This is a genomic window from Bacillus sp. CGMCC 1.60114, assembly GCF_042676365.1.
Taxonomy (GTDB): domain Bacteria; phylum Bacillota; class Bacilli; order Bacillales; family Bacillaceae_G; genus Bacillus_A; species Bacillus_A rhizoplanae_A.
This window is the reverse complement of record NZ_JBHTHG010000084.1, coordinates 115,343-230,685: the sequence shown is the minus strand read 5'-3', so window position 1 is coordinate 230,685 and position 115,343 is coordinate 115,343. Positions and strand designations below refer to the sequence as shown.

The window sequence follows — 115,343 nt, the reverse complement described above, 5'->3', positions numbered from 1 at the left end:
GATGAGTAGTCGAATGGTTATCATCCTTTTTTGTTGTGATGCTTTGAAAGAAAGTTGAGCGGTTTATAAAAAAGTCATTACATTTGAGCTGTTTAAAACTTCTATTGAGTAACAATAAAGTTGTTTAATTTTAAAATCTAAAACAGGTATAACCCCGTTTTTATTTTAAGACGGGGTTAAAATAAAGTTGTTTAATTTTTGATGTGAAATACTTCACTGCACTTACAAATACAACAATAAAGTCGTTTAAATCTAATTGTTATTGTACAATCGCGCCCTTTAATTTAATAAGGATCTTACTGCTAATGCCAATTTTGCTGGATTTGGTACACTATAAGGTTTTGAACACACTTTGCATCTGATAGTAGCTATTCGGTCTTCCGAAATCATGAAGTAAGTAAGGTTGACCCAACATCATTTTTTATTGATGTTGGGTCAACCTCTTAGATATTTTTGTTTAAAAGGCTAAGCTTATCAGGATTCGCCACCATATAAATGGAATTGATTTTCCCTTCTTTAAACTCAAATGAAATTACGTAGGCTAGGTAACCGTTAATCATAACAACAACTCCTGGTCCACCGTTAACCTTTTTAAATTTGAACACTGCATCTTCTGGTAACATTTTAATTATATTCAAAAATAGGCGTGTAATTCGATCCGCAGTATAAATAGGTTTAAGTGCAGTTGTAACTTTCCCGCCACCATCTGCATAAAAGATTGCGTCTTTCTGCAGCATTTGAATCATTTCTGAAATTTCACCGTTTTGCAATGCCGCAGTGAACCTTTCTACATAGTTACTAAATTGCTGATAATCTTGTTGGTAAACATTCGGTTCATATACAAGGCCTTTCTTTGCTCTATGAAATATTTGCCGACAGTTTGTGCTGCTTTTATCCACCATAGAGGCAATCTCATCATAGTCGTATTGAAAGACTTCGCGTAAAAGAAACACCGCTCTTTCAACTTCAGATAACTGTTGCAACAACATTATATAGGCGGTGGATAAAGATTCCTTCATAAAATATGAATTAGCCGGATCATCAAGGTAATCTTCCACAATCGGTTCAGGAAGCCATGTGCCCACATAAGTTTCTCTCTTGTGGGCAGCAGACCTTAAGTGATCAATACAACAATTGGTCGTAATTTTACACAAATAGGCTTTTACGCTTGTAATGGACTTGGAATCTTTAAGTTTTGCAAAAGTAACGAATGATTCATGAACAATATCTTCTGCATCCATCACACTTCCTAGCATTCGGTATGCTAGAGAAAAAAGCAGTGGCTTGTAATCTTGATAAATTTGTTCTAATTCCATCTTCTTTTTCTCTTGATTCATACTAACACCCAATCTTTTTTCAATATGTGTAATGCTGCACGTTTCGCGCTTGCAACAGCTGCATCGACCAATAATTCCTCGTCTCCTGCCCAATCTCCTGCTATATAAAGGCCCTTTATTTCTGGAACTGCTGGACCTGGTTTTTCCGTTCTACCGGTATGAGGAAAATTATGCACAACGGTTATTTTAGGTAAATATTGCTGTTCGACCACTTCTTTTTGCCAGCCTGGATGAAGCAAATCCATTGTATGTTCTAATTGTTGTTTATCTGTTTGAGAATCTATCGAAATTCTATTCAAATCATGATATTTAACCAAGGAAACTACGGATGTTCCGTCATTACTTAGCTTCGCGGCCCTAGATTGATTTGTAAAGACGACTGGTTGGTCAAGCCCTAGCACAAATTGATGATTTATATTAGGCAACGTTTTTAATCCTAAATCGTAGCAGGATGCGGTTACAGGAATTGCTTCCTCTTTCCAACGATACAGGGAGGTTTTTTCAACATGGGGTACAAGACGACATGCTTCGTTAGGAGGTGTTGCAATAATCACACTTTCTACATCAAACGATTCTCCATTCGTACAACTCACGCACTCAACTTGGCCATTGTGGTCAATACTATTCACATTCATAGATCCAAGAAGTTTAACACCGAAACTAACAGCTTTAGACCTTAATTCGGTTACAATAGATTCCCAACCATGGTCGACATAGAGAACACCTTCTTTCATACCCCTCTGGATCTGTCTCAAAACTGGACGAGCTAGCTGTATACTTGGAGCATATGTTAGAGTGGTTAATCTACATAATGCATAAAAGAAGTGGCGTACCATTGGATCAATGATTTCTCTTTCTGCCCAAACTTGCACGCTTTCATTTGAAACCGAATTCACATCCATTTTACTGAGATGGAACATAAGCTTTGCAAGACGGACCTTCCCTAAACCATTAAGGAATTGCTTCGAAAATAAGGAACGTAAACCCATCGGTACTTGATAAACCTCATTTTTCCAAATAACATGTGCACCCGTAGACGGTTCATTTCCCTCGATTGTAATCCCGAGTTCATCAAATATCTTCATTGCTTCACCGCCTTTATAAAGGGCATGTGCACCTAGGTTCATGAGAACGCCATTTTTATTAATGGTCATCGACCGTCCTCCGTATCGGTCTGATTTCTCAAGCACCACTACCTTCTTACCTTCCTTTGCTAGAAAAAGAGCAGCTGTTAATCCAGCAAACCCACCACCAATAATGGCGACATCAAATTTATTCATTTAAATCCCTCCTATTCTTTTCATTAATCAAGACGGATAGAGGGGTTCAATTGTGACAAAAAAACTTAATTTATGAAAATCTTTTTTTAGCCGAATATACGAACCATTTTACCTGTGGGCTATATTCATTATTGGCCATATGGTGGCACAATTCGCAGATGCTACCTTTACTAAATAGTTATTTCACAATCTGGCCCTTTAACGGAATAACATGACTGGGGTTTTTAAAGATCTTTATTGCAGATAAAGATAAGGATTCTGTTTTGCTGCAATAATCGTATGTTAGAGGATGAGTAGCCGAATGGTTACCATCCTTTTTTTCGTTGTGGTGCTTTGAAAGAAAGTCGTTACATTTAAGCTATTTAAAATTTTGACAATGCTTTACATTTTTTTAATAGTCTCTTAAATGGAAATTCATATCTGGGTGTTATTTTAGAGGGGTAATTTTGTATGAAGGAAATGGGGCTGTATAAAAATAAAAATAGGAAAGGGAGAGTATTATGAAAAAATTTAAGTTACCTAAGTATTTTAACGTTTTAAGTGTTGCTGCATTAAGTGCTTGTCTAGCTTTATCACCTATTACTATTCATGCTGCTGAGCAACATGTATCACAGGAAAATGATAACCATTCTAGCGGGAAAAAGGATGGTGTAAACAAAGTAAACGAAAAACATTCCGTTAAGAGTTTAAGGTTTATTGGAGAGGAAAAAATCCCGCTCAATGAGAATTTTGAAGGAACTACTGTGGGCGGTCTTTCAGGACTTAGGTACGATTCTAAAAGTGACACATGGGTTATGATAAGCGATGACAGATCAAGTTATAATCCTGCGCGTTTTTATAATGCTAAGCTCAACTATAATCTCCACGATTTTCATTCTATTCAATTGACCGGAGTGAATTTTTTAAAGCAAGCTGACGGAAGTGTTTATCCCAATCAAACACAATACATTACTCAAGGTGGAGAAGTTCCAGATTTTGAATCCATAAACATTGATCCTCTAGATGGGAGCATTTGGTATACGAGTGAGGGCGATCGTTCTCTTGGCTTAAATCCGTTCGTGAAGCATGCCACTCGTGATGGACAATACTTATCTACATTGCCTCTGCCGGAAATATTTAAAGTATCACCAACACAAGAGATTGGATCACGTAATAACCTTAGTTTTGAAGGTTCTACGTTTGCACCTGATGGTAAGTCACTATGGGTTGCAATGGAAGGTCCATTATATCAGGACGGGCCTATACCTACTACAAACTCCGGGGCACTTTCACGGATCACTCAATACGATCGTAAAGGGAATGTACTAGGACAGTACGCATACCCTGTTGATCCAATTCCAGCAACGCCAGCACCTGGTAAATATGCAGATAATGGCGTGTCAGAGATTCTTGCGGTAAACAACCACGAGTTATTAACAGTTGAACGTTCTGGTGTACAAGCTGCAGATGGAAGCTTTAAAAACTATATTCGTATTTATGAAGTTGATCTTAACGGAGCGAGTGATATTCGTAATATAGATTCGTTACAAAAAAGCAAATTTAAGCCTGTGAAAAAGCGTCTAATTCTTGATTTGAACACATTAGGTTTATCTAAACTTGATAATATCGAAGGCATCTCTTGGGGCCCTAAACTTGCAAATGGGAACGACAGCCTTGTACTAGTTTCAGATAATAATTTCAACTCTAGCCAGGTAACACAATTCCTAGCATTTGAAGTATTGTCAAAAAAGGCACCCGTCAAAAACTGAAGATTTACATAAAAGGGTGTCAATTTTTTTCATCCCCCACCTCAATTTTTTCTGAATCTTGAGGTGGGGGTCTTACTGTTCCATTAAAAAAGTGTATTAGACTGAACTTTATTAATACCATCATCATCTTCTTCCTTTCTTCACCTTAACTCATAAAAGAAAGATTTAGATTCACCCTTATATGTCATGAATGGGTGGTGCTAAAATAAAGTATTAGACCAAATAGAGGATATGCGATTTTTATACGGAAAGCATTCTTAATAAAAAAGGTATGTATACATTTTTGTATAAAGCTCTCAAAAGAGAAAAAGGCTTAATCCTTGTAAAAAATGGGATTAGCCTCTTTGTTTACTACGTATAATGATATGTTATGTAAATCTCACATAAATATGATATACAACATTGTATTTTACAGACAGTTTAACTTATGTGAAACAGAATTAAATATAATTCTAATAAAGGAGGAAATTATGAGAAATTTTATTATATTTGGAGCAAGCAAAGGATTAGGAGATGCTTTTGTGAAAGGATTACCTGATAGAGGCGATAAGGTGTGGATCGTCTCTAGAAGTCGCCCAGAGAGTTTGAAAATTAATGATGGAATCCATAGAATTTGGATAGATGCTGACTTATCATTACCTACTTCATGCGATAAGATTGCTCGTTTTTTAAATGACGATATCATAGATGTATTAATATATAATGTCGGAATATGGGAGAAAAATGGATTTAGAGATGATTATAATTTTGAGAAAGATGATCCCCAGGAAATTGCAGAAATTATCAATGTTAATGTAATCTCCACAATTACTTGTATACAAAGGTTGTTGCCTAATCTAAAAAAATCAGAAAATGGGAAAGTTTTGCTGATAGGTTCAACAGCTGGTCTAGAAAATACTGATTTTACGCAAGTTTCATTTGTGGCTTCAAAATTTGGATTGCGCGGTATCGGCAATTCTTTACGGGAGCATCTAAAGAAGTGTGGTATAGGTGTAACATGTATCAATCCAGGTGAAATAGCTACACAAATTCCTTATGAAGACGGTATAGAAAAAGTTATATCGACTTATAATGGCACACAAATTCCACTCCAAGATATTGTTTTATTGGTTAGATGTGTAATTAATCTTTCTAAGGCTTCTTGTGTAAAAGAAATTAATATTCCAGCGATGTTTGAAACAAAAGTCTAATTAATCAGTTGAATTCCTTAAAGATCAGATACTTAACTACCGATAACAAGAATTATGTAAATGGAAAATCCCTTCAGATCTTCTGAAGGGATTTTAAAAATTTCACGCTGCACAGAAAACATCTTTTCAGTCCACAACTATTTTTTAATAATCTAATACTTTTTTCTATAGTCTAAACTATTTTTTAATGAGACAAGAGAAAAGTATCAACTGCTTTTATTGAACTAACCGGCAGATTAGTTCAATAACTTTACGCTGAAGCATACGACCGACAAATATGAAGAAATATACAAAAGCCTGGTGGAAGAAATAATTTTTCAGGAGTAAAAGGAGGAAAAACTATGTCCAATAACAAAAGACCAAGAAGAATAATTTTAGATTTAGCAGTTACTTTAGATGGATTTATTGAAGGGCAAAAAGGGGAAGTAGACTGGTGCATCATGGATTCTGATATGGAGTTCATTAATTTCTTAAATCAGATTGATACTATTTTATACGGAAAAAGAAGCTATGATTTATGGGGACAATATACTCCAGAAAATGAAGATTCTGATACCGAAAAAGAAATTTGGAGATTAGTTCATAGTAAAGAAAAATATGTGTTTTCCAGAACGCAAAAAAGGACTGATAATAAAGTAACATTAATAAATGATAATATTTTTGAAGAAGTAAATAAATTAAAGAATAAGCCTGGTAAAGACATCTGGCTTTATGGCGGAGCGAGCCTTATTACAACTTTTATTAATTTAGGGCTTGTTGATGAATTTAGATTATCTGTTCACCCTGTTATTTTAGGAGAAGGAAAACCCTTGTTTATTGACATAAAGCAGAGGTTGAATCTAAAACTGGTTAATACAAAAAGGTTTTCCTCTGGCGTTGTTCAACTATGCTATCATCTTAATGACAAATAATGATATGGAAAACCCAAGGATGTAGGAAAAACGTAATGTTAATTATGAGATTGCCATATTGCATGTATTAAAATTAAGCGAGTATAAGTTTATTTTCAGACAGGTTTAACTGCATTTTTTTATTTAACGATTTTATAAAGCTTTAAAAGTCTTATTGAACTAATGGGGCGTTAGTTCAATAAGGAAAAATGTTGTTGTGGTAAATGAGGTCATTTGTTGTACAAAAAAGGATAGATGTAAGCAGGTATTCCTCCTTGTGCATCTATCCTTTCTTTTTACACTATTAAATAACATTAAATCTAACTCTTTAATTTTAAAGATTTCTAATCATTTTCTTGATTTTTAATAAAACATTTTTTTCAAAACATACTTTTTCTTTTTGAATGTCCAGTTTGAAGGACTTTTACGAATGCTCTTATTACATATATCTTATGTATTTTGGGGCGTACTCTATCTATATGATAAATAATTTTAAAAAATAAGTCTACATTTTTCTTGATTTTCTTATTATATTTAGGCTACTGAGCTCAGTGAAATGTATGTAAGTACTATATGAAAGGGGCATATACATGAGATCTAATCATGTTCCAGTTTTAATTATTGGAGGAGGTTTGACAGGTCTAACTTCTGCATTATTTCTTGCGCGTCATAAAGTCGATTATTTACTTATTGAAAGGCATGCTACGACTGCTATTCATCCGAAGGCAGGGGGAATTACTTTTCGCACGATGGAACTATTCCGAGAATTAGGGTTAGAAAAAAACATTCGCGCCGCAGGAAAGTCACTAGAGAACTGCCGTGGAAGGATTGCTGTACATACAATGGCTGAAGCAGACCCTGAAGAGGTAAAAAGGGCTAGAATAGCTCAGGCCGAAAATGATGAAAGTATGTCCGAAATTATTAGAAAGATTAGTCCGTCAAAGGTAACAGCTTGTTATCAAATTGATTTAGAACCGATGTTGCTGCAAGAGGCACAAAAATTAGGCGGGAAGCTGTGGTTTAATCATGAACTTGTTTCTTACAAGCAGGATGATATAGGAGTAACCGCTATTGTACGAGATCGTGAAACTAAAGAAGAACAGATGATTCATAGTGATTATTTAATTGCAGCAGATGGTGCCAAAAGTTCTATACGTAAACATGCAGACATTCCAACTACTGGTCGTGGTAATATCGGAGGCCATTATATAAACATTTACTTTCAAGCGGATTTGAGCGATCTCATACAAGGAGATGCCTTTGGTTTCTCTATGATTTTACATCCTGAAGTTTTAGGTGCACTTATTCCAGTCAATAATAACGATCGGTGGATTTATCATGTTGCCTATAATCCTTTAAAAGGAGAAACACCTGAAGATTTTTCTGCAGAGCGTTGTCAAAAAATTGTTCGAAAAGCCATTGGGATGCCAAATCTGAATGTGAAAATACTAAGCACTTCACCTTGGGAGGCGACAGAAAGTACAGCGGTACGTTTTCAGGATAATCGAGTTTTTTTAGCTGGTGATGCTGCTCATCTTATGCCGCCTACGGGAGGATTTGGTTCAAATACAGGTGTTCAAGATGCACACAATTTAGCTTGGAAATTAGCTGCGGTTATACATGATCAAGCGAATCCAAAATTACTGGAAACCTACCAAGAGGAGAGGCAGCCCGTTGTACAATTAACTACGGATTACGCAAGCAGTATATTACTCCGTGCTGCGAATAAAGAAGAGGATAATCTGAATAACATGGATAGTCTAGCTGTTACTGTAGGTTACAAATACTGTTCGGCAGCAATTATCGATCAAGATGCAACTTCATATAGAATGGATGTTTTAGAGCTTGGCGGAAGACCAGGAACGCGCGCTCCGCATATGTGGGGTACTTATGAAGGAAAGCGTATTTCCATACTGGATTTGCTGGGTAGAAACTTTGTACTATTTACCGGTGCAGAACATAACTCTTGGTCAACTGCGGCACAGACTATTGCCTCTCATTTAGGAACGAGCATTAATGTGTACCGTATTTGTCCAAAAGGAGATTTTGTTGATCAGGACAACATTTTTGGGAGGTTGTATGGAATAAATCCTGAAGGGGCTGTGCTCGTAAGACCAGATGGATTTATTGGATGGCGTACAGAAAAAGGGGTATTAACCCCTGACTTAGTACTTGAAGAGGTGATGAATTGCCTATTATGCAATTCATCTTTAAATGAGAAATAATTTTGAGGGTTGTATTTGCAATTTTTGGGTACAATACTGAACTACTATTACGATAAAGAAATAAAATACGAATTAACTAGTAAAGGCTCTTTAAATTTAGAGAGCCTTTTTTTGCATAAAAAGATGTCAATTTTTTAATTTGTATTTATATAAAGCATCCAATAGTTCATTAACGTTTAGAATCTTTAGTAACATTAGGTTTTGAGATTCTTTTACCGTCTTTATAGTCAAGACAAGAAACCTCAATCAATAATCCATTGAATACTGTAAAGTAGAAGCCATAACTACTACCTCTCATCTTGTAAGGTTCTTTATCTATTTCAATACCGCCCTCTATTAAGCGATTATATACTTGATCAACTTTATTTGGTTCTTCTACTAAGAAACCAATATGAAAAGCTTCTGGGTATGTCGCATCTTTTCCCCCTTTAAACGCTTTTGGATCACTTAATACAAGAATAAATCCATCATTATCACTCATCACTACAAGGGCTTTTCCTTTCTCTTCTAAACATTGAAAATCAAAAAATGTTTCAAAAAAAGCTCTCGCTGCCGATAAATCATCAACACATAAATTTAAATGATTCAGTTTCATCTACTCATCCCCTTTTCGTTATATTTCTATTTCATTCAGGCGTTTCCTTCTTTAGAACACTTTAGTGTGTAGGCTAAAGGCTGTCATATTTCAAGAATCATTTTGCGAATTTTGTACGTTAAGGCTAAATCCCTCATAGGAAGTGTCGATTTTTTTTATTGCACAAATGAAGTAAAAGAGTTCCGTAAACAAGTAATATGTGATAAAATAAAATAGAAACATGTGTTCTGTTTTGTGGTTACATATGTTAAACATTTTAGAAAGAGGTGCTTGTGATGATCTTAAGTATTAACCCGTATTTAGTGACGAATGGTAATGGACAGGAAGCTGTTAAGTTTTATGAAAATGCATTGGATGCAAAGGTTGAAATGCTTCAAACGTTTGGAGACATGCCAGAAAATCCGGAACATCCAGTTCCTGCTGAGGCGAAGGACCTTGTTTTACATGCACATTTAAAAATTGGTAATACGGATCTTATGATTTCTGATACGTTCCCAGGTCAGGCACACGAAATTGGATCACACTTGACTATAGCAATTCATATACAAGGTGCAGAAAAAGCAGAAGAGGTATTTGCAAAATTACAGGACGGCGGTCAAGTCATCATGCCGCTTCAAGAAACTTTCTGGAGTCCGTTATACGGCCAAGTACAAGATAAATTCGGTGTACAATGGCAAGTTTCAACGGCTGCTTGCCAACAATAATTCATATAAGAAGGGAGCTGACTATAAATGGTCAGCTCTTTCTATTTTTTGATATGATCCAGTTTCTGTGGCCCAACTACTCGCATATGGTAGTTGCACTTTAGCGTACCATCTTTTCTTTTTCCTTAATTTGTGTACTATAAGAAATAGAAAGACACAAAGAAGGGGATTTTCGAATGGAATTTCATGAACAAAAAATATTACCAGCTGTTCGGCAAGTAAAAGATTTAGAGAAATTATTACATAGTTCTTATGAGTATATTGTAATTTTAGATATTCATATCGGGCAGTTGAAAAGTGTGGTGGCGTTAGCGAAGCAGCATGGTAAGAAAGTCTTTTTACATGTTGATTTAATTCATGGCTTGCAAAGTGATGCGTATGCAACGGAATATGTATGCCAAGAGTTTCGTCCATATGGTTTGTTATCTACAAAATCTAGCGTAATTATGAAAGCAAAGCAGAAAGGCGTCGTTGCGATTCAACGCATTTTCTTAATTGACTCTAGTGCAATGGAAAAAAGTTGTGCTCTATTAGAAAAGACAAAGCCAGATTATATTGAAGTACTGCCAGGAGCTTTAACGGATGTAATTGCGGAAGTGAAAGAGCGGACGGGATTATCAATTTTAGCAGGTGGATTTATTCGTACGGTTGATGATGTGGAAAGAGCTCTAGAGGCCGGTGCAACAGCGATTACAACTTCGAAAAAAGAGTTGTGGAAACATTTTCATAAAAAGTGACGGAAATGTGGAAAAATTTAATTGACACCGCTTTCATTTGCGTTTAACATTATAAACAAGTTAATAAACGTGACGGAGAAAAGAAGAGATCCACATTTCATTGTTTCTATGTTTCTATAGAAACGTGTATTTGTGGATTTTTTCTTTTGAAAAAGAATGGCCATTCAATTTTCCTCTTTCACTGTAAGCGTTTTAATTTGATTATGGAGGGATCATATGTCACCATTTTTAGGGGAGTTAATAGGGACAGCATTACTAATCATTCTTGGCGGCGGCGTTTGCGCTGGCGTAAGTTTAAAGAAATCGTTTGCGCAAAATTCAGGATGGATCGTTATTACGATGGGATGGGGCTTAGCGGTTTCAGTAGCTGCTTATGCAGTTGGATCGATTAGCGGAGCTCATTTAAATCCAGCGGTAACAATTGGACTTGCGTTTAAAGGTGCATTTCCTTGGAGCGATGTACCTATGTTTATCGCAGCACAAATGATTGGAGCAATGATTGGAGCAGTTATCGTATATTTACATTACTTACCACATTGGAAAGAAACAGAAGATGCAGGCACAAAATTAGGCGTATTTGCAACAGGACCGGCAATTCCAAATACATTTGCAAACCTTTTAAGTGAAATCATTGGAACTTTTATTTTAGTATTTGGTATTTTAGCAATTGGAGCAAATAAATTTGCAGACGGTTTAAATCCGTTTGTTGTTGGTTTCTTAATTGTAAGCATTGGTTTATCATTAGGAGGAACAACTGGTTACGCAATCAATCCAGCACGTGATTTAGGACCTCGTATTGCACACTTCCTTCTACCGATTCCGGGTAAAGGCGGATCGAATTGGAAATATGCATGGATTCCGGTTGTAGGACCAATTCTAGGCGGATCATTAGCAGGGTTATTCCATCAAGTTGTATTTGAAGGAAAACAAAATTCAGCACTTATTTATGTAACAATTGCAACGGTGATTGTTCTAGCAATCTCTTATATGACAAGCAAACAGAGCGGAAAAAATACAAATAGTAGAAAAGTAGCATAAGGGGGAAATAGATATGGAGAAATTTATTCTTTCATTAGACCAAGGAACAACAAGTTCACGTGCGATTCTTTTTAATAAAGAAGGTAAAATTGTACATGTTGCGCAAAAAGAGTTTACACAGCATTTTCCAAAGCCAGGCTGGGTTGAGCATAATCCACAAGAAATTTGGGGATCGATCTTAGCGGTTATTGCAAGCTGTTTAAGCGAAGCAAATGTAAAACCAGAGCAAATTGCGAGTATCGGGATTACAAACCAACGTGAAACAACAGTTGTATGGGAAAAAGAAACAGGAAAACCTGTATACAACGCAATCGTATGGCAATCTCGTCAAACAGCTGAAATTTGTGATGAGCTAAAAGAAAAAGGCTATAACGATATGGTTCGTGAAAAAACAGGCCTTTTAATTGACGCATACTTCTCTGGTACAAAAGTAAAATGGATTTTAGATAACGTAGAAGGTGCAAGAGAGAAAGCAGAGCGCGGTGAGTTATTATTCGGAACAATTGATACGTGGCTTGTATGGAAGTTATCTGGTGGTAACGTTCACGTAACAGATTATTCCAATGCATCTCGTACATTAATGTATAACATTCATGAATTAAAATGGGATGAAGAGCTTCTTGAAATGTTAACAGTGCCAGCAAGCATGCTTCCAGAAGTACGTCCATCTTCTGAAGTATACGGTCATACAGTTGATTATCATTTCTTCGGTCAAAATGTACCGATTGCGGGTATTGCAGGTGACCAACAAGCGGCATTATTCGGCCAAGCTTGCTTCGGTGAAGGTATGGCGAAAAATACATACGGAACAGGCTGCTTTATGTTAATGAATACAGGTGAAAAAGCAGTAGCATCTGAGCACGGCCTATTAACAACAATTGCATGGGGCTTAAACGGAAAAGTAGAATACGCATTAGAAGGTAGTATTTTCGTAGCGGGTTCTGCAATTCAGTGGCTTCGTGACGGACTGCGTATGTTCAAAGATGCAAGTGAAAGTGAAGTGTATGCGACTCGCGTTGCATCAACTGACGGTGTATATGTTGTTCCAGCATTTGTTGGACTTGGAACACCTTACTGGGATAGTGAAGTACGCGGCGCTGTATTCGGTTTAACACGCGGCACGACAAAAGAGCACTTTGTACGTGCAACGCTTGAATCGTTAGCATATCAAACGAAAGATGTATTATGTGCAATGGAAGCAGATTCTGGCATTGAGTTAAAAACATTACGCGTAGATGGCGGCGCAGTGAAAAATAACTTCTTAATGCAGTTCCAAGGCGACATTTTAGGCGTGCCAGTAGAGCGTCCAGAAGTAAATGAAACAACAGCTTTAGGAGCAGCATACTTAGCAGGTCTTGCAGTTGGATACTGGAAAGATCAAGAGGAAATCGCAGCACAGTGGAATATGGATAAGAGCTTTGCACCAGCAATGGAAGCGGGTACAAGTGAAGAGCTATATGCTGGCTGGAAAAAAGCAATTGAAGCAACGAAAGCTTTTAAATAATGATAAACAGTGTTATAATGATGATAAGTTAATAATTCGGTAGGAGATTTGGAGAGACCACAACGCGCTATAGAAGCAATTCTATGGTGATGTTTGTGGTCTCTTTTTTTCGTAATTAAAAGGAGGAATTACCATGAAATTTTCAAGTAAACAACGTCAAAATGTTTTAAATGAAGTAAATAAACAAGAGTTAGACATTATTGTTATCGGCGGCGGAATCACAGGGTCTGGGATTGCATTAGACGCGGCAAAACGCGGGTTATCAACAGTTGTGTTTGAAATGCAAGACTTTGCAGCAGGTACATCAAGTCGTTCCACAAAGCTTGTTCACGGCGGTTTACGTTATTTAAAACAGTTTGAAGTGAAAATGGTAGCTGAAGTTGGGAAAGAACGCGCAATTGTATATGAGAACGGTCCCCACGTAACAACACCAGAGTGGATGCTGCTTCCGTTCCATAAAGGCGGTACGTTCGGTGCATTTAGTACATCAATTGGTCTTCGTGTATACGACTTTTTAGCAGGCGTTAAGAAAAGTGAGCGCAGAAAGATGTTTAGCCGCGAAGAAACAATGAAAAGAGAGCCACTTGTGAAACAAGATGGATTAAGAGGCGGCGGTTACTACGTAGAATATCGTACAGATGATGCACGTTTAACAATTGAAGTGATGAAAGAAGCAATTAAACATGGTGCAAAGGCAGTGAACTATACAAAGGTAGACGGATTCTTATACAAAGATGGAAAAGTATGCGGCGTACGCGTAGTTGATGTATTAGATGGAAAAGTATATGAAGTGTATGGTAAAAAGATTGTCAACGCAGCAGGACCTTGGGTAGACACGCTTCGCGAAAAAGATAATTCGAAGAAAGGGAAAGTCTTGCAGTTATCAAAAGGTGTTCACCTTGTGATTGATCAAAAACGTTTCCCATTAGGGCAAGCAATTTATTTTGATACACCAGATGGACGTATGGTATTTGCGATTCCGCGCGGAGGTAAAACATACGTAGGTACAACAGATACATTTTATGATAAAGATGCGGCAGTGCCCAAAATGACAACAGAAGATCGCACGTATATTATTAACGCGATTAACTACATGTTCCCGAGCGTAAACATTACAGAGAAGGATATTGAATCAAGCTGGGCAGGTGTTCGTCCATTAATTTATGAAGAAGGAAAAAGCGCATCTGAAATTTCTCGTAAAGATGAAATTTGGACTTCTGAATCTGGTTTAATCACAATTGCCGGAGGAAAATTAACAGGATACCGCAAAATGGCAGAGATGGTTGTAGACTACGTAACATCTCTAATGCAAAAAGAAGGTCACGGTTCATACCCAGCAAGTTCAACGAAACACATGCCAATTTCCGGCGGTCATGTTGGCGGTTCGAAACAATTTCCAACATTCATTGCGAAAAAAGCACAAGAAGGTAAAAAATACGGTTTAACAGCAGAGCAAGCAGAACAATTCGCGAAGTTCTACGGTTCAAATGTCGATGTACTTTTTGAATTAGCGAAAGAGTATAAAGTAGATGCAGAGCGCTATCGCATGCCGCTAGATGTACTTCTTCCACTCGTATACGCGATGGAATTCGAAATGACAACAAAGCCAGTCGACTTCTTCGTACGTCGTATGGGAGCTGTCTTCTTCAACATTCACTGGGTATATAAATGGAAAGATGCTGTAATCAATTACATGGCAGCGACATTAAACTGGAGCGGAGAAGAGAAGCTAAAGTATGCTGCTGAATTAGACGCAGCATTAACAGACGCTGTTGTTCCGGTTGATCAGCAAGAGCATGCATCTGCGTTAGCGTAAAATAAAAACCATACCATTTCTAAAATTTTAGAGATGGTATGGTTTTGTTTTAAATGTCAAATTTAATAAACACTCAGACTGTTTAACTTCAACATTAAAATGTTGTCTTTACTACTTCTTCGCTTGTCATATAGTCATCACCCAAAATTAGTTGATCTGTTTCATTTTCAATAAGCCAATTTTTTTGTTTCTCATCGTACTTTAATGTAATTAATTTCTTTGAATATTTTTCTGTATAAAGAGAGAGAACACTTTCATTTGATTTTTCATGATATTCAACTGGAATTTCTAGAAGATAGCTCCCTTCATCGATTCGACATGTTACGTGTGAAAAATCGATTCTAGTGCCTAAGGCTTCACCTTTAAAATAGCGTATATCACCATCATAACGTTCAATGGTTTTTGTGTACTCCAATTTCAAATGATCTGATACGTTTGTTAACTGATTAGGGTCTTTGTTTACTTTGGCTGCGATTGAATTCTTGTAAAAGTCATTTATCACTGTTGTAATCTGTTTTTTTATGGTCTCATCTACTATTGGATTGGGTGCTAAATTATATTGCTTTTTCGATTTGATTTCAACTTTCTGTAGTTCACTTTTTCCTTTACCCCACGGAAATTCCGTTACTCCTTGTAACGTAATGCCATCTTTTACAGGGCCAAATTGGTCATCATCTTTAATTTCTTTTGTTTTCTTACCATTTACCAATAAAGTGGTGGGAATATCGACACTAACCGGTACTGTTTCACCAGAAAAGTTTAAACTTGCTGTTTCCTCAAAATCGTCTATATCAAAAAGTGTGACCTTTTTTTGATCCTTAACAGTTACATAATCAAAATTTTTTTGCCCTTTAATAACATATACCCCCGGTCCAAATGTACCTAACATGATTGATTCCTTATCCATGTCAATATTTTTGTTATTTAGGGTAACCTTTGCTCCTTTTTCACCATTCACTTTTAGCTTATATCCTCGTGCTTTAAGAACGTATTTATCGCCAAATAGGCTGTCTTCTTTAGTTATGTAAAATGGACCGATACTTGAAATACTATTACCAGGATATAATTGAGAAATTTTATTATTCGATATTCCGTCAGTTTCATAGTAACTTGCCTGTGCATTTAATAACATGATTTGATCTTTGAAATCGCGTTTTTCTGCATTTAAGTAATTAATAATACTTTTAGCGCTATTTTTATCCCATTGTACCCCTTTATCGACCGTGACCAAATCCATCAACTCTTCGGCATCCCCATTTTTAACCTTTTCTTCAAAGTCAGCTGAAAGATCCGATGGGGAAGGTGATTTGCCTATTACTAAAAAAATAATAATTAATACAGCAACAGTTGGTATTCCAAAGATTAATAATTTCTTTTTCATAAAATCCCCTCCTTTAATTCTCATCATTCTCATGATATGTGGGAATCTTCAGATTTATAATGGATATTTAGAATTTTAAAATCTATAAAAGTGATGTTGAGATACTAGGTCTTAAAGGTATTGATTTCTATTTTAAGAACTTAAAGAAAGCTCTTAATCAAAAAGATCGTGATTTGCTAAATATATTTAAAGAATACTTTCTGCATTTAGTTAATGAGGTCTATGAAAAGTAAATGTAAAGTAACTCTAAAATATACGAGTAGAGAAAAATTGGAATTTCAAAGTTATGAGAAATATAAAATAGAAGTAAACGTTGTTTTTTCTGTATCACTACGGATTTCAATTGTTCCATATCTTCGGTTTTTGCACTTAGCATAGGAATGGGAATATTACTAAATTCTCTTATTCGTTTACATACTTCTATCCCATCTATATTTGGCATCATAATATCTAATATCATTAAATTAGGTTATTCATAGATAATGAATAAAAAATAAAGAGATATGAGGAATCAATGCATAATAAAATGAATGTTATAACAGTGAAAGTCGGAGCCTCAAGACTTTGTCTATGGAGGGAATGTAAAATGTTAAAAAGAAAATTTAACTATTTATTATTAATCCTTATAATGATTACTTCTAGTGTCGCTCCTCTTTCTACAGTTCATGCAGTTATACAAACCTCTGAAGCATCGATGCAAGAGCCTGGAATAAAGTATGTGAATAATGATTTGGGATTTTCACTAACACTTCCAGAGTCTTGGAGAGGTAAATACAGTGTTGAAGTAAGGGATAAAACAAATGTAGCCTTTAGGACTAAGCTTAATAGAACCTATGACAATGAAATATATAACAATATCTTTCTTTTTACGATTCATGTGGGAGATGACAATCTAGAAACAGAGGGTGGGGAAGATTTTCTTATTGGAACTAATAATGGGAAAGCTTATTCAGTGAGTGTGGATTATGCACTTCAACATTACGACCGTTATGAAGAGATGTTTCCGGAAGCAACCGAGGAGGAACGCAGGATGATTGCAACGATGACCAAGCAAATAACAGATATCTTAAAGAGTTTTAAAATGCTCGACAAAAAAGCTAACGGTAGATGGGAAGCTCCAAAAAGGTCTACTATAAACCTATATGATTTTGAATCGAGTAGAACCATAAGAATTGGAGGTAAAGCAGTTTCATTTTCTTATATTAAGACTCCTATTGACAATATTCGCACTGAAGTTATTAAGAAACCTGTAAGTGCAACGAACTATATCGGTATAAATGGCGGATTCAATGATCAGAGTAAGGGGAAAGTGGAACCTCGTTCAATTTCTTATTACAATCCTGCTATGGTAACAAATGGATCAACTGAGGTAAGTAATTTTAACAGTACGAGCGACCCTGAAACATATCCGAACAGTATCGCTTCTCGACCAACTTTCGTTACTTATTACGATAAAAATGAAAAGCGGACTAAAGCAACAATTATCCCAGCTGCAAGCTTGGACGATGTGTTCAAACAATTTGCACCGCATCAAGAGGTCATAAATGCCATTGGTGGGAAAGGTTATGACATAAATCATTTTGGAGGCGATCAAAAAGATTATTCTTGGCATGAACTCAGAAGAACAGTACTAGCATATAAAGAAGAGAACGGTACTGTCTACGCTTATTTAATTATCACACAATCTTTTGTAACGGTTGAAAGACTACAGTTATATATTGAAAAGTTAGGTTTTAAGAAAGATGAACATATTTTGTTAGATGGTTCTGGATCGACGTCAATGCAAGCTAAGGTTAAAAATAATGGTAAATGGGAATGGGATACAGATAAAGGGAGCGAAGGTATGGGTCCAATTTCATACTTTTTCGTTTACTTAGTGGGATATTTCTTTGAGACGGACACAAAGAATCCCGCAGATAGGAAAGTATACAACATGATTAGATTAATTGATGAACCTTCATAAAAGAGTGTGACTCTTACTAGCGGTTCCACAGCAGATATTACCTTCTTAACGGAAGGAAAGATTCATGACTTTATTTATAGAGGGGATTGTAAATAAAATGTTTAAAAGAAATATCTGTTATTTGTCATTAATCCTAGTGATGCTTACTACTTGTATTGTCCCCGCCATTTTAGAATCGTCTATGGTTCATGCAGCAACAAGTCAAAAACAGGCTAATGGTATTGAATATGTGAATAAAAAATTGGGATTTTCACTAATAATCCCAAAATCTTGGGAAGGAAATTATGAAATCGAAGAAGAGAATAATTTAGTAAGATTTGTATTTACGTATGAAGGTAAAAAAAATGATGATATCCCTCCTTTGTTTATTATTAAATACGACACCAAGAAAGAAGAAGGGTGGAACGAGGGGATAAGATGGATGAGTGAGCTTGGTACTAAAAATAACATGGGTTATTACTGTTACTATGATGCTCTGCATCTTTATCGAGATAGTATTCCACCTGGAGAAGAACAAGATACTGTCTTAAATATGCTTGGTCAAATACCCGAAGTTTTTGATAGTTTCAAAATGTTGGAGACAAATGAAACTGGAGCAAGAGGAGATACAGCAGGAGAAGTGAAACCAAAAGAGCAAGGAAAAAATGGAGGAACAGCAGAAGAAGAAACAAATCAAGAAACGGCCAATGGGATTAAATATATTAATGGAGAATTAGGATTTGAGCTAACGCTTCCAAAGTTTTGGAAAAATCATTATATTGTTGAAGAAAATGATAGTGGTGGTGTAACCTTTAAATTTAAGTTCGATGGGAAAGTATATGATGATATCTATTTGTTTAACATCTATGTAGAGAATAGGGAATACTCCGAGGAAGAACAGGAAACGATGGGGGATATTGGTGTTCTTGATGTTAAGAATGGTAAAACCTATCTAATAACTGAAAACCTTGCAATGGGTTATTATAACAACTATGATGAGTATTTTGCATCTGTACCGAAAGAAGGTAGAGGTGTGATTAAAGCTATGAGCAAACAAAAAAAGATCCTCAATTTCAATGTATTGGAGGGATCTACAGCGGAGAAAGTTGAAGCTAAAGTGGATGATGAAATTCCAAAAAATTACGATTACTACCTGCAGCCCACAAAAGTTTTACTTGATACCGTAAGCTTACGTGTTATTAAAACTCCAATTGATAATATTCGAACTGAAGTTATTAGGAAACCTGTAAGTGAAACGAACTATATTGGAATAAACGGAGGATATTATAATCCATCATATGATCCAGTAAAGTATGATCCATCAAATGATGATTATGTTTATAAGCCTTGCTCAATGACTTATTATAATCCTAGAGGATTAACTGATGGATCAACTGATGGATATGATTTTAATGGTTGCTCTGGCAAACACCTTTCTCGACCAACTTTCGTTACTTATTACGATAAGGATTTGAAAAAAACAAAAGCAGAGATTATTGATGCTAAAAGCATAGATGAAATAAAAAATCACTTTGAAAATCTGGATAAGAATGATCATCAGCATCATTCTAATCAAGTTATAATAAATGCTATTGGTGGGAAAGGTTTTGATCCTGAGCATATCGGACTTTACCCAATTACTTGGGAGGATTTTAGCAGCTGGGAAAGTTTTAAACAAAAATTTACACTAGAATACTTTAATAATCAGATGCAATTTTCATTCCCTCTTCCAGTTAGAAGAACAGTGTTAGGTTTTCAGGAAGAAGATGGAACCATTTATGCGTATTTAATGATTACGCTTGAAGGGGTGTCGATTGAGGGTTTGAAATCCCGTCTCAAGGAATTAGGCTTTGATGAAAAAAATTGTATTATTTTAGATGGATCAGGATCAAGCTCGATGAGAGTATTTGATAAAGAAATTAATGATTGGGTTGTAGATAGGGGTACAGAGGGTAAGCCAAAGGGAGAGTCTTGGGAGGGTATTTGGAATATGTTATCTGATGATTTCCTTATTGCTAATCGTTATTCTTACAACATGATTAGATTAATCGAGTAAATCATAGATAAATAGTACCTTTACGTCATGATAAGCTTCTCCTACAAAAAAGCTGAGATTAAATTCTTGGCTTTTTATTTTTTGATAAAATGGCGCCGAAATTGACATATACACGAATCACATATGATATTTTTTTACAAAGTACACGTGTACAAACAGCTTGTCCCTTTCCTGCATAGGATGATAGTACATTATGCAGGAAAGGATGTGACATTTTTGATAATGGGAATGATTAATGAATTGACAGGATTTTTAACAGGACTTTTACTTAGTTTCTTTTATTTTACAATCCTTGTTGTTGTAGCTGGAATCACAGTGAAAAATTGGAGATCATTCCTTAAGTGGATGAACTTGTTAATCTTATATCATGCATTTATCTACGTGTGCGTTCGGCCGTTTATTTATAAGACGAATTTTCCACCTGTTGAGCAAACCATTTGGAGATTTGCAACTATATATCTTCTCATCAATGCTGTCATTCTACTTATTAAGTTACTAGAACAAAGTAAAAAAGATTGATATAAAGTGAAACTTCCATCAGTGGGAGGGTTCTTTATCTCCCACTGATGGAAGCCCGCCCAATCGTGCTCTTACAGAATCAATTCATTTGAATAGCGAAATAAACGGAACGGAAATCCTTTTCTTCAAATGTACAAAAGAGCAACTTTATTTTAGATAAGGGGTGATAAATGATAAGACGTTTTAATGCATGGCTTGGTGACAAACTGGCCCTATGGTTTTCTACAATGGCTTGCTTTTATATCATTTTTGGGCTTGTAATTGTGCCGCTTTTCTTTCAGCATCCAAATACTCTTGTAGAATGGGTACAGTATGTGGTACAGACGATCTTTCAAGGCATTGCCTTACCTGTCATCGGATATGTGGCAAGGATCGCCGGGGAAAAAGATGAAAAGATCATAGGTGAGACTCATGATGCGGTAATGGAGGAATTGGCTTTAGTAAAGGAAGAATTAGCGCTGGCACGAGAACAGTACGATGCATTACAAAAAGTTGAAAAGACTATTAGTGAGACTCATAATACAGTTGTGGAAGAATTGACTTTAGTAAAGGAAGAATTAGTACTAGCACGAGAACAGCACGTTGCTTTACAAAAAGTCATAGACGAATTACAACAACATCTGAAAGAGAGATAGACCTTAACGCCCCCGCAATACGGGGCGTTTTTTTGTATGATGGATATATATTGAAATAAAAATAAAACTCCTAATTTATAAAGTGAAACCACACCTCTCTAAAGTTTTAGAGATGGTGTGGTTTTCATTATTTAGTAACTAGCTCCTCAATACCCGGATCATGATTCGCATGTGCCGAGTAGTTTCCACCATAGTTCGGTGCAAATGAGAATGATCGACACCAGCTGAATAAATACCTAGGGCTTAGGAGTTTTCCATTGAGGTATTCATTACTTTGGAAGCTTTCTTCTTCATAATGAAGCGTCTGTCTATATAGAAAGCTACCAACAAAGCCAGTAAACCGGTTAACACCATATTGCTGTATGTTCCAAGTGGAAGCGGTTTGCCTTCAAGATGGATACCATTTGCACGATATTCAAATCGTTTTACAGCGTGCTTGGCAGTTAAAAGGTCTTCTTGTTTAGCTAAGTCTTCCAATGGCGCTTCGAATACATATCTGTTTGGTGAATCACTATGAATAAAGAGGGTCTCTTTAGCATTACCCTTTTCACCCCAAAGTCTTACATCTGCTGCTGCTAGTGATTTTGCGTTGCCACCTGGTATGATCATTTTGTCTAATTTTGGAGCATTAGATATTTGATGCCTAGCCAGTATATTCAGATGATGTTTCGTAGTAATTGGTGCATCCGAACTAGAAACGGTCAAGACTCGTGTCGTTCCGGTGTCTCCATAAGAATCAAATATAGAAGATAAAGCTATTTCATCCATATCTTTATACAGAAGTACCCCCATTTGTTTCTTATTCCAATGAAATCCAAGATTTAGCAAATATGTTGCAAGTTTTATATCCACGTAAAAAGGGTGGTCCACCTTTGGATTTTGAACGAATTGGTAGGAAGGATAACTAATTTCCTTAGATATTTTTGCAGCCACGGGTTCTCCTAGTTTCTGAGATATTAGGTGAAGTACTGCATCAATACCTGCGCTTTGACCGGCTGAAGTTAAGGTATTTCCTTCGTGAACATACCTTACATCCTCTTTCCAATGTGTATCAGGATATTGCTTCATTAATATGGGGAGGAATTGCCAGAATGAGGTGGCTGATTTCCCTTTTAATAAACCTGTATCGGCAAGATTCTTCGCCCCACCACAAATGCTGAGAAAAGTGGTGGTTTTACTGCTGGAATGTTGTTGAATCCATTCGCGAGTTGGTTGATATTTCTGTTCATCTACTCCGGGCATATAAGGGACCACAATAATATCTGGGCTTTTATTTAATAGGTTATCCAGTTCTTTATAAGAGTAATGTGGTATTACATCCAGTCCACCTGATAAGGACTTCACGTTTTTGTCCGGTGCAACGGCGTATACATTGTAGGCATCCGTCATAGAAAACAGTGTGTATGGAATGAGAAAATCGAAATCTTCAGTTGGTATTGATGAATCCGCCATCATGACTGCCACAGTAGGTTTAAGGGGGTCATACTCAGGGACTTTCACTCCTTGTAGCGAAGGAACTGGCTCATGGCGGACATTTGAGTAAAAATCTTTTTGATGACGATTAAAGCCATAGAACCAGATCCCCCCCATAAACACAATAAAAATGAATACATAAACAGCTAAACGTAAGAATAACTTCTTCATTTTTTTCCTCCCCGTAATTTTATATACAATACCATTCGCCATCAATCACCTTTCCGTGTGTGAATGTTGTTATTCTTTAACGCAGCTTAATCTCCTGATTCCAATGAATAGACTTTTGATACATTCTGAACAAAAATCATTTATTCTACCTCCAAAATGTGCTGCTTGTTATCTACCCTCATATTGTACTGAATTTGAATTGGTAAAAACCGCACACTTTGCGGAGTATGACGCAAAATTTTGTGATACCCCTGTAAGGTATATGTTATATCTTGGTTCCATATTACCTTTTTCTAAAGCTTTCATAATTGTGCTAGAGCTTGATTTTTATATCAGACTTCAGACTTAGCTAGTTTCAGGCCACAAAAATGACAGAGACTGAAATAGTCTCTGTCAAATATTTTTCTTATTCAATAATTTGCTCCTCGATATTGGGATCATGATTTGCCATCACTTGCACGCAATCATCTCTTTTTCTAAATTCTCTCACCCAATCTAAAGATTTCTGGGCAGCAACCTTATCAGCCGTTACTCCAGGTAATATATTTTGTTCCCAGGATCGGTTTGAATAGCCGACATCACTAGCTAATAATACCCAACCTCTATTCGTTTGTACTAATACAGAAAATAGTCCTTTACTATGCCCAGGGGTATGTACCATATAGAGAGAACCATCTTGGAATAAATCATATCCTAGCTGATAGGGGCCGTGCGGAATTTTTTGTAATTCAAAAGTAGAGATGTTGACACCTTCCCACATGGGACGAATGTATCCAACATCTTTTTGGGCGGCAGTCCACTCTAGGTCACTTGTTAAAATATGCTTGGCATCTGCCACGTGCTTTACTCCGCTTACATGATCTGAGTGAAGATGAGTTAGTAATACATAATCAATGTCCTTGTTCTGAATTCCTTTTGCTTGAAGTCTTTCCGCAATAGACTGTCTCTTTGGTAAATTACCTTTAAACATAGTAGAAGTAAGCCATCCTAAATGCTTTCTTTGATTTGTTCTTATATCCTCATGCCATCCTGTGTCAACTAAGATCAATCCTTTTGGATGTTCAATCAAGTACGTGGAGACGGGTACCCATCTTTTTTTAGCGGCACTTCTTAGCCAGCCAGTATAGGGCATAGGGTGCAAAGTTTTTTCCTGAAATGCCATTGCTTGATCGATGTATACTTGCCCTGTATGCCATACATGTATTTTACTTCCCATCACTCAATCACCTCTCGATAAAAATAGGGTTAATTATAAGATAATTGTATGTTTTTTGAAGATAATTACAATTTATTTATTGTTAAGGTTATGTTTCATGTAATAGTGAATTAGTTAGAGATTATGTTGAATGCGAGGTGAATGGAAATGAAGTTATTTTTAAAATTTTAATGGACTTAGTGATTTGAGTAATGAATAGGTCCTTTTCAAGAAAGGCTCTCGTTTATCCCGCTATTCGCGGGCAGTAGGAGCCCCACCTCAAGATTCAGAGAGAAGCAAAGAAAATAGGTGGGGGATGAAGAAAATTCCCACTGATGGAAGTTTTACTTTATAAAATCTAAACTTCTTTAGTTATATCATACTTTAACAGTTGTCGTTGGTCATAAAACTTCTCATAAATAATACCCATTACATAGAAAAATAATAGACCAAAACAAATGTGGATGAGTGTAAATTTAGCTCCAAATGAAGCAAATTCATACACCATAACCGGTAATTTTGCAGTTGTCCAAACTCCTAGAAAAAATACAATGTATCGTATGCTCGCTCCTTTTTTTAATAAAAGTGCCGCGATTGGAAAAGCAACATAGAGGGGACCAGCTGCAATTCCTCCTAATAATAGGGAGAACAAGATGCCATAGATTCCAGATTTTTCCCCCATATATTTAATTAATGTTTCTTTCTTCACCCACTGGTCAAGCAATCCTACGAATAGTAAGACAGGAGGGAGTAGAAACAGCATATCTAAAATACTTTTTCCTGTTAATTGAAATGCGTTCCATCCCAACGATTGGTTTATAAAAGTCAATATAATGAGTCCCAATAGTAAAATAAAAAAGAAACGATATCTTCTTAATTCATTCATCCCATCACCACCCAAATAATATACGAAAATATGAGAGACATTAACAATGCAGATGCATTACGAGAATAAGCAAAACTTCGCCCAAATATCTTTTGTTCCATCGGTAAAGTTGTGATTCCTACTGACATTAATGTAGACATTAATGCCGCAACTTGAGGGAGGCCCGCACCATTTTGGACTAATGTATTTCCAAGAGGAAACACAACAAAGCTTGGAATGAGTGCAACAGAGCCAATTAATGCTGAATAAACAATACCGATGAATCCAGATTTTTCCCCAATGATGGAAGAAATGAAGGAAGGCGTTAATATAGACAGTGATAGTCCGACGAACAGCATAATGGATAGCATGGAAGGTATAAGATTACGAAACATTTTCCATGACTTTAATAGAGCATCTTTTGTTTTATCTCGATCTTTTATAAAAGAAATACTGATAAGAATAATAGCTATAGTGTAAAGGATAGCACCATTAATCATGATCAGACTCCTTCCATTCGTTATATTTGTTTAAGAAAAATGATAAATTCTTAATTTTTTCTTCAATATCTATTTGAAAATCTTCTAATTGTTTTTTTCCAGCTGTAGTAATTTTGTACATCTTTATCGGCTTATCTTGATCAGATGTATCTAAATAAGACTCAACAGCACCTTCTTTCTCTAATTTTTTTAGTGTGCGATATATGATGGCACTATCAATTGGATTAATGGGAAGCTCTTCTTCACATTTCTGCAGAAGTTTCCCTCCATAGCTATCTCCCTCTGTTAAAAACAGCAAAAGAAATGCACCTGTATGTCTCCCTGTATGTTTCATGAAATATATAACCTCCTAACTTTAAATGTAAAAAATTTTTTTCGTTAACATAACATTAAAATCATTACTGTTATTAACAGTATACTGTTAATAATATTATACTGTCAACAACAGTAATATGTTACTGACAGCATGAATTTAATATAATGTCATGTCAATTCACAAAAAATCACCTTTTAGTCAAACTAAAAGGTGATTTTTTGTGAAACTATATGAAACTGTTCTAGGTTATCATTAATGAATATCATGTTTTCTGAAATTACCGCCCTTTACTTCTGCTACGTCATATACTGTAACAAAGGCACTTTCATCAATTTCATGAATGATTTCTTTCATTTTACTTTCTTCTAAACGGTTAATGACACAAGTGATTTCTTTAAATTTTTCATGTGAATAACCGCCGTAAACTTCATTATAAGTTGCACTTCGACCTAAGCGTTCTCGAATCGTCTCTACCATTAATGCAGGTTCTTTTGTGATAATTTTAAATGTTTTAGAACCACTTAAACCTACTTCAACGATGTGAATGACTTTAGAAGCAATAAAGTAAGCAATGGCTGAAAGAATAGCTCCTTCAAGGCCAAATATTGTTGAGACAAAAATAAAGACAAACATGTTTAAAAATAAGATGAGGTCACTTGTCCCAAAAGGTAATTTTCGAGAGAGTAATACGGCTAACATATCAATTCCATCTAATGCGCCGCCATTACGCAATGCTAACCCCATACCAAAACCGATGATAATCCCGCCAACAACGGTAATTAACAATGTATCACCGTGAATAATAGTTCGTACGTTGTGCATAAGAACGGTACCGATTGCTAGTGAAGCAATACCGATAACCGAATAAATAGCAAAATTTTTACCAATTTGCTTATACCCTAACCAAACAAACGGGATGTTAATGATTGCAATTAGAAGTCCTAATGGTAATCCAAGTAGTTCTGAGCTAACGATACTTAAACCTGTCACACCACCATCTGAAACGTTGTTTGGGATTAATACTGATTCTAGTCCATATGCTGTTATAAATGCCCCAATAATAATCATTAATACTCGAAAAATGATTTTTAGTTTATTGGACTTGCGTTTTTTACTTATACTCATATAATTCCTCCATTTCAAATTATGTTCTTTTTTCGTTCCTACACGATTTTAATGAGTTAGACCCATTCCTAATAACTATTCTAACATATTATCAGCAAAATATTTCTCGACACTGCCCCTTTATATAGAAAAGTTAACAATCTTTCCTAAAATGTAAAAATATATCCAATTTCCCTTTGATTTTTGTCAAAATGGATGAAACGAATAAAATCTGAAAGCTATGATTGAGGATGATAGTAATTTATCCCGCTATTCGCGGACAGTAAGACCCCCAAGATTTAGAGGTAAACAAAGAAGATAGGTGGATAACTGCTGGCATGCGCTTGATTGGTGAAGGTTTTCTATTAATATGGGACCCCTACTTCAAAATCCAAGAAAACGTTGTTGGTGAAGAACTGGGATATATCAAAAAGACATACTTTTCAAAGGAGTGTTCTTTCATGTTTATAAAATCTGTAAATTTAGCTATTCGTTTTCTTCTAGAGTTATGTGCCCTTGTATCACTAGGTTATTGGGGCTTTCAAGTCGGGAAAAGCGTGTATACAAAATTTGTTTTTTGTATTGGCTCACCATTACTATTGGCGATATTATGGGGGACTTTCATTGCACCTAAAGCATCGTTGAGACTGCCAGAACCGTACAGATTTCTTCTGGAATTAATAATCTTCGGAGTTACCTCATCCGCCCTGTATTTTGTTGATAAACCAATCTTAGCTATTATTCTTGGAATGGCATTCATAATTAACCGCATTTTACTCATTATTTGGAAACAATAATTAGAAATATCAACTAGTTCAGCACAAGTAATAGGTTGATACCACGCATTACTTCTCGTTTTTCTATAGGATAATCAACAATTAAGTTTAACAGAGACATTTAATTAACGAGGCAGGGTAATTGAATAAGAGGTTGTTAGATTGATAAGTATCTCTTATATGTATCCTAAAGTTTTGGCTCATTTTACCGGAGTAAAAGATAGTGTACGATGAAAGTAAGTATGAAGTGAAAGGAAATGATGCCAATGCTTACGTTTCGGCTTGTCGATATAGAAAAAGATAAACAGACGATCATTAGATTTTTTACAGATACAGGTGAAGGAGAAGAATTGGAGTTTAACGAAGACGAATACATCAAATATGCAAAGCAAAAGCAATTGAATTTTCCTGAAGGATTCATTTTATTGGAACGTGATCAACAGGCAGTTGGGGAATTAGTTCTAAGGTATGATAGCTATGAAGGAAGAGAGGTTGGGTATGTAAGTTTTGTGTATGTAATTCCAGAGGGGCGCGGGAAGGGATATAGTCATGAACTGTTTCAATATGCGGAGGAGCAATTTAAAAAACGTAATGTATTTGAATATCATCTGCGCGTTGCACAGTCTAATTTGAGAGCGATTAAATTTTATGAGAAACAAGGACTCGAAATACTAGGAGAAGAGCGAAATTCTTACAATCAATGTTGTTGGAGAATGGGGAAGAAGATGTAGGTAGGCAAAGAAAATGTATATATAGAAATTTATAGAGTGGTGATCGTATTGACAAGTAAATTTCCTAATAAAATTCATATCATCGGCTCTGTTGGGAGCGGAAAAACAACCTTAGCAAGAACATTGTCTTCGGAGTTAAATATTCCATATTACGAGCTAGATAACGTTGTTTGGAGAAGGTCTGAAAATGGAGATATAAGAAATACGCCTGAAGAAAGAGATGCGCAATTGAATGATATTGTCAGTTCAAATCCTTGGATTGTTGAAGGGGCTCATCATAAATGGGTAGCTCCAAGCTTTCAACATGCGGATATGATCATATTTTTAGATGTAGCTCTTTCGAAAAGGATATATAGAATAACAAAACGATTCGCTTTACAATTACTAAGACTTGAAAAGGCGAACTATAAACCTACTTTCAAAATGTTTTTGATGATGTTTAAATGGACAAACGATTTTGAAAGGGGGAGTAAAGCGGAGATTTTACATATGTTAAGGGAGCATAACGATAAACTTGTTGTGGTAAAAGATAACAGGGAAGTTGATAAAGAGAGGTTAAAGGTATGGTAGACGTAATTATTCTGAATGGTGGATCGAGTTCCGGGAAAACCACTATCGCAAAATGTCTTCAAAATTCATTGCCAACGTCATGGTTAAGGTTCAGTATCGACGATTTAATCGACGCCATGCCGGGTGCAATGATGGAGGCAGACAGCGGAATTCAATTCGGTGACGATGGGTCTGTCAGTCCAGGTACGGAATTTCGTACATTAGAATTTGCATGGATGCATGGTATTGGCGAGATGGTCCGTAGAGGGGCCCGAGTGATTATCGACGATGTCTTCATTAGCGGAGTAGATTCTTGTAATCGTTGGAAAGCTGCCTTGGAAGGATTGCAGGTGCTGTGGGTTGGTGTTTTCTGTGACCCTATTGTGGCGTCCACTCGTGAGAGGGAACGAGCGGACCGCGTTGCAGGAATGGCAGTTTCACAAGCGACTTCGGTTCACGTTGGCATACATTATGACATCAAAGTCGACACAACAAAGACATCGCCAGAAGAATGTGCCCGAATGATCTGGCAAAAAAACACCCCATAGAAGAACCTACGAGGTGTTTTTAAGCAAACGGGCGCGATTGTGGAGTAACACAGGCAGAAAATGATCAAACTTTTTATAAAACCGAAATATAGACCTGCTGGATAAGAATCCATTTTGATTCTCACTAAATAAGGGTTTGCAAAACATTTTTGAACAAACTTTATTCCAAAGCTACAATTCGCTCTATTTTGAAATTTTCTCCTTCTTTATCGCCATAAATGTATGACAAATACCCCAGCCGTCGAATTTTATAGTTATAAATCACGGAACAATTTCAAAAACAGTACCTTGGTTAAAATCAGTCACTTTCATAGAGCCGTAAACCCCTAAATATAGTCTAGTTTGGTCCAGATTCGTTCCCAAACTAACATAATAAGATGATTGAGACCCAAAATTATAATCGGTTTCAATAACACTAAAATCATTTAGTTTACAATCTGTACTTAAGCTAGTATAAGCTAAAACCCCTCTAACCGGAGGCCGAGATTCTTCTTGCTGGGAAAAATCTGTAAACACAACGCTTCCCGTTAAATTTGGGATTCCATTCCCCATATATGGCTGGACTCCTGTAAGTGCAGTTCCTCCAAACTTGTCGGGTCTGGGATCTTTATGAAAATAACTAGTTAAAGGTTGTAGACGCCCTACTAAAGTCTTTACTGTTTCATTGTAATAAGCAATTGTTTTCTCAACCAAAGTCGGATTCGCAGAACATCCACTTATAAACGCAGTAGGAAAAGCACCTTCCCACCCCCGCCAACCAAAATTAATAAGTCCGTCTGGGTCAGGGTTCGATTCCATTAAAGAAGCTTGAATAAGCTGAGTAACCGGTATTGGTTTATAATGTACGAATGAAAAAATCGACTCTACCAAATCCTGTCCGACAATCCCTACATATTTGATATACTGATTATAAAACCTTTGAAATGAAATGCCTGTTATATTACGAACCCCTTTGGCAATTACCGTAAGCGTTTCCTGAATAGGTGAGGGAAGTTCATTAAAACGTGTGACTACGGGTGGATTATTGATAAATGTATTCTTAACTACATCAATTTCAATGATTTTACCGGCTATTTCCATATCGTCCTGACTTAAATTAAATGGATCATAGCCTGCTCCACCATCGCCAGTTGTTAAAACAAGTTTTCCGGTTTCAGGTGAAAAGTTTAAGCTATTGACACCATTATGATTAAAAAATGGTCTTCTTATGTTAAGTAATGTCCGTCGTTTTTGAGGTTGGCCATTCGATTGTAAAATCCATTCTTCAACTGTATCAATATGATCATATTGAGTTTCTCTATTTGTCCACCTTAGGTTTAAAGTACTGGGATCACACGGGTTAGGCTTAAAATGTTCAGAAAGAGCCCCTGGACCTTGTGTTCCAGCTACTGAATAATGAAGATAAAACAAACCGTTATAATAAAATTCTGGATGAAACGCTAGCCCTAGCAATCCCCGTTCATCATATCCACTACCAGAAACACCTTGTTCAGATGTACCTAATTTTATGATTCGCGGGCGAATATCTAAAAAAGTCTTGATAACTCCGTTTCCTATGTAAAAGATCTCTCCTACCTGGGTTGCAATAAATAATCTTTCAATTGAGTCACCCGGAAGTATCGTTGTTTTTAAAACAGTGGGTAAATTTATCTTACTTACAATGGGTCGTAAACGAACCTTAACTTTTATCAACTAATTTTACACTCCTTCTCATAGTTTTCTTTTATAAGAATATGATTAGAATTGTTCTATTATTATCAAATTAGGGACGGGGAATTAGGGGAATTTCCTTTTCATATTGGTCCGTTTTTGGTAGATTCTATGTGAATATTAAGATGGACAAATAGAAATTTCAAACTGTTTATATTACTCAACGCAATTGTAGATGGTGTTTTTACTGTATGGATTTCAGTACATTACTGAAAGTAAAAGGGAATGTACTTAATAATATTGTGAATGAATCACTGAAAGTAACGGATGCTTATCTTCAATAAGATCTTCCACAATCGGGCGCTTTAATAGGATAACGAAAAAGCCCAATTTCTTAATATTAATACTAAGAAGTTGGGCTTTTCATATTGGAATTTCTTAACGTTGTAAATTCGTATTTTCCTGACGCTACACTAAATAATTGGATATTTGGATATCATTTTTTGTGAGTCATTTGTCTTGGAAAATGGGGTTTTTCTTCCTTTGAATTTGCAACAATTATGGTCATGTAAATACATTGATAAAAATGAGAAACTGTGGTAAATTTATATAGATACACTGACAATGGATTTTTTGTGTAAATTATCCCTATTTTAATTATACATCATAAAATCCTTTTTAGTCAACTCCTATTTTTATTTTTTTAAAGGAGTGTTTGATATGAACATGGAACTTCGCCAGGAGCAAGAACGAGTGGACAGCGTAATTGGTTGATTAGATGAACAATTTTTGTCATATGATTCGTCTTGGTATTGAACGATAAATGGGAGGGAAAGAAATGAAACCATATGTACTAGAGTTTCGGGAAATCGATAAAACGAGACAAATGTTGGTCGGTGGCAAAGGCATGAATTTGGGGGAACTATCGAAGATTCATGGAATACAAGTGCCAGAAGGATTTTGTGTTACCACTGAGGCTTATAAAAGAGTCGTTGGGAAAAATGTGGAGCTTCATCAATTACTGGATCAACTAACACTGTTAAAAGTAGGGGATCGAGATCAAATTGGTGAAATCAGCAGGAAGATTCGGAAAATCATTATGGAAGTAGAGATTCCTTCCGATGTTGTGAAAGCTGTTGCTTACTATCTCTCCCAGTTTGGCGATGAACATGCTTATGCAGTGCGTTCCAGTGCAACTGCTGAAGATTTACCATATGCCTCTTTTGCCGGTCAGCAAGACACCTATTTAAATATCATCGGAAAAGAATCCATTTTGCGGCACATCAGTAAATGTTGGGCTTCCCTATTTACGGATCGTGCCGTGATTTACCGTATGCAAAACGGATTTGACCACAGCCAAGTGTATTTATCCGTTATTATTCAACGGATGGTGTTCCCACAGGCTTCAGGAATTTTATTTACCGCTGATCCGATTACTTCCAATCGAAAGGTGCTATCAATCGAAGCTAGCTTTGGACTAGGAGAAGCACTGGTCTCCGGCTTAGTATCTGCCGATTGCTATAAGGTGCAAGAAGAAAAGATTATCGATAAAATGATTGCAACTAAAAAATTGGCTATCTATGGACGAAAAGAAGGCGGAACAGAGACACAGCAGATAGATCCTGATCAGCAAAAGACTCAAACGCTTACTGAACAACAAATTTTACATCTAGCACGTATCGGAAGACAGATCGAAGCTTATTTTGGTTGCCCACAGGATATCGAATGGTGTTTGGCTGATGATACATTTTACATTGTCCAGAGTCGTCCAATCACGACTCTTTTCCCCATCCCTGAAGCGAATGATCAAGAAAATCACGTTTATGTATCTGTCGGTCACCAACAAATGATGACCGATCCCATAAAACCATTGGGATTGTCATTCTTCCTGTTAACGACTCCCGCTCCTATGCGTAAAGCTGGTGGAAGGTTGTTTGTTGATGTCACACATCAACTTGCTTCATCTATCAATAGAAACATTTTATTAAATGCCATGGGACAACACGATCCGCTCATGAAAGACGCACTTATGAACATCATTGATCGAGGAGATTTTATAAAATCGTTACCAAATGATAATAAAGCACCAAATCCCAGAAGAGACAATACAGATATGCTGGCACAAATCGAAAACAATCCATCAATCGTTTCTGATTTGATTAAGCGTAGTCAAACATCCATAGAAGAGTTAAAACAAAACATCCAAATGAAATCAGGATCAGATTTATTTGATTTTATTCTAGAAGATATTCAGGAATTAAAGAAGATTTTATTTGACCCACAAAGTTCAGCTGTATTTATGGCTGCCATAAATGCTTCAACATGGGTCAATGAAAAAATGAACGAGTGGTTAGGTGAAAAAAACGCAGCAGACACGCTTTCTCAATCTGTACCAAACAATATTACTTCGGAAATGGGTCTGGCGCTATTGGATGTCGCAGATGTGATTCGCCCTTATCCCGAAGTAATTGATTATTTACAACATGTAAAAGATGATAACTTTTTGGATGAACTGGTTAAGTTTGATGGTGGACGGGAAGCCCAAGACGCTATCTATGCTTATCTCAGCAAATACGGAATGAGGTGTGCCGGAGAAATCGATATTACTAGAAGTCGTTGGAGCGAACAACCAACTACACTTGTCCCCATGATTCTGGGTAACATCAAAAACTTTGAGCCAAATGCTAGCAATCGAAAATTTGAGCAAGGGCGACAGGAAGCTTTGAAAAAAGAACAAGAGTTATTAGATCGATTGAAGCAATTACCGGATGGTGAACAAAAAGCCAAAGAAACAAAAAGAAAGATCGACCTAATCCGGAATTTCATCGGTTATCGGGAATATCCAAAATACGGCATGGTTAATCGCTACTTCGTTTATAAGCAGGCTTTACTGAAAGAAGCCGAACAACTCGTACAAGACAACGTTATTCATGAAAAAGAAGATATATACTATCTCACCTTTGAAGAACTTCGCGAAGTCGTACGCACAAATAAACTGGATTACCAAATCATTAGCAAACAAAAAGAAGAGTACAAACTATATGAAAAACTAACTCCCCCACGTGTTATCACGTCTGATGGTGAAATCATTACGGGTGAGTATAAACGAGAAAATCTCCCGGCCGAAGCTATTGTAGGTCTACCTGTTTCTTCCGGAGTTATAGAGGGAAGAGCACGTGTCATCTTAAACATGGAAGATGCTGATCTAGAAGATGGAGATATATTAGTCACCTCCTTTACTGACCCTAGCTGGACACCATTGTTTGTATCCATAAAAGGCTTAGTCACCGAAGTTGGTGGATTGATGACCCATGGAGCAGTTATCGCACGTGAATATGGCTTACCAGCAGTTGTTGGGGTGGAAAATGCTACGAAGCTGATCAAGGATGGACAAAGGATCAGGGTGAATGGAGCAGAAGGGTATATAGAAATACTATAATTCATTACATTTAAGTCATAAAAGAAGAGCATTCGAATTAGGAGAATCATTCATGTGTTAAAACTATAATTAGAAAAAATACTCATATTTTTGAAATCCTTTTTCTTAGATAAATAGACAGCAAAACCCTCACTTAAGTGAGGGTTTTGCTGTCTAGAAAGATTTATACAAATAAGCTTAGTAATAATGTAAATCCTAATCCAGATACGGAAATGATAGTCTCAAGTAAGGTCCATGTTGCAAATGTTTCTTTCATACTTAAACCAAAGTATTCTTTGAACATCCAGAAACCAGCATCGTTCACGTGTGAAGCAATTAAACTACCAGCTCCTGTTGCAAGGACAACTAAAGAAAGGTTAACGTCAGAGTGACCTAACATCGGAATCACTAAACCGACAGTTGTTAATGAAGCAACCGTAGCAGATCCTAAGGAAATACGTAAGATGGCAGCGATGATCCAGGCAAGCAAGATTGGTGATAATGAAGTTCCTTTGAATAATTCGGCTACATAGTTACCAACGCCGCCATCAATTAATACTTGTTTGAAGGCTCCGCCTCCACCAATGATTAAGAGCATCATCCCGATATTTGAAATCGCTGTTGTACAAGATTCCATCACGCTTTTGATTGGAATATTTCTTGAGAGTCCCATTGTATAGATAGCAACTAATAAGGATATCAACATGGCAGTATCAGCATTCCCAATAAACTGGATGGCTGCTAGTAAACTATTATCTTTAAATCCCATTGTTTTTTGCAGCAAAGTAATAATCGTAGCGATTGCCATTAAAATAACAGGCAGTAAAGCGGTAAAAACACTGATTCCAAAACTAGGTGTGTCTTCAAGTTTAAATACTTTCTGTTCACCTAGAGATTTGATATTACCAGTTTTGTTGAATGCTTCAGGTACTAGCTTTTTCGCAATTTTAGTAAATACAGGTCCAGCTAAAATAACTGTTGGAACCGCTATCATAAAACCATAAAGTAATACTTCACCGATGTTTGCATGCAATTCACCAGCAATAGCGGTTGGTCCTGGGTGTGGCGGTAAAAATCCGTGTGTCACAGATAAAGCTGCTGCCATCGGAATACCGAGATACAAGATAGAAACTTTTAATTCTCTTGAAATAGCAAATACAATCGGAATTAATAATACTAATCCTACTTCAAAAAATAATGCAATACCGATAATAAATGAGGCAGTCACGACAGCCCATTGAATGTTCTTTTTACCAAATTTATTCACAAGGGTCATGGCAATGCGTTGTGCGCCCCCAGAATCTGAGAGCAACTTACCTAACATCGCACCAAGTCCAAAAACGAGTGCTAAATGGCCAAGTGTGCCGCCTAATCCTGCTTCAATCGTTTTGACAATTTTTTCTGGTGGCATTCCAAGTGCTAAAGCAACGCCAAATGATACAATGATTAATGAAATAAAGGTGTTTAATTTAAAGCGCATTATCAGTAAAAGTAATGCTAAAATCCCAATTGCTACAATGACTAATGGCATTGTAATTTCCCCCTAATATTAGCTGTATTTGTGTTTATCCCGCTATTCGCGGGCAGTAAGCCCCCACTTCAAGATTCAAAGAGAAACGAGGAAGTGGGGGATCACTGATGAAAGTTTTACTGTATTAAATTTCTTTGATAATTAGCAATTCGTGTATAATCTTCTTCTAATGCTCTTGATAGGTTAATAAATATCGGCAGTAATTGTCTGTATTCTTTTGTTGCTTCTTCTTTCGGTGTGTGTTTGTAGGTGCTGCCAACCATTTCGGAAACGATTTCAAAAGAATCAATTTTTCCTGTAGCATAGAGACCTAATATACATGCACCTAGACAGGAGCTTTCGTAGCTTTTTGGAACAACGACTTCAGATGCGAAAATATCGGACATCATTTGTCGCCAAACGTCAGACCTTGCGAAGCCTCCTGTTGCTTGAATACGGGTCACAGGACTGTCCATGCATTCAGTTAATGCTAAAAATACAGTATATAAATTATAAATAACGCCTTCTAAGGCTGCGCGAATCATATGTTCCTTTTTATGTGACATCGTTAAACCGAAGAAGGAGCCACGTACATCTGGATTCCATAATGGCGCACGTTCACCTGCGAGGTATGGATGGAATAATAATCCGTCTGCACCAGGCCTTACACGTTCAGCGATTTTGGTTAATACATCGTATGGATCAATTCCTAGTCTTTTTGCAGTTTCTACTTCTGATGAAGCAAGTTCATCGCGAATCCAGCGAAGGACCATGCCGCCATTGTTTACCGGTCCACCAATTACCCAATGCTTTTCTGTTAGGGCATAACAGAATATTCTTCCTTTTTTATCTGTTTGCGGCTTGTCAATAATGGTTCGAATAGCACCACTTGTCCCAATTGTGACCGCAATCTCGCCTTTTCTAATTGCATTCACACCTAGATTAGAAAGCACTCCATCACTAGCACCAATGACAAATGGTGTTTGTGGATCGATACCAATCTTTTTGGCTAAATCCGGATTGCAGTTGCTAAATATCGTAGTGGTTGGTACGAGCTCAGATAATTGAGCAGGTGCTATACCAGCAATTTTTAAAGCTTCTTCATCCCAATCTAGCGTTTGTAGATTCATCATCCCCATGCATGAGGCGATGGAATGATCGACAACATATTGATCAAAGAATTTTTTAAAGATATATTCTTTTATTCCAATATATTTTTTCGTTTTAACAGCGATTTCAGGATGGTCATTCACAATCCAAGTAATTTTACTTAATGGTGACATAGGGTGAATGGGTGTTCCTGTTCGTCTATAAACTTCATGGCCATTCCGTTCATCTTTGATTTTACGTGCCCATGCTTCACTGCGATTATCTGCCCAGGTGATGCAAGGTGTCAGCGGCTGGGCATTTTCGTCCATGGCAATGACACTATGCATAGCACTGCTAAATGAAATAAACGATGGTTTTTTATCTGAATGATGTTTCATTATATTTGAAATTGCTTGTAAAACAGCTTGGAAAATCTCTTCTGGATCTTGTTCCGCTGTGGATATATCCGGTGTGCGAAGTGGGTAACCAATATTCTCTGTTTGGATGACTTCGCCTTTTTCAGTAAATAATACAGCTTTGGTACTTGTTGTACCGATATCTATACCTAACATATAGCTACTCATGTTCTTGCTCTACTCCTTTAGATAACATTTGTTGTGACATCCAGAGATCTTCAACTTTCCCTTGAACATCATCAAAGTTTTGATGTAAGGCTTTAATCATGAGAGCTCGATCTTTTGATTCGATTGCTTTTATATAAAGCTCATGATTTTTAATAACCCGTTCAAAGTCTTCATACTTTTCCTTGAAGCGGGTACGCATTGATAAAAGGATTAAACTTTCCATAACAGGCTTTAAATTATTCCAAATCATCAGGATGTGGGAATGCTGAATGGTGCGAATAATCGTTTCATGGAATAAGACATCTTGATAAGAAAACTCATCAGCATCATGATATTTGATGGCGATTTTCATCATTTCCATAATTTTATTTAGTTCCTTTACTAACTCATTCGTGTCCATCTTTACAAGTCGTTCAAAGATAAACGTTTCTATGAGTAAACGGACATCATATATTTCTTCGATTTCTTTTTCGGTTAAACCAATGACAACGGCGCCCATTCTTTCTAAGCGAATTATATTTTCAGAAGCTAGTACTTTTAATGCTTCACGAACGGGTGACCGACTTACAGAAAAATCGGCAGCTAATTTATTTTCCGATAGAATGATACCGCTTTCAATTTTACCTGCAATAATACGCATTCTAAGTTCGCTTGCAACACGATCACCAGTAGAAGCTTTTGAAAGCCATTTTTCAGGATAAAGAAATTCCATTGATTCCGTCATAACGTCACCTCATGTTAATCAAGTATACTTGTATACAAGTATTATAACTCGGATTTTTAATTATGCAAGCGCTTTTATTTTGTTTCGTCTAGATCCCCTTCAGTATTTGTTCAAGTTTGATGAGAGTTTAGAATAATAAGGAATGATAAACAAACTTTATTTTCCAGTTTATATACGGAAGATAAATACGTTTTATAAAGTGAAACTTCCATCAGTGGTGGCAGCTCCTATTAATGGTTAATTGAACCAATCGGGCACATGCCAGCAGTTATTCTCTGCATATTTTCTTTATTCCTTTCTGAATAAAGGATCTTACTGCCAGCGAATAGCGGGAAAAACAAGTAAATAAATTAGGAGGTATTTATAAGTGCAGAAACACATTGACAATTTTTACATAGATTGATAAGGTTATAAAAAAATATTCTTATCCAGAGAGGTGGAGGGACTGGCCCTACGAAACCTCAGCAACAGGTCTGCTTAAGATACTGTGCTAATTCCAGCGGGTGATGAACCTGATAGATAGGAGGGTACGTTTTTATTTGTCAGCCACGCACTCTTTTATAGAGTGCGTTTTTGTTTTCTCTGGATAGTAGGAGGAGAGTAGGAATGGAAAACCAAAATAGGAAAGAATTTCAAAGGAAAATGCAAGCACGTCATTTAGTTATGTTATCACTTGGTGGAGTAATTGGAACTGGATTATTTCTAAGTTCAGGTTACACGATTCAACAAGCTGGCCCATTTGGTACAATTCTTTCCTACCTGATTGGTGCACTAGTGGTTTATCTAGTTATGCTGTGTTTAGGTGAGCTTTCCGTACATATGCCTGAAACAGGTGCATTTCATAGTTATGCATCTAAATACATTGGACCAGGGACAGGGTATACCGTAGCTTGGTTGTACTGGTTAACTTGGACTGTTGCTTTAGGTTCTGAATTTACTGCTGCAGGGTTGCTTATGCAGAGATGGTTTCCATCCATCAATGTCTGGATATGGAGTGCACTTTTTGCCATTTTAATCTTTGTATTAAATGTACTGACGGTTAAATTTTTTGCTGAATCTGAATTTTTGTTTGCCTCTATAAAGGTAATAGCTATTGTAATATTTATTGTTTTAGGAGCAGCAGCAATAGTAGGTTTTGTTCCGATGGCTCATTCAAAGCCAGCGCCATTCTTTTCTAACTTTATAAGTACAGGTCTATTTCCTCATGGTGCTTTTGCCATTATAATGACGATGCTTGCCGTTAATTTTGCTTTTTCAGGAACGGAATTAATAGGAATTGCGGCCGGTGAAACAGTGAATCCAGAAACAGCGATACCTAAGGCCATTCGTATTACTTTGTGGAGATTGATTATCTTTTTTGTAGGAACGATCATTGTTTTATCTGCGTTATTACCTAGTTCCGATGCAGGAGTATTAGAGAGCCCCTTTGTTGCCGTTCTTGAACGAGTTGGGGTGCCATATTCGGCAGATATTATGAATTTCGTTATACTAACGGCTATTCTATCTGCTGCAAACTCAGGTCTTTATGCCTCTTCTAGAATGCTGTGGTCGCTTGCCAATAAGAACACAATATCTCCTATTTTTGCAAAAATGACAAAACAGGGTGTTCCAATCAATGCGGTCATTTTCAGCATGTTGGGAGGAGCTTTGGCTCTGTTCTCAAGTATCGTGGCACCGGATACTGTGTATATTGTGCTAGTTTCCATTTCAGGTTTAGCAGTGGTTGTAGTTTGGATGAGTATTAGTGCTTCACAGTTCCTATTTCGCAGACAATATGTAAAAGAAGGAAATTCTGCAGATGACTTGGTCTATCGTACACCATTCTATCCGCTGGTACCAATCGCTTCTTTTATCATTTGTTTTGCGTCATGTGTCGGGATTGCGTTTGATCCTACACAACGAATTGCTTTATATTGTGGTGTTCCATTTATATTGTTTTGCTACGGAAGTTATTATCTAACACAAAATGTAAAGAAAAGGGGAATAGATTATGTCCAACAAAATCAATCCAATTGATGCAATTTTATCTCAACATTCAATTATGCTGCTTGACGGAGCGCTGGCTACAGAACTGGAGTCACACGGATGTAATTTGAACGATTCCCTTTGGTCAGCACGTGTATTACTTGAGAATCCGGAATTAATTTATAAGGTCCACTCTGACTATTTTCATGCTGGAGCGGACTGTGCCATTACGGCAAGCTATCAAGCTACTGTTGATGGTTTTTCTGGGCGCGGAATACAAGAAAAGGAAGCTTTAGAGTTAATTAAGCAAACAGTGTTACTTGCAAGAAGAGCAAGGGATGATTACTGGAAGAAGAATACGCAAACGAATAGGCCTAAACCATTGGTTGTTGCATCTATCGGTCCTTATGGAGCTTACTTGGCAGATGGTTCAGAATATATTGGCAATTACGGTGTCACAGATGAAACGTTAGCAGAATTTCATCGTACAAGAATGTCAGCGTTGATTGAAGCGGGGGCCGATCTATTAGCCTTTGAGACGATTCCTTCCTTGCAAGAAGCAAAAGTATTAGATTCATTATTGCGGGATTTTCCAGAAACATATGCTTGGCTATCATTTTCTTTAAAAAATGAGAAAGCGATAAGTGATGGTACTAAGCTTGCGGATTGTGCAAAGTTGTTTGAGGGAAGTGAACAAATTGCAGCAATTGGTATCAATTGTGCACCAGTAGCTGTTGTTACAGGGGCTATCCAAGAATTGAGTAGAAACACAAAAAAACCGATTCTTGTTTATCCGAACTCAGGTGAAATCTATAGTCCAGAAACCAAAACATGGTCTGGTCAACAATTATGTAACAGTTTCGATATAAAATCTAAAGAATGGTACAATGCAGGGGCTCGGTTAATAGGAGGATGCTGCAGAACCACACCTCATCATATTGAGGAGATTTCAAAAATATGGCGGACTTCCTAGACTTGTATCTGAACAAAGCAAATAGAATCTATTTGGATAATGCTTTTCTAGATCATTCGTTTGAGATATTAATAATGTGTGAAGAAGGCTAATAAAATGAGTAATTAAAACTTCATTTAAGTACACTAGGGTGAACCGTACTATAAGTGATAGTAAAGAGGATATTATGCTTCTATAGCGAAATAAGTTTAATAGATGAAGGGGGGCGATATGATGAACATGAAAATGAAGAACGGTTTGGAGAATAGGTGTAGAAAACTATAATGAAAAGGAGTTTTTCTATTGAAGCAAGCGTTGCTTATTATTGATGTTCAACAAGAATTAGTTGATGGAAATGATAAAAACAAAAGTGTACTGAATAAAGACGTATTATTAGAAAATATTAATTTCGTTATTAATAAAGCATTAGAATCACAAATTTTAATCGTCTTTATCAGGGATAAAGATGTTGCTGACGGCAAAGGTCCAGGGTTTCAAATACACCCAAAAATAAAAGTGCCAACCACTGCAAAAATATTTGATAAAGCGGCTACAAATTCGTTTTACGGTACGCCATTAATGAGTTTTTTAAAGGACAATGAGATTGAACATCTTGTTATTATGGGATGTAAAACTGAACACTGTATTGACACAGCGGTTAGAACGGCAACGGTGAGTCATTTTGATGTTACTTTAGTTGGGGATGGTCATTCGACGACAGATTCTTCAACTTTATCTGCCGAACAGATAATAAATCATCATAATGAAATACTTCATGGTCATTACAATGTTGACAATTTTTCTGTCGTTCGTACTACTCAAGAAGATTTGTTTCAACCAATCCATAATAATTACCGGTAAATCGCTCCTCTTTACTTAGGAAGATCGGAAAAACATGAATATGATTTGTTAGGAGAAGATAGCGATGAGCATGAAAACAATGAACGCTGTATTAGGATCAACATCAGAACATTACAAGAAATTAGGTCTTAAAAAAGGACAAATAGAAAAATGGGAAGACGGTATGCGTACGGATGGAAGTGAAGGGACTTACGAATGGTGGTACTTCGACGCTCATTTGAATGATGGTTCAAAACTGGTGATTGTATTCTTTACAAAACCATATATTGAAAATAACAAACCACTTACTCCTTTTGTTACTTTCAATCTCGATCTTTCTGATGGACGTACGATCAAAAAAATCTATCAGACTTCAGAAAAAGACTTTTTCGCCTCTAACGATCAATGTGAAGTCCGTATTGGACCAAACATCTTCAAAGGCGATTTAAATACTTATCAAATCCATATCGAAATTGATGATGTCTTAGCTGATATCACGATTAAAGGTGCGGTTCCCTCTTGGAGGCCGGAAACTGGTCATTGGTTCTATGGAAACGGTGAAGAGAAGTATTTTGCCTGGTTACCATCTGTTCCTTATGGAATCGTAGAAGCAGACATAAAAATAGATAATACTATTCAGCATTATATTGGTACTGGATACCACGATCATAACTGGGGGAATACTCCCATGATGGAGCTTATGAATAACTGGTATTGGGCGCGTGCACAAATTGGGGATTATACAGTAATCGCTTCATTTATTACGGCTGAACAAAAGTACGGATACGAAACATTCCCTATTTTCATGCTAGCTAAAGAGAATGAGATTATCGTTGATAACGAAAGAAACGTTCGTTTCACGGCATGTAATAAGTATGTAGACTCTTTTACTGGAAAACCAGTAGCAAACACAACTGTGTACGACTACAAAGATGATACACACCATTACACCATTACATTTCAACGAGAGAAAAATCTTGTGGTCCACAAATTTATAGATGAACTAACAGGTAAAATAAAAGAATCAGCTATACAGTCCGGTTTTGATGGGTCTTATCTGAGATTCACTGGTGATGTTCAGCTAGAGCGATTTGAAGGTGATGAAGTGGTGGAAACACTGAACGAAGAGGCGATATGGGATCTTATGTATTTTGGGAAAGTTCGCCAGTAACTTGTTTTAAATGAAAGGATCCACAGTTTTCTTTTTAACACTGTGGATCTTTTTATATTATTCATTTAATGACCAAAATCTTCAATACTATAGACATATCGTTTTATCCCGCTATTCGTGGGCAGTAAGACCCCTACCTCAAGATTCCGAGAAAAGCGAAGAAGATAGGTAGGGGATAACTGCTGGAATGCACCCGATTGGTTTTTGTTGAATTAGAATTGTTTTCTCAAGAATTACATCGATATATGTCACCACATGCTTTAGATCATTTAGCTAGAGAAGTAGGATTTATTCAACGAAGAAGTAAATATCGTGCACAAGATTTAGCGGCGCTTCAATAAAAAAATTATTTATTATAAACTTAGAGACTTATTCATGGGGTTAGAGAGGGGAAAAAGAAATGCAATATCCAATGTTCTTATCTAAGAGATTAACAATACGCCCATTTCAATTAGATGATGCTTCGAAAGTTCAAGAATTAGCAGGAGATAAAGAGGTGGCAAAAACTACTACAATTATTCCTCATCCATATCCCGATGGCTGGGCAGAAGAGTGGATTACATCTACTTATAAAGCTATGGATAAAGGGGACAGTTTCCACTTTGCGATGGTTAATGAGCAAAATATGCTTATAGGTTGTATATATCTTTTTATTAATAAAAAACACAACAAAGGAGAACTGGGCTATTGGCTGGGTAAATCATATTGGGGGAAAGGGTACTGTACAGAAGCAGGGAAAGTCATCGTTAAGTACGCATTTGAAGAATTAAGTCTAAATCGTATTTATGCTGATGCCTTCACTAAAAATCCTGCCTCTAGTAAAGTCATGCAAAAACTAGGATTGAAACATGAAGGAACATTTAAACAGAGCTGTTTGTACTGGGGAGTTTATGAAGATACTGTTGTTTATGGTTTGACAAAGTCTGATCATTATAAGGGATAGCGCCGCATCACTATCAAGCTAATAAAATAAAATACCCCCATAATGAAAATTCTGCGCACATTTGATAGAAAAGTGTTTACTTTTATCATTTGGGGGAGTTTCTTAAGTTGTCCCTTTATAAACTTTATATTTACCAAACAGGCCTTAACCTTGATGATAATTTACCTTCATTTGCTTCATAAACTAGTTTTGTTAAATCTTCTTTGAGCATTTGCATTCGTTCAGCACCTATGTTTTCAATCCAGCGCTGTTCTATCTCAGTTAGTATCTCCTCTTTTGCTTTCACTACTAACCAACCTCGTTCGGTCAAAACAATAATTTTCCCTCTCTTATCAGTGGGATGAGTTTGGCGCATTACATAACCACTTTTCTCAAGATAATCCACCATTTTACTCACGGCTTGCTTTGTAATTCCTAAGTATTCAGCTAGTTCTATACCTGTTGCTCCATCAGGGGTGATACATTTAAACATAAAACCATGTACAGGTCTAATATCTCCAAACCCCAATTCACTCAATCTGTCATGTAGTTCATTAATCGATGCACTAAAGGATAGTGACAAAAGTGATGTAAGATCCAATTCACTCAATATTTGATGATTCATACATAAAACCCCCTTAAATAAAGTCAATTAAGTTGACTTTATTTAAATTCCATTGTACTATACGCAATATAGTCAATCAAGTTGACTATATTTTGATTATGAAAGAAATAGGATTCACCGAAACAAAAATTAATAAATTATGGAGGTTTCTCATGGCTAACATCGTGAAAATTAGAGGAAGTGTGTTTGCTCCGTATGCTTGGTTGGAACCTATTAAAGATCCTGCAACAGGAAAGATTTTTGAATATACTGGTGATGCACGTGAATTTACACCATATGCTGTAAACACAATGCGGTCAAGATTAGAGCAAGAAGTGATTATTGATTTTTATAAAAAAGAAATTTTCACATATACAAATGCTTGTATCGTAACTGTAAAAGTTACAAAACCAGATGGTTCTATTGATTATAAAAAAGGCAAAACAAGTACAGAAAATATTGAATGTACGAATGTTATGTGGGGCGCTGATGAAGTTTCTTTTGAAATGAAGGCAAGTGCAAGCAATCCTTTAAATACAGCAGCACCTGCGGCTGACTATTTATTAACTATACGTGTTAACAAGAGTGGTGTTGCACAAATTAAAGGTTCCCATGATGGGTTCCCTTGCTATGAATTTTATAAACAAACAGATTTTGGTCCATTTGAATTAATATATACACATGATTTCAGAGAAACTGGCGACACTCCAGCAGCGCTAGCCGGAGAAATGGAATACAGTTTTAAAACGACGGTCTAGGCATAAATATGAATCAGAAGAGTATCGCTATTTAAACAAGGAACAGCAATTGATTATGCGAAAGAAATTGCGACCTGTTTTGCTCAATGGTTTTATGTATTACCCAAAATAAAATTAGAATTACAGAGGTGGTTCTCATGACTAATATCGTTAAAGTTAGAGCGAGTGTATTTATTCCAATGTCTTGGACTGAACCTAAGAAGGATATTCAAACAGGAAACGTGATTCAATTCGAAGGTGACTCACGTGAATTTACACCTTATGCTGTAAACGCTATGCGTTCTAGAGTTGAACAAGAAGTAGTTGTAGATTTTTACAAAAAAGAAATCTTCACATATGCGAATACTGGTATAACAACAGAAAGAGTCACAAATCCAGATGGTTCCGTTAATAAAAGAACAGGAAAAGCTAGTACGGAAGGTATTTTGTGCACTGATATTGTATGGAGTTCTGATGACGTCAAATTTCAAATGAGTGCAAGTGCAAGCAACCCATTAAATGTATATGCACCTCCGGTTGACTATCTATTAACTGTACATGTCAAAAAAGATGGTACTGTGGATATTGAAGGTTCCCATGATGGGTTCCCTTGCTATGAATTTTATAAACAAGCAGATTTTGGTCCATTTGAATTAATATATACACATGATTTCAGAGAAACCGGTGATACGGCTGAAGCTCTAGGTGGAGAAATGGAGTATAGTTTTAAAAAGATATTGTAACAATATGATGCTCTTTTTAGTGAGTAAATATAGAACAAAGTAAGAGTGAATAACAGGAGGAAAACAGAATGACAACAGTTTTATTTGTAAAAGCAAACAATCGTCCAGCAGATCAGGCAGTTAGTGTGAAATTATATGAGGCTTTTTTAGCAAGCTACAAAGAATCACATTCCAATGATACAGTGGTAGAGCTTGATTTATACAATGAAGAATTGCCATATGTAGGAGTAGACATGATCAACGGCACTTTCAAGGCTAGTAGAGGACTTGAATTAACAGAAAAGGAAGCAAAAGCAGTAGCTGTTGCTGATAAATATTTAGATCAATTCCTTGCAGCTGATAAAGTTGTGTTTGGTTTCCCATTATGGAACTTAACAATTCCAGCTGTGCTGCACACATATATTGATTACTTAAACCGTGCGGGCAAAACATTTAAATATACACCAGAAGGTCCAGTAGGTCTTATTGGAGATAAGAAAATTGCATTATTAAACGCAAGTGGCGGTGTATATTCTGAAGGACCAGCAGCTGAAATGGAAATGGCTGTTAAATATGTAGCAAGTATGATGGGCTTCTTCGGTGTAAAAGATATGGAGAAAGTAGTAATTGAAGGTCACAACAAATTCCCAGATAGAGCAGAAGAAATTATTGCTGCAGGGCTTGAAAAGGCTGTTAAAGTAGCAAGTACGTTCTAATTAACAAAACATTTGTCACTCAATATGGCAGTACCAACACTTTTATAGCGGTGGTACTGCTTTTTATTTTGTTTGTAAAAAAAGACATTAAAGTAACTTTTTAAATTACGAAAAAAGCGCTATTCTTTTTATAGAAATGTATAAAAAGAATAGCGTTTTTTATGAACGTTTCTATTCAAGATGATTTTCAATCAAAGGAGTTGAATGAAAAACAAAATGGAAAGCATATTATTGAAGTATTTGACTAAATTTACAACGCTGAACGAAGAAGAACAACAAGCAATCGTTAAAGATATACTGATTGAAGAATATAAAAAAGGAACAATGCTCCTTAGACAAGGGGATGTTCCTACTACATGTTATTTCGTATTGAAGGGTTGTGTTAGGCAGTATTCTATAGATGAAACGGGAAAAGAGGTTACATCTAATTTCTACACAGAAGAACAAGCAATTGCGAATTTCAATCATCATAAACAAGACAAGGCATCGACATATTCGTTAACTTGTGTAGAAGATTGTATATTGGTCGTTGGTGACCTTGATACGGAAAAGGACATGTATAATAAATATACACAATTGGAAACAATGACACGCAAGATGATTGAGGAAAAACTAGGTGACATGCAAGATGAAATGGCTGCATTCATTGCATCTACACCTGAAGAGCGCTATAAAACACTATTACAGAAACGACCTCAGTTAGTCGACCGTGTGCCTCAACATCAGTTGGCAAGCTATCTTGGTATTACCCCGGAATCATTAAGCAGAATTAAGAAACGAATCTATGAAAATAATATTTAGGAAGTTGTGACTTTTCCTCCCTTGAACAGCAACCATATACCAAAGCCCAATTCTCCTGCAATCATTGGCACAATAAATACAAAGTTAAGTATGGAAATAACTTCATCATATTCTGGAAGAAACGTGTTGCATAGGTGAATGACAATGTAGCCTATTGAAGCAAGTAACAATAAGATGCTAATGACTTTTGGTATGCTGTTTGATTTGAAAGCTACATAACCCACAATCATGAGATGCCCACCAAAAATGATTAAACCAATAGACCAAATAGATTGAAATGCTTCCAAAAATAGCATCATCTGTGCTTGACGTTGATCGGTTTTAAATAAGGATAAATAGTCTGTATGTTTCGTCAGAAGCAACGCAAATATTAAATTCAGTATGGCAATTCCCAATATAGTCGCATAAGTAAGACGGAGCCATGCACCAAGCAATGAAAGGTTTTTATGAATGGGCTTCAGGAAGATATAGAAAGCCCAGGCGACTACAATGTCACTTATCAGGATGATGATCCAACCAAAGATTTCAGCCTTAAAAAGGATATTTGAGGACATGATGTTGTGAAATGTGGCGCCAGCATCGCCCTTCACAACAAGGCTTGTATGGGCAAAGCCATAGGAAAAAAATGAAACAAGTGCCATGATGATAAGTAATATACCAGCAGTCAGAGCGTATTTTCGCTGATCCGATTGCTTTTTTACTATGATAGCCATAAGATAGCCTCCTATATTACATTGTTAATTTTCATTTTAGTGGGAAGGTGATAATTGGTCATTGACTTAAGTCAAGAGTGGAAATTTCATAGATGTTCCTAAGCATTCATTAACAATTTAATAGATTGAGAATATAAATATGAATATAAAACAATATAAGTTAATGCCATAAAAAATTAAACGATTCAGGAGTGTTCTATCATGTCATTTGGAATTGATGTTAGTCACTATGAGGGGACAATTGATTGGAATCAAGTAAAGAATGATCCTAGACAAGTAAATTTTATGTTTGCAAAAGCAACAGAGGGTTCTGAGCAAGGTACTAATTATGTCGACCCTACCTTTCAATACAATATAAATGGTGCGAATAATGTCGGCATTCTTACAGGGGCTTACCACTTTTTTCGAGCAATCTCTGTTAATGATGCGAAACAAGAGGCTGCTTTCTTCATTAAAAATTTACAGAACGTAACATTAACTGCACCTGTATTTGTCGATGTAGAAGTCAATGATGGGAATTTAGATCCGGATACATTAACAGATGCTGTGAATGCATTTTTAACAGAATTAAAAAATGCAGGGTATATAAATAACGGGGTTTATAGCAATCTATATTTCTTTGAAAATAGTCTAAATCCTTCGCGGTTACTAGAAAATACTTTATTGTGGATTGCACGTTATAATGACAGGGGTCCAGGAATTGACTGTGATATTTGGCAATACACAGATAGCGGAACAGTACAAGGGATTCATGGTAATGTCGATTGTAATACATCCTATATAGACTTGGATGTCAGTAATCCTAATGGAAGCAGCAGCAACTATATAGGGGTTGCTACAATCACAGGTGATAATGTGAATTTAAGAGATCAACCTTCTATGAATGGCAATGTGATTCGTAAATTACATCATAATGAGTCCTATAAAGTATATTATGAACAAAATGGATGGTTAGGCGTAGGGAGAGATCAATTTATTTATTATGATCCTAGTTATATTTGTTATTGTAACTATATAGGGGTTGCTACAATCACAGGTGATAATGTGAATTTAAGAGATCAGCCTTCTATGAATGGCAATGTGATTCGTAAATTACGTCATAATGAGTCGTATAAAGTATTTTACGAACAAAATGGATGGTTAAATTTAGGGGGAAACCAATTCATTTATTACGACCCTAGTTATATAAATTATGAATTACTTTCTGTATGTTCCGATTGTTAAATAACGGACAAACCCAAAACAGTATACGCTACGATTATTAAAATTGTTAGCACACATCAAATTGAACTGTACCTTGAATCGTGGGCACTAAAAAAGTCCATGATTCGGGGTTTTTGTTTTTTTACACTTATCATCTCGTTTTCGATAGCTATGTTTTTTTTATTTTCCTTATAGAATCCTTATAATTGTCATTTATTCTAGACTCACAATAAATGAGGAGGGTGTTTAGGAATGAATGAGATTATTTTAGAAACAAAAAATCTTTGTAAAACATTTCGAAAGCAAAAGGTGGTACAAGATATTTCACTTTCTGTACCGAAGAATTCAATCTATGGATTGTTAGGTTCTAATGGAGCAGGGAAATCGACTACTTTGAAAATGATAACGGGAATGCTTACGCCTACTTCTGGTGAGATTTATTTTGATGGTCATACATGGACGCGGCACGATTTACATTCTATCGGTGCTTTGATTGAGTCCCCTCCGCTTTATGAAAATTTAACAGCAAAAGAAAATTTGCAGGTTCGTACGACTGCTTTAGGTTTGCCTAAATCAAGGATTGATGAGGTATTGCATGTTGTGGAGTTAGAGAATACAGGCAGGAAAAAAGCAGGGAAATTTTCTATGGGAATGAAACAGCGATTGGGAATTGCGATTGCATTGCTTAATCATCCGAAGCTTTTAATATTAGACGAACCAATGAATGGACTTGATCCTTTTGGAATACAGGAATTAAGAGAATTGATCCTTTCTTTCCCTAGTAAAGGAATTACTGTCATTTTATCCAGTCATATTTTAAGCGAAGTAAGCCAGGTCGCAAATCATGTTGGTATTATATCTAACGGTGTATTGGGTTATCAGGGGAAACTGAATAAGAATGATGACTTGGAAAGCTTATTTGTACAAGTGGCTGGAAAATATAGAAGGGAGGCATAGTCAATGGTGCAATATCTTGTATCTGAAAAAATGAAAATAAGACATACTTTTTTAAATAAACTTATATGGCTATCTCCATTAGCTTCAATGCTGCTTGCTTTTTTATTATCGAGGGATTATTTTCAATTATCTAGCTACAACTGGTGGTACATTTTCATCCTTCCAGGAATGCTTTCTTTAAGTTGTGTACTTCTTGCGGAGAAGGATAAAAAAATGAATAATCGGGCCATTTTATCTTTACCTGTTTCCTTAAAACGGGTATGGGTTTCTAAAGTATTACTAGTTTTAGGAATTTTGATTTGTTCCTGCATGATTTTTTTCTGTGGAACACAGTTATCTAGTTTACTAGTAAATAAAGAGAATTTCCGAATCATTCCTGTGATGAATGCATTATTAGGAAGCGTTGTTTTGATTGTTACTTTTATGTGGCAAATTCCTATATGCTTGTTTTTAGGTAACAAAATAGGTATGTTTCCGACGATTCTATTAAATATAGGGGCAAATGGAGTCTTAGGGATTCTATTCGCAACAAAAAGTATATGGCTGATCAATCCATATGCATATCCAAGCAGACTCATGATTCCTATTTTAAAAATACTACCGAATGGTATGTACGCAGAACCAGGAAGTGTAACGTTCACGCCAGAACTTCTTTCCAATCATGTCATACTGCCAGGCGTGGTGCTTTCTGTAGTGCTGTTCCTTTTGTTCACTTATGTGACGACAAAATGGTTTGAAAAGCAGGAGGCAAAATAAAATGGGAGTTTTGTCGAGGGTGTTAAGAGCTGATTTTCTAAAAATGAAATACACGGTTTTTTACTGGTTACATATAGCGATGCCAATCATCGGGATTGTTCTTTTTTTAAGTTATTGTTCCTTTTCAAAACTTGATTCTATTAGTAAGGTTCCAGGTTATATACAAGTATTATCCATGGCTTTTCCGTTGCTAATTAGTGTTGTATGTTCGTCTGTTGTGGAACAGGAAGCGTTGGCAGGGAATTTTAAAGAACTGTTATCAACGGAATATGGAAGGCGGAAAGCATTTATTAGTAAAGTATGTTTACTTTTAATATGTGGGTTTTGTTCTACTATATTGGCAGTCGTTGGGTTTGCGGCAGGGTTTCATTTTCTGCTAGGGCAGAATGAACTTCCACTTTCTTTATATTTTGAGATTTCCTTAATCCTTTTTGGATGTCAGATCTTTATTTATATATTTCATCTGTTCCTGAATTTTCGCTTTAGTAAAGGTGCTTCCATTGGGATTGGAATTATAGAAAGTTTGCTGGCAGCTTTAATGCTTACAGGGCTGGGAGATGTTGTTTGGAAATACATTCCATGTGCATGGGGCATGAGATTGAGTAGTAGCTTTTTTGTATACAAATTGAATCCTGATTCTTTTCATGTTTTACAAGTAGATACTGAAATGGGAGTAGTTATGTGTATTTCCTTAACAATTATTGTGTTTATTATGTCCCTTATATGGTTTTCCTTTTATGAAGGGCGTAAAGAAACATAAACACATTTTGTAAAAACAGCATTATAATGGAAGTTGAAGGAGGGGGTCCTGTATGGCGAAAATATTAGCAATTGATGATGAAGAAGGCATCCTTTATATCATAAAAAGCGCTTTAGAGAAGGAAGGACATGAGGTAACTGCCGTTCGTAATCCTCTTATGATTTTAAAGAACAAATTCTGTCATTATGATTTAATCCTATTAGATGTGATGATGCCGGAAATAGATGGATTTACACTCTGTAAGGAGATTCGGGACTTGGTGGATAGTCCCATTGTCTTTCTGACTGCGAAAACAATGGAAAAGGATCTGATCACAGGCTTTAGTCTTGGTGGAGATGATTATATTACAAAGCCTTTTGGAATTGGCGAACTGCGTGCAAGAGTGGCAGCGCATGTAAGACGTGAACATAGAGAAAAGCAAAATGCATTTTTTCGGTCAGGTCTTACATTTAATCTATCATGTAAAGAAATAAGGTATGACGATACAGTTATTGTATTTACGAAAAGCGAGTACGGAATTTGTGAGTATTTAGCTTTGAATCACGGCCAAGTCTTTTCAAGAGAAAAGATTTATGAAAATGTTTTTGGATATGATGGCGACAGTGACAATCAAGTCATTGTGGAACACATTAAAAATATTCGCTATAAATTATCTAAGTATGGTATGAATCCAATAGAAACAGTGTGGGGAATCGGATATAAATGGAAAAAGTGAAAAAACAAATTAATCTCCGCAAAATTTTTATAAGGTATATCATTGCGTTTTCAATAGGGACGATTGCTTTAGTCACTTTTCATCTTAGCTTGTTTAGTATTGGAGTTAACACAGGGGTGATTCTTCCAGCAAATTATTATGAGAAACAGATTGAATCACAAAGAGACGACATAGTAAGGGCAGAACAAGGCGATGATCGGATTTTAAAACAATATAATTATGTTGTGTATGACTTTTCAGGGAACATCATTCAAGGGAATATTAATAAAAGTGATGCAAGGCAAATATGGGATAGCATACAGAACAATGAAAAAGGTGATGGAAAATACTACTATGCAATTATGAAGCGGAATAAAGATATTTGTGTCGTTTTATATACTTTACATGCTAATTATAAAAGTCCCTTTTTGCAGAAGTATTTACCAAGCCCGGACATTTTTTTGATTGTTTCTTTTATCCTATTATTTGTTGCAGAAGTGCTATTTCTATCTCGTTATTTTGGTAAATCGTTGTCAAAGGAAATGCTGATTTTGAAAAAGGTAACCGATAAAATTCAAAAGGAAGATTTAGATTTTCAAGTAGAGCAATCTAGAATAATAGAAGTGAATGAAATATTAGATTCCTTAGTAAAAATGAAAGATGAACTGAACGATTCCTTACGTAAACAGTGGGGGATGGAAACGAATAGAAGAGAACAGATTGCTGCTTTAGCGCATGACATAAAAACGCCATTAACGATACTGAGAGGGAATGCAGAGCTGTTAAATGAATTTATGCTAGATTCGAATCAGGAGAAATGTAATGAGCATATTTTGAAAAGTGTTGCTGAAATGGAAATGTATATGAAATCTTTGCTCGACATTACGAAATCAGAGGAAGGTACCTCACTTCAATTTGAGCAAATAGAACTCCAAAACTTTATTGATAATATTATGGAAGAAAGTGTAATTTGTGCTTTGGACAAACAGTTAAACCTGATTAAAGAGGCTAAGGACATACCGAATTCTATTTATGCTGATGAGGCTGCTTTGAAAAGAGCGATTATGAATGCGATGATGAATGCAATTGAATATTCTCCAGCAAATGGTGACTTAATGTTTTCAGTTGAAACTACTAATAGTAAGGTCCGGTTCATTGTTGAGGACTCGGGAAGAGGATTTACAAAAGAAGAATTGAATTCAGCTACAGACCAATTTTATAGGGGAGATAAGAGTAGAAATTCAAAAAATCATCATGGAATCGGACTATACATTGCCAAAAACTTTGCAAAGCAGCACGGTGGAAACATTTATTTAAGTAATTCAGAAAAGCTGTGTGGTGCAAAAGTTGTTTTAGAAATATTGAGCACATGATCACGCTGACTATCATGCTGTAAGTGGAAGGGCTTGGTCTAGTTTTAGTTCATAATAGATGTGATTTTATAGAGAATGTGATTTGAATACGAATTTGTAAAAAAACGCATCAGACATTGATCTGACGCGTTTTTTTGTATGATCCTGACTGAGGTATGGTGTCTCAAAACTTATCTTTAAATTAAAATCCCAATTGAAATCATGCTATTGTTTTTCGAAAATCTTTTAGCGTATAAAAACATTAAGGTGTACATGCTACACCTTTTTTAATTTCTGTTCAATCTTATCCTGTACTGATTCGATTTTTTCAGGCAACACAAATAAATATTCGATAAGGACTTCTAATAATTCTGTTAATAAAGCTACGTCTTCATCATCAATTTCCTGTTTCAATTCAAGCATCCCATAAAAAGGATTTTCCGGATGAACGAGGTGGCCAACATCTTGAATCGGTTTAGTTAAATCGATATATTTTGGCAATTGCTCAAATTGCTGGGAAAGAGACTGCCCATTACTTTTCTCTCCAAGAAAATGTTTGAGGACACTTTCAAGAACTCGTTTTGACAGTACTGCAGTAGCAGAATTATCTTTTGATTGACTGACATTTAAAGTAGAGCGATATGCCCTAACAAGGTCTATAGGGATATGTTTATTGTGTTCGAGCTGATCCAAAGGATCTCTTAAATCCGAAGGACTATAAATATACACTTCTACTTCTTTATTTATTTGATCCGGATAATCATTAAACATAATCACAAATTCTGATGGCTTTTGACATTCAAAACAAAGCCCTTCTGCGAATAATCCTCTTTTTGTAACTTGGTAAAAATTCGTTTTTAACGTAAATTCACTTGATTTACCGCATTTAGGACACTGACTTTTGACATTTTTCGGCACCTTTAAATTCCCATACTGGGTGTGAGATAAAATGGCCCCTGGCAATATTTTTCTCATTTAAACCTCCTAAAAACTCAACCCTAACTCGTAACTTATATACATATTTCTGGTAACTATTCAGTAACCTCATGAAGATATAAGATGGTTAGAAACATTTACTAAAAAAATATGTTTACTTGTTTTATCACAAGGTATAGCGTATCGCACATGTTTGTATTGTAGGCAAAAAAATAGACCGAATTTCCGCCTATGAAACTCCTAAATTAAAGGGATAGCTGAGTGGTTGTTATTTCTATATAATTTATAATTGATAATACAAATTTTTTAATCTATATAAAAAGTATAAGTTGAAAAATCACAATTACAATCTGTAATATGTGGAAATAATATTTTTTCTTAGTAGAGTGTTATCATATATACCCATCAAGCTAATATTTTGAGATACTCCCATAACGAAAATTTTACCTTTTTACAGTTATTTATGAGAATTTGGATCATTTTTTTCTAAAGATTAAACAGAAAACAATAAATATCCTGTCTCTTATTTCTAAAGTTTCCTAATATTCACAAAAATATAAAAAAACTATACATTTTAGTTGTACCAAAAAATCCAAGCAAAAAGGAGATGGTTGTATGTTCAAGAAATTAGTAGTAGGAGCATTAGCAGCTGGTTTTGCATTAACTGGAGGATTGGGAACGATATCAGCAAGTGCAGAAAAAGATAATACGATCAAATCGTTCGACTATTTAACTGTAGACGGAAAGAATGTGGATTCCCTGGCTAAAGTGAATAATAAGTCCAACGAAGACATACAAATAACCATGGTTCTGCCTAAACAGAATAAAAAGGGAGATTGGCTGGCATATGGATTTACGAGCAGAGAAACATTGGAGGCTTTCATCGAAAAAGATAAACAAAGACTTAAAAACCAAATAAATCCGCTGGGTAGCGGTCCTGGTAGTACCGATTTCTATGAGCATATAAATAAAGGTGGACAGTATATTTATTGGAGCTATGGCTTTAAAGACTTGCCTTCTAGCTGGAATGACAGAATTTCTTCCATTAGTACGGCGTCACCTTCTGCAAGCTATTCGACTACGCTATGGGAGCATACTTCATCTCAAGGATACGGAAAAGGAGTCTTATTTAGACACTCTGATTGGTATGGTAAAACTGCTAATCTGGCTGCGGATTGGAACGATATAACTTCAGCAATTGAAATCAAGTAGGAGATTTCAATTGTTCAGGTGAATAAGTTTTAAAATCACTATTCTCTCATCAATTTAGAAGAAATGGGAGAATGGTGATTTTTTTGTACAGAAACAAAGCGATTATTCTCTTTATTCATCATCCAGCATTGATTAACGTCTTAATGTAGTCTATTAAAATAGTGCATTCCTTGAATCACTAAAACGGAAGATTAAAAAATTAGAAAATGATAACAAACAACTTAGAGAGTAATTGAAAGTTGCTTATGCAGAGGTATATAAAAAAGTTTAGTTTATGGCGAGAACAGTACTCTCCATCCTTATTTGTTCAACAAACGGGCCATATTCTTTAATAACAAAAGCAAGCATTTCATTATCTTTTTTACATATAATTCCGTGTAGGTATTTGAATATGGGGAGGAAATATATAGAATGCTTAGTAAACGATTACAAAAGGATGTCATTGTTGTTGGTGGAGGACCTGCGGGTATGATATTGGGCTTATTACTTGCAAAGGTTGGAGTTCAAGTAATCGTCCTTGAAAGTCATAATAATTTTGACCGTGAATATCGTGGAGAAGTACTTCAGCCTCGTTTTGTTCAATTACTTGATCAATTACAATTACGTGCGTATATTGAACAATTACCCCATTCTAAGCTAAAGAAAGGTGCCTTTTATCATTATGACAAAAAGAAAGGAGACTTTGATTTTTCTTCTATTATTGCAGAAGCACCGTATGCTCTCTGGATTCCTCAACCCATATTACTTCAAGCACTATACGAAAAAGCAAAGGAATATCCAACTTTTGATATGATGTTCCATGCTCAGGTGAAAAAACTGCTTGAGAACGATGGAACCGTGACAGGGGTAGTTGTTGAGCAGGAAAATAAAGAATTGCTGGAAATTCAGGCGAAGATAACAGTCGGGGCTGATGGGCGGTTTTCTACCGTTCGTCGTTTAGGAGGTTTTGAGTTAGAATATGAATATTATCCAGGTGATCTGATCTGGTTTAGTGTAAAGCGGCCACCTCAGTGGGGAGAGGAATTACAATTTAAAATCACAGAGGGACATAGTTATATAACACTTCCCAAATATCCGGATTTACTTCAAGTAGGCATTGCTTTACCACGAGGGGAATGGAAAGAAGTGCAGCGTCAAGGGATAGGGATTTTTCGTCAAGAAATTATGCATACTAACAAAGGATTTCATGAATTTGCTGAATCTTTGGTTGACTTTAAACCATTCGTACCGCTTCAAGCTAAAAATCATATGGTTAAAACGTGGGCAAAGGATGGCTGCTTGCTGGTCGGTGATGCTGCTCATTGTTCATCTCCTATAGGAGCAATAGGAGTTTCATTAGCAGTAACGACAGCAGTTGTGGCGGCTGATGTTATTTGGGATGCGCTGCAAAAACGTGATGTCTCAGCTAAAGTTCTCTGTAGAGTCCAAGAAATTCGAAGTGAGGAGATTGAGGAAATTCACCGAATTCAAGAGCGAATGGGAAATTTGTTTTTTACTTCGTCAAAATTAGTGAAAGGGATCCGACCATATATCGTATCTGCTGCTTTCAAGACTCCCCTTTTTTCGATGATCCAGAAGAAGCTATTTGTTATGAAAAATCCTGTAGCTATTAATTCTGAATTTGTATTCGATAAATAACAAGATGACGATCATCTTTGTTTATTGTAAAAACAGCTTTTTGTTTTTTTATTAAGTATTAAGGTTTAGAGAGTTAATTTAATCGAACTTTATTTTAAAATTACAATAATGATCCAAATACAATTCCATTCTTCTAAACAGGGAAAATAGTAACAGTAGTTTCCTTGAATAAGTATGTTTCCATTTATGAAAAATTATGCTGTAATAATGATAGAACAATATTTTACCCTGTTTTAAGTAGTCAAAGAAGTGAGGAATTGAGATTGAAAAAGTTTAAGAAGTTTTATTTAGAGATTACAAGTGTATGTAACCTCGCATGCAGCTTTTGTCCGCCAACAGAACGGCAGAAGCAATTCCTTTCTGTGGAGGATTTTGCTAAGAGATTAGACCAAATTAAACCTCACACAGACTACATTTATTTACATGTAAAAGGTGAGCCGCTGCTTCATCCTAAAATAGACCAATTGCTAGATTTATGTCATGAAAAAGGGTTTAAAGTTAATATTACAACGAACGGAACATTGATTAATAAAAAGAGAGACAAATTATTAAATAAGCCTGCGCTCAGACAGATGAATTTTTCACTTCATAGCTTTGATGGCCATGAAGGTTCTAAAGATAAGGAAGGATATGTGCGAAGTATACTTTCTTTTATTAAAGAAGCAACGAGCCAATCAGATTTGATTGTTTCGCTCAGATTATGGAACTTAACGCAAGATAATAAGACGAATATTGAAATACAACGAAACAGACAATTACTAGAAATCATTGAGAAAGAATTTGATTTACCATACAAAATTGAAGAGAAGGTTACACCAGGAAGTGGCGTGAAAATTGCTGATCGCATCTTCATCAATCAAGATTACGAATTCCAGTGGCCTGCATTACATGAAGAAGAGGACGATGGGAAGGGCTTCTGTTATGGCCTTCGAAATCAAGCGGGTATTTTAGCAAACGGAACTGTTATCCCTTGTTGTTTAGATGGTGAGGGCATTATCAACCTTGGAAATATTAATGATGCTTCATTTTCTGATATTATCGAAGGGGAGCGAGCAAACAACCTTGTAGATGGGTTTTCACGAAGAGAAGCAGTAGAGGAACTATGTAGAAAATGTGGATATCGCAAAAGGTTTGGGAAATAGATAGGAAAACGAGTGCCACGCAAAACGTGTACAGTAAAAAAAGATGGATCAAAACAGTTTCTTACTGTTTTGGTCCATCTTTTTTACCATTCCTTTGGCTCATAGTTCAAGTCTTGGAATAATCGATTGCGCTCTTTTTTAGATAAGTCTCTCCATTGTCCAACGGGTAGATTACCTAAATGAATATTCATAATTCGAGTTCGCTGTAGTCTATAAACATCGTATCCAAGCGCTTCACACATGCGACGAATTTGACGATTTAGTCCTTGTGTTAAAGTGATTTGAAAAACATATTTAGAAAGTTGTTCCATCTTACAAGGCAGCGTTTTCGTACCTAAAATTTTTACACCTTCAGCCATTCGTTTTAAAAATTCAGGAGTAATCGGCTTGTCTACTGTAACAATGTATTCTTTCTCATGCTTATTTTCAGCACGTAAAATTTCATTGACTATATCACCGTCGTTCGTAAGGAGTATTAAGCCATCTGAATCTTTATCTAGTCGCCCGATATTAAAAATTCTTAATGGATGATTGACTAAATCAACAATATTACCCTTAACATTTTTTTCTGTTGTACTCGTAATACCAACGGGTTTATTTAAGGCAATATAAACATAATTGCTTGCCATCCGTATTTGGTTACCGTTTACACGAACATCATCCCCGGGCTCGACTTGGCTGCCTATTTTCGCAACCTTTCCATTTATCGTGACTCTTCCTTCATTGATTAATTTATCTGCACCGCGTCTAGATGCTTTTCCAGATTCACTAATGTACTTATTAATACGCATGTTAAACACAACCTTAAGTAGAGAGTTAATAGTATAAGAATATTGGATTCACATTTGATTTTCAAGGGGGCAAGCATAACGAATTACAGAATAGCGGAAAAAACAACAAAAATATATTGAATGTGTTTCTGTTGAGAGACAACTCCCTTCAGAAAAAGATGTGTTAGATTTTGTAGGCATATGTGCTGAAAATGACGTATACTTATTAATGCTCTATGTTGATGCATTTTTTGAAGACTTCTTTAATCTGAAAACAGGTCTAGCAGGAATGATGTTGCAAAAATTCATAAACTATCATATAAGAGTTGCCTTTAGTAAAACGAAAGAGAAAAATGGAATTATGCATATGGTATTCATACAATGGTGAAAAATACATAAAAGAATATATAACAAAATGAGGTTAGTACATGAGTCCACAACGTTTTAACAATTACGCATTGAGTAAAGAAATTGTAAGAGCACTTGCTAGCTTACAATATGAAAAGCCAACAGAAGTGCAAGAGAAAGTCATCCCAATTGCATTAGAAAAGAAAGATCTTGTTGTAAAATCACAAACAGGAAGCGGTAAGACAGCTTCTTTTGGGATTCCGCTTTGTGAAATGGTTGAGTGGGAAGAAAATAAGCCGCAGGCGTTAATCCTTACACCAACAAGGGAACTTGCTGTGCAGGTAAAAGAAGATATTACGAATATAGGAAGATTTAAGCGTATTAAAGCAACTGCGGTTTACGGAAAATCTCCATTTGCACGTCAAAAATTAGAACTAAAGCAAAAGACACATATTGTTGTCGGCACTCCTGGACGTGTATTAGATCATATTGAAAAGGGGACTTTCTCGTTAGAGTGTTTGAAGTATTTGGTGATTGATGAGGCAGATGAAATGTTAAATATGGGCTTTATCGATCAAGTAGAAGCAATTATTGACGAACTACCTACGAACCGAATGACGATGCTATTTTCTGCGACATTACCAGAAGATGTTGAAAATTTGTCTCGTACATATATGGAATCACCAATCAACATCGAGATTAAAGCATCTGGTATTACGACAGATAAAATTGAACATAGTCTTTTAGAAGTGAGGGAAGAAGAGAAGTTCTCTCTTCTGAAAGATATAACAACTATTGAAAATCCAGATAGTTGCATTATTTTCTGCCGTACGCAAGAAAATGTAGATGATGTATTTAGACAGTTAAAACGTTCTGGCTATCCTTGTGATAAAATTCATGGTGGTATGGTGCAAGAAGATCGGTTTGCAGTAATGAATGACTTTAAAAAAGGGAAATTCCGCTATTTAGTAGCGACAGATGTAGCAGCACGAGGAATTGATATTGAGAATATTACCCACGTCATCAATTATGATATTCCATTAGAAAAAGAAAGTTACGTACACCGTACAGGAAGAACAGGACGTGCTGGTAATAGCGGGAAAGCAATTACATTTGTAACCCCGTATGAAGAGAGATTTCTAGCAGAAATCGAAGAGTATATCGGTTTTGAAATTTTAAAAATAGATGCACCTTTAAAAGAAGAAGTTACAAAAAGAAAGGCGGCATTTGAAGAAAAAATAAATGCTAAGCCAATTATTAAAAAAGATAAAAGTGCTAGTCTAAATAAGGGAATCATGAAGCTTTACTTTAATGGTGGGAAGAAAAAGAAAATCAGAGCAGTGGATTTTGTTGGTACAATTGCCAAAATTCCAGGTGTTACAGCGGATGATATAGGGATTATTACGATACAGGATAATGTTTCTTATGTTGATATATTAAACGGAAAAGGACCACTTGTTTTAAAAGTAATGAAAAACACAACGATAAAAGGGAAGCAGTTAAAAGTTCATGAGGCAATTAAATAAAAGGTGAACTGTACCCCGAATCATGGACACTTAAAAAAAGCCCCATGATTCGAGGTTTTTGTGTGTTTTTATAAGGAAACCTCGTTATAATGGAGCCAACGATAGAAATGAGTAAAATTATTTTTAACGAAATTCAAATGAAACAACTAGAGAAAAATGAAAATGTATTAAAAGCGTCTGAACGTTCGATTAGCTATTGTCCAGATTTTAAGGTAAGAGCTGTAAAAGAAAATCAAAAAGGAAAAGGTCCAAGCCAAATCTTTTTAGAGAGTGGGTTTGATTTAGTTGTGATTGGTGAGAAAAAACCAAAACAATGTTTAAAACGTTGGCGAAGAACATATGAACAATTTGGTGAAGAAGGCTTTTATACAGAACGCCCTTCGACAAAATCACTCTCTTCAGCTTGCCATAAAGGATCATATGGAGGATTATAATCGTTATCAGTGGACACTAAAAAAGATGGCTCCGGTAGAATACCGAAACCATCTTTTAAGTGCTTGATTTTTCATGGTCTTTTTATTAAACTGTCCATTTTATAGGGTACAGTTCACTTTTGGGCTTAGGGTTCTACTATGTTTTAAGATTTTCTTACAAAGAAATTCTATATGACTAGTTAACTAATAGACAACTTGTCTACTTTGTCGTTTTTCGTCCTACTAATACCCAGTACAGAGATAAACTGAAAAGGGTAATGAGTACGAGAATGAATAGGATATTACTATACATGGAAGCATCCGCATTGCTTGTAATACCTAGGATGCTTTGTCGCATTGCGGAATGGTCCATCATTGCTGCTGTATAGGCAATTCCGATTGACATAGCGACATTAAGAGTTAAGTTATAAAAACCGATTGCTGTTCCTGTTTTTTCTTTCTCAATTGTACAAATGCAAGAATCAAGTAATGGTGCATACATGAATGCAAATGAACTAGAGAATAAAACCATGGATATCACGAATACAACAACAGAAGTTTTTATAAAGAATCCGCCTAATAGTAAGCTGATCATAATACTAAACATAGCAATTGTAATACATTGCTTGCTTCCTAAAACCTTCGCAATTTTTCCAGAAAGAGCTCCGACTGTAGCAGCTGCTATATAGCCTGGAATTAATAATAGTGAAATAGTATCTAGCTTCAAACCATAAATCTTTTCAAGCAAGAATGGGAATACGAAGATATATGCTAACTGTACAGAGTAAATTACAAAAGCAACTCCAAGCAGTGAGATAAACTGTTTATTTTTAAAGAATGAAATTCCGATAAACGCTTTTGAGTTCTTACTAATATAAGTAAGGAACAGTGTAATTGCAACAATAAACAAGAGAAGGTACATCCAATTGAAATCGGTAATATATAGTAGTAGGGATGCTGAAATCGTTGCTACTAAAAATAATCCTAATACATCTACATTACTGTTTTTCGTTTCTTCCTTAGGAAGATATTTTAAAATAAAAGGAAGAGTGAAAAGTGTTACTAAAGAAAGTAAAAATAGAGTTGTCCAATGGAAGTATGTAGAAACATAACCTCCAGTTAATGCACCGATAAGCTGAGAAAGAGCAAAACTACTTGTACTTAATCCTAAAAATTTCTTTTGTTCATCTGCAGGTAAATGTTTTGTTACAAAGATAACATATAATGTTTCAGCTGATGCTAGACCTGCTGTTTGGATAATTCGTGAGATAACAACTAGTAAAAACGAATGTTGAAAAATATATCCCATGATTGAACCAGCGCAGATTAAAATAATACCAACACTAAAAAGTTTTCTGATACTAATAGAATCCGCTAAAGCTGCGTAAACCACTGCCCCAATTCCAATCACAAGGCCAGCTAATGTTGCTTGCCAGCTAACTGTTGTCGCTGAAATATGAAAATCTTTTGCCATATCAACAGAGATAATCTTAAACGAATTGTCAATTACTAAACATAATAGAAATAACAGTAAGGTAATAGGTACTGCTTTCTTAGCACTATATTCCTGAGTTTTCTTCATGCTTACATCTGCACTTATTGTAGACATAGCTATATTCCTCTCCTTTTGTTATGCAGGAAATTGTCTTCCTGAGTCATAATTATCACGCCTTTAACTACTAATTGATCCTTTCGTGGATAGGTTCAGTAATTTCTATACCATTTGTTTCATACGCGGGGTTTCTTTGTGCACAGTTGTACCCGTTGTTTCCTTCACATGATGTTGTAAGAGGAAACGTTTTCATAAATGATTAAAAGTCTTACCTTTTGATTACGCTTTCATAACCGTTGATGATAACCCTTCAAAATATACAACATCGTATGGTTGTCTAAAAGTTTGTATGAATCTAGACAATGAAAAGGATATCTTTCCTGCTTATGATGTTTATAAGGAAGCACTTGCATAAATAACCTAAAACATCTTCCTGTTTGATTACGCTTTCATGGTAATGTATGAGAAATCTTCGGAGTATACAACATTGTATAGTTGTCTAAAAACTTGTATATATCTTAACAATGAAAAGGATACCATACCTTTATTTTGCTCACAACCCATCTTTCTTTGGGAATTTGTCTTTTTTGTTACAAAAAAGCGATGGATTTCATATGAAATCCATCGCTTCCAAATTAAGTATAGAACTTTACTTAGATGTTTTAATCTTAATTTGACTAAACTCTATTGGTATATAGTATTTATTATAAACCACAGGATATTTATCGCTGATATACACACTTTCTAAAATTAAATCACATTCTTCTCCGTGGAAAAGCTTGTATTTTAATGACGGCGTATTGACGGAATTAGAACGTTTAATTTCAATGGTAGAGGAATTAGCCAAATCATATACGTTCTTTTCTAACATTTCCAACACTTGCTTCTCGTTTTGTAAGTCAAGATTTAATTGGGAAACGGCTTCTATTGGCATCATCGTAAAAGCAAAAGCAACTATCTTATCGTTATTTTTATACCAACGTTCCAACGCAACCACTGCAGTCATTTCTTGATTTAACACTTGCTTTGCATAGTCTGTTACTAGATCAATTCGGAAATTCAGTTCGATATCATCTATTTTTTCCGTATAGCATTTATATAAGGGATTTCCTAACTTCTCCAAGCCATCCATACTTTCATTATGATGAAATTTTGTAATGAAATTCCCTTTTCCATGTATATTTTTAACCAATCCATCTTCCTTCAAAAGTGCCAAAGCATGTCGCAATGTCATTCTGCTTACACCAAATATTTTAGCCAATTCGGGTTCTGTTGGAAGCTTGCTGTCAGGAGGAAATGTTCCATCCATGATTAACTTATACAATTGATCATACACAGTGACAAATAGCGGTTTTTTTTGTTTATTGAGTTCATGAAGTTTATTGTTCATTTTCTGATACCCCTATAGTTTATAAATTCCGTTTCTTTTCTTTGGTTTATTGTAACTTATTTTTCCATGGAAATTAATACGCTTGCAAAAATCCATTATAATTTGCGCTAGGTATATTTGTCATTCAAACGGAAGAAGGGAGATACTGTATATAACTAAAAATAGCTTTGAATGGTTTGAAAACACTTTAATACATACAGCTGTTGTATTAAAACCTTCTTGTCGAGTCAGTGGAGGAGGTTATCTCTCCATTGACTATTATTTAAACTTCCTGTTTCCTTAAGCGAGTAGAATTGTAATAGAAAGAACAAGCATAATAAACGCATTAAGTGCCATAATGGGTTTATGCTTCGCACGGAAGAAATGAGCATGCAAAGCTCCTAACATAAGAACAATAATAAGAAAAGCTGCATAGTGTAAAAATCTATCACTCCAAAAACCAATAATGATTCCTATAATCCCGATGAGCTCCAATAAGGCAATCACATTCATAAACCACATAGGGTAGCGATATTCATTCCAGTGATGAACCATTGATTTTGCACGTGAAATTTTTAGGGAAAACGATATTGAAAATATGCCAATCAAAATAAGTTGAATGATAATAGTAATGATATCCATATAACTTCCTCCTTGATAAGATAATAAAATACATACTTTCACATAAGAGTGTAGTATATATCATTCTGAAAATATGTAGTGGGGACTACAATGGGAGGGAAGTTCATGGATAAAATAAAATATTTATCGCGAATACGTTTATTTGATGAGTTAGAGTTAGAAGAATTAAAGAAGATTGAGCGGGATACTCCTATTGATGTAATGAAAAGAGGGACAGTGATTACCTCTCCGCATATGGAACAACAGTTTTTATATTTAGTTAAAGCAGGTAAAGTACGTTTATATAAAATATCTGAAGATGGAAAGGAGCTTACACTCGACATATTAGATGCAGGGCATGTGTTTGGAGCGGTAGGTACATTTACAACGGGATCTGAAGGTGTATATGCTGAAACATGGGAAGAATCTCTAATTTGTAAAATAGATAGAAATCAATTTCAAGAACTTATATACGATAAACCGGACATCGCTTTAAAGTTCATAGAGATACTATCTATTCGTGTCAAGGAAATGGAAGAGCTGTTAGAGCACATGGCACATAGTAGTGCGCGGAAACGATTGCTCTTTTTGCTTTATAAATTATCGAAAAAATTTGGAATAGCAGTGGAAGCTGCAGAGGATTGGAGACAGCTTGAAATTTCCATTACTCATCAAGAATTAGCAAATATGACAGGGAGTATTCGTGAAACGGTAACGGGTTTATTAAATGATTTAACACAAGAAGGCATTGTCCGAAAAGCAGCCCCGCGTAAATTATTACAAATTCACTTAGGGAGATTAATAGAAGAATTAGAAATAGGCAGTAAGCGTATTTAGTAAAAGATATAGTTAGTTTAAAATTCTCGCTTCAAAATGCCGCGGAAGGTAAGAAATGAAAGGGGGAACAGCACGTTAATGCGGGATAAAAAAAGAGGACTTCACAAGAAAGTCTTCTTTTTTTACGCACCTATTTGTTATCTTTATAATAATAAATGGTAGCAGCAAATTCGCCATTCGGTGACTTAGCATAGTTTGGAATCCGACCAGCTTTCATATATCCCAATGATGTATATAAGATATTAGAAGGGTCTCCTTCTCTAGTATCAAGAACTAATAATGATCTGTTTTCATTCTTTGCTATTTCTTCAGCTTTTTGCATGAGTAGGCGACCAATACCAATACGTCGATAGTTAGGGTGTGTCATTAATTTAGCTATTTCAGCTCTATGATTTCCATTTTGTTTTGTAGATAAGTGTAACTGGACACTTCCAACAATTTGGTTGTTGAATGTAGCCACAAGTAAAATCACTTCAGGACTTAAAACAGATGTCCAATATTTTCGTGCATCTACATTTTTAAACGGTAATAAAAAACCAATGGAAGCTCCATCTTTTACTGTATGTATTAAAAGCTCAGAAAGCTCACAAAGATTGTCTTCAACTGTATATAATCGTTCAATTTTTACATCATTACTCAATACGCTCACCTCAAAATAATTTATAATCTTTATGTAATAATTTTCTACTCAGAGTTTAAATTCCTTCTTGAATGAACTCTCTCTGATAGCGGATAGTACGTTATTTTAAAATTACAGTAATGATCCAATTACAATTGCATTCTTCCAAACAGAGAAAATAGTAACAAGAGTTTCCTTGAATAAGTATGTTTTCATTTATGAAAAATTATGCTGTAATAGTGATAGAACAATAGTTTTTCTTGTTCTAAGTAGTCAAAGAAGTGAGGAATTGAGATTGAAAAAGTTTAAGAAGTTTTATTTAGAGATTACGAGTGTATGTAACCTCGCATGCAGCTTTTGTCCGCCAACAGAACGGCAGAAGCAATTTCTTTCTGTGGAGGAGTTTTCAAAGCGATTAGATCAAATTAAGCCTCACACAGACTATATTTATTTACATGTAAAAGGTGAGCCTTTGCTTCACCCTAAAATAGATCAATTGTTAGACTTATGTCATGAAAAAGGGTTTAAAGTTAACATTACAACGAATGGAACGTTAATTAATAAAAAGAGAGATAAATTATTAAATAAACCTGCGCTCAGACAGATGAATTTTTCACTTCATAGTTTTGATGGCCATGAAGGTTCTAAAGATAAAGAAGGATATGTGCGAAGTGTACTTTCTTTTATTAAAGAAGCAACGAGCCAATCAGATTTGATTGTTTCGCTCAGATTATGGAACTTAACACAAGACAATATGACGAATATTGAAATACAACGAAACAGACAATTACTAGAAATCATTGAGAAAGAATTTGATTTACCATACAAAATTGAAGAGAAGGTTACACCAGGAAGTGGCGTGAAAATTGCGGAACGTATCTTCATCAATCAAGATTATGAGTTTCAGTGGCCTGCACTGCATGAAGAAGAAGACGATGGAAAGGGCTTCTGTTATGGTCTTCGAAATCAAGCGGGTATTTTAGCGAACGGAACTGTTATCCCTTGTTGTTTAGATGGTGAGGGCATTATCAACCTTGGTAATATTAATGATGCTTCATTTTCTGATGTTATCGAAGGAGAGAGAGCAAAAAATCTCGTAGATGGGTTTTCACGAAGAGAAGCAGTAGAGGAACTGTGTAGAAAATGTGGATATCGTAAAAGATTTGGGAAATAGATATGGAAACATGGTGAGCCGTATTATAAGTAAGCATATAGTTATTTTTAGAGGAAGCATCAAAGAATAATTCAATATCTTTGGTGTTTCTTTCGGTAGAAGAATTACCTGTATTGACAGTGATTTTATCATATCTAGCGAGAACCCCCCCACCTTAAGCGCGAAGCGCTAGGTGGGGGTAGTTCATTTTAAATGTGAAAATATTATGCTTGTGGTGCAGGAGTATCTCCTTCCGCGTCTTTACTTACAATACCAGTGTCGCCATGTGCATAAGCTGGAGCAGGAGTATCTCCTTCCGCGTCTTTACTTACAATACCGGTGTCGCCATGTGCATAAGCTGGGGCAGGTGTATCCCCGTGTTCACTCGCTGTAATATTGATTGCATATTGTGGTGCAGGAGTATCTCCCTCAGCCATAGTAACAAACCCCATCGCCATAACAGGCAGTAAAAGTAAAGCTTTAATCTTTTTCATTATACTAATGCTCCTTTTTCTTCATATTTCTTTCTTGCCTCATTACTCATGTAAAAATATTTACTTGCTTTCTTCTCATTCTCTTCTTTATAAAACATGACTGCTAATATTTCTGTGTATTCTTGTACGCAATGTATTAAATTTTCTACTTCAAAGTAGGAAATTCCTTCTAAAATAACATTTTCTAACATTAGAGAATCAGAATTATTATTCATTTCTTTCAGGATATTAAAACGGTGCACGTATTCTTGATTTTCTGTCTTAATACAAGCTGTAAGCCCTTTTTCAATTAGTATATTAGCCTTGTTATGTTCACCCAACTTATAATGTTCTCTAGCCTGTAAGAACATAGCTTTATAATGATTTGGAAGGTGTTCAGTAATTTCTGATAAATGACGGATAGCTAAGTCTGAAAGGTTTTGACTTGAGTATAACCAGCCTAAATTGTTTCTAATACGTAGAAGTAGTTCGGTGTTATCAGTCTTTTTAACAATGTCTATAGCGGTATTTAGGTGTTCTTCAGATTGTTCGTACTGTCTTATCTGAATACACGTTAACCCTAGCACGTTCTCACATAAAGCTACGTTAAGCTCATATCCTTCATTGTTACGAAAAACTTCCTTTGCTTTATTGCTATATGAAATAGAAGGAAGTGGCTTATACGTTTGATAGTAGAAGGTTGCTAAACGATAATTAAATTCAGCTTTTTCTAATTCATTAGGTATGCATTCTAAAAGAACCTCAGCTTTTTCAAAGTGAGTGGCAGCCTCTACATAATTGGACAATATTGTATTATGTATGGCTTTATAAAAATGATAATAATAAGTTAGGCAATCGTCGAAAGGTTGATCAAATTGTTCAATCTTTTTAAATTCATCATGTGAAATATTAATGCCTTCAGTTAATACTTTATATCTAAACTCTAGTAAAGAATAATAAAGTAATAAGTTGTCATCTTCTTGGATAGTAGAAATTTTTTCGTCGATCTCTTGCTTTAAAGTTGTTGCTTTCAACACTTGCTGTTGCAGGATAGCTTGATACCATTCGTTAAATAGTTTCGTAATTTGTTCATTCCCCTTCACCAAAACGTTCATGAAATCCCCTCTCTTTTTGAATATTCTCATAAATAATGATAGCAAGAATAAGATTTTATGGAAACAATTTAATATATTTCTCAACTCATAAATGGATTTAATTCTTTTGGAATCCAGGAATAGAGAGGAATCGTTTCTGCAATTATGAAATGCTGCAGTATGAAATGGAAATTTTAAATATATAAACTTTAACCAAATTTTTAAGATAAGTAAAAATTCGGTTAAATTAATTAAAAAATCTATCAATATATGTCGAATTTTGTTATAATCCGATTCAAGAATTAAATTCGATAAAGGCAAAATTAGTGAAAGCTAATGACGCAAAGCTATAGGGACTAAGGTGTATTCCACTATGTCAGCCAGTTGCCGAAAGGTTAGGAAACTTCCAAGTTTTATTCATGTTGGTAGTTTAATTCCCCATGCCTTTAGGTATGGGGAATTTTTTTATCCCACATTAACGGGCAGTAACACCCACCTTAAGCTTGAGAGAAAAGCGAAGAAGAAAGGTGGGGATAACTGCCCGTAAAAGCCTGATTGGTTCAACTAACCATCAGTGGGGGATAAAGCCCCCCACTGATGGAAGTTTCACTTTATTTCATTATTTGCGGGTAGTAAGACCCTCACCTCAAGATTCCAAGAGACTCATTGTCCAGCTCTAGCGGCTAGAATTTCCGGTCGTTTCGCCCCCTCGGACGAGGCAAAAAGCGCCTCTCTGTCGGGTGCTCCAACGTCCTGCGATTCTGAGCGAGCCGTTTCCGCTTTTCTTAAGAAGAAAGGTGGGGGATAACTGCCCGTAAATGCCCAATTGGGCGGGCTTTCCATTAGTGGAGGATGAAAAAACACTAATGGAAGCTTCACTTTATGTAAGGAAGGAGGCTGCAAGGGTAATCGGTTAAACATACAAAAAAGGGGGGCTTATTTTGAAAAGAACTTTATCTTTAGTATTAACTATGTCACTTGTTTCAGGGAGCTTTGTTACGATTCCTTATACGAAAGTTTCAGCTGAAACGGTGTCGTTGACTCAAGAAACATTGAAGCAAAAGACAGATCAGGCAATTGCAAATGGTAATTTTGAAGATCATTTGAGTTATCTCACAACATATCTGAATGAAAATATTGGGGATATCACTGAAGCGAATTTACAAAATAAGCTTACAGACTCAGTATTTGCAGCAGCTTTGGCTCAGTGGCAATTCATATCACAAACAGGTGCTGCAGCAATGGATGCATTCGCTAAAAAAGATGCTGCTCATCAGAACTTTCTTAACTGGGTTATGAAAAATACAGATGTAATGAATACGTTTCTTGAAGGCGGCAGTCCAACTGGAAAGAATCCAGTAAATGCACTTGAGATATGGAGTACAATATGGAATACGGATGCAGATTCTCATGAAGGATTGTACTTAAAATTAGCGATAGCTACATCGTTAGCCCATGCTGAACCCGTAAAATATTGGACAAACAATAAACCTATTGATCCATTAACGAGGTACCAATATTATAAATCAGCAGATCAAAATAATGAGTTACTTCCTGTCTTTAGAACATATGATGTTTGGCATTTAAGATTAGTAGTGAATACTTGGTCACCAGAAGAAGATTTAACTTGGGCAAGAAACATGATTAATACGGAACATCCAGAACTTAAAAGTCAAGATAAGATAGGAAAAAGTGCATATTTGATTAAATATGTAACATATAACAAAGATGGGGTTAGCGTTCAAGCTGGAAATGATGCATTTTATGGTTTAGGTTGGAATCTTTCCTCAATTTACAGAGATGGTGCGGTATGCGGTGGTATTTCAAAGTTTGGTACGCAAGTAAGCCAAGCCTTTGGTGTGGCAGCTATGCCTGTTGGACAGCCTGGACATTGTGCACTCATCTGGAATGACAAACCATCTTCTTTGTATTTAGGAAATGATATATTCGGATGGAGTGCATCGGAGCATCATGGTGGAACTGTTATTCCTTAGTCAGATGATAGCTTGAAAAATCAAGTACCGTACATATTATTATTTGAAGATGCGGAGCTTGACCAAGCAAAATTAGATCAATCAGAGCGATTACGCTGGTTAGCGAAAGTGATGACTTCATCAGATAACAAAGTTGCAATTTATAAAATAGCTACTAATATTTTACCAATTAATTTCTTAGTATGGAAAGATTACGTTTCTCTCATGTTACAAAATCCAAATGTAACAGATGAGCAGTGGCAAGAATTAAACAGCAGTATCATTTCTTCTTTCGCTAATGAACCAAGACCGATGATGGATCTTCTTACTCAAATTAGAAGCCGTGTTCTGAATACAGATGATAGAGCGAGGCTTCAGCAATATACTTTAAATATATTAAATGCATTTAACGCAATAACGAATGTAAATGAAAAGCAAGTAGCTAATAAAATAAAAGATCAAATGCCAAGTTTAGGGTTGAGCCTTGCTACTTTTAGTTTTGATGGAGTAAATGCAGGGAAATTGATGGGAATTAAAACCGATACGGAATACAGTATTGATGGTGGAAAAACGTATAAAGCTGCTACAAGCAATGATATGCTTCTTAGCAATGAAGAAATCTCAGCAATCAATTCAACAAATGGTATTTTAACAAGAGTGATTGGAACAGAGCAGCCTTTATTAATCCCAATTGGACAAGCTGCTAAATTAAATGTTTCTTCAAATGATGATGAGAACTTAGTTTTTGGTCTAGACGGTACGATGGAATTCAGCATCGATCAAGGTTCGCATTGGACAAAATATAATCCAACTTCTCCTAACTTGCCGGATTTAACAGGAAATGTTACTTTAACGGTTAGAAAATTTGCAGTTGGTTCAACTCCAGCAAGTGATGCTATTAACTTAAAGTTTACTGATACTGCTGCAACAGGATTAATCCCGCACACAAGTTTATCAGTTGCAGGTGCCTCAAGTCAGCAAACTTCACCTAATAATTCTGCTGCAAATGCAATTGATGGGAACAGTGCAACAATGTGGCATACGTTATGGGATGGAAGCGATAAGGCTCCATACATTACGATAAAGCTTAATGAAGTTACTAGTATATCACAATTAACTTATGTTCCAAGACAAGATAGTAACTTTAATGGTAACATAACTAGTTATAATATATACACAAGTCTGGATGGAGTTAACTTTACAAAGGTTGCTACTGGAACTTGGGCAGATAGTAAACTTACAAAGAATGCAAGTTTCAGTAAAGTAGATGCTAAGTATGTAAAGCTCGAAGTCGTATCAGGACACGGTGGATTTGCTTCAGCTTCAGAAATAAAATTATATAATTAATAGTTGAAAGAGAGACTGTAGCAAAAGAATCTTATACCTTTGCTGCAGTTTTTTTTGTATTCAAAATAATGATTTTTACGTATCAAATCTAGTAGAAGGGGCGTTCCTAGAGCAATATAAGTAAATAAGGTTGCGTCCTGGTATGCGTTTTTTTTAGTGATGAAAAAGAGAGATAGGATTTATGTAGGCAAGGATGCATTAAATAAAATTGATGGTAAATTAATAGGCTTGTCCAAAATGGACAAGCCTGCTTCATAATAACCCAGTATTACCTAATAATGCTCTACGATGATCTTAAGCATTAGGAAAAACGAAAATATGCCGCTGCTTGAATATCCGAAGATTTGTGCGGCATATCAGATCGATTTAGCTTCGTATAGTATTAAATAAACAAACTAAATAAAAACTGCTGCTTTCTTTTTATGTTCCAACTTCTGATAAATAAATGCAAGCAGCATCGACGGTATGGTACAAACAATCATCCCGATAAAGGCGTATCTTGGCTCGATTTCGTATAAATAACCGCCAAACATCGTGAATACCGCAGTACTCCAGCTAAGTGCCAGTGCTGAATACATGCCTTGTGCTTTTGGAATCTGCGCATGTGGAATATTTTTGATTAAATATTTCATAAAGGCATAATGCCCCATTGCAAATGAGCATGCATGCAATGTTTGCGCGATACAGAAAACAATAACATTTGGAAAGGAAAATACTAATATCCAACGTACGGATGAACCAAGTGCCGCTAGTGTCAGTAAGGAGCCTACTGAAAATTTATGAAAGCTCTGATCTGCGATTGAGAAGAAAATGATTTCTGCGATCACGGCAATGTTAATAATTAACCCAATTAAATATTTGGGTGCGTGAATATCTTGTAAAAAAATATAGCCATAGCTGTAATAAGAAGCGTGTGCCGCCTGCAGTAAAATCACAATGACGAGCACCAAACCAAAGTGTTTGATGCGAAATAATTCCAGCATACCGCCTTTTTTTGTTTGATCCGCTTGCGGTTTTTTAGATAAAACAACGGGTGCACGCATAAAACCAAGACACACGAATACCAATGTGCCGAGTAACAGTGCCCATAAAATCACTTCATCCCCAAACGCTCCTGTAAAGATGGTTAAGATCATACCTGCCACGACAAACCCAATGGATCCCCACGAGCGGCTCTTCCCATAATGTCTTAATTGATTACTTTGCGCAAGTACGCCAGCTGCGCTATCTAAAGCAGGCATCAGCGCTGGGTAAACAAAATTCAAAAGTAACGTTACCACAAGTAAGCTAATAAAGGAACTCGCTGGAATACAACACAGAATAGCAATTAGTGTGCCGATTGCCATCCCATTTAATAAGATTTTACTACTAAATTTCCTCGATAAATAAGGAAACGCAATTAATGTAGAAAGACCTCTTGCAACCAAACCTAAGCTCATAATCAAACTAGTTTGTGAAAGCGTAAGCCCTTTTGTATGAATCATCCATCCTGTCCAATAGGGTAGAAAAATGCCCCATGTCATATAAAAACTAAAAAACTGTCTACTCATCCAGCGTTGTGTGTCCATTCTGTATCCCCCTCATTGTTTGCATGATAACATGGAGATACGTACAATAATATGAGATATCTCACATTTTTGAGGTGGATTATGGAAATTTATAAAAATGAGAAAAGGAAAAGATATTTGAATGAGTACTCCATTGCGCATTTATTTTCTTTTCCGATTGAAGAGTTTATAGAAGTGCATGAATATAAACGCGATGAATGGATTATTCAAGAAGGCATGCGACCGGATTTTTTATTTTATGTCATTGAAGGAAAAGCAAAAATTTATGTAACGCATCAAAATGGGAAAGTTTCCTTAATTAATTTTATCAATGCGAATGATTATATTGGAGAAATGGAATTATTAAATGAGGTGTACTATACAAAAGGGATCCAAACCTCCACTAAGACCATTTGCTTTGCGCTTCCTTTTCATCGCTGTCGCACACAAATGTTAGAAGATGCAAAATTTCTACGTGAACTAACCAAATTTTTAAGTGTAAAAGCAACACAAATGGCTGCAAAGTATTCGTATAGTCTCGCCTTCCCGCTTGAAAACCGGCTTGCGGATTTTATTTTGCAAACCTCGGATGAAGAGGTCTATAAGGAGAAACACGTAACTGTTTGTGATTTTTTAGGCGTCTCCTATCGACATTTATTGCATGTGCTTGCACAATTTTGCGACAAAGGGTATTTGCAAAAGGAAGGACGTCACTATCGCATTCAGCAGCACAACCCGCTATATGAACTTGCTGAAATGTTGAGGAATAAATAACTAACTGCGATTCATAAATAGTGGTATACCAAAATAGAAGAACAGACGTTTACTTCGATAAAAACCTTAATTTAATGAACCTCACTTAGATTAATCACGGTGAACCGTACCATAAGGAAGTGAGGTTTAAAAATAAATACCTGATCCCTATTACAGTGAAGCAGTGTCATGTAATGGGGTGAGATGTAAATATAAAAAGAAGGGGTGCATGTTAATAATAGTAGTATAATAGTGAATGAGGTGTTAATAGTATGGAAGATATAACTTTAGGCTTACTACTAGATGTCATTGGTGAATTATTTTCAGATGAAATTTCAATTGCTGTTTCGAATACAAAAGAGTATATCTACTATCGGCCAAGTAAACGAATTGATTTAAAAATTGGCGTCGGGGATCCTATAAAAGAAGGGACGATTGCCCATAAAGCAATAGTGACGAAGCAAAAGGTCTCTGAGTTTATTGATCGGGATGTTTTTGGTATTCCTTATCATGGAATGGCCGTACCATTTTTGAATAATGGAGAGCTTGAGGGTTGTGTGACGGCAATTTATCCAGCTTTAACGGATGGAAAATCGGTCGTTACCTTAAAAACAACGGATGGCTGGATTCCGATTCCTTTTTCAAAGGTCATTTATTTAGAGGCAAAAGATAAAAAGACGTATGTGAATTCAGAAGAGTTATCAGGAACACATAAATACTCTCTGCAAGAATTCGAATACTTGCTTCCGAAGGATTCATTTATTAGATGCCACCGTTCATTTATTGTAAATGTTAATCATATTAAAGCGATTTATCCTGATACCCATTCTACCTTTGTACTTTCGATGGATAATGGTGAGCGGGTACCAGTTAGTCAATCATACGCCAGTTATTTTCGGAAGCTTCTAGGATTCTAGATTTTTCTGCTTTAGGGCCCGAATTCGCTATTTTATCTGAATTTTCGGTATCGTATACCAAAATCCCTATTTTGATAGTGTTAATGTGTAAAATAATTATGAATATTCATTAAGAGAGGGATTACTTATGGAGAAGAATTTGGAGAGAATCAGGGACCAACGTCTAAAGGACCGGGTAGTTACACCTGAAGAAGCGGCTTCCTGGATTCAAAGTGGAATGACTTTAGGCTTAAGTGGGTTTACACGTGCAGGTGATGTGAAAGCAGTCCCATTTGCGCTGGTGAACCGCGTTAAGCATGATAAATCTTTTAAAGTAAATGTCTATACTGGAGCTTCCTTAGGCTCGGATGTGGATAAATTATTTGCTGAAGCAGGAATTTTAGGAAAAAGATTGCCTTTCCAAGCTGATGCGACCATGCGAAAAGGAATTAATAATGGAGACTTTTTATTCGTGGATCAGCACTTGTCTCATACAGCAGAGCTACTTCGTGCGGACGTTATGGATATAGATGTCGCTATTTTGGAAGCGGTTGCAATTACTGAGGACGGAATGATTATTCCAACCACTTCAATTGGAAATTCCTTAGCGTTTTCCCTAAATGCTAAGTCTATTATTATTGAAATGAATATGGCTCAATCTACACAACTAGAGGGGCTGCATGATTTATATGAACCTGGGAAACAGGGGGAAAGGCCTCCAATTCCGCTCGTGAAATCGGATGATCGAATTGGAACGAGCGGCATTCCGATTGATGTTGAAAAAGTGAAGGGGATTGTGTTTACGAACCAGCTTGATTCGCCATCAACGATTGTTCCTCCAGATGAAGAAACTGTTATCATGGCACAGCATCTAATAGAGTTTCTTCGAAAAGAAGTAAAAGTAGGCCGATTAACAAATAGTTTAGCGCCATTACAATCGGGAATTGGTTCAGTGGCTAATGCAGTGCTGCATGGAATGTTAGATTCGGAGTTTGAAGATTTAGAAGTTTATTCCGAGGTATTGCAGGATGCGGTCTTTGATCTTATGGATGTTGGGAAAGTCCGTTTTGCTTCCTGTTGCTCGATCACGCTTTCTGAAGAGAAAATGCAACAGGTATTTTCCAACTTTGAAAAATATCGCGACAAATTAATGATGCGCCCGCAAGAGATTTCTAATCATCCTGAAATCATTCGCCGCCTTGGATTAATCTCAATTAATACTGCTTTAGAATTAGATATATACGGAAATGTCAACTCTACTCACGTTTTAGGTACAAAAATGATGAACGGTATTGGTGGTTCTGGTGATTTTGCAAGAAATGCACGCCTAGCTATCTTTGTTACGAAATCCATTGCGAAAGGTGGTAATATTTCAAGCATCGTTCCTTTCGTCTCTCATATAGACCATACTGAACACGATGTAGATGTTATCGTCACCGAACAGGGATATGCTGACTTAAGGGGACTGGCGCCAAGGGAAAGAGTGGAGCTGATTATTGAGAATTGCGCACATCCAATGTATCGTGACCAACTACGTGCTTATTACCAAGAAGCTCAAACAAGGGGAGGACAAACTCCTCATGTTTTAGAAAAAGCGTTTTCTTGGCATACGAATTATGCTAAAAATGGAACAATGCTTGAAAAGGTAGTAGAAACCGTATAGGTACGTATCGCAAGTAATAGCAAAATAATCTTTTACTATTTTAAGCTATTTTGAAGATAAATTCTCTAATTTAAAGAAGACCTCTTGAGGATTACAAGAGGTCTAATTTTTTTCAGCATCACTGATAAGAATTCTCTAACTCATCAATTAATGAACCTACATAAGAAACAGCTTTGCGGATTGGATCTGGTTTCGACATATCAACTCCAGCATGCTTTAAAAGTTCAAGCGGTTCCATTGTTCCACCTGCACGCAGTACATCGAGCCAACGATTAATAGCTGGCTGTCCTTCTTCCTGAATGAATTGGGATACGGCAGTGGAGGCAGTTAAGCCAGCAGAATATGTGTATGAATATAAACCCATATAATAATGGGGTTGACGCATCCATGTTAGGCCTGCTCCTTCATCAATTTCAACCGTATCTCCCCAAAATTCAGAAAGAACAGCTGTTTTTATTTCTGTTAAGGTTGTTGCAGTAAGAGCCTTCCCATCTTCAGCTAAAGCGTATACTCTACGTTGATATTCAGCCTCAAGTAAATGGGTAACAAAGTTATGGTAATAAGTTTCTAATAGCTGTAAGATAATCCATCGGCGCATTCTTTTATCTTCATTTGTAGCGAGCAAATGCCGAGCTAGTAGCATTTCATTCATCGTAGATGGCGCTTCAATGAAATACATGGATGGACGAACATTCATTATACGCTGATTTTTATTTGCTAAATAAAAATGACCAGCATGTCCAAATTCATGTGCCAATGTAAAGCAGCCGCGCATATTATCTTGCCAAGTAATAAGGATGTAAGGATGTGATCCATATGGGCTAGAGCAGAAGGCACCAGTTGATTTTCCAACGTTATCTGCAAGATCTACCCATCGTTCCTTAAAACCTTTTTCTATGATTTCGCTGTACTCAGGACCTAATACTTTTAAAGATTCTTGGATTAGTTTACTAGCCTCTTCATAAGTTATTGTTGGATTGAACTCTGGATCTAGTGGTGCTTTCAAGTCACAAAAAAGCATATGTTCCAGTCCTAATACTTTCTTTTTAAGCTTAGCAAAGCGACGCATATGAGGTGCTAATTCTTTATAAATAATATCTAGTTGATTGTTATACATTTCGAGTGTTACTTTTTGCGGATCCAAAAGCATATGAGTAGCAGATTCATACTTACGTAAACGAGCAAGTGTTACTTGCTTTGTTATCTCTGTGGAATAGGTGGTAGCAATCGTGTTTTTATATTGTTTCAGCGTAGAAACAAAAGATGTATACGCTTTTCTGCGAATATTTGTGTTAGGAGAAAACTCGTAGCGACTTTCAAATAATGCAAAGGATACAGGTAATTCGGCACCTTGTTCATCTTGAATAGGAGCGAACTCCATATCGGCTAACTTAGTCATTCCATAAATTTTATAAGGAGCCCCATGGACTTCGCCAAGTGCTGCAAGAACTTCTTCTGTTTCTGGTGAAAGCTTATGCTTTCTCGATTCAAGAATTTCTAGTAGCGATTTTCGGAAAGGTTCAAGCTCTGCTTCTTCCTGAAGATAGTTTTCAATCGTTCCTTCTTCAAGTGCAAGAATCTCAGTTGGAATAAATGATAAAGCTGTATACAGTTTCGTACCTAAAGCAGAGACCTTTGCTGCACTTATCTGATTAACAGGATCTGTCCGATCTGTAGATTCATTTAAGTTTGCAAAAGCCCAAAGCTTAATCAATTTCATCAAAAGCTGTTCTTGAAGGAGCAGGCAGTCTAATAAAGCTTTTGATCCGGTATGGAAGGTCGTTTTAAAGGCATCAATTTTTATAATATCTTCTTCCAGTACTTTTCGTGCATCCTCCCAGGCTTGACTAGATGAAAATAAATCAGTGAGGTCCCATGTTAATTCTAACGGAACTTCTGAGCGAGTAAGACGTTTCTCTACTACTTTTTCCATCTATAATCTCCTCCTTGTTATGTCTATTCCATAATAATACTACTAGAAAATTCAGTTAATTAAAATGACCTATCTATTTAATAAGAGAAATTGCATCATAAATAAAGGTTCTTAGTACGTAAAAAAAGCTCGGCATATGCCGAGCTTTTTTATTATTTGCTAGATGATCCAGTTGAGCCGTCTGCTTTTGGAGCCTCGAAGATATCTTTTAAATCTTTATCGTTAATCTTCACATCTGATTTTTTGATTTCTTTTGTAACAAGATCGTTCATAAATTGAGCGTCTTGCATTTTCTTGTCAGCCATATCGCTCTTAATACGATCTTTTTCTTGATCGAATGGTTTCAATTCTTTAATGTCAGTTACTTTGATGATATGGTAGCCAAATTGTGATTTTACGGGTTGACTAACTTCACCTTTTTTCAATTTATATGCAGCATCTTCAAATTCTTTTACCATTTTACCTGGTCCAAAGTATCCTAAGTCGCCGCCTTTATCTTTTGAACCTGTATCTTCAGAGTATTGTTTTGCTAAGTCTTCAAAAGATTTTCCTTGTGCTAGTTCAGCTTCTACTTTTTTCGCAGTTTCTTCATCTTTTACAAGGATGTGGCTTGCTTTGATTTCAGGTTTGTAATTTTCTTTTGCTTCTTTGTCTGTGATAGAGCTCTTCACAGCTTCTTTCATTGCAAGTTCGCCGCGAACGGATTCTTTTAATTGTTTCTCAGTCATACCGCTTTGTTTTAATACAGCATCAAATTGATCGCCGTATTGCTTTTTGTATTCGTCATATCGTTTATTAACGTCATCGTCTTTTACTGGGTAATTTTTAACGAATACTTTCTCCATTACCATGTTACGTAAGACGTTTTTGCCGCCTTGCTGCTTCATAGCATTATAGAAATCATCTTTTGTTATATCGCCAGCTTTTGACGTTACAACTTTGTCCGAAGTGCCGCATGCTGATAATGTGAAGACACTTGTTACAGCTAAGGCAAGTATTGCTTTCTTCATGAAATAAACACTCCTACTATTATGTATTTTTTTATAGTATAAGCAATATGTACTAAAATTAATATAGCATATTTTGAGTTGTTTTCCTATTGATAAAGAAAAATTACCCATTTGTTGGGGGAGAATTGTCAGATTAGGTGATATCACCATTTTAGGTTTATTCGCATACAAAAGAAGGTGAGGGGGTTGCATTTATGATAAATCGACAATTAATTTTATGGCTTGTGTTATTTATTTTATTAGTGATAGTAGGTATAATTTGTTTATAGAGGAAAAAAGTGAGGAAGGGGTTCCCTTCCTCACTTTGCATGAAATATAATTTCTATATAACTAGAAATTAATAAAATGGTAATACATACATTAATGAACCGAAAGACACCTGTTTTACTTCGATCGGACATTTGTTTTTGCTGACACAATGTATGCGTCATGAAATTTGTGTACATTAGAACAATAAGTGCAAAAACGATAAATATAATTGTCACGAGGAGAGTCCTCCTTTGGCGAAAATACATATAATTGAATCTATTGTATCATACGATATTTTGTTCGTGTTATAAAATTCTGAAATAGAGAAACTTGGATGAGGAAGAGAGGGAAGAGAATGGACGTTGTTAAGCGCTTAGAACAAGCAGAGTATTATGTATCGCTTCTTTTTAATATGATAGATGAACAAAAGTGTCCATTTTACTCTTTAATTATAAAGAAGAAGGTAATGAGACGTGATGTAGAACGTTTTTTAGCTCTTTGTGAAAAAATGAACGAGCAATACATAATTGAAAAACAAGAAGGTTTACTTTTATTTGATGCACTGTTGAATAAATTTGAAAAAGCGCTTCCACGAGGTCTCGAAGGAAAAGAGACCGCAGAAGCGCTCGAACGTCAAGGTTTATTTCAACCATTAATGCAAGAATTTATACGTATGATGGCAATAAAATAATAATTTAAAACTTTTTAACAAGCTTTGCGTCGAGCTCTGTAAAATTGTCCTCGATATTATCCAGGGATTTCTCGAAAATGTCGATAAAATCTTGCCCGTAAATATTTCTTAAAATGGCAATTAATTCGATATTTTCTGGGAATTTACCGTAAAAATTACGAAGAGCCAAAGCGCCATTAAAGACAGAGTTACTTTCAGGATCATATTCCTCCATTAATTGCAGCAGCAATTGCTCCCCCTTATCCGTTATCTCAATGTACGTGTTTCGCTTGTCATCTTCTTTTTTTGAAAATATAAGTAAACCGCGCTCTTCTAGTTTTTTAGAGAAGTTAAAAGCTGTGGATACGTGCATCACGCCGAATTTTGCGATTTCTGAAATAGAAGCCCCTTTTAAATGATACGCAATCCATAAAATATGATGCTCATTAATGTTTAAATCGTATGGTTTAATCCATTGCTGCCAATCTTTTTCTACAGACTTCCATAATGCTTTTGATAATTGAGCAATGCGTTGGCTGAAAATCATCGCTTCTTTTATCGAATAACTTTTTTCCCCGCTTTTCATTCATTCACCCACTTTATACAAATCTTATTCATTAGTATCTATTATGCCAGTAAAATAAAAATTAATAAAGTTTTTTTGTTAGAATTGTGAAAATTTTTTGTAAAAATGACAAAACAATACAAAATCCGAGTTAATTTGTATTGATCTGTCATTTTTTCGAGTGGGTTTGGAAGCGGTTTATCATAAGGAAGGATAAAGATTGGCGTAATTTTATTCTCATTTGCATGAAAAAAAGGAAACGGTGTGATTGTATAAAAAATACGGCACATGTATATCATGTGCCGTGTAAGAGAAGAAAGGAATCGCAAATATTTGTTATATACGAAAAATTACGCTTTATCAGGAACAGCTTGTTGTAATTTTTCAATTGATTTTTGAATGTCTTCAATTTCTTGCTCAATATGACGTTTGTTTTGCGCAATATCTTGTCTCCATGTAGAGAATGTTTCGTGCATATCATGTGTCAATTCTTGAATTACATCTTTTCCTTCAGAAGCTGTTTCAACAATTTGGCGTTTTAATAATTTCGTATCTGCTGTAATATCAGATATTGTTTTCTTTATATCATTTCCTTTTTCTTTTAACTTATTTCGCATGTCTTTTCCAGATGAAGGAGTGGAAAAGAGCACAGCAAGTCCAGCGACAGCTCCGCCGCAGATGACGCCAGTTAGAAAGGATTTTGATTTTGACATAAAAAGTGCCTCCTTAATTCGTTCAACTAACCATTACAAATAGAAGTTTCACTGTATCCTGCTCAAACAGTCAGTAATATAGGCTATTTTAAGAAGAAAAACCGATCGTTTGAGCCCGATTCGTTCAACTAACCATCATAGATGGGAGTTTCACTGTATTGTTATACTCATGATGTATCAAATCTTGCATATGCATAAGACAAGGGGGGAGAAAAGTGAAATGGATTACAACAATTTGTTTTATTGTCAGTCTTTTCTTTCTTGTACGAGCAATGCAATTATTTCTTATCATAAAACAGAAAAGATCGTACCCGCCAATAACTTGGGTGAAACAACAAGCTGTTAGGTTCGTTTTTATTGGCGGAGTATGTATGTTATGTACAATTTTATTGTACATACTACGATAGGGTGTCTATTCAGGTAAATTGGTTAGTCTGTTTTTATATGTTATATAAAAACATTATTTACAAGATCTGATCTTTTCAACTCATTAGTTCCAGGTAAAAGTGTAATATTACTTTACGCTAGTTGCAATCGTATTTGCAATATTTTGTAACTCGTCCATTGTGTAATCACCTTGATGAGATTTCCACACCGCGCCAAATCCGTCCTTTTCGCCGTAGCGTGGAATTAAATGAAGATGGAAGTGAAAGACAGTTTGTCCCGCTCTTTCTCCATTATTATTTAATAAGTTAAAGCCAACTGGATTGTATTCAGCTTTAATAGCGTTCGAAATTTTTGGAACGACAGAGAAAATGTGTGCAGCAATTTCTGGTGTTAACGCAAATACATCTTGTTTATGTACTTTTGGAATTACGAGTGTATGTCCTTTTGTAACTTGGCTAATATCAAGAAAAGCGAGTACATGCTCATCCTCATATACTTTTGCACAAGGAATTTGTCCCTCAATAATTTTACAAAAAATACAATTATCCGCTGTATGATTCATATTCCTCATCCTTTCAGTAGTCTTAGCCGTATTTTACCATAATTACATAGTAGAAAAAACACGAAAAGCAGGAAGCTTAAAAAGCTTCCTGCCCTCTGAAGAAGGTTTGAAAAAGCGTTTTCGTTTAATCTACCTTTAACAGACACCTCATTTATTAGGAAATGCGTGGTAATTCGACATCTACTCTGCCGTCGACACCCCATTTACAATGAAATGATGTTGCAATCCTTCTGAAATGACTTGTTTATTTTATAAAACAGTATCTACTCTCCTCGAGACACCCCGTTTCTAAAATTAAACAATTATCTGCTCCGTGTAAACTCACTCACTTTGTCCACTATAGACACCCCATTTCATGATGATTTCGCTATGCTGTGTTCATCACGTTTATGGTTGCTTTTTCAATGTGTTCCTTCCTCACTAATTATGATGTCCGCTTTTGTAAAAGTTATGTAAAGGAAATTTTTTCTTTTTAAAAAAGTTCGGTACTATGTAGGTGCTTTGATTTTTTGGTAAGATGATTATACATACATAAAGAAGAAAGTGGTGTCATATGGAACAATTATTGCAAGTAGAAAATGTTACAGGCGGATATACAAAACGGCCTGTATTGCAAAATATTTCATTCTCCGTCAAAAAAGGAGAACTTGTCGGTTTAATTGGTTTAAACGGTGCGGGAAAGAGTACAACAATTAAGCATATTATCGGATTGATGGAGCCGAAACAAGGTCACATTACAATTAACGGTAAGACATTAAAAGATGATATGACAGCATATCGCTCCAGTTTCTCGTTTATTCCAGAAACACCTGTGTTATATGAGGAGTTAACATTAGAAGAGCATTTAAAGTTAACGGCAATGGCCTATGGCGTTGAGAAAAAAGAATATGAAGAACGTGTAGAAAGACTGTTAAAAGAATTTCGTATGAAAAATCGTTTAAAGTGGTTTCCATCCCATTTTTCAAAAGGGATGAAACAAAAAGTAATGATTATGAGCGCTTTTTTAGTACAACCTTCTTTATATATTGTTGATGAACCGTTTGTCGGATTAGACCCGTTAGCGATTCAAACGCTTTTGCAAATGATGGATCAAATGAAAAAAAGCGGTGCTGGCATTTTAATGAGTACACACATTTTAGCAACAGCAGAACGTTATTGTGATTCGTTCATTATTTTGCATCAAGGTGAAATTCGTGCACAGGGAACGCTTGAAGAGCTGCAACAGCAGTTTAACATGCCGTTGGCGACGCTTGATGATATTTACATTGCATTAACGAAGGAAGAAGATGCTGATGAATAGTAAAGAGTTATGGAGAGAACGGTTTCGTCATTTTTTAAAAGAAATGCGTACATACGGTAAATATGTGTTTAATGATCATTTGAAATTTATTTTTGTATTTATCATCGGTGCGGGGGCGTATTATTACCAGCAATGGTTGCAAACATTAACACCTTCATTTCCGACAGCATTTGTTATAGCAGTTCTACTAGGACTTGTATTAACAGCAGGGTCAGTTCAAACCTTATTAAAAGAAGCGGATCTTGTGTACTTACTTCCAGTAGAGGAAAAATTAAAAGCATATTTCACAAAATCCTTTCAATTCACGTTTATTATCCAGTTGTATATGATAGCGATGGCAAGTGCAGCGCTTGCTCCGCTCTATTTCCAGCAGATGAAACAATCTGGGGCTACATATATTTTAATTGTGCTTGCTATTGTATTAAGTAAAGGCTGGAATTTGTTTGTTACTTGGGAAAAATCGTATATGACGGATAGCCGTATGCACCTCATTGATTGGTTCGTCCGTTTTTTGCTTAACTTTTTCTTTGTTTATTTCCTTGTAGAGCGCGCCTCTGTTATTTATATGGGAGCAATTGTCTTCGCAATGGCGGTTTATCTTGTATTTTTGCATCAGAAAGTAAAAGGAAAACCGCTGAACTGGGAATACTTAATTGAAGAAGAAGGAAAGAAAATGTTATTGCTATACCGCATTGCCAACATGTTTGTCGATGTGCCGGCGTTAAAGGAACGTGTATCACGCCGGAAATGGCTTGATTTTATTCTTAATACCGTATCAGAAAAACGAACATATTTATTTTTATTCGTACGCACGTTTTTACGCTCAGGAAATTATTTTGGGCTGTATGTTCGCTTACTTGCAATTGGTGGACTGATTTTATACTTTGTTCCATTTTTATATGCACGTTTTATTGTCAGCGTCGTGTTTTTATATTTAATCGGTTATCAGTTGTTAAGTTTATGGAAGCACCATCGTTTGAAGATATGGCTTGATCTATATCCTGTTTTAGAGGAAGAAAAGATGAAAGATTTTCTTGCGTTATTATGTGCTTTGCTTTGCGTAGGTGGTGTCATTTTCACTGTGCTATTTGCGTTTGCGACGAAGGATATGATGATGACAGGAATTGTATTTCTTGAAAATATGTTATTTAGTGTTGGATTTGCATATCGATATGGAGCAATGCGCTTAAAAAAATTATCACGCATGTAATGCGTAGCTTTCACTGTATAAGGAAAGGAAGAAAAGTATGACTGAATATGAACAGAAGGTCATCTTAGAATTACAACAGTGGAAAAGAAAAATTATAAAAAACTCTTCTGCAATGACACGTTTCTCCAAAGCAATGCAAACGAAAGTACAGCAATTCATTCCAACAAAAGTGCAAAACATACTAACAGAAACGATTAAAACGATGGTGCAAGGAATTAGTATTGGTTCAAATTTCATCAAACCAAAGCTAAAAGAAACGGATTGGTCATTGCAAAGAAGAGATGAAGAAGTGCGAAAGAAAATCGATGAGTATAAAAAGATTGCTGCAGCAGAAGGAGCTGGAACAGGAGCAGGTGGTTTCTTACTGGGGCTCGCCGACTTCCCGCTTTTACTTAGCATTAAAATAAAATTTTTATTTGATGCGGCAACGCTGTATGGCTATGATACGAGTAAAAAAGAAGAACGGTTATTCATTCTTCATGTATTCCAACTTGCTTTCTCAAGTGATGATCATCGAAAAGAAATATGGAAAGCCATTGAGACGTGGGATACGAATATAGAAAATCATATTGATTGGGAAAAATTTCAGCAAGAATACCGAGATTATATTGATTTAGCCAAGATGTTGCAGCTTGTACCAGTTATCGGTGCACCGGTGGGGGCATATGCGAACTACCAACTTTTGCAGCGGCTCGGTGAGGTGACAATGAATTGCTATCGATTTCGATTCTTACAGCAACAAGGAATCATGTAACGTGAAAAACTTTCGTATCTATATGAATACTCCCCCACTTAGCAAAGCTTGAAGTGGGGGTTTCTAACGTTTCGACCTAACGGACGATTAACGTCAGTGGAGTTAACACACTAGCGAGCTGTTTCACGCCTAACCCCTCTATCCCGTTTGTCCATGCATTCGGGACTACTTTTCGTAAAATATTAGCCGCAGCATTTACGTCTGCGTTGATTTCGATTCCTTTTGCAGAACGATACATACCACGCTTCATTCGTTTTCCTGAAAACGTTGCATTTTGGTCATTTGTTCCATACGTTGGAATAAAGTCATGATCTAGAAAACTTGCTTTTGATGTGTAAGATTCCTCGGTTACAATAACTTGAATGCCTACTGCATTTGCTTTGTATGTAATCATTTGAATCAATACACTGTGCGAGATATGGCAAAACGTTTGGTTATTTTTCCTTCCCATATTCGTTTCTTGCTTCCAACTTTTGTTTTGACCAATAACGATTTTGCAAATTTCCTCTTCTTGAGCTAGTTTTACAATATGATGACTAGCTTTATGGAAGATGTCTTTTATTTTCAGGTAACGATTTTGATGAAGTTTTTCTATTCTTTTAGAAGTAAAAGGTCCTTCATTTGTTTGTTTACCTTGCCTTAGAACACTTGTAAAGTGACTCTTCATTTTGTTGTAATATTGATTTATGCTTTTGACATGTTTGCCCTTAACAAGTACAGGCTTCATACCTGTGTTTGTTACGATGGTTGCAAGGTTATCAATACCTAAATCAATACTCATATAACGCCCATTCTCTTCAACGGATTGTTGTTCTGAAGGAACATCTACCACCAATTCCACTACATACTCATTGTATTTTGGAATGACACGAACTTGCTTCAGTTTACCTTCAGTAAACCCTAATTTCCCAATGTTTAATTGCAATTTTGTCTTTGGAAACTTTAAAAACTTATCATTTTTAATGACACAATCTTGATTTGTATACAAGATTTCCTTTTCAGAAGAACGAATATACTTTGGAATTCTAGGTTTTCCCGTATATTTGTTGGGATTCTCTTTATAATCTTTTAAACTAGCAAAAAAAGACTTCCAATTTTGGAATACATTTTTCATGATTGATTGACTAGATTGCGTAGGCAAAGCACGATAATCATTTTGAACGATACCCTTAAACAAAGCGTCCAGAAAATTGTAATCTACATAAGGATTTTCTGTAGTTGGTTCTGAAAATAAGTTGCATTTTACTTCTTTTTGTTTTTCTTTTGGCTTCAATTTTTCTTTTTCTAATTTCTTTTGATAGGCAAGAAGTTGCGTATCATTCATCTTCCCAATGTTTTTATCAATTGTATCCAAAACTTCTCTTTGTAAAGGTTGCAACTCCTTATCTTGTGTCAAACCTGTATACACTTGTCGTATATAAAAGTTTGTCGTGTTGTACATATTCTTAGCATTTTGACAAGATTTTTGAAAATAAGAATACATACGATGCCCTTTTTTAATCCAAATCTGAAGAGTTTTATAATTTGTTTGATTTTCCATTGTCATTTTTTCACCTCCTTGTTAAGGATATTATACCAAAACAAGAACGTACGTTTCTGTTGTTTTTTGAACATAAAATATTTTTTTCGATTCACCTCACCACCTTCACATATGTTTAGAGGTGGGAGTCCTCTCGAAAGGTATGATAGATGCGAAAGTTTTTTTGTAGTCATTTAAAGGAAAACATTTCCTTTAAATAGCTTGTTTTCCAATTATGTTTTTAATATGATTAATACAGCTTGGTAACTAAGATGATAGATTCGTAGAAAAAGATGTACTATATTATAAAATAGAGGTGAAACGATGCAACCATTAGAAAATCAAATTCATTCCAGCATGGTACGAGTATGGCAAATTCACTCGCTCATTACATCTGGAGTCGGTCTTATTATTACAATAGCTTATTTTATATTTATGATGAAATTCGATTGGACAGGCTGGATATTCGGTGCGCTTGTAATAGGGCTTCTTGCATATGCACCGCTCGGTTATCTTGTATTTCCGAGCTTACGTCAGCGTTATCATAGCTATCAATTAAATGAGGAAGAGATGGAAATTCAACATGGAATGTTCGTTGTGAAGCGCGTATTAGTACCGATGATTCGTATTCAACACGTAACGATTGAACAAGGTCCGATTATGCGGAAATTTGGATTGACAGAATTAAAAGTGTCTACAGCAGCAATGACCCATGGTATTCCTGGTTTAACAATGAGGGAAGCTGAACAATTAAAACGCCAAATTTCTGAACTGGCGAAGGTAAGTGATGAAGATGTATAAGAGACAGCATCCGATTACGATTTTATTTGAATTAAAATTAAGAGATTTGTTTCCAACGTTTATACTTCTCTTTAGTATGAAAGGTAAGTTTTCATTTTGGTATTTGCTTCCGGTTGGAGTTTTTGCGTTTACCATTATTTCTACTATGATTGCATGGTATTACAAAGTATATTGGATTGAAAATAATACTCTGCATATTAAACATGGATTGTTTGTGAAAAAAGAAAGTTATTTGAATAAAGAACGAGTGCAAACAATTAATACAAGCTCCAATGTTGTCTATCAATTGTTAGGTTTAACGAAATTAAAGATTGAAACAGCTGGTGGCGGTCATGAACCAGAGGTAAGCCTAGCAGGGATTACAACTCAGGAGGCAAAGTATTTAATTTCGCTTCTAAATGAAGAAGCAAAATTAGAAGGACAGTTCTCAGAAGACAATGATGTGTTAACGAATGAAACAAATACAGCTGTTTATAAATTAACAGTAAAAGAAATTCTCCTTGCCTCTGTTACATCAGGGCAGTTTGGATTATTATTTTCGTTTCTTTTCATCTTTGCGCAAGAGCTAAAGGACTACATTCCAAAAAGTATGATTGATGCGATTGAAAAATATGTGGAAGATAGTGATATGTACGGCTGGATGTATATGGCGGCTGTTTTAATTATATTTTCATGGATTATTTCAACACTTTCATATGCGTTTAAACATGCGAATTTTACTGTTTACCGAAGAGGAGATGAAATTCGCATTTCGCAAGGGTTATTTGAGAAAAAGGAGCTTGTCCTAAAACTACACCGAATCCAAGCTATTACGATTAAAGAGGCGCTGCTTCGACAACCATTTGGTTATTGCTCAGTGCACGTAGAAGTGATTCAAAGCATTGGAAAACATGAAATGAATGTCACCCTGCATCCCCTGATGAGAAAAAAGGATGTCGAGCAGCTATTGGAGCACTTGCAATTACCATATAAAATAGAGGAGCAGGTAACACATTTACCAAAAGCAGCAATGCGCCGCTACCTCATTTATAGTTGGCTCATTTGTATGATATTTGCGATACCGATTGCAGGAGTTAGTATATATTTTAAACAATACATCGGGTTATTTGCGTTAATTCCATTGTTTATGCTTTTTACAGCTCTTGGATACGGGAAATTTACAACAGGCGGATACGCGCTAGAGCCGAACCAGCTCACAATTGTATATCGCGGCATTGCTAAATATACGGGATTAGTAAGAAAAAGACATATTCAATCGATGAAGAAAAGTCAGTCTTACTTTCAACGTAAAGATCAATTATGTACATATATGTTTGCAGTTGCGTCATCAGGCGCAGGTAAACATTATGAATTAAAACATATGAGATTGGAAGATGCAGACAGGATGCAAGATTGGTATAAACAAAAAGATAAAAAATATTTGTAGGCTGAAAAATAAAGTGAAAAGAAGATAATCATCTATTATATGTAGATGGTTATCTTCTTTATTGTTTCCATAGATCATAAGAGCAAGAGTGAAGACGAAATAGATATAGATTACTTGTTAGAAGGGTTAAGATATAAGGTGTGGAATAAGTTTCTTAAACAATAAATAAAGGGTGTATATCATGCATAAAAACGAATATGAATGGGTCAAACAGACTCGAGCAGTACTTCTTGACTTTTGTAGAGAACTAGAACCAAATGACTTTACTCGCCAGATGGGATTCGGTTGGCAAAGTGTGCGAGACACAATGGTGCACGTAGCAGACTGTTATAACGCTTGGCTCGGCTCATTTGTTTTATTAAAGACGAAGAAGCCGCTCACTTCAAAGGAAGACCTGCAACAACTTGGTTTGAACGAAATAAAAGTACGCTTTGAACATGTAGATTCTCTTGTAAATGAAGTATTTGAAGTACTTGCACATCACATGGATGAGCCGATTCAGAGGGAGATTCCTTGGAGAGAAAAAGGAGAAATGTTATCAATCACACCTGGTAAATTACTAACACATGCAATCACTCACGAATTCCATCATAAGGGACAGATTGTAGCTATGATACGCCAGATGGGCTATGAACCTCCAAACACAGATGTGTTAGGAACTAATGATTAGAGAGAATACATGTGGTGCTTCGTTTGTTGAAAACAGAAAGTAAAAAGCATGGCACCAACATATGTGATGCTGTTTGTAAGCAGTCTTTTTTGTTTGCGATACAACAGAGCAAAAATATGTATTCTCCTTTGTTTTTTCATCCTCTACTGATAGAAAGCTTTTATCAATCGGGCTTTTACGGGCAGTTAACATCCAACTATCTTCTTTGCTTCTCTCTGAATCTTGAGGTTGGGGTCTTACTGCCCGCGAATAGCGGGATAAATTTTATAGAGTTAGAAAGAGATGTAAGCAGAAGGAGAGGCTTACATCTTTTTTTTATTTTTTATCAAACCAATCAAACTTTTCTATCGTTACCTTACATATAAATAAAAAATTAAAGGAGGAGTCAGTATGAAAGCATGGCAATGTGTTGTAGCCATATTAGCGAGCATTTTTCTATTAACAGCGTGTAATAGCGATAAGAAAGAAGATGCTCAAAATAAGAAAACGAGCGAGGAAAACGTGAGTGAAGTTATTAGTAAGAAAGACGAATCTCCTAGTTTACAATTATTAGAGAACGATAAGGTTGGAAAATATTTAGCAGATTCAGATGGAAAGACACTCTATTATTTTACAAAAGACACAGCTAAGGTAAGTAATTGTAGTGGTGAATGTGTAAAACTTTGGCCGCCATTTGCTGCAAAAGATTTTGAAGTGCCAAAAGGATTTGATAAAAAAGATTTTGCTACGATAACAAGAGAAGATACGAAAGAACAACAAGTAACGTATAAAGGATATCCCCTTTACTATTTTGCTAATGATAAATCAAAAGGAGATATAAATGGACAAGGGGTTAAGGATATATGGTTTGTGCTGAATAGTGAAACTACATTTAAACAGTGATAAAGTGAAACTTCCATCAGTGGGGGAGGGTTTTATCCCACACTGATGGTTAGTTGAACCAATCGGGCTTTTACGGGCAGTTATCCCCCACCTATCTTCTTCGCTTCTCTCTCAATCTTGAGGTGGGGGTCTTACTGCCTGCGAATAGCGGGATTACTATTCTGTTAAAAGGAGCGACCAACGTTGTTGGTGGTTCCTATTTTTCTTCCTGAATTATATAATTAAATAAATTACGAATTGTCAGAAATAAATGAAAAAACAGGGAGTGCAGGTGAGAATGAAAGAAAAAAATGATTATGAGCTAATGCAATTAGTAAAAAAGAACTATCGTCCTGCATTAGAAGAACTATATGAACGATATATTAAGCTGGTATATAGTTTCACTTTTAAATTTTTCCAAGGAAATGAAGACGAAACAAAAGAAGTCGTTCAATTAGTTTTCTTAAAACTTTGGACAACGAAAAGTATGTATAATCCTTCAAAAGGTGAGTTCGTAAATTGGTTACTTACGATTACGAGGAATATATGTATTGATTATGTCCGAAAAGAAAATAAAGAACTTATGTATAGGAAGTTTGATGACGCTGAAAAACCTATGCATATAGCAGATTCAAAGAATGAAATCGAGAAAAGGCTGCACAGTGTTGAAATTCAAAAGGCAAAGCAGAATTTGTCTACGTCCCAAAAAAGATTAATCGATTTACTATATTGGAAAGGTTATTCCCTTAGTGAAATTGCTGAAATGGAAGATGAGCCATTGGGAACTACTAAGAGTCGTCTTCATCAATCTTTAAAGCGATTAAAAAAATATCTAGAATAGAGGGGATAGTATGGAGAGAGAATGTGAGCATTTATTATCTTACATTACAAATACATTTGATGATAGAGAAGAAAAAAAGTTTAAAGAACATGTAAAGACATGCCCGAAATGTCAGGCTGAGTATCCATCCATGCAGGCAGCTTGGGAAGCGCTGCATTTCGACTTTGAAGAGAAAGAAGTACCAGCAACATTAAAAGCTGAAGTGTTTGATTTTGTATTTGCACACGAACAAACGAATGAAGATAACAGAGTAACAACGAAATGGAAAGAATGGACGGCTTTACTAAAAAAACAATTTACACCGTTAACAACAGTATTACTAGTAACAATGTTAGTGATTACAGTAGCATTAACAATCGAAAATTCGCAATTAAAAATACAACCTTTAGCTAAGCATGAATTAAACAGTAATCCAATTGAAGTAATTTCTACTCGTCCATTAGTATCAACCGATCAAAACCATGAAAATACAAAGGGGTATATGTTTGTTATACAACAAGGAGATAAGAAAAAATTAGTTGTACAAGCTGATCATTTGCCACAAGTAAAAAATTCAGAAGTGTATCAAGTTTGGTTATTAAAAGATGGAGAAAGAAAAAACGCTGGAATATTTAAACCTGATGAAACTGGTTCAGGACTCCTGACATATGAAATTTCACAAACACAGTCCTTTGATAACATCGGTATTACACTTGAACCGGATTCAAATAGTACGAAACCTCTTGGCAAAAAGATACTCGGAACATAAAACATATGTTGTAGTGAATTCAATTTTCTTATTAACTTTTATAAAGGGGGGAGTTTGAAGTTCCTTTTAATTCTAATTATGAGGATATTAAAAAATAAAAAAGGGGAATTTTTAATGCAAGCAAATTTAGAAACGATAAAACAAAATCTGGATAATCGTGATGAGGTTTTAGCAAACATACGGTGTTCTTTGGAAGTGTTTATATACAGACAAACGATACGACCAGGTATCCTAGTAGCAACAAAAAATAAACTTATTTTTTGTGCAGACTCTATTGTAGAAAATGAATTAACTGAGATTTATGAGTATACAGATATAGATGAGATTACACGAAAAAAAGGGATAATGAACGAGTATATTTCAATGAAACATAAAGAAGATGTAGTAAGATTCAAACAGTTAATGAGTGCTAACGTAGAAGATTTTATCGCTATTATTAAGTCGAAAATAAGTAAATAACATCAACAAAGATCTCTTATTGGAGGTCTTTTTTTATTATATCCTGGACTTGTAAAAAACTTCGAAGATTATACATAAAGGATATGTTTTTTCAAATAATAAACGTACCATCATTTGGAAAGAAGGGTGAGGCGTGAAGAATATAAAGATGTTTCTCATTGGCTTTGTTTCAATTTTTATATTTGCAATTGTTCTATATAAACTGATTATATTTACTGGTGGTTATATGATGGATGAAAAGCGTCTTGTATTTCACTCTTCATCACGTATTGTTGATCAGCAAGGAAAAGAAATCACGAAACTTTACGTGGAAAATCGAGAATTGGTACATATTGAAGACATCCCCACATTTGTTCAACAATCATTTTTAGCTGTTGAAGATTCAGGTTTTTATAAACATCATGGTATTGATTTTTCTTCTATTATACGAGCACTTTATAAAGATATTTTAGCTGGAGAGAAAGTAGAAGGCGGGAGTACGATTACACAGCAGCTTGTGAAAAATGTTTTTTTGTCACATGAAAAAACGTTGTTTCGCAAAATAAAGGAAGTTGCCATTGCGTTTCACTTGGAGCAGAAATATACGAAGCAGCAGATTTTAGAAATGTATTTAAATCATATTTATTTTGGACACGGGGCATATGGCATTCAAGCAGCTGCAAAATTTTATTTTAATAAAGATGCACAGCAGTTAACGGTCGAAGAAGGAGCGATGCTTGCTGCTCTTCCGAAAGCGCCAAATAGCTATTCTCCGTTTTTGCATCCAGAAAAAAGTAAGGAACGCCGGGATTTAATTTTATCATTAATGCATAAACAAGGATATTTATCAGCAGAAGAAACAGTTCGTTATCAAGGAAAAACAATTGCTCTTCATACAAATCGAAATGAACAGGAGCTTGCTTATATGCCATATATCGATATGGTAGTCGATGAAGCAGCTCGTACGTATGGGTTATCTCATCAAGAAGTATTGCGCGGAGGATATACATTTGTTGTCGCGATGGATAACAAGATGCAAAAGGTAGCATATGAACAATTGCAAAATGTCCATAATTTTCCGATGCAAGACGATGAGATGCAAGGAGCTGTTCTTTTAATGGATAGTAAAACAGGCGGAATAAGAGCCGCAGTTGGAGGAAGGCATTACATAGCACGCGGGTTAAATCGAATTTATGCAAAGCGGCAACCAGGATCTGTATTAAAGCCGCTTCTCGTATATGCACCAGCATTGGAAACGAAAAAATATACACCGTATTCTTTATTAACAAATGAACAAAGTTCGTTTGATGGCTATGAACCACGCAATTACAACGATCAATATTCGAAGGAAGTAACGATGTATGATGCGTTATTAGAATCGGCAAATGTCCCTGCTGTATCTCTTCTGCATGACATTGGGGTCGAAGAAGGAAAGCGATATTTAGAAAAAGGAGATATTTATATTCCTGAACGTGGTCTTAGTACTGCGCTTGGCGGTTTAAAAGAAGGTGTTTCACCATTTGAACTTGTGAAAATGTATCGTGCATTTGCAGCGAGTGGAAAAATCGTTGAACCGCATGTAATTGAGAAGGTATTGAACCGACACGGAGAAATTATTGGACAAGCAACAGACAAAGAAATAAAAATTTTTTCTAAGCAAACTGCTTGGTATATGACAAAAATGCTTGAAGGTGTTGTGAAAGAAGGAAATGCACAAGATGGTGTATATAAAGGAGCACTTGCTGGGAAAACAGGAACAACTTCTTTGCCAAATCAGGAGAACGGAGCAAGAGATGTTTGGTTTGTTGGGTATACACCTAAATTAGTGGGAGCTGTTTGGATGGGATACGATCGCACTGATGACAAACATTATGTGCGTGGTACTAGTGCTTATCCAACAAGAATGTTTAAAACAATTTTAGCGAAAGTAAATGTACAAGAGGAAAAGAAATTTGTACAGCCGCGTGGTGTTGAAACAATTGGGATGCCGATTCGCTTAAGTAAAGTGGATGGTTTAGAAGCTAAGTTAACGTTTACCCCGCTTGGTTTGTTTACAGCGAAACTAACATGGAATCAACTTCCTGATAAGAGAGTTCAATATCGGATTTACAAAATAGACAATGGGAGAGCAACTCATATAGATACAGTAAAAGGAAAAGGTGAATATGAAGTAAAGTTTATGAACGTTTTTAAAGTACCGCATTTTTATGTTGTACCATTTAATCCGCAAACGAATCGAGAAGGAGAAAAAACAAAAGAGGTTAAGCCGTAAATTCAGCTTGTGCTATAATGAAAATGTTCCGAAAAAATAAGGGATTTAGACATATGTTTGTGTCAATTTCATGAACATCGTACATAATGTTGTACATTTTGTTTTTACAGATTGTATAGTAAGAAAAGATAAAAAAGGATAGGGTTCATTAGCTGCATTAGAAAAGAAGGGGGAACAGGGTTTTGGTACGACAAATTAACGAAACATTTTTACAAGCATGCAGAGGTGAGCGTACGGATTATGTACCAGCATGGTATATGCGCCAAGCGGGTCGTTCTCAGCCGGAATACAGAAAGATTAAAGAAAAGTATTCTTTATTTGAAATTACACATCAGCCAGAGCTTTGTGCTTACGTAACGAAGCTGCCTGTTGATCAATATAACGTTGACGCTGCTATTTTATATAAAGATATTATGTCACCGCTTCCAGCGATTGGGGTGGATGTAGAGATTAAATCAGGAATTGGACCGGTGATTGATAATCCTATTCAATCGCTAAACGATGTAGAAAAATTAGGGGAGATTCACCCAGAAGACGATGTTCCATATGTATTGGATACGATTCGTTTATTAACAACGGAAATGCTTGATGTTCCGTTAATCGGATTTGCAGGAGCGCCGTTTACGCTAGCAAGTTATATGATTGAAGGCGGGCCGTCCCGTAATTATCATAAAACGAAAGCGTTTATGTATGCAGAGCCGAAAGCATGGTTTGCGCTAATGGATAAGCTTGCAGATATGACGATTACATATTTAAAAGCGCAAATTCATGCTGGTGCAAAAGCAATCCAAATTTTCGATTCTTGGGTTGGTACAGTAAATGTGGCGGATTACCGCGTATATATTAAACCAGCAATGGAGCGTATTTTCACAGAGCTTCGTCCTATGAATGTACCGCTTATTATGCACGGCGTTGGAGCGAGTCATTTAGCAAATGAATGGAATGATCTGCCGCTTGATGTTGTCGGTCTGGACTGGCGTTTGCCAATTGAAGAAGCGCGTGCTCGCGGTATTCAAAAGGCTGTTCAAGGAAATTTAGATCCATCTATTTTACTTGCACCGTGGGATGTTATTGAAGCGCATGTAAAAGCGATTTTAGACCAAGGAATGAAACAGCCGGGATACGTATTTAACTTAGGGCATGGTGTATTCCCAGAGGTAAATCCAGAAACGTTAAAACGTATGACCGCATTCATACACGACTATTCAAGAGAACAGTTGGCGAAGTAAAGGAGAGGTCATATGAAAAAGAAAATCGGTTTACTTGTGATGGCATATGGAACGCCGTATAAAGAAGAAGATATTGAACGTTACTATACACACATTCGCAGAGGAAGAAAACCAAGCGCGGAAATGTTAGAAGAGCTAACAGAACGCTACCGAGCAATCGGTGGCATTTCTCCTCTAGCGAAGATTACGCTTGAGCAAGCAACAAAGTTAGAGGCATATTTAAATGAAATGCAAGACGAAGTAGAGTTTAAAATGTATCTCGGTTTAAAACATATTGAGCCGTTTATTGAAGATGCTGTGAAGAATATGTACGAAGATGGAATTAAAGATGCAATTGCTCTTGTTCTTGCGCCGCATTATTCTACTTTCAGTGTAAAGTCATATGTAGGCAGAGCGCAAGAGGAAGCAGAAAAGCTTGGCGGCTTGCAAATTCATGGAATTGATAGTTGGTATAAAGAACCGAAATTTATTGATTACTGGGTTAATCAAATAAAAGCAACATATGAAACAATGACAGCTGATGAGCGTGAAAAAGCTGTTCTTATCGTATCAGCACATAGTTTACCAGAGAAAATCATTGCGCTTGGTGATCCGTATCCAGAACAATTAAGTGAAACGGCTGATTATATTGCGCGCGGAGCCGGCGTGAAAAACTATGCCGTAGGCTGGCAAAGTGCTGGTAACACACCTGACCCATGGATTGGACCAGATGTACAGGATTTAACACGTGAGTTACATGAGAAATATGGATACACTTCTTTTGTATATGCACCTGTTGGGTTTGTTGCAGATCATTTAGAAGTATTATATGACAATGATATTGAATGTAAAATTGTAACAGAAGAAATTGATGCAAACTATTATCGTCCAGAAATGCCAAATGCAACTGCTTCATTTATTGCTTGTTTAGCAGATGTTGTTATGAAGAAGTGGAGTGCAGTTTCATAAAGCGAGAAAGGAGGAAGCAGGCTTGAAAAAGAAGGTAGTGATTATAGGCGGCGGTATTTCCGGTTTAACAACAGCCTATTATTTACAAAAAGAAGTTCGTGAACAAGGGCTGCCGATTGATACGATGCTTATCGAAGCATCAGGAAGGCTCGGAGGAAAAATTCAAACAGTGCAAAAAGACGGATTTACAATTGAACGTGGTCCAGATTCATTCTTAGAGCGAAAAGAGAGTGCATCAAGGTTAGCACGAGAACTAAATCTTGGTGATAAACTTGTCAACAATGCAACAGGGAAATCGTTTGTACTTGTAAATAATCGTTTGCACGAAATTCCAAGCGGTTCGATGATGGGAATTCCAACGCAAATTACACCATTTGTATATTCTGGGTTGTTTTCTCCTATCGGCAAGTTACGAGCAGGACTTGATTTTGTGCTTCCTCGTTCTAAGCCGATGTCGGATCAGTCGCTCGGTCACTTTTTCCGTCGCCGCTTAGGAAATGAAGTGGTTGAAAATTTAATTGAGCCGTTGTTATCAGGTATTTATGCTGGGGATATTGATCAGATGAGTTTAATGGCGACGTTCCCGCAGTTTTATCAAGTAGAGCAAAAATATCGAAGTATTTCACTTGGTATGCGTACATTAGCGCCGAAAGCGTCAAAGGATGCAAAAGCAAAAGGAATCTTTTTAACGTTAAAAACAGGATTGCAATCCGTTGTAGATGCAATTGAAGAACGATTAGAAGATGAAACGGTTATGAAAGGAACGCGCGTTGAAAAAATTACAAAAATTGATGATAGTTATAGCATCATGCTTAGCAACGGCAAAGAAATAGAAGCCGATGCTGTTGTTATGGCTGCATCTCATAAATTGCTGCCAACGATGTTTGCTCAATATAAACAGTTCCGCTTTTTCCGTAACGTTCCATCTACGTCAGTTGCGAATGTAGCGTTAGCGTTCCCGGAAGAAGCAATTCAGCGTGATATTGAAGGAACAGGATTTGTTGTCTCTCGTAATAGTGATTTTACAATTACAGCATGTACATGGACGCACAAAAAATGGCCGCATACAACGCCGGAAGGAAAGGTATTGTTACGTTGTTATGTTGGGCGCCCTGGCGATGAAGCGATTGTGGATCAAACAGATGAAGAAATCATTCGTGTCGTGCTAGAAGATTTGCAAAAGACAATGGATATAACAGCTGAGCCAGAGTTTACTGTTGTCAGCCGCTGGAAAGATGCGATGCCTCAATATACGGTTGGTCATAAAGAGCGCATGGAAGATATAAAACAGTTCATGAACGAAGAATTACCTGGTATTTATTTAGCAGGCTGCTCTTATGCTGGCACTGGATTACCAGATTGTATTGATCAAGGCGAAGCAGCGGTAAAATATGTATTATCTTATTTAGAACAAACGAAGCAAAAAGAGTTAATAGCGCAATAACAGGAGCATCCCTATTCATTAGGGATGCTTTTTGCATGATAGTGTTCTCTTTCATAATCAAGTGGTTGTTGTTTTGGATTGTCATTCATTGTAATAGAAGGAAATTGTTCTTTTTTCACGAAAGAGTAAGCTAACTAAGTACACATGGCTCCGAAAAGGTATAGGACAAATCTTATATTATAATCCCTAATTATACTTATTTTAAAAAGTTAATAAAGTTAAGGAGAAATATTTTATGGGAAAAAAAGTATTGTTTTTTGGAGATTTTGGAATTGATGATACGATAGCTCTTACATATGCCAATTTAACAGATAAAATTGATGTTATAGGAATTGTTGCCGACTATGGGAATGTACCCAAAACAGAAGCTATTAGAAATGTTCGTTTTTTACTTAAAAATGCAGGGAAAGAATATATAAAGGTTTTTGGTGGGGCAGAACATTCCATGACTGCAGAAGTTGAAACTTTTTATCCAGAAATTCATGGGAAATTTGGGATGGGACCCATTCAACCAGGACTAGAACTTAAAATGTTTGAGAATTTCTTTGAAGTTCTCAAACTTATTAACCAGTACAAAAATGAACTTATTATCGTGAATACTGGAAGATTAACTTCTCTTGCAACCTTATTTCTTCTTTATGAAGATGTGATGAAAAATGCCCATTCTTATTATATTATGGGGGGGGCCTTTCTATATCCAGGGAATGTTACTCCAATTGCAGAAGCTAATTTTTATGGTGATCCTGTAGCGGCCAATATTGTAATGAGATACGCAAAAAATTTATCAATTTATCCTTTGAATGTTACACAATCGGCTATCGTAACACCAGAAATGGTTAATTATATCCATTCTAAAGGAAAAACTAAGTTTTTAAAGCCTCTTTTAGACTATTACTATTATCAATTTTATCAAAAAAAAGTTCCTGGAATACAAGGTAGCCCGGTTCATGATGCGCTGACTTTGATTGCACTTAATCGTGATGATATTTTTACGTACTACCAATCGTCTGTGATGGTCAATGTACCTGGTACCTTACGAGGACAAAGCATAGGAGATTTTAGATCCACTTTGGAACATGAAACATTCGGTAATCGTCCAAAACATAGGATTGCAATACATATGAATTACGAACAGTTTTTTAAGGAGTTTATGACTGTAATGACTGGAGAACTATTTTAGTGAAAAATCGTGTATTCCATAGATGGCGTACGCCTAGCGATGAAAACGCAAGGGTAAACACATAAGAAGGTCCATAAAAGACTCTGTAGAAAGTAGTAAACTAGATTCATCATATAGTCAAAGAAAGAAAGTTTAATCTCCTACTGAAGTAAGAGGTTAATTTTTTGTAAATTCTTGCAAATGTAATGTTCTTTATGAAGAACCTTGCTATGATAGAACATGCTAGGACATAGGAAAAATATTTAGGGGGAGGATTTTTTTGAAAAAGCTAGCAATTATCTTTTTTTCACTTGTATTCGTTGTATTAGTATCAGATATTGTAGCGAAGGCTGAACAGGAACAAGTATTAACTGTTGATGAAGCAATTCAATTGTTTCAGCAGCAAGGGAAAAAGCAAGCGGTTGTAGAGGGGTATATTGTTGGATATACGCAAAATCCAGGTAAATATACGAAAGATCCAGCGAAATTTGGAGATACAAATGTTGCAATTGCTGCTTCTCCAGATGAAGTAAACACGAATAAAATTATGCCGGTTCAGCTTCCAATAGGTGAAGTTCGTAAAGCAGTTAATGTAAAGGATCACCCGGAAAATCTGGGGAAAAAGGTGCGTTTAACAGGTACGTTAGATAGTTATTTTAGTAGCCCAGGGTTAAAATCTGTTACTGCCTATGCGTTTCAAGATAAAGAAACTCAGAAGGTAAGTGATGTTATTGCCAATCCAAATGGGGGCGAAGTTGAAAAAGGAACAGCTGTAACATTAACAACAGCAACAGAAGGTGCCACTATTTATTACACATTAGATGGATCGAATCCAACATCTCAAGGTATTCGTTATAATGAACAAATTGTACTTAATGAAAATAGTGTGATGAAAGCGATTGCGGTAAAAGAGGGATTTGAAGATTCACGCATTGCAACATTCTCGTTTACGATTGTGAAAAATGATCCTATTCATATTCACGATATTCAGGGTAAATCGCACATTTCTGCTTATGATGGAAAAGATGTAAAAGCAGTTACAGGTATTGTTACACAAGTAGATAAGTATGGATTTTATATGCAAGATCCGCAGCCTGATGAAGACTCAGCTACTTCAGAAGGAATTTATGTTTATAAAAAGGATGGGGGCGTAAAAGTAGGTGACCTCGTTTCTGTAGATGGACAAGTTGAGGAATTTATCGGACCAGGATATGCAGAACGTTTTGAGACAGATTTATCGATTACAGAAATTAAAGCAAAGCAAGTTACAATTAAAGAGAGTAATCAAAAATTACCAGAAGCAGTTGTACTAGGAGAAAATGGTGTGAAAATACCAGATCAAGTTATTGATAATGATGGATTCGGTATTTTTGATCCAGCAGAAGATGCAATTGATTTTTATGAAAGTTTAGAAGGAATGCTTGTAACACTGCCACAACCAAAAGTGATTGCACCGCAAAAAAACGGCAATTTATATGTAACGATTGCGAATGGCAGTCAGAAAGTAACAACAAAATTCGGGACACCGCTTTTGCAAGCTGATAATTTAAATCCAGAGCGTCTTTCTATTAAAGTAGCACGTAATTATGTAGCAAAAGCGGGAGATCAGCTCCTCGGGGATGTAACAGGTATAGTTGGTTATGATTACGGAAGTTATCGTATTGCTCCAATCGGAGAGCTTCCAGCGCTGCAAGATGGTGGATTTAAACAACTTGGTGCAAATATTCAACCGCGCTTAGATAAATTAACAATTGCAACATATAACATTGAAAACTTCTCAGCAAACATGAAAGAAACATCTGATGAAAAAGTAAGACGTCTTGCTTACGCAATTAAATACAATTTAAAAATGCCTGATATTATTGGTGTTCAAGAAATGCAAGATAACAATGGAACAATTAATGATGGGACAACAGACGCATCACTTAGTGCAAAGCGTTTAATTGGTGCGATTCAGGCAATCCAGGGACCAAAGTATGAATATGTAGAGATTGCACCAGAAAACAATAAAGATGGCGGTGCGCCAGGAGCGAATATTCGCGTTGGTTTCTTCTATAATTCATCTCGTGTGAAATTAGCGCAAAAACCAGTTTTACTTGAGAACAACGTTGTACGAATTGGAGAAAATAATGCATTATTTGACGATACGCGTAAACCGTTAGCTGCTGAGTTTACATTCCAAGGGCAAAATCTCGTTGTTATCTCCAATCATTTAAATTCTAAATTAGGAGATGCATCGCCATTTGGAAAAATCCAGCCGCTTGTACTAAAAAGTGAAGCAAAACGAGTGCAACTTGCTGAGGAAGTCAATGGTTTTGTAAAAGGTATTCAGGAGCGTCATGCAAATGCACCAGTTGTTGTAGTCGGTGATATGAATGACTTTGAATTTTCAAAACCAATGCAAGCATTAAAAGGCGACATTATGAAAGAAATGCTTGAAACAGTTCCGCAAGAAAATCGTTATACGTATATTCATGAAGGAAATGCACAAGTGTTAGATCATATTTTTGTAACAAATAACATCGCACCGTATACAATTGTTGATCCAGTTCATTTAAATGCGAATGTCATGGAAGAGGATGGCCGCATGAGCGATCATGATCCAGTGCTTGCGCAAATTGAGTTAAAGAAAGCTTCATAATAAAGTGAAACTTCCGTCAGTGGAGGTTTTACTTCCAAAAAGTAGCGGGATAAAACACACTCGTCTGTAGTACAGGCGAGTGTTTATTTTTGTTATCTTTCTGATACAATGTTAGATAATGATACTGAATTCAATTTTTTAGTGATAATAGTAATGCGGGATAAAATGTAACTTGTAAACATTGGAAAGATGTGATAATATCATAATCGTACTAAGTGACTAAAATATTCAATCAGTCATTTTGGAGGTGAAAACATGGCAATTGATCGTAAACGAGCGATTATTGAAGCTGCAACAAAATCTTTTTCTGCTTTTGGCTATAAAGCAACAACAATGGATCAAGTTGCAAAACTTGCAAATGTTGGGAAAGGAACGATTTATACGTTTTTTAAAAATAAAGAAGAGCTATTTGGTGAAATCATTTCAAATTTAATTAACGAAATGAAGCAAGTAGCAGAAACGGCAATTGATTCAAATATATCATTTTTTGAAAATGTACATCGCGCCTTATATAGCATTTTAGAATTCCGTAAAGAACATCAACTTATGATTAAGCTGATCCAAGAAGAGCGAGATATGGGAACAAAAGAAGTGCAAGAAGTTATGCAGCAATTGGATTCTGAAATTATTACATTTATTAAATCCCGTCTTGAAGTTGCAATTGCAAAAGGTGAAATTATGGCGTGTGATCCAGAAATCACAGCATTTATCATGCTTCGTCTGTATGTGTCTCTTATTTCTGACTGGGAAAAATATCACGAACCGCTAGAAAAAGAGCATATCGCTGAACTTTTTGAATTATATTTATTAAAGGGATTGTCAAAATAAGATAATCCTCTTATTATTATAAAATATGACTGATTGAATAAATTGGTCATAAGTTAGAATAGGAGGAGTCAACAAGAGAGAAATCAGGGTAGTATACGAGATTGTCAGCAGATAGTCTTATTATTTTTAAAGAAAATGACTAAATGAACAATATGGTCAATTATTTGTTTAAGGGAGAGTGAAACAATGCGAGGATTTAAACTGCTTGGAAAAGAGTTTGCGACGATTATTAAAAGCAAAAAAATCTTAATTCCAATTATTGCAGTATTATTTATTCCGGTATTGTACGCTGGTATGTTCTTATGGGCGTTTTGGGATCCATATGGTCAATTAAAAGATTTACCAGTTGCGGTTGTAAACCTTGATGAAGGTGCAGTATATAATGGGAAACCGATTGAAGCTGGTAAGGAACTTGTTAATAATTTGAAAGAAAATAAAAGCTTCAAATGGGAGTTTGTCAGCGACAAAAAAGCAAAAGAGGGGATGGACGATCGTAAATATTATATGACGATTGGCATTCCAAAAGACTTCTCTAAAAATACAACAACACTGCTGGATGAAAACCCTAAAAAGTCAAAATTAGAGTACATTCCAAATGAAAGCTTAAATTTCTTATCTTCACAAATTGGTGGATCAGCCATTGAAAAAATCAAAGGTGAAGTAGCAAATTCAGTAACGAAAACGTATGCTGAGACAATGTTTGATTCATTAAAAGATGTTTCAAAAGGTTTCGCCGATGCAAGTGAGGGAGCAGGTAAGCTTCATGACGGTACGAGTCAATTAAAAGACGGCTCGCAGCAAATTACCGTTGGTTTAGGTGATTTATCTAAGAAAGCGAATGATGGATTGAACCAATTGTCTGATGGATCAGGTCAATTGACAGGAGGACTAGGTCAGTTAGTAGATTCAAAAGGAAAATTTCAAAATGGCTTAAACCAATTGTCTGATGGATCAGGTCAGTTGACAGGAGGACTAGGTCAGTTAGTAGATTCAAAAGGAAAATTTCAAAGTGGCTTAAGTCAATTAGCAAGTGGTTCTAATGAAATCACAAATGGATTAAGTGAGTTAAATAGTAAAGTAAGTAGTATGCCAGATGGAGTGAATCAGTTATTGGGTGGTTCGCAAAAAATTACAAATGGATTAAAATCAGCCCAAAAAGGTGCGCAAGATATAAGCTCAGGAGCTTCTGGACTTTCACAAGGGGTATCTGAATGGAAGAAACAAGCAGATACTCTGAGTAATGTTGCGCAACAAACAGCAGGAGGAGCTCAACAGGTTTCAAAAAGCTTAGCGGATTTAAATGAACAAATTAAAAATTTACCAGAAGAATATAGAAAGCAATTACAGCCTGCTGTTCAAGGAATTATGGAAGGTAGTCAACAAGTTTCCAAAGGTACAGCAGGAGTTGCACAGGGCGTACAAGGGCTAGCTGGAGAAAAAGGTGCCGGAAAAATTGAAGCCGGAGCAAAACAACTTGCAAGTGGAGCTGGCCAGTTAAATGATGGAATAAGTCAATTGGCAGATGGATCAGGAAAAGTAACAGGGGGGCTAAATGAATTAGCAAGTCAATCTGGCCAACTAACAAGCGGAGTAAGTGCTTTACTTGATGGTTCCCAAAAAATCACAGGTGGTTTAAATCAATTTGTAGATCCAAAAGGAGAGCTACAAACAAATTTAGGCAAGTTATTGAGTGGTTCTCAACAAATTACAGGTGGCTTAAATCAATTTGTAGATCCAAAAGGAGAATTACAAACGAATTTAGGTAAGTTATTGAGTGGTTCCCAAAAAATCACAGGTGGTTTAGGTCAATTCGTAGATCCAAAAGGAGATTTCCAAAGTGGTTTAACTCGTTTACAAGACGGTTCTGACCAAGTAACGAGTGGATTAGGCGAAGCGAACGACGGTTCAAAAGAACTTGCAACAAAACTTGGCGAAGGTGCTGAGAAAACAAGTGAAACAAAAGGTACGAATAAGACATACGATATGTTTTCTAGTCCAGTAAAAGTGAAAACTGAGAAAGTAGCAGAAGTTCCAAACTACGGAACAGGCTTTACACCGTACTTCTTATCTCTTGGTTTATTCGTTGGGGCACTGTTATTATCTATTGTGTTCCCATTACGCGAAACAGTTGGTATACCGAAATCAGGATTTAGCTGGTTTATTAGTAAGTTTGGTGTGCTTTTAGTTGTTGGTGTGATTCAAGCACTTATCGCAGATGCGATATTACTGCTTGGATTAGGTGTTGAAGTACAAAGTGTTCCATATTTCGTATTGTTTAGTATTATTACAAGCTTATCATTTATTGCGTTAGTTCAATTTTTAGTAACTGCTTTTAGCGATGCAGGACGTTTTGTGGCAATCTTGACATTGATTTTACAGTTAACAACAAGTGCTGGTACATTCCCGCTTGAGTTAATTCCAAAACCACTGCAAGTGTTTAATGCATGGTTCCCAATGACATATTCTGTATCAGGATTTAAAGCAGTTATTTCAAGTGGAGATTACAGCTTTATGTGGCACAATGCAGGTATTTTAATAGGCTTTATCGTTCTATTATCACTTGGAACAATTGGAACATTAACTTGGATGCATAAACGTCAATTTGGAAAGTTTGCCGAAGCAGAATAATTGAAAAATCCTAAAGGCATTAGCCTTTAGGATTTTTTTATTTTATTATGCTACTTTTTTCTTTTTCCGAAAACGATGTACACCATAATTAACAAGGATAAGCGTAAAAATGACCCAAGCAAATGGTGCATATTTTTCGAAGAGTGTTTTCATTTTCATATTCTTTGTGATTTCTTCTTTTGTTTTACCTATTAAAATTTCAGAACTATTATAGCCTTCAAGGTTATTTCCTTTTTTTACTCCAAAAATTAGAGCTTCCGTGTTATTTTCAATTCCGTGATAGCGGTATCCTTTACTATGTATTGTTAATTGTGTATCGTCTTTTTTTAAGGTGTAGTCCTCAGTTGTAGTAATGTCTTTTGAAGAAAGTGGAATAGGCTCGATTGCCAATCGAATTTCTTTTTCGTTTAAAGCAGGAAGTGATTCACCATTTACAGAAAGGTGCGCTGGAATATGTTTTTCGGTATCCATGCTTTTCCAACTTAATTTTTTTCTTCTATAAGACTTTTTTTCGAGTAAAGCAAATTCTTTATTTACTTTTGTTTCATCTGCAACTGGCCGTTCAGTCGTTATGTTTCCTTTTAATAGAATCACACCATCTTTTGCTGTTTGAAAAGAGGTTACTTCTTTTGTTTCTTTTAGCTTGTTTACAGCGTCGTTATAATGTTCCTTTCCAAACAGTGAAGAGATTGTTTGTACAGTTAAGAATATGTATAAGATTGCTAGTGCGATGATGCTCTTTTTCAAGATTGTTCCCCCTGAAAATAATTTGAATGTTTCCTATATCTATTATTTTACAGAAAAACATATATTAGGAACAATTCCGTATTATGACAGTAGCCTTACAAAATTGTAAGGTTGGGTTTTCGATGTGTGGGAATGCGAATTATATATAAATATATAGGTGCTTTGTCAGTAGAAAGGTATATATAACTTTTATTTTTCAACATAGGAGACTAGAATAAAAACAGATGATATGATTAACAATCGTATATGAAGATGGAGATGAAATAATGAAAAAAACAATTTCTGATATCGCTCAAATAGCAGGGGTTTCAAAGAGTACAGTTTCCCGTTATTTGAATGGCGGTTCTGTTAGTGATGCGACAAAAGAGAAAATCAAGCGTGCGATTCAAGAAACAGGATATATTCCTAACACGTTTGCTCAAAGTTTAAAGGCAAAGAAAACAAATATTATTGGTACAATCGTACCACGTTTGGATTCCTATGCTTCATCGCTAACATTAATTGGTATCGATGAGCAGTTAAAAGAACTAAATTATCAAATGTTAATATCTAACTCCAATCAAGATTTAGAACGGGAAATCGAAAACATTTATACATTGGCAAATCAAAAGGTTGCAGGGATTATTTTACTGGCTACTCAAATTACCGATCAGCATATAGAAGCTTTTCGTAAGATTGATATACCAGTGCTGCTTGTTGGACAGCAGCATAAAGAAGTGTACAGTTTCATTCATGATGATTACGGAGCGGCTTATGATATAGGACAATATATCCTCGCAAAGGGGCATAAAAGAATCGGGTATTTAGGTGTAGGAGAACATGACATTGCGGTTGGCGTAAAACGAAAGCAGGGGTTCAAAGAAGCAGTAGCTACAAAATCGGATTGTGAAGTGAAGTATTATGAAACAAGTTTTAATATCGCAGACGCGATTGGAACCGCATCTGAAATTATTGAAGAGTTTCAACCCTCTATTTTAGCTTGTGCAACAGATAATATCGCACTTGGTGCATTAAAAGCCGCATATATGAGAGGTTTACGAGTGCCTGAAGATTTGTCCATTACTGGATTTGGTGGATATCAAGTAACAGAGGTGATTCATCCCGCTTTAACAACTGTGAAATTTTACTACAAAGAAGTTGGACAAATGGCAGCTGGAAATATTGTGAAACTCATAAACGAAGAAGAAATAGAGAAAATTTCGATATCCCAATATGAAATAATTGAAAGAGAAAGCGTTGACAATATATAAAAGCAATCATATAATTTTATTGAAACCGGTTCCAATGACTGGTTTTTCATAAACTTTAATTTGGAACCGGTTCCAAAGGGTGTATAATAAAGGGGGAGCGTTATGAACTACAATCAAATTGCAAAAGAAATTTTGGAGGCAATTGGTGGTAAAGAGAATGTATCTGCAGCAGCACACTGTGCAACCCGCTTACGTTTAGTTTTAAACGATGAAGGGAAAGTTGATCAAAAGAAACTTGATAGTATGGATATCGTGAAGGGGACTTTTTCTACGGGTGGACAGTTTCAAGTTATTATAGGTTCAGGAACTGTAAACGAAGTGTATAAAGAGCTGGCAAAATTGACAGGTCTTTCCGAGATGTCTACAAAAGATGTGAAAGCCGCTGGAACAAAAAAATTGAATCCGCTTCAGCGATTTGTGAAAATGCTTTCTGATATTTTTGTTCCTATTATTCCGGCTATCGTAGCAGGCGGTCTATTAATGGGGATTAACAATCTACTAACAGCAAAAGATTTATTCATTGCAGGGAAATCACTAGTGGAAGCAAATCCTCAAATAACAGATTTAGCAGCACTTATTAATACATTTGCAAATGCAGCATTCGTATTCTTACCAATTTTAATTGGTTTCTCAGCTACACAACGATTTGGAGGGAATCCTTATCTTGGGGCAGCTCTTGGTATGTTAATGGTTCATCCTGATTTATTGAATGGATATCAATATGGGGCGGCTTTGTTGGCTAATAAAATACCTGCTTGGCATATATTTGGTATAAGCATTGAAAAAGTAGGATATCAAGGTACAGTATTACCAGTTCTTGTGGCGTCATTTATTCTAGCAAAAATAGAAACATATTTACGAAGAGTAATTCCGACAGCACTTGATAATCTTCTTACACCTTTATTAACGATTTTTATTACAGGTTTATTAACATTTACAGTAGTAGGACCAATTACACGTTCTGCGGGAAACTTGTTAACAGATGGAATCGTTTGGTTATATGACACAACTGGATTTATTGGTGGCGGGATTTTCGGATTCCTCTATGCACCAATTGTTATTACAGGTATGCATCATAGTTTTATTGCAGTCGAAACGCAATTATTAGCTGACGTTGCAAAAACAGGGGGATCATTCATATTTGCAATTGCAACAATGTCTAACATTGCACAAGGTGCAGCAACTCTTGCGGTCTTTCTTATTACACGAGATAAAAAAGTGAAAGGGATTGCTTCAGCAGCGGGAATATCAGCACTGCTAGGCATTACAGAGCCAGCGATGTTTGGTGTTAATTTAAAACTAAGATATCCGTTCATAGCAGCTATTATAGGTTCAGGAGTTGCATCAGCTTTTATCACTTTTTACAAGGTAAAAGCAATTTCACTAGGAGCTGCTGGTTTACCTGGTGTTATTTCGATTAGACCAGACTGTATGATTCCGTATGTAATCGGAATGGTAATTTCCTTTATCGTTGCTTTTGCATTAACACTTATTTTAGCAAAAAGAACAAAAAAGAAGGGAAGCAACTCTTCTCAAAAAGAGGCAGCTTAATTTATGGTAATAAATAGAGGAGAATGATTTTATTCTCCTTTATTCATTAAGGGAGTTTGATAGAAATGGTATGGACAAGGAAACAGCGCTATCGCCGGGTTGATGAGGTAAGCTCGGAAGAAATTCAGAAATTACAAGCAAGAGTAAATAATTGTTCTTGGCGGCAAACGTTTCATATACAGCCAGAAACAGGTCTGTTAAATGATCCAAATGGATTTTCTTATTATAATGGCGCATATCATCTATTCTACCAATGGTTTCCGCTCGGACCTGTGCATGGTTTAAAGTATTGGTACCATACGAGATCGAAGGATCTTGTTCATTGGGAAAATGTTGGTATAGGGATTGAACCGACAAATGGTTATGACAGCCATGGCGTTTATTCTGGAAGTGCAATTGAGCATGAAGGACAATTATACTTAATGTATACCGGCAATACTCGTGATGAAAAATGGATAAGAAAACCTTATCAATGTATCGCTATTATGGATGAAACAGGAAAGATTAAAAAGTTAGAGCATCCTGTCATTCAAGAAGTTCCAAATGGATATACAGACCATTTTCGTGATCCGAAAGTTTGGAAAAAAGGTAATATCTATTATGCAGCCATTGGAGCGCAGCGAGAAGATGAGACAGGATGTGTAGTAATATATCGATCGCCTGATTTACTGCAGTGGAGCTATGAAGGAGAATTGCAAACAAATTTGAATAATTTTGGTTATATGTGGGAATGCCCCGATTACTTCGAGTTACAAGACAGGGGAGTTCTCCTTTTTTCTCCACAAGGTATAAAACCTAAAGGAGATCAATATCAAAATATTTATCAATCTGGTTATATTCTTGGAGACAAGCTGGATGTAGAACAATTATCTATGTTGCACGGTTCCTTCCAAGAGTTGGACAGAGGATTTGATTTTTATGCCCCTCAAACAATGATAAATTCAGATGGACGGCGTATTTTAGTTGGATGGATGGGATTGCCGGAAATAGATTATCCAACTGATAAAAGCGGTTGGGCGCATTGTTTGACATTACCAAGAGAATTGCTCGTTCGAGGAGAGAAGTTGATTCAACAGCCGATAAAGGAGCTTCGATCGCTTCGTAAACAGCAGTATAAACTAAAAGATACGATTCGCAGTGAACAGAAAATGTACGAGGGATTTACAGGGATAGCATACGAAATAATTTGTGAATTTGAAAATAAGGATGCAACTGAATATGGAATTGCATTTAGAGTGGGGAGAAATGAGAGAACAGTAGTTAAGTATAATGTTGCTGAGAAAAAAATAATACTAGATCGTACACATTCAGGAGAAGCTGTAGCAGAATCTTATGGAACAAAGAGAAAATGTTCAGTAGATGCACGAGCGATTAAATTTCATTTATTTGTGGATACATCTTCTGTTGAGATTTTTATAAATGATGGAGAAGAGGTATTTACTAGTCGTATATTTCCAGGAATTGACAGCAAAGAAATTTATTTTTTTGCTGAAGAAGGAAGTGTATTATTACAAGCAACAAAATGGGATTATGAATAAGGAGAAAAGGATGAAATGTATGAAGCGTTTATATGCAATCGGGGAAGTTTTAATTGATTTCATTCCTGTTCAAAAAGGAAAGGCTCTAAAAGATGTAGTAGAATTTCAAAGAGTTCCTGGAGGAGCACCTGCAAATGTAGCAGCTACAGTTGCAAAATATGGCGGGAAGTCATGTATGCTTACAAAGTTAGGTGCCGATGCATTTGGCGATTTTCTTTTAGAGCAATTACAGGAAGTAGGTATAGATACAGATAAGATTATAAGAACGAACGAAGCAAATACCGGTCTTGCTTTCGTCTCATTACGTGAAGATGGTGAACGTGATTTTTCCTTTTATCGAAATCCTTCCGCAGACTTGTTGTTTCATGAAAATGAAATAGATGAAAGATGGTTTGAAGAAGGCGATATTCTTCATTTTTGTTCCGTGGATTTAGTAGAAAGTCCAATGAAATATGCACATGTAAAGGCGATTCGTTCTGCAAAAGCAAACGGGGGAATTATCAGTTTTGATCCTAACGTACGTCTGCCGCTTTGGAAACATGCTGAAGATTGTAGAAAAATAATTTTGGAATTTATTCCGTGTGCACATATTGTTAAAATTTCGGATGAAGAGCTGCCGTTTATCACTGGTATTTCTGATACAAGAAAGGCTATTGAGTCCTTGTTTATAGGAGATGTAAAAGTTGTAATTTATACAAAGGGAGCGCAAGGTGCGGAATTATACATGAAGGATAAACGCTATGAATCAAATGGATATCGTGTTATAGTACAGGATACAACAGGTGCAGGAGACGCATTTATTGGTGGTTTCTTGTATAAATTGTTAGAGAAAAACGTAGGGCAACAAAATTTAGAAGAGGTGCTGTATATGCATTCGCAGGAGATATTAACATTTGCAAATGCAAGCGGAGCTCTTACTACAACAGGAAAAGGAGCAATATCTTCTATTCCCGTAAAAGAAGATATTTATAAGTTACTTCAAGATTGACATGTAACTAAATGAATACTCCCCTACTTAACTTCGTTTGAAGTAGGGGTTTCTAACGTATCGAACACTGCGAAACGCTTAACGTTAGTGGAGTTGACACAATGGTGTGCTATAGACACCCAACCCCTCTATCCCATCAGTCTAGCTTTTGGGACTGCTTATGAGCCTACTGCAAGATTCCTAAGAATCATCAATGCGTCTTCGGCTACTTCTTAGGCTTGAACATTTTACATAGCAGAGCCAATAAGTACCTGCTACAACCTCATACGTTCAGTTTTCAAAGTACAACTTGCACATGGAAAATTATAACATAGGAGTATATGTTTTGCTACGCAAAAAAGCCAATTCATCTCTCACCTATTTGTTGGTGCTACGCACCTTCACACAAATTGAGGAAGGAGTCTTCTTGGCTAAAATGATAAAAAGGGGATTTGACCTAAATAAGTAAATCTATTTCATACACAAAGAATAAAAAGAAGATAACCAACTATATATGATAGATGGTTATCTTCTTTTTCTTTTTTACGAGAACGATATATGCCATAATTAACATTACCCACGTAAATGGTCCATATTTTTTGTAATTTCTTCCTTTGTTGTTCCAACTATAATTCCAGAACTCAAATGTGTTTCCTATTCTAACGCCAAAAATAAGATCTTCCGTGTTATTTTCGATTCCATAAAAGCTCAATTGGGCGGGCTTTCTGTCAGTGGAAGATGAAGAAAAAAGTTTCACTTTATGCATATTTCTTTGCATTTTCAGATGTTTTTTGCATAATTTTTAATAAAGTGTATTATTATGCAGGAAGAATAGGCGGAAAAACTGAAACAACTATAAAGAAAAAACATAAAGTACATATAGGAGGTTTTTATTATGGAACAAATGAACAAAGTAAACATTGGGGATTATGTTCAG

General features: G+C 35.9%; 101 protein-coding genes, 6 pseudogenes and 2 riboswitches (1 of these 109 cut by a window edge). Of the genes and pseudogenes, 73 read left to right on the top strand and 34 right to left on the bottom strand.

The genetic code is table 11. The features are described 5' to 3' along the window. Positions 1-443 precede the first annotated feature (443 nt). Together ACFQZ1_RS12930 and ACFQZ1_RS12925 are read right to left on the bottom strand one after the other, a co-directional pair. Positions 444-1,316, bottom strand: a complete 873-nt coding sequence (locus ACFQZ1_RS12930) for an RNA polymerase sigma-70 factor (RefSeq protein WP_377882584.1) — start codon at positions 1,314-1,316, stop codon at positions 444-446. 17 nt (positions 1,317-1,333) lie between these two features. Then, positions 1,334-2,617 carry a phytoene desaturase family protein gene (locus tag ACFQZ1_RS12925; RefSeq protein ID WP_377882583.1) on the bottom strand — a complete coding sequence of 428 codons (1,284 nt, stop codon included), beginning with the start codon at positions 2,615-2,617 and terminating at the stop codon, positions 1,334-1,336. A gap of 500 nt (positions 2,618-3,117) precedes the next feature. Here ACFQZ1_RS12925 and ACFQZ1_RS12920 point away from each other — a divergent pair, with 500 nt between their 5' ends. The 4 genes from ACFQZ1_RS12920 to ACFQZ1_RS12905 all read left to right on the top strand — a co-directional run bounded on the left by ACFQZ1_RS12920 (position 3,118) and on the right by ACFQZ1_RS12905 (position 8,670). Beyond that, positions 3,118-4,365, top strand: coding sequence for an esterase-like activity of phytase family protein (locus ACFQZ1_RS12920; RefSeq protein WP_377882582.1), 1,248 nt, complete (start codon positions 3,118-3,120; stop codon positions 4,363-4,365). Between the two features lie 470 nt (positions 4,366-4,835). Beyond that, complete coding sequence (locus ACFQZ1_RS12915; RefSeq protein ID WP_377882581.1) at positions 4,836-5,555, top strand: SDR family NAD(P)-dependent oxidoreductase; 720 nt, start codon at positions 4,836-4,838, stop codon at positions 5,553-5,555. A 341-nt stretch (positions 5,556-5,896) separates the two neighbouring features. After that, entirely contained in the window at positions 5,897-6,466 is a 570-nt protein-coding gene (locus ACFQZ1_RS12910) for a dihydrofolate reductase family protein (protein WP_377882580.1), read from the top strand. Positions 6,467-7,035: 569 nt separating this feature from the next. Beyond that, the gene (locus ACFQZ1_RS12905) at positions 7,036-8,670 is read left to right on the top strand and encodes an FAD-dependent oxidoreductase (RefSeq protein WP_377882579.1); all 1,635 of its coding nucleotides are present in this window, start codon (positions 7,036-7,038) and stop codon (positions 8,668-8,670) included. Positions 8,671-8,839: 169 nt separating this feature from the next. Here ACFQZ1_RS12905 and ACFQZ1_RS12900 read toward each other — a convergent pair whose 3' ends face one another. Further along, the gene (locus ACFQZ1_RS12900) at positions 8,840-9,265 is read right to left on the bottom strand and encodes a VOC family protein (protein WP_377882578.1); all 426 of its coding nucleotides are present in this window, start codon (positions 9,263-9,265) and stop codon (positions 8,840-8,842) included. Between the two features lie 275 nt (positions 9,266-9,540). Between ACFQZ1_RS12900 and ACFQZ1_RS12895 the strand changes: the two genes are divergently transcribed. The 5 genes from ACFQZ1_RS12895 (at position 9,541) to ACFQZ1_RS12875 (ending at position 15,064) form a co-directional block, all read left to right on the top strand. Further along, positions 9,541-9,969 carry a VOC family protein gene (locus ACFQZ1_RS12895; RefSeq protein WP_377882702.1) on the top strand — a complete coding sequence of 143 codons (429 nt, stop codon included), beginning with the start codon at positions 9,541-9,543 and terminating at the stop codon, positions 9,967-9,969. 176 nt (positions 9,970-10,145) lie between these two features. Next, complete coding sequence (locus ACFQZ1_RS12890; protein WP_377882577.1) at positions 10,146-10,706, top strand: glycerol-3-phosphate responsive antiterminator; 561 nt, start codon at positions 10,146-10,148, stop codon at positions 10,704-10,706. A 216-nt stretch (positions 10,707-10,922) separates the two neighbouring features. After that, positions 10,923-11,744: an MIP/aquaporin family protein gene (locus ACFQZ1_RS12885; protein WP_377882576.1), complete on the top strand. Its 822-nt coding sequence runs from the start codon at positions 10,923-10,925 to the stop codon at positions 11,742-11,744. 13 nt (positions 11,745-11,757) lie between these two features. After that, on the top strand, positions 11,758-13,248 hold the full coding sequence (gene glpK, locus ACFQZ1_RS12880) for a glycerol kinase GlpK (protein WP_377882575.1): 1,491 nt from the start codon (positions 11,758-11,760) through the stop codon (positions 13,246-13,248). A 133-nt stretch (positions 13,249-13,381) separates the two neighbouring features. Then, positions 13,382-15,064, top strand: coding sequence for a glycerol-3-phosphate dehydrogenase/oxidase (locus ACFQZ1_RS12875; RefSeq protein WP_377882574.1), 1,683 nt, complete (start codon positions 13,382-13,384; stop codon positions 15,062-15,064). A gap of 94 nt (positions 15,065-15,158) precedes the next feature. Here ACFQZ1_RS12875 and ACFQZ1_RS12870 read toward each other — a convergent pair whose 3' ends face one another. After that, positions 15,159-16,445, bottom strand: a complete 1,287-nt coding sequence (locus ACFQZ1_RS12870; RefSeq protein WP_377882573.1) for a TcaA 3rd/4th domain-containing protein — start codon at positions 16,443-16,445, stop codon at positions 15,159-15,161. Between the two features lie 331 nt (positions 16,446-16,776). Next, positions 16,777-16,911, bottom strand: a pseudogene (locus ACFQZ1_RS12865) (response regulator); the annotation flags it as partial. Positions 16,912-17,031: 120 nt separating this feature from the next. On the opposite strand from ACFQZ1_RS12865, the gene ACFQZ1_RS12860 reads away from it, so the two are divergent. From ACFQZ1_RS12860 to ACFQZ1_RS12845, 4 genes are all read left to right on the top strand, one after another. Beyond that, entirely contained in the window at positions 17,032-18,408 is a 1,377-nt protein-coding gene (locus ACFQZ1_RS12860; RefSeq protein WP_377882572.1) for a hypothetical protein, read from the top strand. A gap of 64 nt (positions 18,409-18,472) precedes the next feature. Continuing rightward, positions 18,473-20,443, top strand: a complete 1,971-nt coding sequence (locus tag ACFQZ1_RS12855) for a hypothetical protein (RefSeq protein ID WP_377882571.1) — start codon at positions 18,473-18,475, stop codon at positions 20,441-20,443. A 207-nt stretch (positions 20,444-20,650) separates the two neighbouring features. After that, positions 20,651-20,962 carry a hypothetical protein gene (locus ACFQZ1_RS12850; protein WP_377882569.1) on the top strand — a complete coding sequence of 104 codons (312 nt, stop codon included), beginning with the start codon at positions 20,651-20,653 and terminating at the stop codon, positions 20,960-20,962. Between the two features lie 170 nt (positions 20,963-21,132). After that, positions 21,133-21,597 (top strand): hypothetical protein, encoded by a 465-nt coding sequence (locus tag ACFQZ1_RS12845; RefSeq protein WP_377882568.1) that lies wholly within the window; start codon positions 21,133-21,135, stop codon positions 21,595-21,597. Between the two features lie 243 nt (positions 21,598-21,840). Here ACFQZ1_RS12845 and ACFQZ1_RS12840 read toward each other — a convergent pair whose 3' ends face one another. From ACFQZ1_RS12840 to ACFQZ1_RS12815, 6 genes are all read right to left on the bottom strand, one after another. Next, on the bottom strand, positions 21,841-23,241 hold the full coding sequence (locus tag ACFQZ1_RS12840) for a DJ-1/PfpI family protein (RefSeq protein ID WP_377882566.1): 1,401 nt from the start codon (positions 23,239-23,241) through the stop codon (positions 21,841-21,843). 406 nt (positions 23,242-23,647) lie between these two features. Further along, the gene (locus ACFQZ1_RS12835) at positions 23,648-24,457 is read right to left on the bottom strand and encodes an N-acyl homoserine lactonase family protein (protein ID WP_377882564.1); all 810 of its coding nucleotides are present in this window, start codon (positions 24,455-24,457) and stop codon (positions 23,648-23,650) included. A gap of 337 nt (positions 24,458-24,794) precedes the next feature. Further along, the gene (locus ACFQZ1_RS12830; protein ID WP_377882562.1) at positions 24,795-25,322 is read right to left on the bottom strand and encodes a permease; all 528 of its coding nucleotides are present in this window, start codon (positions 25,320-25,322) and stop codon (positions 24,795-24,797) included. Continuing rightward, entirely contained in the window at positions 25,319-25,801 is a 483-nt protein-coding gene (locus ACFQZ1_RS12825; protein WP_377882561.1) for a hypothetical protein, read from the bottom strand. Before ACFQZ1_RS12825 ends, ACFQZ1_RS12830 begins: the two co-directional genes overlap by 4 nt. After that, on the bottom strand, positions 25,794-26,135 hold the full coding sequence (locus tag ACFQZ1_RS12820) for a PadR family transcriptional regulator (protein WP_377882560.1): 342 nt from the start codon (positions 26,133-26,135) through the stop codon (positions 25,794-25,796). The genes ACFQZ1_RS12825 and ACFQZ1_RS12820 overlap by 8 nt, the downstream gene beginning before the upstream one ends. A gap of 234 nt (positions 26,136-26,369) precedes the next feature. Next, positions 26,370-27,242 (bottom strand): YitT family protein, encoded by an 873-nt coding sequence (locus tag ACFQZ1_RS12815; RefSeq protein WP_377882559.1) that lies wholly within the window; start codon positions 27,240-27,242, stop codon positions 26,370-26,372. A 440-nt stretch (positions 27,243-27,682) separates the two neighbouring features. On the opposite strand from ACFQZ1_RS12815, the gene ACFQZ1_RS12810 reads away from it, so the two are divergent. From ACFQZ1_RS12810 to ACFQZ1_RS12795, 4 genes are all read left to right on the top strand, one after another. Further along, positions 27,683-28,018, top strand: a complete 336-nt coding sequence (locus ACFQZ1_RS12810) for a YrdB family protein (protein WP_377882558.1) — start codon at positions 27,683-27,685, stop codon at positions 28,016-28,018. Between the two features lie 245 nt (positions 28,019-28,263). Then, positions 28,264-28,728: a GNAT family N-acetyltransferase gene (locus ACFQZ1_RS12805; protein WP_377882557.1), complete on the top strand. Its 465-nt coding sequence runs from the start codon at positions 28,264-28,266 to the stop codon at positions 28,726-28,728. A gap of 48 nt (positions 28,729-28,776) precedes the next feature. Then, positions 28,777-29,298: an AAA family ATPase gene (locus ACFQZ1_RS12800; RefSeq protein WP_377882556.1), complete on the top strand. Its 522-nt coding sequence runs from the start codon at positions 28,777-28,779 to the stop codon at positions 29,296-29,298. Next, the gene (locus ACFQZ1_RS12795) at positions 29,292-29,825 is read left to right on the top strand and encodes a chloramphenicol phosphotransferase CPT family protein (RefSeq protein WP_377882555.1); all 534 of its coding nucleotides are present in this window, start codon (positions 29,292-29,294) and stop codon (positions 29,823-29,825) included. The genes ACFQZ1_RS12800 and ACFQZ1_RS12795 overlap by 7 nt, the downstream gene beginning before the upstream one ends. Positions 29,826-30,086: 261 nt before the next feature. Here the strand turns inward: ACFQZ1_RS12795 and ACFQZ1_RS12790 are convergent, their stop codons facing one another. After that, positions 30,087-31,517, bottom strand: coding sequence for a PQQ-dependent sugar dehydrogenase (locus tag ACFQZ1_RS12790; protein WP_377882554.1), 1,431 nt, complete (start codon positions 31,515-31,517; stop codon positions 30,087-30,089). A 796-nt stretch (positions 31,518-32,313) separates the two neighbouring features. Here ACFQZ1_RS12790 and ppsA point away from each other — a divergent pair. After that, a complete protein-coding gene (gene ppsA, locus ACFQZ1_RS12785; protein WP_377882553.1) occupies positions 32,314-34,914 on the top strand; it encodes a phosphoenolpyruvate synthase in 2,601 nt (866 codons plus the stop codon). 163 nt (positions 34,915-35,077) lie between these two features. Here the strand turns inward: ppsA and gntP are convergent, their stop codons facing one another. The 3 genes from gntP to ACFQZ1_RS12770 form a co-directional block, all read right to left on the bottom strand. Then, positions 35,078-36,424: a gluconate permease GntP gene (gene gntP / locus ACFQZ1_RS12780; RefSeq protein WP_377882552.1), complete on the bottom strand. Its 1,347-nt coding sequence runs from the start codon at positions 36,422-36,424 to the stop codon at positions 35,078-35,080. Positions 36,425-36,540: 116 nt separating this feature from the next. Further along, entirely contained in the window at positions 36,541-38,076 is a 1,536-nt protein-coding gene (gene gntK, locus ACFQZ1_RS12775; RefSeq protein ID WP_377882551.1) for a gluconokinase, read from the bottom strand. Beyond that, positions 38,069-38,800 (bottom strand): GntR family transcriptional regulator, encoded by a 732-nt coding sequence (locus ACFQZ1_RS12770; RefSeq protein ID WP_377882550.1) that lies wholly within the window; start codon positions 38,798-38,800, stop codon positions 38,069-38,071. The genes gntK and ACFQZ1_RS12770 overlap by 8 nt, the downstream gene beginning before the upstream one ends. A gap of 421 nt (positions 38,801-39,221) precedes the next feature. Next, a riboswitch (SAM riboswitch) is annotated at positions 39,222-39,326 on the top strand. 80 nt (positions 39,327-39,406) lie between these two features. On the opposite strand from ACFQZ1_RS12770, the gene mmuP reads away from it, so the two are divergent. From mmuP to ACFQZ1_RS12740, 6 genes are all read left to right on the top strand, one after another. Next, positions 39,407-40,816: an S-methylmethionine permease gene (mmuP, locus tag ACFQZ1_RS12765; protein ID WP_377882549.1), complete on the top strand. Its 1,410-nt coding sequence runs from the start codon at positions 39,407-39,409 to the stop codon at positions 40,814-40,816. Then, on the top strand, positions 40,791-41,738 hold the full coding sequence (gene mmuM, locus ACFQZ1_RS12760; RefSeq protein ID WP_377882548.1) for a homocysteine S-methyltransferase: 948 nt from the start codon (positions 40,791-40,793) through the stop codon (positions 41,736-41,738). The genes mmuP and mmuM overlap by 26 nt, the downstream gene beginning before the upstream one ends. Before the next feature lie 282 nt (positions 41,739-42,020). Continuing rightward, complete coding sequence (locus tag ACFQZ1_RS12755) at positions 42,021-42,578, top strand: cysteine hydrolase family protein (RefSeq protein ID WP_377882547.1); 558 nt, start codon at positions 42,021-42,023, stop codon at positions 42,576-42,578. Positions 42,579-42,642: 64 nt separating this feature from the next. Beyond that, positions 42,643-43,728, top strand: coding sequence for a hypothetical protein (locus ACFQZ1_RS12750; protein ID WP_377882546.1), 1,086 nt, complete (start codon positions 42,643-42,645; stop codon positions 43,726-43,728). Between the two features lie 197 nt (positions 43,729-43,925). Continuing rightward, positions 43,926-44,069: a hypothetical protein gene (locus ACFQZ1_RS12745; RefSeq protein ID WP_377882709.1), complete on the top strand. Its 144-nt coding sequence runs from the start codon at positions 43,926-43,928 to the stop codon at positions 44,067-44,069. A 59-nt stretch (positions 44,070-44,128) separates the two neighbouring features. Next, the gene (locus ACFQZ1_RS12740) at positions 44,129-44,671 is read left to right on the top strand and encodes a GNAT family N-acetyltransferase (protein ID WP_377882545.1); all 543 of its coding nucleotides are present in this window, start codon (positions 44,129-44,131) and stop codon (positions 44,669-44,671) included. A 130-nt stretch (positions 44,672-44,801) separates the two neighbouring features. Here ACFQZ1_RS12740 and ACFQZ1_RS12735 read toward each other — a convergent pair whose 3' ends face one another. Beyond that, entirely contained in the window at positions 44,802-45,275 is a 474-nt protein-coding gene (locus ACFQZ1_RS12735; protein WP_377882544.1) for a MarR family winged helix-turn-helix transcriptional regulator, read from the bottom strand. 152 nt (positions 45,276-45,427) lie between these two features. Here ACFQZ1_RS12735 and ACFQZ1_RS12730 point away from each other — a divergent pair, with 152 nt between their 5' ends. The 4 genes from ACFQZ1_RS12730 (at position 45,428) to ACFQZ1_RS12715 (ending at position 48,230) form a co-directional block, all read left to right on the top strand. Beyond that, a complete protein-coding gene (locus tag ACFQZ1_RS12730) occupies positions 45,428-46,012 on the top strand; it encodes a DUF3238 domain-containing protein (protein WP_377882543.1) in 585 nt (194 codons plus the stop codon). Positions 46,013-46,149: 137 nt separating this feature from the next. Continuing rightward, positions 46,150-46,734: a DUF3238 domain-containing protein gene (locus ACFQZ1_RS12725; RefSeq protein ID WP_377882542.1), complete on the top strand. Its 585-nt coding sequence runs from the start codon at positions 46,150-46,152 to the stop codon at positions 46,732-46,734. A 68-nt stretch (positions 46,735-46,802) separates the two neighbouring features. After that, the gene (locus ACFQZ1_RS12720; protein WP_377882541.1) at positions 46,803-47,429 is read left to right on the top strand and encodes an FMN-dependent NADH-azoreductase; all 627 of its coding nucleotides are present in this window, start codon (positions 46,803-46,805) and stop codon (positions 47,427-47,429) included. Positions 47,430-47,645: 216 nt separating this feature from the next. Beyond that, positions 47,646-48,230 carry a Crp/Fnr family transcriptional regulator gene (locus ACFQZ1_RS12715; protein WP_377882701.1) on the top strand — a complete coding sequence of 195 codons (585 nt, stop codon included), beginning with the start codon at positions 47,646-47,648 and terminating at the stop codon, positions 48,228-48,230. On the opposite strand, the gene ACFQZ1_RS12710 is transcribed toward ACFQZ1_RS12715, so the two are convergent. Beyond that, on the bottom strand, positions 48,227-48,943 hold the full coding sequence (locus ACFQZ1_RS12710; protein WP_377882540.1) for a DUF4386 domain-containing protein: 717 nt from the start codon (positions 48,941-48,943) through the stop codon (positions 48,227-48,229). The genes ACFQZ1_RS12715 and ACFQZ1_RS12710 overlap by 4 nt on opposite strands. 201 nt (positions 48,944-49,144) lie before the next feature. On the opposite strand from ACFQZ1_RS12710, the gene ACFQZ1_RS12705 reads away from it, so the two are divergent. The 6 genes from ACFQZ1_RS12705 (at position 49,145) to ACFQZ1_RS12680 (ending at position 54,686) form a co-directional block, all read left to right on the top strand. Further along, the gene (locus tag ACFQZ1_RS12705; protein WP_377882539.1) at positions 49,145-50,167 is read left to right on the top strand and encodes a GH25 family lysozyme; all 1,023 of its coding nucleotides are present in this window, start codon (positions 49,145-49,147) and stop codon (positions 50,165-50,167) included. 231 nt (positions 50,168-50,398) lie between these two features. Further along, entirely contained in the window at positions 50,399-51,103 is a 705-nt protein-coding gene (locus tag ACFQZ1_RS12700) for a lantibiotic protection ABC transporter ATP-binding protein (protein ID WP_377882538.1), read from the top strand. Between the two features lie 3 nt (positions 51,104-51,106). After that, the gene (locus tag ACFQZ1_RS12695) at positions 51,107-51,859 is read left to right on the top strand and encodes a lantibiotic immunity ABC transporter MutE/EpiE family permease subunit (protein WP_377882537.1); all 753 of its coding nucleotides are present in this window, start codon (positions 51,107-51,109) and stop codon (positions 51,857-51,859) included. Between the two features lies 1 nt (position 51,860). Next, a complete protein-coding gene (locus ACFQZ1_RS12690; protein ID WP_377882536.1) occupies positions 51,861-52,619 on the top strand; it encodes a lantibiotic immunity ABC transporter MutG family permease subunit in 759 nt (252 codons plus the stop codon). A gap of 52 nt (positions 52,620-52,671) precedes the next feature. Then, a complete protein-coding gene (locus tag ACFQZ1_RS12685) occupies positions 52,672-53,334 on the top strand; it encodes a response regulator transcription factor (protein WP_377882535.1) in 663 nt (220 codons plus the stop codon). Next, on the top strand, positions 53,322-54,686 hold the full coding sequence (locus tag ACFQZ1_RS12680; protein ID WP_377882534.1) for a sensor histidine kinase: 1,365 nt from the start codon (positions 53,322-53,324) through the stop codon (positions 54,684-54,686). The genes ACFQZ1_RS12685 and ACFQZ1_RS12680 overlap by 13 nt, the downstream gene beginning before the upstream one ends. A gap of 255 nt (positions 54,687-54,941) precedes the next feature. Here ACFQZ1_RS12680 and ACFQZ1_RS12675 read toward each other — a convergent pair whose 3' ends face one another. Then, on the bottom strand, positions 54,942-55,640 hold the full coding sequence (locus tag ACFQZ1_RS12675; RefSeq protein ID WP_377882533.1) for a hypothetical protein: 699 nt from the start codon (positions 55,638-55,640) through the stop codon (positions 54,942-54,944). A gap of 576 nt (positions 55,641-56,216) precedes the next feature. Between ACFQZ1_RS12675 and ACFQZ1_RS12670 the strand changes: the two genes are divergently transcribed. From ACFQZ1_RS12670 to ACFQZ1_RS12660, 3 genes are all read left to right on the top strand, one after another. Continuing rightward, positions 56,217-56,813 (top strand): hypothetical protein, encoded by a 597-nt coding sequence (locus ACFQZ1_RS12670; protein WP_377882532.1) that lies wholly within the window; start codon positions 56,217-56,219, stop codon positions 56,811-56,813. Positions 56,814-57,224: 411 nt separating this feature from the next. Next, on the top strand, positions 57,225-58,451 hold the full coding sequence (locus ACFQZ1_RS12665; protein WP_377882531.1) for an FAD-dependent monooxygenase: 1,227 nt from the start codon (positions 57,225-57,227) through the stop codon (positions 58,449-58,451). A 263-nt stretch (positions 58,452-58,714) separates the two neighbouring features. Then, on the top strand, positions 58,715-59,593 hold the full coding sequence (locus ACFQZ1_RS12660) for a radical SAM/SPASM domain-containing protein (RefSeq protein WP_377882529.1): 879 nt from the start codon (positions 58,715-58,717) through the stop codon (positions 59,591-59,593). 83 nt (positions 59,594-59,676) lie between these two features. Here the strand turns inward: ACFQZ1_RS12660 and rluF are convergent, their stop codons facing one another. Next, the gene (gene rluF / locus ACFQZ1_RS12655) at positions 59,677-60,393 is read right to left on the bottom strand and encodes a 23S rRNA pseudouridine(2604) synthase RluF (RefSeq protein WP_377882528.1); all 717 of its coding nucleotides are present in this window, start codon (positions 60,391-60,393) and stop codon (positions 59,677-59,679) included. Positions 60,394-60,496: 103 nt separating this feature from the next. On the opposite strand from rluF, the pseudogene ACFQZ1_RS12650 reads away from it, so the two are divergent. The 4 genes and pseudogenes from ACFQZ1_RS12650 to ACFQZ1_RS12635 all read left to right on the top strand — a co-directional run. Beyond that, positions 60,497-60,751, top strand: a pseudogene (locus ACFQZ1_RS12650) (DUF4180 domain-containing protein); the annotation flags it as partial. A gap of 40 nt (positions 60,752-60,791) precedes the next feature. Next, the gene (locus ACFQZ1_RS12645; RefSeq protein WP_377882526.1) at positions 60,792-62,237 is read left to right on the top strand and encodes a DEAD/DEAH box helicase; all 1,446 of its coding nucleotides are present in this window, start codon (positions 60,792-60,794) and stop codon (positions 62,235-62,237) included. 89 nt (positions 62,238-62,326) lie between these two features. Then, the gene (locus ACFQZ1_RS12640) at positions 62,327-62,671 is read left to right on the top strand and encodes a hypothetical protein (RefSeq protein WP_377882708.1); all 345 of its coding nucleotides are present in this window, start codon (positions 62,327-62,329) and stop codon (positions 62,669-62,671) included. Then, a pseudogene (locus tag ACFQZ1_RS12635) lies at positions 62,634-62,738 on the top strand (integrase core domain-containing protein); the annotation flags it as partial. The gene ACFQZ1_RS12640 and the pseudogene ACFQZ1_RS12635, both read left to right, overlap by 38 nt. 132 nt (positions 62,739-62,870) lie before the next feature. On the opposite strand, the gene ACFQZ1_RS12630 reads toward ACFQZ1_RS12635, so the two are convergent. The 3 genes from ACFQZ1_RS12630 to ACFQZ1_RS12620 all read right to left on the bottom strand — a co-directional run bounded on the left by ACFQZ1_RS12630 (position 62,871) and on the right by ACFQZ1_RS12620 (position 66,213). Then, positions 62,871-64,259, bottom strand: a complete 1,389-nt coding sequence (locus ACFQZ1_RS12630) for an MFS transporter (protein WP_377882525.1) — start codon at positions 64,257-64,259, stop codon at positions 62,871-62,873. Positions 64,260-64,851: 592 nt separating this feature from the next. Then, a complete protein-coding gene (locus tag ACFQZ1_RS12625; protein ID WP_377882524.1) occupies positions 64,852-65,592 on the bottom strand; it encodes a GntR family transcriptional regulator in 741 nt (246 codons plus the stop codon). A 279-nt stretch (positions 65,593-65,871) separates the two neighbouring features. Then, entirely contained in the window at positions 65,872-66,213 is a 342-nt protein-coding gene (locus ACFQZ1_RS12620) for a DoxX family protein (protein ID WP_377882523.1), read from the bottom strand. A 105-nt stretch (positions 66,214-66,318) separates the two neighbouring features. Here ACFQZ1_RS12620 and ACFQZ1_RS12615 point away from each other — a divergent pair, with 105 nt between their 5' ends. Further along, the gene (locus ACFQZ1_RS12615) at positions 66,319-67,029 is read left to right on the top strand and encodes a Crp/Fnr family transcriptional regulator (RefSeq protein ID WP_377882522.1); all 711 of its coding nucleotides are present in this window, start codon (positions 66,319-66,321) and stop codon (positions 67,027-67,029) included. Positions 67,030-67,159: 130 nt separating this feature from the next. Here the strand turns inward: ACFQZ1_RS12615 and ACFQZ1_RS12610 are convergent, their stop codons facing one another. Further along, entirely contained in the window at positions 67,160-67,669 is a 510-nt protein-coding gene (locus tag ACFQZ1_RS12610) for a GNAT family N-acetyltransferase (RefSeq protein ID WP_377882521.1), read from the bottom strand. 274 nt (positions 67,670-67,943) lie between these two features. Here ACFQZ1_RS12610 and ACFQZ1_RS12605 point away from each other — a divergent pair, with 274 nt between their 5' ends. Beyond that, complete coding sequence (locus tag ACFQZ1_RS12605) at positions 67,944-68,822, top strand: radical SAM/SPASM domain-containing protein (protein ID WP_377882520.1); 879 nt, start codon at positions 67,944-67,946, stop codon at positions 68,820-68,822. Between the two features lie 203 nt (positions 68,823-69,025). Here ACFQZ1_RS12605 and ACFQZ1_RS12600 read toward each other — a convergent pair whose 3' ends face one another. After that, positions 69,026-69,295: a hypothetical protein gene (locus tag ACFQZ1_RS12600; RefSeq protein WP_377882519.1), complete on the bottom strand. Its 270-nt coding sequence runs from the start codon at positions 69,293-69,295 to the stop codon at positions 69,026-69,028. Next, positions 69,295-70,389, bottom strand: a complete 1,095-nt coding sequence (locus ACFQZ1_RS12595) for a response regulator aspartate phosphatase (RefSeq protein ID WP_377882518.1) — start codon at positions 70,387-70,389, stop codon at positions 69,295-69,297. Before ACFQZ1_RS12595 ends, ACFQZ1_RS12600 begins: the two co-directional genes overlap by 1 nt. A gap of 285 nt (positions 70,390-70,674) precedes the next feature. Then, a riboswitch (cyclic di-GMP riboswitch) is annotated at positions 70,675-70,760 on the top strand. Between the two features lie 549 nt (positions 70,761-71,309). Between ACFQZ1_RS12595 and ACFQZ1_RS12590 the strand changes: the two are divergent. Continuing rightward, positions 71,310-73,688, top strand: a pseudogene (locus tag ACFQZ1_RS12590) (discoidin domain-containing protein). Positions 73,689-74,083: 395 nt separating this feature from the next. Here ACFQZ1_RS12590 and ACFQZ1_RS12585 read toward each other — a convergent pair. Continuing rightward, the gene (locus tag ACFQZ1_RS12585; protein WP_377882517.1) at positions 74,084-75,256 is read right to left on the bottom strand and encodes an MFS transporter; all 1,173 of its coding nucleotides are present in this window, start codon (positions 75,254-75,256) and stop codon (positions 74,084-74,086) included. An 81-nt stretch (positions 75,257-75,337) separates the two neighbouring features. Between ACFQZ1_RS12585 and yeiL the strand changes: the two genes are divergently transcribed. From yeiL to scpC, 3 genes are all read left to right on the top strand, one after another. Then, positions 75,338-76,009: a transcriptional regulator YeiL gene (yeiL, locus tag ACFQZ1_RS12580; RefSeq protein ID WP_377882516.1), complete on the top strand. Its 672-nt coding sequence runs from the start codon at positions 75,338-75,340 to the stop codon at positions 76,007-76,009. A gap of 251 nt (positions 76,010-76,260) precedes the next feature. Beyond that, entirely contained in the window at positions 76,261-76,905 is a 645-nt protein-coding gene (locus ACFQZ1_RS12575; protein ID WP_377882515.1) for a LytTR family DNA-binding domain-containing protein, read from the top strand. Positions 76,906-77,032: 127 nt separating this feature from the next. Then, positions 77,033-78,547, top strand: a complete 1,515-nt coding sequence (scpC, locus tag ACFQZ1_RS12570) for a succinyl-CoA:acetate CoA-transferase ScpC (protein ID WP_377882514.1) — start codon at positions 77,033-77,035, stop codon at positions 78,545-78,547. 118 nt (positions 78,548-78,665) lie between these two features. On the opposite strand, the gene pepF is transcribed toward scpC, so the two are convergent. Both pepF and prsA read right to left on the bottom strand, forming a co-directional pair. Further along, on the bottom strand, positions 78,666-80,480 hold the full coding sequence (gene pepF, locus ACFQZ1_RS12565) for an oligoendopeptidase F (protein ID WP_377882513.1): 1,815 nt from the start codon (positions 80,478-80,480) through the stop codon (positions 78,666-78,668). A gap of 152 nt (positions 80,481-80,632) precedes the next feature. After that, positions 80,633-81,490 carry a peptidylprolyl isomerase PrsA gene (prsA, locus tag ACFQZ1_RS12560; protein WP_377882512.1) on the bottom strand — a complete coding sequence of 286 codons (858 nt, stop codon included), beginning with the start codon at positions 81,488-81,490 and terminating at the stop codon, positions 80,633-80,635. Positions 81,491-81,690: 200 nt separating this feature from the next. Here prsA and ACFQZ1_RS12555 point away from each other — a divergent pair. Continuing rightward, positions 81,691-81,759 (top strand): annotated as a pseudogene (locus ACFQZ1_RS12555) (YjcZ family sporulation protein); the annotation flags it as partial. Positions 81,760-81,789: 30 nt separating this feature from the next. On the opposite strand, the gene ACFQZ1_RS12550 reads toward ACFQZ1_RS12555, so the two are convergent. Continuing rightward, on the bottom strand, positions 81,790-82,005 hold the full coding sequence (locus ACFQZ1_RS12550; protein WP_377882511.1) for a hypothetical protein: 216 nt from the start codon (positions 82,003-82,005) through the stop codon (positions 81,790-81,792). An 89-nt stretch (positions 82,006-82,094) separates the two neighbouring features. On the opposite strand from ACFQZ1_RS12550, the gene ACFQZ1_RS12545 reads away from it, so the two are divergent. After that, the gene (locus ACFQZ1_RS12545; protein ID WP_377882510.1) at positions 82,095-82,430 is read left to right on the top strand and encodes a DUF1878 family protein; all 336 of its coding nucleotides are present in this window, start codon (positions 82,095-82,097) and stop codon (positions 82,428-82,430) included. Between the two features lie 4 nt (positions 82,431-82,434). On the opposite strand, the gene ACFQZ1_RS12540 is transcribed toward ACFQZ1_RS12545, so the two are convergent. Continuing rightward, entirely contained in the window at positions 82,435-82,995 is a 561-nt protein-coding gene (locus ACFQZ1_RS12540; protein ID WP_377882508.1) for an HTH-type transcriptional regulator Hpr, read from the bottom strand. Between the two features lie 329 nt (positions 82,996-83,324). Continuing rightward, positions 83,325-83,687: a YtxH domain-containing protein gene (locus ACFQZ1_RS12535; RefSeq protein WP_377882506.1), complete on the bottom strand. Its 363-nt coding sequence runs from the start codon at positions 83,685-83,687 to the stop codon at positions 83,325-83,327. Between the two features lie 215 nt (positions 83,688-83,902). Here ACFQZ1_RS12535 and yhzF point away from each other — a divergent pair, with 215 nt between their 5' ends. After that, on the top strand, positions 83,903-84,094 hold the full coding sequence (gene yhzF / locus ACFQZ1_RS12530; protein ID WP_377882505.1) for a membrane protein YhzF: 192 nt from the start codon (positions 83,903-83,905) through the stop codon (positions 84,092-84,094). A gap of 107 nt (positions 84,095-84,201) precedes the next feature. Here yhzF and ACFQZ1_RS12525 read toward each other — a convergent pair whose 3' ends face one another. Beyond that, positions 84,202-84,636: an HIT family protein gene (locus tag ACFQZ1_RS12525; RefSeq protein ID WP_377882504.1), complete on the bottom strand. Its 435-nt coding sequence runs from the start codon at positions 84,634-84,636 to the stop codon at positions 84,202-84,204. Positions 84,637-85,189: 553 nt separating this feature from the next. Between ACFQZ1_RS12525 and ACFQZ1_RS12520 the strand changes: the two genes are divergently transcribed. The 3 genes from ACFQZ1_RS12520 to ACFQZ1_RS12510 are packed head-to-tail and all read left to right on the top strand — an operon-like array spanning position 85,190 to position 87,900. Then, positions 85,190-85,936 carry an ABC transporter ATP-binding protein gene (locus ACFQZ1_RS12520; protein WP_377882503.1) on the top strand — a complete coding sequence of 249 codons (747 nt, stop codon included), beginning with the start codon at positions 85,190-85,192 and terminating at the stop codon, positions 85,934-85,936. Further along, entirely contained in the window at positions 85,929-87,146 is a 1,218-nt protein-coding gene (locus tag ACFQZ1_RS12515) for an ABC transporter permease (protein ID WP_377882502.1), read from the top strand. The genes ACFQZ1_RS12520 and ACFQZ1_RS12515 overlap by 8 nt, the downstream gene beginning before the upstream one ends. Before the next feature lie 37 nt (positions 87,147-87,183). Then, positions 87,184-87,900, top strand: a complete 717-nt coding sequence (locus ACFQZ1_RS12510) for an EcsC family protein (RefSeq protein WP_377882501.1) — start codon at positions 87,184-87,186, stop codon at positions 87,898-87,900. Between the two features lie 76 nt (positions 87,901-87,976). Here the strand turns inward: ACFQZ1_RS12510 and ACFQZ1_RS12505 are convergent, their stop codons facing one another. Then, positions 87,977-89,446, bottom strand: a complete 1,470-nt coding sequence (locus ACFQZ1_RS12505; protein ID WP_377882500.1) for an RNA-guided endonuclease InsQ/TnpB family protein — start codon at positions 89,444-89,446, stop codon at positions 87,977-87,979. A 297-nt stretch (positions 89,447-89,743) separates the two neighbouring features. Between ACFQZ1_RS12505 and ACFQZ1_RS12500 the strand changes: the two genes are divergently transcribed. The 15 genes and pseudogenes from ACFQZ1_RS12500 (at position 89,744) to ACFQZ1_RS12430 (ending at position 108,353) form a co-directional block, all read left to right on the top strand. Beyond that, positions 89,744-90,220, top strand: coding sequence for a PH domain-containing protein (locus ACFQZ1_RS12500; RefSeq protein WP_377882498.1), 477 nt, complete (start codon positions 89,744-89,746; stop codon positions 90,218-90,220). Next, positions 90,213-91,646, top strand: a complete 1,434-nt coding sequence (locus tag ACFQZ1_RS12495) for a PH domain-containing protein (RefSeq protein WP_377882700.1) — start codon at positions 90,213-90,215, stop codon at positions 91,644-91,646. Before ACFQZ1_RS12500 ends, ACFQZ1_RS12495 begins: the two co-directional genes overlap by 8 nt. 181 nt (positions 91,647-91,827) lie before the next feature. Further along, entirely contained in the window at positions 91,828-92,316 is a 489-nt protein-coding gene (locus ACFQZ1_RS12490) for a DinB family protein (RefSeq protein WP_377882497.1), read from the top strand. Between the two features lie 390 nt (positions 92,317-92,706). Next, entirely contained in the window at positions 92,707-93,198 is a 492-nt protein-coding gene (locus tag ACFQZ1_RS12485; protein ID WP_377882496.1) for a COG4315 family predicted lipoprotein, read from the top strand. A gap of 277 nt (positions 93,199-93,475) precedes the next feature. Beyond that, positions 93,476-94,018 carry an RNA polymerase sigma factor gene (locus ACFQZ1_RS12480; RefSeq protein WP_377882495.1) on the top strand — a complete coding sequence of 181 codons (543 nt, stop codon included), beginning with the start codon at positions 93,476-93,478 and terminating at the stop codon, positions 94,016-94,018. 10 nt (positions 94,019-94,028) lie between these two features. Next, positions 94,029-94,766: an anti-sigma factor domain-containing protein gene (locus ACFQZ1_RS12475; RefSeq protein ID WP_377882494.1), complete on the top strand. Its 738-nt coding sequence runs from the start codon at positions 94,029-94,031 to the stop codon at positions 94,764-94,766. A gap of 114 nt (positions 94,767-94,880) precedes the next feature. Beyond that, positions 94,881-95,225: a PH domain-containing protein gene (locus tag ACFQZ1_RS12470; protein WP_377882493.1), complete on the top strand. Its 345-nt coding sequence runs from the start codon at positions 94,881-94,883 to the stop codon at positions 95,223-95,225. Between the two features lie 148 nt (positions 95,226-95,373). Then, positions 95,374-97,476, top strand: coding sequence for a transglycosylase domain-containing protein (locus ACFQZ1_RS12465; protein WP_377882699.1), 2,103 nt, complete (start codon positions 95,374-95,376; stop codon positions 97,474-97,476). A 182-nt stretch (positions 97,477-97,658) separates the two neighbouring features. Next, complete coding sequence (gene hemE / locus ACFQZ1_RS12460) at positions 97,659-98,705, top strand: uroporphyrinogen decarboxylase (protein WP_377882492.1); 1,047 nt, start codon at positions 97,659-97,661, stop codon at positions 98,703-98,705. A gap of 12 nt (positions 98,706-98,717) precedes the next feature. Further along, on the top strand, positions 98,718-99,653 hold the full coding sequence (gene hemH / locus ACFQZ1_RS12455) for a ferrochelatase (RefSeq protein ID WP_377882490.1): 936 nt from the start codon (positions 98,718-98,720) through the stop codon (positions 99,651-99,653). 22 nt (positions 99,654-99,675) lie between these two features. Then, the gene (hemY, locus tag ACFQZ1_RS12450) at positions 99,676-101,097 is read left to right on the top strand and encodes a protoporphyrinogen oxidase (protein WP_377882489.1); all 1,422 of its coding nucleotides are present in this window, start codon (positions 99,676-99,678) and stop codon (positions 101,095-101,097) included. Between the two features lie 235 nt (positions 101,098-101,332). Then, a complete protein-coding gene (locus tag ACFQZ1_RS12445) occupies positions 101,333-102,277 on the top strand; it encodes a nucleoside hydrolase (RefSeq protein ID WP_377882488.1) in 945 nt (314 codons plus the stop codon). A 352-nt stretch (positions 102,278-102,629) separates the two neighbouring features. Next, positions 102,630-104,897 (top strand): annotated as a pseudogene (locus tag ACFQZ1_RS12440) (DUF6359 domain-containing protein); the annotation flags it as partial. A 255-nt stretch (positions 104,898-105,152) separates the two neighbouring features. After that, positions 105,153-105,725 (top strand): TetR/AcrR family transcriptional regulator, encoded by a 573-nt coding sequence (locus ACFQZ1_RS12435; RefSeq protein WP_377882487.1) that lies wholly within the window; start codon positions 105,153-105,155, stop codon positions 105,723-105,725. Positions 105,726-105,911: 186 nt separating this feature from the next. Continuing rightward, positions 105,912-108,353: a YhgE/Pip family protein gene (locus ACFQZ1_RS12430; RefSeq protein ID WP_377882486.1), complete on the top strand. Its 2,442-nt coding sequence runs from the start codon at positions 105,912-105,914 to the stop codon at positions 108,351-108,353. Between the two features lie 45 nt (positions 108,354-108,398). Here the strand turns inward: ACFQZ1_RS12430 and ACFQZ1_RS12425 are convergent, their stop codons facing one another. After that, positions 108,399-109,100: a hypothetical protein gene (locus ACFQZ1_RS12425; protein ID WP_377882485.1), complete on the bottom strand. Its 702-nt coding sequence runs from the start codon at positions 109,098-109,100 to the stop codon at positions 108,399-108,401. A gap of 266 nt (positions 109,101-109,366) precedes the next feature. On the opposite strand from ACFQZ1_RS12425, the gene ACFQZ1_RS12420 reads away from it, so the two are divergent. The 5 genes from ACFQZ1_RS12420 to ACFQZ1_RS12400 all read left to right on the top strand — a co-directional run. Beyond that, positions 109,367-110,350, top strand: coding sequence for a LacI family DNA-binding transcriptional regulator (locus ACFQZ1_RS12420; protein WP_377882484.1), 984 nt, complete (start codon positions 109,367-109,369; stop codon positions 110,348-110,350). 102 nt (positions 110,351-110,452) lie between these two features. Next, the gene (locus ACFQZ1_RS12415) at positions 110,453-111,901 is read left to right on the top strand and encodes a sucrose-specific PTS transporter subunit IIBC (RefSeq protein ID WP_377882483.1); all 1,449 of its coding nucleotides are present in this window, start codon (positions 110,453-110,455) and stop codon (positions 111,899-111,901) included. 65 nt (positions 111,902-111,966) lie between these two features. Further along, on the top strand, positions 111,967-113,439 hold the full coding sequence (locus ACFQZ1_RS12410; RefSeq protein WP_377882482.1) for a glycoside hydrolase family 32 protein: 1,473 nt from the start codon (positions 111,967-111,969) through the stop codon (positions 113,437-113,439). Between the two features lie 19 nt (positions 113,440-113,458). Next, on the top strand, positions 113,459-114,427 hold the full coding sequence (locus ACFQZ1_RS12405) for a carbohydrate kinase family protein (protein ID WP_377882481.1): 969 nt from the start codon (positions 113,459-113,461) through the stop codon (positions 114,425-114,427). 874 nt (positions 114,428-115,301) lie between these two features. Further along, positions 115,302-115,343, top strand: the 5' end (the start) of a protein-coding gene (locus tag ACFQZ1_RS12400) for a DUF2187 family protein (RefSeq protein ID WP_377882480.1). It continues 186 nt past the right edge of the window; only the first 42 of its 228 coding nucleotides appear in the window; the start codon lies at positions 115,302-115,304; its stop codon lies off the right edge, out of view.

Coding starts and splice junctions, on each gene's coding strand:
- ACFQZ1_RS12930 (WP_377882584.1), bottom strand. CDS start 1,316: ATGGAATTAGAACAAATTTATCAAGATTACAAGCCACTGCTTTTTTCT.
- ACFQZ1_RS12925 (WP_377882583.1), bottom strand. CDS start 2,617: ATGAATAAATTTGATGTCGCCATTATTGGTGGTGGGTTTGCTGGATTA.
- ACFQZ1_RS12920 (WP_377882582.1), top strand. CDS start 3,118: ATGAAAAAATTTAAGTTACCTAAGTATTTTAACGTTTTAAGTGTTGCT.
- ACFQZ1_RS12915 (WP_377882581.1), top strand. CDS start 4,836: ATGAGAAATTTTATTATATTTGGAGCAAGCAAAGGATTAGGAGATGCT.
- ACFQZ1_RS12910 (WP_377882580.1), top strand. CDS start 5,897: ATGTCCAATAACAAAAGACCAAGAAGAATAATTTTAGATTTAGCAGTT.
- ACFQZ1_RS12905 (WP_377882579.1), top strand. CDS start 7,036: ATGAGATCTAATCATGTTCCAGTTTTAATTATTGGAGGAGGTTTGACA.
- ACFQZ1_RS12900 (WP_377882578.1), bottom strand. CDS start 9,265: ATGAAACTGAATCATTTAAATTTATGTGTTGATGATTTATCGGCAGCG.
- ACFQZ1_RS12895 (WP_377882702.1), top strand. CDS start 9,541: ATGATCTTAAGTATTAACCCGTATTTAGTGACGAATGGTAATGGACAG.
- ACFQZ1_RS12890 (WP_377882577.1), top strand. CDS start 10,146: ATGGAATTTCATGAACAAAAAATATTACCAGCTGTTCGGCAAGTAAAA.
- ACFQZ1_RS12885 (WP_377882576.1), top strand. CDS start 10,923: ATGTCACCATTTTTAGGGGAGTTAATAGGGACAGCATTACTAATCATT.
- glpK (WP_377882575.1), top strand. CDS start 11,758: ATGGAGAAATTTATTCTTTCATTAGACCAAGGAACAACAAGTTCACGT.
- ACFQZ1_RS12875 (WP_377882574.1), top strand. CDS start 13,382: ATGAAATTTTCAAGTAAACAACGTCAAAATGTTTTAAATGAAGTAAAT.
- ACFQZ1_RS12870 (WP_377882573.1), bottom strand. CDS start 16,445: ATGAAAAAGAAATTATTAATCTTTGGAATACCAACTGTTGCTGTATTA.
- ACFQZ1_RS12860 (WP_377882572.1), top strand. CDS start 17,032: ATGTTAAAAAGAAAATTTAACTATTTATTATTAATCCTTATAATGATT.
- ACFQZ1_RS12855 (WP_377882571.1), top strand. CDS start 18,473: ATGACTTTATTTATAGAGGGGATTGTAAATAAAATGTTTAAAAGAAAT.
- ACFQZ1_RS12845 (WP_377882568.1), top strand. CDS start 21,133: ATGATAAGACGTTTTAATGCATGGCTTGGTGACAAACTGGCCCTATGG.
- ACFQZ1_RS12840 (WP_377882566.1), bottom strand. CDS start 23,241: ATGAAGAAGTTATTCTTACGTTTAGCTGTTTATGTATTCATTTTTATT.
- ACFQZ1_RS12835 (WP_377882564.1), bottom strand. CDS start 24,457: ATGGGAAGTAAAATACATGTATGGCATACAGGGCAAGTATACATCGAT.
- ACFQZ1_RS12830 (WP_377882562.1), bottom strand. CDS start 25,322: ATGAATGAATTAAGAAGATATCGTTTCTTTTTTATTTTACTATTGGGA.
- ACFQZ1_RS12825 (WP_377882561.1), bottom strand. CDS start 25,801: ATGATTAATGGTGCTATCCTTTACACTATAGCTATTATTCTTATCAGT.
- ACFQZ1_RS12820 (WP_377882560.1), bottom strand. CDS start 26,135: ATGAAACATACAGGGAGACATACAGGTGCATTTCTTTTGCTGTTTTTA.
- ACFQZ1_RS12815 (WP_377882559.1), bottom strand. CDS start 27,242: ATGAGTATAAGTAAAAAACGCAAGTCCAATAAACTAAAAATCATTTTT.
- ACFQZ1_RS12810 (WP_377882558.1), top strand. CDS start 27,683: ATGTTTATAAAATCTGTAAATTTAGCTATTCGTTTTCTTCTAGAGTTA.
- ACFQZ1_RS12805 (WP_377882557.1), top strand. CDS start 28,264: ATGCTTACGTTTCGGCTTGTCGATATAGAAAAAGATAAACAGACGATC.
- ACFQZ1_RS12795 (WP_377882555.1), top strand. CDS start 29,292: ATGGTAGACGTAATTATTCTGAATGGTGGATCGAGTTCCGGGAAAACC.
- ppsA (WP_377882553.1), top strand. CDS start 32,314: ATGAAACCATATGTACTAGAGTTTCGGGAAATCGATAAAACGAGACAA.
- gntP (WP_377882552.1), bottom strand. CDS start 36,424: ATGCCATTAGTCATTGTAGCAATTGGGATTTTAGCATTACTTTTACTG.
- gntK (WP_377882551.1), bottom strand. CDS start 38,076: ATGAGTAGCTATATGTTAGGTATAGATATCGGTACAACAAGTACCAAA.
- ACFQZ1_RS12770 (WP_377882550.1), bottom strand. CDS start 38,800: ATGACGGAATCAATGGAATTTCTTTATCCTGAAAAATGGCTTTCAAAA.
- mmuP (WP_377882549.1), top strand. CDS start 39,407: ATGGAAAACCAAAATAGGAAAGAATTTCAAAGGAAAATGCAAGCACGT.
- mmuM (WP_377882548.1), top strand. CDS start 40,791: ATGTCCAACAAAATCAATCCAATTGATGCAATTTTATCTCAACATTCA.
- ACFQZ1_RS12750 (WP_377882546.1), top strand. CDS start 42,643: ATGAGCATGAAAACAATGAACGCTGTATTAGGATCAACATCAGAACAT.
- ACFQZ1_RS12740 (WP_377882545.1), top strand. CDS start 44,129: ATGCAATATCCAATGTTCTTATCTAAGAGATTAACAATACGCCCATTT.
- ACFQZ1_RS12735 (WP_377882544.1), bottom strand. CDS start 45,275: ATGAATCATCAAATATTGAGTGAATTGGATCTTACATCACTTTTGTCA.
- ACFQZ1_RS12730 (WP_377882543.1), top strand. CDS start 45,428: ATGGCTAACATCGTGAAAATTAGAGGAAGTGTGTTTGCTCCGTATGCT.
- ACFQZ1_RS12725 (WP_377882542.1), top strand. CDS start 46,150: ATGACTAATATCGTTAAAGTTAGAGCGAGTGTATTTATTCCAATGTCT.
- ACFQZ1_RS12720 (WP_377882541.1), top strand. CDS start 46,803: ATGACAACAGTTTTATTTGTAAAAGCAAACAATCGTCCAGCAGATCAG.
- ACFQZ1_RS12715 (WP_377882701.1), top strand. CDS start 47,646: ATGGAAAGCATATTATTGAAGTATTTGACTAAATTTACAACGCTGAAC.
- ACFQZ1_RS12710 (WP_377882540.1), bottom strand. CDS start 48,943: ATGGCTATCATAGTAAAAAAGCAATCGGATCAGCGAAAATACGCTCTG.
- ACFQZ1_RS12705 (WP_377882539.1), top strand. CDS start 49,145: ATGTCATTTGGAATTGATGTTAGTCACTATGAGGGGACAATTGATTGG.
- ACFQZ1_RS12700 (WP_377882538.1), top strand. CDS start 50,399: ATGAATGAGATTATTTTAGAAACAAAAAATCTTTGTAAAACATTTCGA.
- ACFQZ1_RS12695 (WP_377882537.1), top strand. CDS start 51,107: ATGGTGCAATATCTTGTATCTGAAAAAATGAAAATAAGACATACTTTT.
- ACFQZ1_RS12690 (WP_377882536.1), top strand. CDS start 51,861: ATGGGAGTTTTGTCGAGGGTGTTAAGAGCTGATTTTCTAAAAATGAAA.
- ACFQZ1_RS12685 (WP_377882535.1), top strand. CDS start 52,672: ATGGCGAAAATATTAGCAATTGATGATGAAGAAGGCATCCTTTATATC.
- ACFQZ1_RS12680 (WP_377882534.1), top strand. CDS start 53,322: ATGGAAAAAGTGAAAAAACAAATTAATCTCCGCAAAATTTTTATAAGG.
- ACFQZ1_RS12675 (WP_377882533.1), bottom strand. CDS start 55,640: ATGAGAAAAATATTGCCAGGGGCCATTTTATCTCACACCCAGTATGGG.
- ACFQZ1_RS12670 (WP_377882532.1), top strand. CDS start 56,217: ATGTTCAAGAAATTAGTAGTAGGAGCATTAGCAGCTGGTTTTGCATTA.
- ACFQZ1_RS12665 (WP_377882531.1), top strand. CDS start 57,225: ATGCTTAGTAAACGATTACAAAAGGATGTCATTGTTGTTGGTGGAGGA.
- ACFQZ1_RS12645 (WP_377882526.1), top strand. CDS start 60,792: ATGAGTCCACAACGTTTTAACAATTACGCATTGAGTAAAGAAATTGTA.
- ACFQZ1_RS12640 (WP_377882708.1), top strand. CDS start 62,327: ATGGAGCCAACGATAGAAATGAGTAAAATTATTTTTAACGAAATTCAA.
- ACFQZ1_RS12630 (WP_377882525.1), bottom strand. CDS start 64,259: ATGTCTACAATAAGTGCAGATGTAAGCATGAAGAAAACTCAGGAATAT.
- ACFQZ1_RS12625 (WP_377882524.1), bottom strand. CDS start 65,592: ATGAACAATAAACTTCATGAACTCAATAAACAAAAAAAACCGCTATTT.
- ACFQZ1_RS12620 (WP_377882523.1), bottom strand. CDS start 66,213: ATGGATATCATTACTATTATCATTCAACTTATTTTGATTGGCATATTT.
- ACFQZ1_RS12615 (WP_377882522.1), top strand. CDS start 66,319: ATGGATAAAATAAAATATTTATCGCGAATACGTTTATTTGATGAGTTA.
- ACFQZ1_RS12600 (WP_377882519.1), bottom strand. CDS start 69,295: ATGAAAAAGATTAAAGCTTTACTTTTACTGCCTGTTATGGCGATGGGG.
- ACFQZ1_RS12595 (WP_377882518.1), bottom strand. CDS start 70,389: ATGAACGTTTTGGTGAAGGGGAATGAACAAATTACGAAACTATTTAAC.
- ACFQZ1_RS12585 (WP_377882517.1), bottom strand. CDS start 75,256: ATGGACACACAACGCTGGATGAGTAGACAGTTTTTTAGTTTTTATATG.
- yeiL (WP_377882516.1), top strand. CDS start 75,338: ATGGAAATTTATAAAAATGAGAAAAGGAAAAGATATTTGAATGAGTAC.
- ACFQZ1_RS12575 (WP_377882515.1), top strand. CDS start 76,261: ATGGAAGATATAACTTTAGGCTTACTACTAGATGTCATTGGTGAATTA.
- scpC (WP_377882514.1), top strand. CDS start 77,033: ATGGAGAAGAATTTGGAGAGAATCAGGGACCAACGTCTAAAGGACCGG.
- pepF (WP_377882513.1), bottom strand. CDS start 80,480: ATGGAAAAAGTAGTAGAGAAACGTCTTACTCGCTCAGAAGTTCCGTTA.
- prsA (WP_377882512.1), bottom strand. CDS start 81,490: ATGAAGAAAGCAATACTTGCCTTAGCTGTAACAAGTGTCTTCACATTA.
- ACFQZ1_RS12550 (WP_377882511.1), bottom strand. CDS start 82,005: ATGTATTTTCGCCAAAGGAGGACTCTCCTCGTGACAATTATATTTATC.
- ACFQZ1_RS12545 (WP_377882510.1), top strand. CDS start 82,095: ATGGACGTTGTTAAGCGCTTAGAACAAGCAGAGTATTATGTATCGCTT.
- ACFQZ1_RS12540 (WP_377882508.1), bottom strand. CDS start 82,995: ATGAAAAGCGGGGAAAAAAGTTATTCGATAAAAGAAGCGATGATTTTC.
- ACFQZ1_RS12535 (WP_377882506.1), bottom strand. CDS start 83,687: ATGTCAAAATCAAAATCCTTTCTAACTGGCGTCATCTGCGGCGGAGCT.
- ACFQZ1_RS12525 (WP_377882504.1), bottom strand. CDS start 84,636: ATGAATCATACAGCGGATAATTGTATTTTTTGTAAAATTATTGAGGGA.
- ACFQZ1_RS12520 (WP_377882503.1), top strand. CDS start 85,190: ATGGAACAATTATTGCAAGTAGAAAATGTTACAGGCGGATATACAAAA.
- ACFQZ1_RS12515 (WP_377882502.1), top strand. CDS start 85,929: ATGAATAGTAAAGAGTTATGGAGAGAACGGTTTCGTCATTTTTTAAAA.
- ACFQZ1_RS12510 (WP_377882501.1), top strand. CDS start 87,184: ATGACTGAATATGAACAGAAGGTCATCTTAGAATTACAACAGTGGAAA.
- ACFQZ1_RS12505 (WP_377882500.1), bottom strand. CDS start 89,446: ATGACAATGGAAAATCAAACAAATTATAAAACTCTTCAGATTTGGATT.
- ACFQZ1_RS12500 (WP_377882498.1), top strand. CDS start 89,744: ATGCAACCATTAGAAAATCAAATTCATTCCAGCATGGTACGAGTATGG.
- ACFQZ1_RS12495 (WP_377882700.1), top strand. CDS start 90,213: ATGTATAAGAGACAGCATCCGATTACGATTTTATTTGAATTAAAATTA.
- ACFQZ1_RS12490 (WP_377882497.1), top strand. CDS start 91,828: ATGCATAAAAACGAATATGAATGGGTCAAACAGACTCGAGCAGTACTT.
- ACFQZ1_RS12485 (WP_377882496.1), top strand. CDS start 92,707: ATGAAAGCATGGCAATGTGTTGTAGCCATATTAGCGAGCATTTTTCTA.
- ACFQZ1_RS12480 (WP_377882495.1), top strand. CDS start 93,476: ATGAAAGAAAAAAATGATTATGAGCTAATGCAATTAGTAAAAAAGAAC.
- ACFQZ1_RS12475 (WP_377882494.1), top strand. CDS start 94,029: ATGGAGAGAGAATGTGAGCATTTATTATCTTACATTACAAATACATTT.
- ACFQZ1_RS12470 (WP_377882493.1), top strand. CDS start 94,881: ATGCAAGCAAATTTAGAAACGATAAAACAAAATCTGGATAATCGTGAT.
- ACFQZ1_RS12465 (WP_377882699.1), top strand. CDS start 95,374: ATGTTTCTCATTGGCTTTGTTTCAATTTTTATATTTGCAATTGTTCTA.
- hemH (WP_377882490.1), top strand. CDS start 98,718: ATGAAAAAGAAAATCGGTTTACTTGTGATGGCATATGGAACGCCGTAT.
- ACFQZ1_RS12445 (WP_377882488.1), top strand. CDS start 101,333: ATGGGAAAAAAAGTATTGTTTTTTGGAGATTTTGGAATTGATGATACG.
- ACFQZ1_RS12435 (WP_377882487.1), top strand. CDS start 105,153: ATGGCAATTGATCGTAAACGAGCGATTATTGAAGCTGCAACAAAATCT.
- ACFQZ1_RS12430 (WP_377882486.1), top strand. CDS start 105,912: ATGCGAGGATTTAAACTGCTTGGAAAAGAGTTTGCGACGATTATTAAA.
- ACFQZ1_RS12420 (WP_377882484.1), top strand. CDS start 109,367: ATGAAAAAAACAATTTCTGATATCGCTCAAATAGCAGGGGTTTCAAAG.
- ACFQZ1_RS12415 (WP_377882483.1), top strand. CDS start 110,453: ATGAACTACAATCAAATTGCAAAAGAAATTTTGGAGGCAATTGGTGGT.
- ACFQZ1_RS12410 (WP_377882482.1), top strand. CDS start 111,967: ATGGTATGGACAAGGAAACAGCGCTATCGCCGGGTTGATGAGGTAAGC.
- ACFQZ1_RS12405 (WP_377882481.1), top strand. CDS start 113,459: ATGAAGCGTTTATATGCAATCGGGGAAGTTTTAATTGATTTCATTCCT.